This is a genomic window from Aliagarivorans marinus DSM 23064 (assembly GCF_000429485.1).
GTDB lineage: Bacteria > Pseudomonadota > Gammaproteobacteria > Enterobacterales > Celerinatantimonadaceae > Aliagarivorans > Aliagarivorans marinus.
Genome location: NZ_KE386908.1, coordinates 114,504 through 229,846 on the forward strand (window position 1 = coordinate 114,504; position 115,343 = coordinate 229,846).

General features: G+C 54.6%; 103 protein-coding genes and 3 tRNA genes (2 of these 106 cut by a window edge). 45 read left to right on the forward strand and 61 right to left on the reverse strand.

The features are described 5' to 3' along the window. The 8 genes in view from lepA to G461_RS0118140 are tightly spaced (at most 21 nt apart) and all read left to right on the forward strand, a layout consistent with a single transcriptional unit that may run on beyond the window. Positions 1-195, forward strand: partial view of a translation elongation factor 4 gene (gene lepA, locus G461_RS0118105; protein ID WP_026972907.1) — the end only. It extends 1,599 nt beyond the left edge of the window; only the last 195 of its 1,794 coding nucleotides appear in the window; the start codon falls outside the window, past its left edge; its stop codon occupies positions 193-195. A gap of 9 nt (positions 196-204) precedes the next feature. Then, positions 205-1,119, forward strand: coding sequence for a signal peptidase I (gene lepB / locus G461_RS0118110; protein WP_026972908.1), 915 nt, complete (start codon positions 205-207; stop codon positions 1,117-1,119). Between the two features lie 11 nt (positions 1,120-1,130). Next, positions 1,131-1,802: a ribonuclease III gene (gene rnc, locus G461_RS0118115; protein ID WP_026972909.1), complete on the forward strand. Its 672-nt coding sequence runs from the start codon at positions 1,131-1,133 to the stop codon at positions 1,800-1,802. Further along, the gene (gene era / locus G461_RS0118120) at positions 1,802-2,701 is read left to right on the forward strand and encodes a GTPase Era (RefSeq protein ID WP_026958634.1); all 900 of its coding nucleotides are present in this window, start codon (positions 1,802-1,804) and stop codon (positions 2,699-2,701) included. The genes rnc and era overlap by 1 nt, the downstream gene beginning before the upstream one ends. A gap of 3 nt (positions 2,702-2,704) precedes the next feature. Beyond that, positions 2,705-3,412 (forward strand): DNA repair protein RecO, encoded by a 708-nt coding sequence (gene recO / locus G461_RS0118125; RefSeq protein ID WP_026972910.1) that lies wholly within the window; start codon positions 2,705-2,707, stop codon positions 3,410-3,412. 21 nt (positions 3,413-3,433) lie between these two features. Further along, the gene (pdxJ, locus tag G461_RS0118130; protein ID WP_026972911.1) at positions 3,434-4,174 is read left to right on the forward strand and encodes a pyridoxine 5'-phosphate synthase; all 741 of its coding nucleotides are present in this window, start codon (positions 3,434-3,436) and stop codon (positions 4,172-4,174) included. Between the two features lie 13 nt (positions 4,175-4,187). Beyond that, complete coding sequence (gene acpS, locus G461_RS0118135; RefSeq protein ID WP_026972912.1) at positions 4,188-4,586, forward strand: holo-ACP synthase; 399 nt, start codon at positions 4,188-4,190, stop codon at positions 4,584-4,586. Further along, on the forward strand, positions 4,583-4,873 hold the full coding sequence (locus G461_RS0118140; RefSeq protein ID WP_026958638.1) for a hypothetical protein: 291 nt from the start codon (positions 4,583-4,585) through the stop codon (positions 4,871-4,873). The genes acpS and G461_RS0118140 overlap by 4 nt, the downstream gene beginning before the upstream one ends. A gap of 88 nt (positions 4,874-4,961) precedes the next feature. Here G461_RS0118140 and G461_RS0118145 read toward each other — a convergent pair whose 3' ends face one another. Both G461_RS0118145 and G461_RS0118150 read right to left on the reverse strand, forming a co-directional pair. Next, positions 4,962-5,843 (reverse strand): DUF368 domain-containing protein, encoded by an 882-nt coding sequence (locus G461_RS0118145; protein ID WP_211236301.1) that lies wholly within the window; start codon positions 5,841-5,843, stop codon positions 4,962-4,964. A gap of 111 nt (positions 5,844-5,954) precedes the next feature. Beyond that, positions 5,955-7,838 (reverse strand): putative ATP-dependent zinc protease, encoded by a 1,884-nt coding sequence (locus tag G461_RS0118150; RefSeq protein ID WP_026972914.1) that lies wholly within the window; start codon positions 7,836-7,838, stop codon positions 5,955-5,957. 251 nt (positions 7,839-8,089) lie between these two features. Between G461_RS0118150 and G461_RS0118155 the strand changes: the two genes are divergently transcribed. Genes G461_RS0118155 through G461_RS26550 form a run of 3 tightly spaced genes read left to right on the forward strand, consistent with a single transcriptional unit; the run spans position 8,090 to position 13,245 of the window. Then, positions 8,090-9,421, forward strand: coding sequence for an efflux RND transporter periplasmic adaptor subunit (locus tag G461_RS0118155; RefSeq protein ID WP_026972915.1), 1,332 nt, complete (start codon positions 8,090-8,092; stop codon positions 9,419-9,421). 2 nt (positions 9,422-9,423) lie between these two features. Continuing rightward, positions 9,424-12,636, forward strand: a complete 3,213-nt coding sequence (locus tag G461_RS24735; RefSeq protein WP_051333674.1) for an efflux RND transporter permease subunit — start codon at positions 9,424-9,426, stop codon at positions 12,634-12,636. 3 nt (positions 12,637-12,639) lie between these two features. Next, on the forward strand, positions 12,640-13,245 hold the full coding sequence (locus G461_RS26550) for a TetR family transcriptional regulator (protein WP_026972916.1): 606 nt from the start codon (positions 12,640-12,642) through the stop codon (positions 13,243-13,245). 78 nt (positions 13,246-13,323) lie between these two features. Here G461_RS26550 and G461_RS0118170 read toward each other — a convergent pair whose 3' ends face one another. Both G461_RS0118170 and G461_RS0118175 read right to left on the reverse strand, forming a co-directional pair. Continuing rightward, positions 13,324-14,175: a translation initiation factor eIF-2B alpha/beta/delta subunit family protein gene (locus tag G461_RS0118170; RefSeq protein WP_026972917.1), complete on the reverse strand. Its 852-nt coding sequence runs from the start codon at positions 14,173-14,175 to the stop codon at positions 13,324-13,326. 406 nt (positions 14,176-14,581) lie between these two features. After that, positions 14,582-15,469: a sulfite exporter TauE/SafE family protein gene (locus tag G461_RS0118175; RefSeq protein WP_051333675.1), complete on the reverse strand. Its 888-nt coding sequence runs from the start codon at positions 15,467-15,469 to the stop codon at positions 14,582-14,584. Positions 15,470-15,644: 175 nt separating this feature from the next. Between G461_RS0118175 and G461_RS24745 the strand changes: the two genes are divergently transcribed. Continuing rightward, positions 15,645-17,129, forward strand: a complete 1,485-nt coding sequence (locus G461_RS24745) for a sigma-54 interaction domain-containing protein (RefSeq protein WP_051333676.1) — start codon at positions 15,645-15,647, stop codon at positions 17,127-17,129. Between the two features lie 45 nt (positions 17,130-17,174). Here the strand turns inward: G461_RS24745 and nfo are convergent, their stop codons facing one another. The 14 genes from nfo to G461_RS24770 form a co-directional block, all read right to left on the reverse strand. Further along, positions 17,175-18,020: a deoxyribonuclease IV gene (gene nfo / locus G461_RS0118185; RefSeq protein WP_026972919.1), complete on the reverse strand. Its 846-nt coding sequence runs from the start codon at positions 18,018-18,020 to the stop codon at positions 17,175-17,177. Between the two features lie 137 nt (positions 18,021-18,157). Next, positions 18,158-19,693 carry a cellulase family glycosylhydrolase gene (locus tag G461_RS24750; RefSeq protein ID WP_051333677.1) on the reverse strand — a complete coding sequence of 512 codons (1,536 nt, stop codon included), beginning with the start codon at positions 19,691-19,693 and terminating at the stop codon, positions 18,158-18,160. A 347-nt stretch (positions 19,694-20,040) separates the two neighbouring features. Further along, positions 20,041-21,234 carry a mannose-6-phosphate isomerase, class I gene (gene manA / locus G461_RS0118195; RefSeq protein ID WP_026972920.1) on the reverse strand — a complete coding sequence of 398 codons (1,194 nt, stop codon included), beginning with the start codon at positions 21,232-21,234 and terminating at the stop codon, positions 20,041-20,043. A gap of 11 nt (positions 21,235-21,245) precedes the next feature. Further along, complete coding sequence (locus G461_RS0118200; protein WP_026972921.1) at positions 21,246-23,669, reverse strand: beta-mannosidase; 2,424 nt, start codon at positions 23,667-23,669, stop codon at positions 21,246-21,248. Between the two features lie 586 nt (positions 23,670-24,255). Continuing rightward, positions 24,256-25,092: a hypothetical protein gene (locus tag G461_RS0118205; RefSeq protein ID WP_026972922.1), complete on the reverse strand. Its 837-nt coding sequence runs from the start codon at positions 25,090-25,092 to the stop codon at positions 24,256-24,258. 490 nt (positions 25,093-25,582) lie between these two features. Next, positions 25,583-26,482: an ROK family protein gene (locus tag G461_RS0118210; RefSeq protein WP_026972923.1), complete on the reverse strand. Its 900-nt coding sequence runs from the start codon at positions 26,480-26,482 to the stop codon at positions 25,583-25,585. After that, the gene (locus tag G461_RS24755; RefSeq protein WP_035480794.1) at positions 26,479-29,028 is read right to left on the reverse strand and encodes a glycoside hydrolase family 3 protein; all 2,550 of its coding nucleotides are present in this window, start codon (positions 29,026-29,028) and stop codon (positions 26,479-26,481) included. The genes G461_RS0118210 and G461_RS24755 overlap by 4 nt, the downstream gene beginning before the upstream one ends. Positions 29,029-29,036: 8 nt before the next feature. Next, a complete protein-coding gene (locus G461_RS0118220; protein WP_084429364.1) occupies positions 29,037-30,083 on the reverse strand; it encodes an ABC transporter ATP-binding protein in 1,047 nt (348 codons plus the stop codon). Beyond that, positions 30,084-31,127 (reverse strand): ABC transporter ATP-binding protein, encoded by a 1,044-nt coding sequence (locus tag G461_RS24760; protein ID WP_051333678.1) that lies wholly within the window; start codon positions 31,125-31,127, stop codon positions 30,084-30,086. Continuing rightward, the gene (locus tag G461_RS0118230; RefSeq protein ID WP_026972925.1) at positions 31,124-32,062 is read right to left on the reverse strand and encodes an ABC transporter permease; all 939 of its coding nucleotides are present in this window, start codon (positions 32,060-32,062) and stop codon (positions 31,124-31,126) included. The genes G461_RS24760 and G461_RS0118230 overlap by 4 nt, the downstream gene beginning before the upstream one ends. Before the next feature lie 11 nt (positions 32,063-32,073). Next, entirely contained in the window at positions 32,074-33,063 is a 990-nt protein-coding gene (locus tag G461_RS0118235) for an ABC transporter permease (protein WP_026960290.1), read from the reverse strand. A 127-nt stretch (positions 33,064-33,190) separates the two neighbouring features. Then, the gene (locus G461_RS0118240; protein WP_026972926.1) at positions 33,191-34,843 is read right to left on the reverse strand and encodes an ABC transporter substrate-binding protein; all 1,653 of its coding nucleotides are present in this window, start codon (positions 34,841-34,843) and stop codon (positions 33,191-33,193) included. 185 nt (positions 34,844-35,028) lie between these two features. Then, the gene (locus G461_RS24765; RefSeq protein WP_051333679.1) at positions 35,029-36,093 is read right to left on the reverse strand and encodes a LacI family DNA-binding transcriptional regulator; all 1,065 of its coding nucleotides are present in this window, start codon (positions 36,091-36,093) and stop codon (positions 35,029-35,031) included. A gap of 165 nt (positions 36,094-36,258) precedes the next feature. Continuing rightward, positions 36,259-37,266 carry a GGDEF domain-containing protein gene (locus tag G461_RS24770; protein WP_084429367.1) on the reverse strand — a complete coding sequence of 336 codons (1,008 nt, stop codon included), beginning with the start codon at positions 37,264-37,266 and terminating at the stop codon, positions 36,259-36,261. A gap of 348 nt (positions 37,267-37,614) precedes the next feature. On the opposite strand from G461_RS24770, the gene G461_RS24775 reads away from it, so the two are divergent. Further along, on the forward strand, positions 37,615-39,324 hold the full coding sequence (locus G461_RS24775; protein ID WP_157360364.1) for an alpha-amylase family glycosyl hydrolase: 1,710 nt from the start codon (positions 37,615-37,617) through the stop codon (positions 39,322-39,324). A 41-nt stretch (positions 39,325-39,365) separates the two neighbouring features. On the opposite strand, the gene G461_RS0118260 is transcribed toward G461_RS24775, so the two are convergent. The 7 genes from G461_RS0118260 to rpsU form a co-directional block, all read right to left on the reverse strand. Next, positions 39,366-39,908, reverse strand: a complete 543-nt coding sequence (locus G461_RS0118260; RefSeq protein ID WP_342664376.1) for an NUDIX hydrolase — start codon at positions 39,906-39,908, stop codon at positions 39,366-39,368. A gap of 153 nt (positions 39,909-40,061) precedes the next feature. Then, positions 40,062-42,740 (reverse strand): hypothetical protein, encoded by a 2,679-nt coding sequence (locus G461_RS0118265; protein ID WP_026972928.1) that lies wholly within the window; start codon positions 42,738-42,740, stop codon positions 40,062-40,064. 246 nt (positions 42,741-42,986) lie between these two features. Beyond that, a tRNA-Ile gene (locus G461_RS0118275) sits at positions 42,987-43,063 on the reverse strand. A 116-nt stretch (positions 43,064-43,179) separates the two neighbouring features. After that, the gene (gene rpoD / locus G461_RS0118280; protein ID WP_026972929.1) at positions 43,180-45,009 is read right to left on the reverse strand and encodes an RNA polymerase sigma factor RpoD; all 1,830 of its coding nucleotides are present in this window, start codon (positions 45,007-45,009) and stop codon (positions 43,180-43,182) included. Between the two features lie 124 nt (positions 45,010-45,133). Continuing rightward, positions 45,134-46,894: a DNA primase gene (dnaG, locus tag G461_RS0118285; protein ID WP_026972930.1), complete on the reverse strand. Its 1,761-nt coding sequence runs from the start codon at positions 46,892-46,894 to the stop codon at positions 45,134-45,136. 164 nt (positions 46,895-47,058) lie between these two features. Then, positions 47,059-47,502 (reverse strand): GatB/YqeY domain-containing protein, encoded by a 444-nt coding sequence (locus G461_RS0118290; RefSeq protein ID WP_026972931.1) that lies wholly within the window; start codon positions 47,500-47,502, stop codon positions 47,059-47,061. A gap of 25 nt (positions 47,503-47,527) precedes the next feature. Further along, positions 47,528-47,743: a 30S ribosomal protein S21 gene (gene rpsU / locus G461_RS0118295; RefSeq protein ID WP_016403353.1), complete on the reverse strand. Its 216-nt coding sequence runs from the start codon at positions 47,741-47,743 to the stop codon at positions 47,528-47,530. 215 nt (positions 47,744-47,958) lie between these two features. Here rpsU and tsaD point away from each other — a divergent pair, with 215 nt between their 5' ends. Then, on the forward strand, positions 47,959-48,975 hold the full coding sequence (tsaD, locus tag G461_RS0118300; RefSeq protein WP_026972932.1) for a tRNA (adenosine(37)-N6)-threonylcarbamoyltransferase complex transferase subunit TsaD: 1,017 nt from the start codon (positions 47,959-47,961) through the stop codon (positions 48,973-48,975). Between the two features lie 40 nt (positions 48,976-49,015). Here tsaD and plsY read toward each other — a convergent pair whose 3' ends face one another. Further along, on the reverse strand, positions 49,016-49,612 hold the full coding sequence (gene plsY, locus G461_RS0118305; protein ID WP_026959193.1) for a glycerol-3-phosphate 1-O-acyltransferase PlsY: 597 nt from the start codon (positions 49,610-49,612) through the stop codon (positions 49,016-49,018). A gap of 116 nt (positions 49,613-49,728) precedes the next feature. Between plsY and folB the strand changes: the two genes are divergently transcribed. Genes folB through G461_RS0118320 form a run of 3 tightly spaced genes read left to right on the forward strand, consistent with a single transcriptional unit; the run spans position 49,729 to position 51,440 of the window. Further along, complete coding sequence (gene folB, locus G461_RS0118310; RefSeq protein ID WP_026972933.1) at positions 49,729-50,103, forward strand: dihydroneopterin aldolase; 375 nt, start codon at positions 49,729-49,731, stop codon at positions 50,101-50,103. Between the two features lie 2 nt (positions 50,104-50,105). Further along, entirely contained in the window at positions 50,106-50,591 is a 486-nt protein-coding gene (gene folK, locus G461_RS0118315) for a 2-amino-4-hydroxy-6-hydroxymethyldihydropteridine diphosphokinase (RefSeq protein ID WP_026972934.1), read from the forward strand. A 45-nt stretch (positions 50,592-50,636) separates the two neighbouring features. Then, a complete protein-coding gene (locus G461_RS0118320) occupies positions 50,637-51,440 on the forward strand; it encodes an undecaprenyl-diphosphate phosphatase (protein ID WP_026972935.1) in 804 nt (267 codons plus the stop codon). Positions 51,441-51,492: 52 nt separating this feature from the next. Here G461_RS0118320 and G461_RS0118325 read toward each other — a convergent pair whose 3' ends face one another. Continuing rightward, entirely contained in the window at positions 51,493-52,734 is a 1,242-nt protein-coding gene (locus G461_RS0118325; protein ID WP_026972936.1) for a multifunctional CCA addition/repair protein, read from the reverse strand. Between the two features lie 132 nt (positions 52,735-52,866). Here G461_RS0118325 and G461_RS0118330 point away from each other — a divergent pair, with 132 nt between their 5' ends. Both G461_RS0118330 and G461_RS25685 read left to right on the forward strand, forming a co-directional pair. Beyond that, a complete protein-coding gene (locus tag G461_RS0118330) occupies positions 52,867-54,504 on the forward strand; it encodes an ExeA family protein (RefSeq protein WP_026972937.1) in 1,638 nt (545 codons plus the stop codon). After that, complete coding sequence (locus G461_RS25685) at positions 54,504-55,376, forward strand: general secretion pathway protein GspB (protein WP_026972938.1); 873 nt, start codon at positions 54,504-54,506, stop codon at positions 55,374-55,376. The genes G461_RS0118330 and G461_RS25685 overlap by 1 nt, the downstream gene beginning before the upstream one ends. 67 nt (positions 55,377-55,443) lie before the next feature. Here the strand turns inward: G461_RS25685 and G461_RS0118340 are convergent, their stop codons facing one another. The 3 genes from G461_RS0118340 to G461_RS0118350 form a co-directional block, all read right to left on the reverse strand. After that, entirely contained in the window at positions 55,444-56,049 is a 606-nt protein-coding gene (locus G461_RS0118340; RefSeq protein ID WP_051326716.1) for a TIGR04211 family SH3 domain-containing protein, read from the reverse strand. 133 nt (positions 56,050-56,182) lie between these two features. Next, positions 56,183-57,448, reverse strand: a complete 1,266-nt coding sequence (locus G461_RS0118345; RefSeq protein ID WP_026972939.1) for an inorganic phosphate transporter — start codon at positions 57,446-57,448, stop codon at positions 56,183-56,185. 29 nt (positions 57,449-57,477) lie between these two features. After that, positions 57,478-58,158: a TIGR00153 family protein gene (locus G461_RS0118350; RefSeq protein ID WP_026959184.1), complete on the reverse strand. Its 681-nt coding sequence runs from the start codon at positions 58,156-58,158 to the stop codon at positions 57,478-57,480. Between the two features lie 186 nt (positions 58,159-58,344). On the opposite strand from G461_RS0118350, the gene G461_RS25690 reads away from it, so the two are divergent. Continuing rightward, positions 58,345-59,406 (forward strand): CYTH domain-containing protein, encoded by a 1,062-nt coding sequence (locus tag G461_RS25690; RefSeq protein ID WP_051333681.1) that lies wholly within the window; start codon positions 58,345-58,347, stop codon positions 59,404-59,406. Here the strand turns inward: G461_RS25690 and G461_RS0118360 are convergent. Beyond that, entirely contained in the window at positions 59,403-59,870 is a 468-nt protein-coding gene (locus G461_RS0118360) for a chemotaxis protein CheX (protein WP_026959183.1), read from the reverse strand. The two genes, G461_RS25690 and G461_RS0118360, sit on opposite strands and share 4 nt — an antisense overlap. A 389-nt stretch (positions 59,871-60,259) precedes the next feature. Here G461_RS0118360 and G461_RS0118365 point away from each other — a divergent pair, with 389 nt between their 5' ends. After that, positions 60,260-61,111 carry an HDOD domain-containing protein gene (locus G461_RS0118365; RefSeq protein ID WP_026972940.1) on the forward strand — a complete coding sequence of 284 codons (852 nt, stop codon included), beginning with the start codon at positions 60,260-60,262 and terminating at the stop codon, positions 61,109-61,111. A 161-nt stretch (positions 61,112-61,272) separates the two neighbouring features. Here G461_RS0118365 and G461_RS0118375 read toward each other — a convergent pair whose 3' ends face one another. Continuing rightward, complete coding sequence (locus G461_RS0118375) at positions 61,273-61,752, reverse strand: DUF4442 domain-containing protein (RefSeq protein ID WP_026972941.1); 480 nt, start codon at positions 61,750-61,752, stop codon at positions 61,273-61,275. Positions 61,753-62,215: 463 nt separating this feature from the next. After that, positions 62,216-62,291 (reverse strand) — tRNA-Phe (locus G461_RS0118385). A 461-nt stretch (positions 62,292-62,752) separates the two neighbouring features. Here G461_RS0118385 and G461_RS0118390 point away from each other — a divergent pair. Continuing rightward, positions 62,753-63,226: an Lrp/AsnC family transcriptional regulator gene (locus G461_RS0118390; RefSeq protein ID WP_026972942.1), complete on the forward strand. Its 474-nt coding sequence runs from the start codon at positions 62,753-62,755 to the stop codon at positions 63,224-63,226. Positions 63,227-63,253: 27 nt separating this feature from the next. On the opposite strand, the gene G461_RS0118395 is transcribed toward G461_RS0118390, so the two are convergent. After that, a complete protein-coding gene (locus tag G461_RS0118395; protein ID WP_026972943.1) occupies positions 63,254-63,973 on the reverse strand; it encodes a DUF3581 family protein in 720 nt (239 codons plus the stop codon). A gap of 83 nt (positions 63,974-64,056) precedes the next feature. Beyond that, a complete protein-coding gene (locus tag G461_RS0118400) occupies positions 64,057-65,058 on the reverse strand; it encodes a gluconeogenesis factor YvcK family protein (protein WP_026972944.1) in 1,002 nt (333 codons plus the stop codon). Positions 65,059-65,227: 169 nt separating this feature from the next. Here G461_RS0118400 and G461_RS24790 point away from each other — a divergent pair, with 169 nt between their 5' ends. The 8 genes from G461_RS24790 (at position 65,228) to G461_RS0118445 (ending at position 73,405) form a co-directional block, all read left to right on the forward strand. Further along, positions 65,228-66,040, forward strand: coding sequence for a UDP-2,3-diacylglucosamine diphosphatase (locus G461_RS24790; RefSeq protein WP_084429371.1), 813 nt, complete (start codon positions 65,228-65,230; stop codon positions 66,038-66,040). A gap of 54 nt (positions 66,041-66,094) precedes the next feature. Then, entirely contained in the window at positions 66,095-66,535 is a 441-nt protein-coding gene (locus G461_RS24795; protein ID WP_051333682.1) for a tellurite resistance TerB family protein, read from the forward strand. 146 nt (positions 66,536-66,681) lie between these two features. After that, positions 66,682-66,757, forward strand: a tRNA-Trp gene (locus tag G461_RS0118415). 60 nt (positions 66,758-66,817) lie between these two features. Further along, complete coding sequence (locus tag G461_RS0118420) at positions 66,818-68,245, forward strand: FAD-dependent oxidoreductase (protein WP_026972945.1); 1,428 nt, start codon at positions 66,818-66,820, stop codon at positions 68,243-68,245. 360 nt (positions 68,246-68,605) lie between these two features. Next, entirely contained in the window at positions 68,606-69,841 is a 1,236-nt protein-coding gene (locus G461_RS0118430; protein ID WP_026972946.1) for an imelysin family protein, read from the forward strand. Between the two features lie 98 nt (positions 69,842-69,939). Next, positions 69,940-71,355, forward strand: a complete 1,416-nt coding sequence (locus G461_RS0118435; RefSeq protein WP_051333684.1) for a di-heme oxidoreductase family protein — start codon at positions 69,940-69,942, stop codon at positions 71,353-71,355. Between the two features lie 9 nt (positions 71,356-71,364). Then, positions 71,365-72,324: an imelysin family protein gene (locus tag G461_RS0118440; RefSeq protein WP_026972948.1), complete on the forward strand. Its 960-nt coding sequence runs from the start codon at positions 71,365-71,367 to the stop codon at positions 72,322-72,324. After that, complete coding sequence (locus G461_RS0118445) at positions 72,314-73,405, forward strand: DUF1513 domain-containing protein (protein WP_026972949.1); 1,092 nt, start codon at positions 72,314-72,316, stop codon at positions 73,403-73,405. The genes G461_RS0118440 and G461_RS0118445 overlap by 11 nt, the downstream gene beginning before the upstream one ends. Positions 73,406-73,411: 6 nt before the next feature. Here the strand turns inward: G461_RS0118445 and G461_RS0118450 are convergent, their stop codons facing one another. The 9 genes from G461_RS0118450 to rsmC all read right to left on the reverse strand — a co-directional run bounded on the left by G461_RS0118450 (position 73,412) and on the right by rsmC (position 82,942). Then, positions 73,412-74,035 carry a GTP cyclohydrolase II gene (locus G461_RS0118450; RefSeq protein ID WP_026972950.1) on the reverse strand — a complete coding sequence of 208 codons (624 nt, stop codon included), beginning with the start codon at positions 74,033-74,035 and terminating at the stop codon, positions 73,412-73,414. 91 nt (positions 74,036-74,126) lie between these two features. Continuing rightward, the gene (locus G461_RS0118455) at positions 74,127-75,326 is read right to left on the reverse strand and encodes a BamA/TamA family outer membrane protein (protein WP_026972951.1); all 1,200 of its coding nucleotides are present in this window, start codon (positions 75,324-75,326) and stop codon (positions 74,127-74,129) included. Further along, positions 75,326-76,591: a DUF4056 domain-containing protein gene (locus G461_RS0118460; protein ID WP_035480687.1), complete on the reverse strand. Its 1,266-nt coding sequence runs from the start codon at positions 76,589-76,591 to the stop codon at positions 75,326-75,328. The genes G461_RS0118455 and G461_RS0118460 overlap by 1 nt, the downstream gene beginning before the upstream one ends. A 3-nt stretch (positions 76,592-76,594) precedes the next feature. Continuing rightward, on the reverse strand, positions 76,595-77,503 hold the full coding sequence (locus tag G461_RS0118465; protein WP_026972953.1) for an alpha/beta fold hydrolase: 909 nt from the start codon (positions 77,501-77,503) through the stop codon (positions 76,595-76,597). 8 nt (positions 77,504-77,511) lie between these two features. Continuing rightward, positions 77,512-78,456 (reverse strand): hypothetical protein, encoded by a 945-nt coding sequence (locus tag G461_RS0118470; protein ID WP_026972954.1) that lies wholly within the window; start codon positions 78,454-78,456, stop codon positions 77,512-77,514. Positions 78,457-78,664: 208 nt separating this feature from the next. After that, positions 78,665-78,946, reverse strand: coding sequence for a late competence development ComFB family protein (locus G461_RS24800; protein WP_035480690.1), 282 nt, complete (start codon positions 78,944-78,946; stop codon positions 78,665-78,667). Between the two features lie 83 nt (positions 78,947-79,029). Then, on the reverse strand, positions 79,030-80,484 hold the full coding sequence (gene glgA, locus G461_RS0118480; RefSeq protein ID WP_245587195.1) for a glycogen synthase GlgA: 1,455 nt from the start codon (positions 80,482-80,484) through the stop codon (positions 79,030-79,032). A gap of 94 nt (positions 80,485-80,578) precedes the next feature. Continuing rightward, complete coding sequence (gene glgC, locus G461_RS0118485) at positions 80,579-81,799, reverse strand: glucose-1-phosphate adenylyltransferase (RefSeq protein WP_026959166.1); 1,221 nt, start codon at positions 81,797-81,799, stop codon at positions 80,579-80,581. 111 nt (positions 81,800-81,910) lie between these two features. Further along, on the reverse strand, positions 81,911-82,942 hold the full coding sequence (gene rsmC, locus G461_RS0118490; protein WP_026972956.1) for a 16S rRNA (guanine(1207)-N(2))-methyltransferase RsmC: 1,032 nt from the start codon (positions 82,940-82,942) through the stop codon (positions 81,911-81,913). 308 nt (positions 82,943-83,250) lie between these two features. On the opposite strand from rsmC, the gene dapA reads away from it, so the two are divergent. Continuing rightward, a complete protein-coding gene (gene dapA, locus G461_RS0118495; RefSeq protein ID WP_026972957.1) occupies positions 83,251-84,123 on the forward strand; it encodes a 4-hydroxy-tetrahydrodipicolinate synthase in 873 nt (290 codons plus the stop codon). Positions 84,124-84,273: 150 nt separating this feature from the next. After that, positions 84,274-85,029 (forward strand): GGDEF domain-containing protein, encoded by a 756-nt coding sequence (locus tag G461_RS0118500; RefSeq protein ID WP_026959163.1) that lies wholly within the window; start codon positions 84,274-84,276, stop codon positions 85,027-85,029. A gap of 10 nt (positions 85,030-85,039) precedes the next feature. Here the strand turns inward: G461_RS0118500 and G461_RS0118505 are convergent, their stop codons facing one another. Continuing rightward, positions 85,040-85,378, reverse strand: coding sequence for a hypothetical protein (locus G461_RS0118505; RefSeq protein ID WP_026972958.1), 339 nt, complete (start codon positions 85,376-85,378; stop codon positions 85,040-85,042). 83 nt (positions 85,379-85,461) lie between these two features. After that, positions 85,462-86,823, reverse strand: a complete 1,362-nt coding sequence (locus tag G461_RS0118510; RefSeq protein ID WP_026972959.1) for an aminotransferase-like domain-containing protein — start codon at positions 86,821-86,823, stop codon at positions 85,462-85,464. Between the two features lie 113 nt (positions 86,824-86,936). Between G461_RS0118510 and G461_RS0118515 the strand changes: the two genes are divergently transcribed. Then, positions 86,937-87,530 (forward strand): LysE family translocator, encoded by a 594-nt coding sequence (locus tag G461_RS0118515; RefSeq protein ID WP_026972960.1) that lies wholly within the window; start codon positions 86,937-86,939, stop codon positions 87,528-87,530. A gap of 59 nt (positions 87,531-87,589) precedes the next feature. On the opposite strand, the gene G461_RS0118520 is transcribed toward G461_RS0118515, so the two are convergent. Next, positions 87,590-88,801, reverse strand: coding sequence for a uracil-xanthine permease family protein (locus G461_RS0118520; RefSeq protein ID WP_035480694.1), 1,212 nt, complete (start codon positions 88,799-88,801; stop codon positions 87,590-87,592). Between the two features lie 174 nt (positions 88,802-88,975). Here G461_RS0118520 and G461_RS0118525 point away from each other — a divergent pair, with 174 nt between their 5' ends. Both G461_RS0118525 and G461_RS0118530 read left to right on the forward strand, forming a co-directional pair. Continuing rightward, entirely contained in the window at positions 88,976-89,329 is a 354-nt protein-coding gene (locus tag G461_RS0118525; protein WP_026972962.1) for a DUF2956 domain-containing protein, read from the forward strand. A gap of 20 nt (positions 89,330-89,349) precedes the next feature. Continuing rightward, entirely contained in the window at positions 89,350-89,883 is a 534-nt protein-coding gene (locus G461_RS0118530) for a GNAT family N-acetyltransferase (RefSeq protein ID WP_026972963.1), read from the forward strand. Here G461_RS0118530 and G461_RS0118535 read toward each other — a convergent pair. The 3 genes from G461_RS0118535 to G461_RS0118550 form a co-directional block, all read right to left on the reverse strand. Continuing rightward, a complete protein-coding gene (locus tag G461_RS0118535) occupies positions 89,880-90,380 on the reverse strand; it encodes a hypothetical protein (protein WP_026972964.1) in 501 nt (166 codons plus the stop codon). The two genes, G461_RS0118530 and G461_RS0118535, sit on opposite strands and share 4 nt — an antisense overlap. A 354-nt stretch (positions 90,381-90,734) precedes the next feature. After that, positions 90,735-91,991 (reverse strand): condensation domain-containing protein, encoded by a 1,257-nt coding sequence (locus G461_RS0118545; RefSeq protein ID WP_026972965.1) that lies wholly within the window; start codon positions 91,989-91,991, stop codon positions 90,735-90,737. Positions 91,992-92,103: 112 nt separating this feature from the next. After that, a complete protein-coding gene (locus G461_RS0118550) occupies positions 92,104-93,357 on the reverse strand; it encodes a condensation domain-containing protein (protein WP_026972966.1) in 1,254 nt (417 codons plus the stop codon). 116 nt (positions 93,358-93,473) lie between these two features. Between G461_RS0118550 and G461_RS24805 the strand changes: the two genes are divergently transcribed. Beyond that, positions 93,474-94,691, forward strand: a complete 1,218-nt coding sequence (locus tag G461_RS24805; protein ID WP_169727276.1) for an MFS transporter — start codon at positions 93,474-93,476, stop codon at positions 94,689-94,691. On the opposite strand, the gene arsJ is transcribed toward G461_RS24805, so the two are convergent. From arsJ to G461_RS26555, 4 genes are read right to left on the reverse strand one after another with little or no spacing between them, the layout of a single operon-like run. After that, the gene (gene arsJ, locus G461_RS0118560; protein WP_026972967.1) at positions 94,684-95,904 is read right to left on the reverse strand and encodes an organoarsenical effux MFS transporter ArsJ; all 1,221 of its coding nucleotides are present in this window, start codon (positions 95,902-95,904) and stop codon (positions 94,684-94,686) included. The two genes, G461_RS24805 and arsJ, sit on opposite strands and share 8 nt — an antisense overlap. 2 nt (positions 95,905-95,906) lie before the next feature. After that, positions 95,907-96,911: an ArsJ-associated glyceraldehyde-3-phosphate dehydrogenase gene (locus tag G461_RS0118565; RefSeq protein WP_026972968.1), complete on the reverse strand. Its 1,005-nt coding sequence runs from the start codon at positions 96,909-96,911 to the stop codon at positions 95,907-95,909. 11 nt (positions 96,912-96,922) lie between these two features. Then, positions 96,923-97,417 (reverse strand): phosphatase domain-containing putative toxin, encoded by a 495-nt coding sequence (locus tag G461_RS0118570; RefSeq protein WP_026972969.1) that lies wholly within the window; start codon positions 97,415-97,417, stop codon positions 96,923-96,925. 2 nt (positions 97,418-97,419) lie between these two features. Continuing rightward, positions 97,420-98,193 (reverse strand): metalloregulator ArsR/SmtB family transcription factor, encoded by a 774-nt coding sequence (locus G461_RS26555; RefSeq protein ID WP_051333687.1) that lies wholly within the window; start codon positions 98,191-98,193, stop codon positions 97,420-97,422. 317 nt (positions 98,194-98,510) lie between these two features. On the opposite strand from G461_RS26555, the gene G461_RS0118580 reads away from it, so the two are divergent. After that, a complete protein-coding gene (locus tag G461_RS0118580) occupies positions 98,511-101,150 on the forward strand; it encodes a nitrate reductase (protein ID WP_026972971.1) in 2,640 nt (879 codons plus the stop codon). A 10-nt stretch (positions 101,151-101,160) separates the two neighbouring features. Here G461_RS0118580 and G461_RS24810 read toward each other — a convergent pair whose 3' ends face one another. Beyond that, the gene (locus tag G461_RS24810; protein ID WP_051333688.1) at positions 101,161-102,120 is read right to left on the reverse strand and encodes a DMT family transporter; all 960 of its coding nucleotides are present in this window, start codon (positions 102,118-102,120) and stop codon (positions 101,161-101,163) included. Positions 102,121-102,225: 105 nt separating this feature from the next. On the opposite strand from G461_RS24810, the gene G461_RS0118590 reads away from it, so the two are divergent. After that, positions 102,226-103,143 (forward strand): LysR family transcriptional regulator, encoded by a 918-nt coding sequence (locus G461_RS0118590; RefSeq protein ID WP_026972972.1) that lies wholly within the window; start codon positions 102,226-102,228, stop codon positions 103,141-103,143. Positions 103,144-103,203: 60 nt separating this feature from the next. On the opposite strand, the gene glgC (G461_RS0118595) is transcribed toward G461_RS0118590, so the two are convergent. The 4 genes from glgC (G461_RS0118595) to G461_RS0118610 all read right to left on the reverse strand — a co-directional run bounded on the left by glgC (G461_RS0118595) (position 103,204) and on the right by G461_RS0118610 (position 106,815). Then, positions 103,204-104,457 carry a glucose-1-phosphate adenylyltransferase gene (gene glgC, locus G461_RS0118595; RefSeq protein WP_026972973.1) on the reverse strand — a complete coding sequence of 418 codons (1,254 nt, stop codon included), beginning with the start codon at positions 104,455-104,457 and terminating at the stop codon, positions 103,204-103,206. Positions 104,458-104,740: 283 nt separating this feature from the next. After that, positions 104,741-105,277: a thioesterase family protein gene (locus tag G461_RS0118600; protein ID WP_026972974.1), complete on the reverse strand. Its 537-nt coding sequence runs from the start codon at positions 105,275-105,277 to the stop codon at positions 104,741-104,743. A gap of 63 nt (positions 105,278-105,340) precedes the next feature. Further along, on the reverse strand, positions 105,341-106,006 hold the full coding sequence (locus G461_RS0118605) for a trimeric intracellular cation channel family protein (protein WP_026972975.1): 666 nt from the start codon (positions 106,004-106,006) through the stop codon (positions 105,341-105,343). A gap of 101 nt (positions 106,007-106,107) precedes the next feature. Further along, complete coding sequence (locus tag G461_RS0118610) at positions 106,108-106,815, reverse strand: autoinducer binding domain-containing protein (protein WP_026972976.1); 708 nt, start codon at positions 106,813-106,815, stop codon at positions 106,108-106,110. A 399-nt stretch (positions 106,816-107,214) separates the two neighbouring features. Between G461_RS0118610 and G461_RS25985 the strand changes: the two genes are divergently transcribed. After that, positions 107,215-107,649, forward strand: a complete 435-nt coding sequence (locus G461_RS25985) for a DUF4902 domain-containing protein (protein ID WP_169727277.1) — start codon at positions 107,215-107,217, stop codon at positions 107,647-107,649. On the opposite strand, the gene G461_RS0118615 is transcribed toward G461_RS25985, so the two are convergent. Beyond that, positions 107,605-108,171 (reverse strand): acyl-homoserine-lactone synthase, encoded by a 567-nt coding sequence (locus G461_RS0118615; protein WP_026972977.1) that lies wholly within the window; start codon positions 108,169-108,171, stop codon positions 107,605-107,607. The genes G461_RS25985 and G461_RS0118615 overlap by 45 nt on opposite strands. Before the next feature lie 274 nt (positions 108,172-108,445). On the opposite strand from G461_RS0118615, the gene olsF reads away from it, so the two are divergent. Beyond that, positions 108,446-110,248 (forward strand): bifunctional ornithine lipid synthase OlsF, encoded by a 1,803-nt coding sequence (gene olsF, locus G461_RS24815; protein WP_051333689.1) that lies wholly within the window; start codon positions 108,446-108,448, stop codon positions 110,246-110,248. Here the strand turns inward: olsF and G461_RS0118625 are convergent. Further along, positions 110,211-111,359: an aminotransferase-like domain-containing protein gene (locus G461_RS0118625; RefSeq protein WP_026972978.1), complete on the reverse strand. Its 1,149-nt coding sequence runs from the start codon at positions 111,357-111,359 to the stop codon at positions 110,211-110,213. The genes olsF and G461_RS0118625 overlap by 38 nt on opposite strands. A 196-nt stretch (positions 111,360-111,555) precedes the next feature. Between G461_RS0118625 and G461_RS0118630 the strand changes: the two genes are divergently transcribed. From G461_RS0118630 to G461_RS0118650, 5 genes are all read left to right on the forward strand, one after another. After that, a complete protein-coding gene (locus G461_RS0118630) occupies positions 111,556-112,449 on the forward strand; it encodes an AraC family transcriptional regulator (RefSeq protein ID WP_026972979.1) in 894 nt (297 codons plus the stop codon). Between the two features lie 140 nt (positions 112,450-112,589). Then, positions 112,590-113,624: a methionine ABC transporter ATP-binding protein MetN gene (gene metN / locus G461_RS0118635; RefSeq protein ID WP_026972980.1), complete on the forward strand. Its 1,035-nt coding sequence runs from the start codon at positions 112,590-112,592 to the stop codon at positions 113,622-113,624. Further along, positions 113,614-114,267, forward strand: coding sequence for a methionine ABC transporter permease (locus G461_RS0118640; protein ID WP_026972981.1), 654 nt, complete (start codon positions 113,614-113,616; stop codon positions 114,265-114,267). Before metN ends, G461_RS0118640 begins: the two co-directional genes overlap by 11 nt. A gap of 58 nt (positions 114,268-114,325) precedes the next feature. Continuing rightward, positions 114,326-115,117, forward strand: coding sequence for a MetQ/NlpA family ABC transporter substrate-binding protein (locus tag G461_RS0118645; RefSeq protein WP_051333690.1), 792 nt, complete (start codon positions 114,326-114,328; stop codon positions 115,115-115,117). 162 nt (positions 115,118-115,279) lie between these two features. Next, on the forward strand, positions 115,280-115,343 hold the 5' end (the start) of the coding sequence (locus tag G461_RS0118650) for a methyl-accepting chemotaxis protein (protein ID WP_026972983.1). 1,853 nt of this gene lie beyond the right edge of the window; 64 of the gene's 1,917 nt are visible here — the first part of the coding sequence; the start codon lies at positions 115,280-115,282; its stop codon lies off the right edge, out of view.

The window sequence follows — 115,343 nt, forward strand, 5'->3', positions numbered from 1 at the left end:
AACCACATTATCGCCCGCTCAACCGTTAAACAGTTGCGTAAGAACGTAATCGCCAAGTGTTACGGCGGTGACGTGAGTCGTAAGAAGAAGCTGCTAGCCAAGCAGAAAGAAGGTAAGAAACGCATGAAGCAAGTAGGCAACGTGGAAGTGCCTCAAGAAGCCTTCCTTGCGGTACTGCACATCGGTAAGGACTAATAAACAGATATGGCAAGCCTATTTCCGCTCATTCTTGTTATCGCCACCCTGGTTACCGGGGTGATCTGGGGCCTGGATAAGTTTATCTGGGAGAAGCAACGTGAAGCCCGTTTGAGTGATGCTCAAACCGCCGCCGGTGGCGAGCTGCCTGAAGAGGCCTCTGACAAGCTCAGCAAAGCGCCGAGCTGGGTTGAAAACAGCCGCTCGGTGTTCCCGGTGATTGCGGTGGTGATGGTGCTGCGCTCGTTTATCTACGAGCCGTTCCAGATCCCATCTGGCTCGATGATGCCCACCCTGTTGGTTGGCGATTTCATCTTGGTGGAAAAGTTTGCCTATGGCCTGAAAGATCCCGTGACCCGCACCAAGCTTATCGAGACCGGTGAGCCGGAGCGCGGCGATATCGCGGTATTCAAATACCCGCAAGATACCCGCATCGATTACATCAAGCGGATAGTTGGTCTGCCGGGCGACAAAGTGATCTACCGCGGCAAGCAGCTGATTATTCAGCCGCGCTGCGAAAGCGAGCCTTGCGAGAGCCTCAAGCCGGTTGAGCTCGACTTTGAGGTGTCTGGCCGCTTTATGCAGGGGCCGTATCCGCTGGAAACCTACAACGAACAGCTAGGCGATGTGGCACACCAGATCCTGATCAACCCGCATGCACCGGATCGCGCCGAGTACTTCTATGCGCAGCCAGGCCTGCAGCGTGGCGAGTGGGTAGTGCCAGAGGGCCATTACCTAGCCTTTGGTGACAACCGCGATAACAGCACCGATAGCCGCTACTGGGGCTTTGTCTCCGACGACCACCTAGTGGGTAAAGCGGTCGCGATCTGGATCAGTTTTGAATTTGAGCGCGGCACCGACTCTGTGCTGCCGGGCTGGATCCCAACCGGGGTTCGATTTAACCGAGTAGGTGGCATTTCTTGATGGATGCGCAGATGCATGCCAATAAGTTAGCTCGCTTACAGCGAGTGATTGGATATCAGTTCGCTGATATCGCGCTACTGGAACAGGCTCTGACTCACCGTAGCGCTGCCAGCAAACATAACGAGCGCCTGGAGTTTCTGGGCGACTCAGTGCTGGGCTGGGTAATTGCCGATGCCCTGTATCGCCAGTTCCCGGACGTCAAAGAAGGCGACCTAAGCCGGATGCGTGCCAGCCTGGTACAAGAGGTCACTCTGGCCGATATCGCCCGCGAGTTCGAGTTGGGCGATTGCCTCAAGCTGGGCTCTGGCGAGCTTAAATCCGGTGGCTACCGCCGCGATTCGATCCTCTCCGATGCGCTTGAAGCGATTATTGGCGCTATCTTCCTCGATGCCGATATCACCACGGCCCAGCAGCTGCTGCACCAGTGGTATCAGTCGCGACTGGCGGCGATCGAGCCGGGCATCAATCAAAAAGATCCGAAAACCCGTCTGCAAGAGAAGCTGCAGGCGATGAAAAAACCGCTACCGATTTACACGGTGATCGCCGTCAGTGGCGAAGCGCATAATCAGCGCTTTACCGTGCAGTGTGAGGTAGAGGACTTGCAACAACCGGTTGTCGCTGAAGGAACCAGCCGTCGCAAGGCGGAGCAACAAGCGGCTCTAAATGTACTGGAGCGCCTGTGATGAATTACGATACTCGCTGTGGCTTTGTCGCCATTGTTGGTCGCCCGAATGTGGGCAAATCGACCCTGCTCAACCGCTTGTTGGGCCAAAAGGTCAGTATTACTTCTAAGAAGCCACAAACTACCCGCCACCGTATCCTGGGTATCGATACCGATGACATCTACCAGACCATCTACGTGGACACCCCGGGGCTGCATAGCGACGAGCAAAAAGCGATTAACCGCTTGATGAACCGCGCTGCCTCATCGTCTCTGGGTGACGTTGAGATGGTGATCTTTGTGGTAGAAGGCACTCGCTGGACTAGCGACGACGAGATGGTGCTGGCCAAGCTCAAGACCATGAAGGTGCCACTGGTGTTGGCGGTTAACAAGATCGACAACGTCAAAGAGAAAGAAGAGCTGTTGCCGCACCTGCAAGAGCTGGGCAAGAAGCACAACTTCACCCATATCCTGCCCATTTCAGCCAAGCACGGTAAGAACGTAGAGCAGTTGCGTGAGTGGGCTCAGCAATGCCTGCCTGAGAACGTCCACTTCTTCCCTGAAGACTATGTGACTGACCGTAGTTCGCGCTTTATGGCCTCTGAAATTGTGCGCGAGAAGCTGATGCGTTTCACCGGTCAGGAGCTGCCGTACTCAACCACGGTTGAGATCGAGCAGTTTAAGATGCAGGAGAACGGCGTCTACCAGATCAACGCTTTGATCTTGGTGGAACGAGACAGCCAGAAGCGGATGATTATCGGTAACAAAGGCGAGAAGCTGAAAACCATCGGCCGCGAGGCGCGCATGGATATGGAGCGCCTGTTCGATAACAAGGTCTTCCTTGAGATGTGGGTGAAAGTGAAATCCGGCTGGGCCGACGATGAACGCGCCCTGCGTAGTCTGGGTTACGGAGACGACTAAGGATTGGCGAGCCACGACTTAAGTCCGGCCTTTGTGCTGCATAGTCGGGCTTATCGCGAAACCAGCCTATTGGTGACCTTCTTCAGCGAATCACGCGGGAAGCTCACCGCCGTTGCCAGAGGCGCGCGCAACAAGCGCTCGCCTTTGCGCAGCTTACTACAGCCCGGTGCGCCACTGTTGGTGGGACTGAGCGCCGGTAACGGCGGCTTGGTCAACCTGCTCAACGCCGAATCGCAGACTCTCGCCTTGCCGCTGTTTGGCAAGCATCTATTTAGTGCCCTCTACGTCAACGAATTACTGTATCATCTACTGGATGAGCACAGCCCCTATCCCGAGCTGTATCAATGCTATCGACAGTGCCTGCTGGAGCTAGCCGCGGCTAAACCCATCGAGCGGAGCCTGCGTCAGTTTGAGTTTCAGCTGTTTCGGGAGCTAGGCTTCGCCTTGAGTCTGCCAGAGGATTGGCTACCCCAGCAAAACTATAGCTACTCCTTATCTCGTGGGTTTTATCCCGCCCAAGGCCACAGCTCGTATAGTGGTGAGCAGATCGCCCAGCTGTGCAATTTTATCGGCAGCGACGAGCAACTACCGCTGGCCAGACAGTTTTGTCGGCAGCTTATCGCCCAGTTGCTGAACGGACGCGAGCTACGCTCGCGCGCCCTATTTAAACAGATATCTCCGGCCCAAGACGCCGGGGAACAACAGTCTTAACACTATTAAGAGGAACAGGAAGTGAGTGAGATTCTACTCGGTGTCAACGTTGATCACGTGGCAACCCTAAGACAGGCACGTGGGACCAGCTATCCCGATCCTGCGTTTGCTGCGAGTATTGCCGAAATTGCCGGAGCCGATGGCATCACCATTCATTTGCGTGAAGACCGCCGTCATATCATCGACCGCGATGTCGCGGTGATGGTGCAAACCGTGCAAACCCGGGTGAACCTCGAGATGGCGGTGACCGACGAGATGGTCGATATCGCCGTGGCCCACAAACCTCACTTCGTGTGTCTGGTGCCTGAGAAGCGTGAAGAGCTCACCACTGAAGGTGGCCTGAACGTGGCGGGTAATGTGGAGCACATTCGCCAGGCGGTGGCCAAGCTGTCAGAAGCAGGCATTCAGGTATCGCTGTTTATCGATGCCGATGATGATCAAATCGATGCTGCCGTAGAGGTGGGGGCTCCTTATATCGAGCTGCACACCGGCCACTACGCCGATGCCACCGACGAAACCGAGCAGCAGGCCGAGCTGAAGAAGCTGGCTGCGGCTGCCAGCTACGCTGCCGACAAGGGCTTGAAGGTGAATGCTGGCCATGGTCTGCACTACCACAATGTGAAGCCAATTGCGGCGCTGCCTGAGATCTTCGAGCTGAATATCGGCCATGCAATTATCGCCCGTGCGGTATTGGTGGGCATGGACGCGGCAGTGCGCGAGATGAAGCAGCTGATGCTGCAAGCGCGCGGCGTAAGCTGCTAGCTAGGCGGTAGCCATGCCAATCGTAGGTCTGGGAACCGATATCGTCGAGATAGAGCGGATCAGCGGTTCCCGCCAACAAGCGGCGCTAGCCAAGCGGGTGCTAACCCCCGCCGAGCTGGAGCAAATGCAGCAAAACGCTCAGCCCGGGCGCTTTTTAGCGAAACGCTGGGCGGCCAAAGAGGCGGCAGCGAAGGCGCTGGGTACCGGCATCGCCCAAGGCATTAGCTTCCAACATTTTGAGATTAGCCATGCCGCTAGCGGTCAGCCGCTGCTGCACTTTAGCCAGCAGGCCAAGCTGCGGGCCGAAGCGTTGGGCGTGGTATCGGCCCATATTAGTATTAGTGATGAGCGCCACTACGCGCTTGCAACGGTGGTGCTGGAAAGTGGCCATCCAACAGGAGAGAACAATTGATCGAACGTTATCGCATGCAGCTTGATCTGATGAGTCTGATGAAGCTGTTGTTTCTGGTGGGCTTTGGGGTAGGTTTTCTGCTGGGCCTGCTGATGGCCTTGTACACTCTGTCTCAAGGCGCAGACTTCTTTGGTGTGCTTATCACGGTGATTATCTCGCCGTTTAGTAACGGGGCGATCACCGCCGTGTTTGGCTTGATTGGCTACCCCTTCTACAACTGGTATTGCATGCGCAATCGCGGCCAGTTGCTCAGCGGCCGCTTCCAAAAAGAGCAGGATCAAGCCTAGCCTGCCAGCCATTCAGATAAACAAAAGCCCTTGTCGTGTTATGCGCCAAGGGCTTTTTGCTGTTGGTAGGGAGGCCAGCTATTTGCAGTTAGTAGCGTGCTTTACGCTCCAGCGCCCAAACGATGCCGCAACCCAGTACCAAGCAAATTACCGCCACAGGGATCTGTGCTGGCAGCTCGGTGAGTTGCTCATAACTCCAGGGCGAGATTGCTCGCTCAAACAGCGGCACCTGCTCACCCGAGGAGTTGGTACGCCAGCTCATTACCTCACGCCACGGCCAGATTTTGTTTAGGGTGCCAAGCATCAGGCAGCTTAGTAAGGCCAGCGTTTGGTCGTGGAAGCGTTTCAGCAGGTAAGACAGCAGATGGGCGATGGTTGCCAGACCGGTGGCGCAGCCGATGGCGAAGCAGGCCAGTAGCGGCAAGTTAGCGGATTTAACCGCCAGTAACACCGGCTGATACAAGCCCAGCAGCAGCAAGATCATCGAGCCGGAAATACCGGGTAAGATCATCGCACAAATCGCAATCATGCCGCCTAGGAACACCCCAAGGTAGCCATCGGAGAGGGCGATGGGGTGTGCGAAGGTGATCAAGTAGGCGATGTAGAATCCGGCCAGGGCAGCCAGCCAAACCGACGGGCTGCGGCTTTTTATCTGCCGCACGATCATCACAAAGGAGATCAGGATCAGCCCGCAGAAGAAGCTCCAGATGGCAATCGGCTGATGCTCTAACAGGTAGCTGATCACCCGCGCCAGCGAGGCAATGGCAAATAAAATGCCAGCCAGCAAGGTGGCCAAAAAGCCCGCATCCACTTGCTTGAGTACCGCCTTAAACCCTTGCTGGCGAAACACCTGCCACAGGCTCGGCTTAAACTGGCCAATCGCATCGAGTAAGCGATAGTAAATACCGCTGATAAAGGCGATGGTGCCGCCAGAGACTCCCGGCACCAAGTCGGCACAGCCCATGGCCATGCCTTTGAAAAAAACTGAAATATCGATCTTCAAGCTGAAATACCGTCGCGTGAGTAAGCTTGCCAACCAGCATACCGAAAGGGTACTGGTTGGCAAAGTGAACATTGGTTGCTATTGCTCGGTTAGCAGGAACTGCTCGTTGCTGCCTACTACCAAGCCGTGGCGTAGGAAGTTCTTGCCGAGGATCATCGGGTACTCAAAGCGCGAGCGATCCTGTAGGTTGACTTCGACACTGTGCTCAATGGGTCCGAGCTTGATGTCTAGCTCTACCACGGGGCGCTCGGCGGCAGTCTCACCGGCGCGGGCACGGATGCGCATGATCCGCTTGACCGGTTTGGTGAATTCTCGGCTGTTGCCAAAGTGGTCGCGATAGCTAAAGCGTACCCACTCCTCACCGTTGCGTTGGAAGCGCTCGATATGGTCGGCATGCACCGAGCTGACATCGGCGCCGGTATCCAACTTGGCCGGGAAGCTCATCCCTTCCAGCTCCACTTGCTCGATGTATCCGGCGCGGTATTGCTCCGTCAGCGCCAAGCGCTGCTCACGACGCACGTTTACTACCACCGAGTGCTCATCGCTCAGGCCGCGGCCAATCCGTAGCATTGAGGGGCTGCTGGCAGCCTCGCTCTGCTGCAGCGCGACTTCCGTTTCCAGTAGCTGCTCGCCTAGCTGCAGCTCGGCATCGATGACCGGGCGGCTCTCTTTACCCACCGCAATGCGTTTTAGCTGCGGTGACACGCGCTCATGGCGCTGTCCTTGGTTGTCCGTGAGCAGATAGCTGACCTTGCGGCCCTTGCCACTGCCGCTACTGACGATATTGCTGACATCTAACAGCGGCGTGTTTACCCCGGTCGCAGGCTCTGCGGTGACCGGCTGGCCATCGACCAGCAAGGTCTCGAGGTTACTGATCTCAATGGCTTGCGGGTTGTCGATGGCAAAGCTCGACCAGCGCATATCTTTCTTGGCGATAAACTTCTGATCGAGGGCAATCTGGTAGTGCTGGGCTTGCGCTTCCAGACCGAGACGAAGCTGGGAGGACAGCTTGCTGCGGTCCTTCAGATAGACCAGAAGATGGTCAGGTTCGGCGCCGGCCTTATCGGGCGCTTGCCAATAAACCGGGATGTACACCATCGGGTAGCTGGCATTGCTAAAGTTGAGCATCTTGTAGAGTGGCAGCTCTAAGGTTTGCGGCTTGCCTTTGGTGCCTTCGCTGGTGAAGTTGACTGTGCCGGCCTGCTCATCAACCACCACATTCATGGCATGTAGCATGCTGTGGCGACTGGAGAAGGTGTAACTGACGTTCATCGGCATGCCCTCAAACCACGCCTTCTCTTGACGACCTAACATGCGCGCCTGTGCCTGCTCTCCCAAGTAGTCGGCACCGGCATCCACCCAGGCGGCATCTGCCAGGTAGCTCTTGCCAATCAGTACCGGGTAGCTGAAGCGGCTGCGGTCGGTTAGGTTGATGTCGGTAAGCGCTCGCTTACCGCCGATATCTAGCTCTAAGCGAACCACTGGGCGGTACTGGCTCTCGTCGTCACCGCGGCCTTTGATCAGGCTTAAGCGGGCCAATGGTTTGGTCAGGCTTACTCGCTCACCGCTGTGAGGGTTGACCAAGGTGAAGCTGACGGTGGCGTTAATCTTGCGCTGGTCATTGTCGAACTCTTCCAGCCACCAAGAATCTTCTACCTTGCCGTAGTGCTCGCCAATCGCCTTCATCAGGGCTTGATCGCTGAGCTCGCTGAACAGCGGATTGCTGCTGTTCACATGGATATCTTCGGCGTGCATCGAGGTGGTTTCGGCGCCGGTGTCGATCTTGCCGGTGAGCGGCGCGCCGTTTAGCTCGGGGAGTGTGGGGAAGCGAATAAACTCGGTACGCCCCAGCACGATGCGCTGGTCACTTGGCTGTGGTTGAACTGAGCGGCTGGCGGCCTCGCTCGTAACAGTTGCCACGCTTACCGATAGGGCAAGCACCAGCATCCACCATGGCTTCATTGAGTCTCTCCAAGGATAACTAGTTGATAATTTGATGGTATAGCAGCTTTGACCAAGATAACACGGCAAATTGTCCGGTTTTGAGTAGCTGCTACTTAGTTGCGCTGTTTCGCCCTGAGTAAGAGTACAAAGCCCGCTAATAGTTGCATGATAGCGCTGGCAATTAGTCTGGATTTTGATATGGCTTAATTATACATACAAGGATGTATGTATAATTCCTGGCGTTTCTGATTAAGTAGTGAGAGAGCGCTATGGCGAGCTTGTTTACGCGTCTGCCCGGCTGGGCTAAACGCATGCCGTTGTTGTTGATTGTATTGGGCTTGCTGGCTCTGGTGATGGTGCGCTATGTGCGACTGCTAAACCAACCGGCGATGGCGCAACGCCAGCTGCCGATTGCCAAGGTGGAAGTGGTAACGGTGCAGCCCGAGTCGATCAGCCGTTGGGTCTTCTCCGAGGGCACCATCAAGGCCAAGCGTAAGGCCTTCCTCGACTTTGAGTATCCCGGCAAGGTAGTGGCGATTGGCACTCAGCAAGATGGCACCGAACTGCGCGCTGGCTCGCGGGTGTTTGGCCCGCAGGGCGAGCTTAACCATGGCCAGCTACTGGCGCAGATCGACAGCCGCGATAACAGCGCGGTGGTCACCTCGCTGCAATCGCAACTGCAAGCCGTGGCGGCGCAGCGGCGCGAGCTAGAGGCGCGATTGCTGCAAGCGCAGAACGAGCGCACCCTTAATCAGCAAAACTACCAGCGAATGAAAGAGGTGCATCAGCGCGGGCTGATCTCCCAAGACGAGTTCGACCGGGTCAACACCGCCTGGCTGAACGCCCAAGCCTCGGTCACTGCCGCCGAAAGCGCACTCGCCGCAATTGATTCCGAGGCCAAGAGCCTGAGCGCCGAGCTAAACCGCGCCACCATCAGCTTGGAAAAAACCAGCCTGTTTGCTCCCTTCGATGGGGTGATCTCGGCAATGAACATCGTCGAAGATAATCACTACTACCTGCCGATGAGCGCTGCCAGCGACCGCGAACGTGAGCTGAGCTCGGCGATTGTGGTGGTCGATGACAGCGAGCTAGAGGTACGCCTCGAGATTGCCGGCCGCGATGCCGACCTTATCGAAGAGGGCCAAACCGTCTGGCTGGCCAGCGACGATCAGCAGCTTTATCAGGCGGCACTGCAGGAGGGGGAAGTGCAGGACAGCGAAACGGCCAATGTCCATCAAGGCCGGGTGTGGTCGGTAAGCCCAGCCTTTAATCTGCAGCAGCGCTCGCTCACTGTAAAAGTGCGCCTGTCCCAGCAAGATGGCCGGCTGCGTGATGGCCAGTTTGTGCGGGTGTGGATCGCCGCACAGAACAAGCCGGAGGTGCTGGCGCTGCCACTACATGCGCTGAGCTTTAGCGGTGCTGATGCCTTTGTGTTTGTGGTGGATGAGCAGATGCGCGTCACCACCCGCGATGTCGAGCTAGGTATACAAGGTCTGAATAAGGTTGAGGTTACCAACGGGCTACAAGTCGGCGATACTGTGGTGACTCGTGGTCAGCATCTGCTGGTCGAGGGCGCTCAGGTTAATCTGGTGGAGCGCTAGAGATGCAGCGACTCAGCAAAAAACTGTTTGTTGAAACCCAGCTGGCCAAGCTGCTGCTGGGAATGGTGCTGTTGGTTGGCGTGCTCGCCTACAACGGCATGGTGCGCGAGAACTATCCCGATCTGGAGATCCCCTCGGCGATTGTGCTGACCTACTGGCCGGGCGCCGCGCCGGAGCAGGTGGAGAAAGAGGTCACCAAGCACTTAGAAGATGAGATTCTGGCGCTAAAAGGGCTGAAGACCTTCTCCAGCGGTTCCTACAACTCCTTCTCGGTGGTCGCGGTGGAGTTCGATGCCGATATGCCGATGCTCGAGGCGATGCAGCTACTGCGCGACGCCATCGACAAGGCCGAGGCAGAGTTCCCCAGCGGCGCTGGTATTGAGAAGCCGGAGATTGAAGAGATGTCGGTCTCCAATATGCCGGTGATCTCTTGGTCGCTAAGTAGTAACGCAGGGAGCGGCGAGGTCGACGACCTGCTGCTCACCGATACCGCTAAGCGGGTCGAGCGCGCCTTCGAGCAGCTGCCGCTGGTGAAAAAAGTCGATATCGTCGGGATGCGCGAGAAGAGCCTGCATGTGCGGCTCGACCCGTCGCGTTTGCGCGAGTTAGGCATATCCCCACTGTTGGTGCGCGAGCGTATTCAGGCGGCCAACTTGGATATGGCCTGGGGCGAGTTTGAGGCCCAAGAGAATACCTTCACCATGTATCTGGCGGGGCGCTTTGAGCAGGTGCAGCAGGTGGAACTGCTGCCAATATTGCGCTTGGGCGAGCGTACCGTGCGCTTGTATGAGCTGGCCGAGGTGGACTTGCGCCTCGACCGGGAGCGCAGCCGCACCTACTTCAGCATCGGTGGCGAGCCCTTCCAGCGTGGCGTTACGCTGGATGTGTTGAAGCGCCCCGGCGCCGATACCTTTGCTGTGATCGACTCCACCATCGCCCTGGTCGAGGAGCTGCAAAGTCAGGCCGACTGGCCGCAGGGCCTGAGCATGACCCACATCAACGATGACGGCGAGCTGATTGAGCAGGCCTTTAACGATATCTCCAGCTCGATGCTGCAAGCGGTGGTGATCGTGTTTGCAGTACTGATGCTGCTGCTCACCTGGCGTGAGGCATTGATCGCCGGTTTGGCACTACCGGTAACCATGCTGGCAGTGCTCGCCACTATGGGCGCGCTGGGCTACAGCTTTAACTCGATGATTATGATCGGCATGGTGCTAGCACTCGGCCTGATGGTGGACGTGTACATCTTGGTGATGGAAGGGATGCACGAGAACCTGTTTGTTCGTCAGCTCAGCTTCGCCGAGGCTTCCATGGCCACGGTCAAGCAGTTTGCCCTGCCGGCTACCGCCGGTCAGCTCACCACGATTTTGGCGATGGTGCCGATGATGATGGTGGGCGGCATCGACGGCAAGTTTATCCGCATCCTGCCAATCACCATTACTGTGACCTTGCTGCTCAGCCTGTTTGTTGCCTTCCTGGTTTGCCTGCCGCTGTCGCGCTATATGCTGGAGAAGAATGCCGCCAACAGCCAGCCGCTGCTGATGGACAAATTCGCCGAACGGGTGCGCGAGGGCTTGAGCAACTGGCTAAGCCGCTGGGTACTGGCCAGCCGTGTGCATGCCTTTCTCTGGAGTGCAGCGGCGTTTTGCCTGTTTGCCTTTAGCCTGCACATCGCGGGTCTGTTGCCCTCCGAGATGTACCCAGAGGCGGATGACCGCAAGATTGGCGTGTCTATTGAGTTAGCCCCCGACGCCACCTTGGCCCAGTCGCAACGTGTCGCCGATAAGGCTGGCGAGTTCTTACTCGAGCAAGACTATATCGAGAAGATCATCGCCTACGTGGGCGCCAAGAGCCCAATGACCACCGCCAACCTCAACGATGCACTGCTGCCGAGCGAGGCTTGGAATCAGGTGGGATTCAGCCTGACTCTGCTGCCCAAAGACCAGCGCGATAGCCTGTCGTTTGAATACTTAGAGCCGCTGCGCCAAGGGCTGGACAAGGCCTTGTCCGACGAACCAGGACTGACGGTGAAGCTGGTGCACATCGGTGGCAACCCCGATACTGCGGCACCGATCCAGATCGACTTAATCGGTGCCGATTACAATCAACTGATTCACTTAGCGGCCGAGGTTAAGCGTCAGCTACAAAGCATTCCCGGTAGCAGCGATGTAGCCGATAACCTAGGGCCGGCCCTAAACGAGATCCGCTTCTTCCCGCGCCATGAGATGCTCAGCTTCCACGGTATCAGCGAGGCCGAGCTGGCCCAGCAGATCCGGGTCGCCATGGAAGAGGATGAGATTGGCCACTTTAAGGTGGAAGGGGTGGAAGACGACCCGAAAATCCGCCTCAGTATGTTGTGGCCCAGCCGCTTGGGTAGCCAAGGTGGGCCAAGGCATATCGCCGAGCTAAACCAGCTGCCGATCCTCAACCAGCAGGGGCGGGTGGTACCGCTGCGCGAGCTGGTGGAGTTTCAGGTACAGCCGACCCCGCGGGTATTTGTCCACCGCGAGGGGCAACGCACCGTAACTGTCACTGCACGGGCGGAGGGGCGCACCGCCGCGGAAGTGGTCGCCGACATGCAAGAGGTGATGAGCGAGCTGAGCGAGAGTTGGCCGGCGGGCTATCGCTACGCCTTTGGCGGCGAGGTGACCAAGGCCGATGAGAGCTATGGGCAGATGGGGATCGCCTTCTTGGTGGCGATGGGCTCGATCTTTGTGTTGCTCAGCCTGATGTTTAACTCCTTCGCCCAGCCGCTGATCATTATCTTGGTGGTGCCACTGGCGATGATCGGTACCTTCTTTGGGTATTTCCTCACCGGCACCGTGATGTCCTTCTCCGGGCTTATCGGCATCGTCTCCTTGGCCGGTATTGCGGTGAACAACGGCATCGTGTTGGTGGATACCATGAACCAGCATCTGCGCCGCGGCGAGAGTGTGGCTCAGGCCGCCAGCTTGGGCGCGGCGGATCGCTTGCGGCCGATCCTCAGCACCAGCCTAACCACCATCTTGAGCCTGCTGCCGCTGGCCTATAGCGACCCGCAGTGGTATCCGCTGTGTATGGCGATTGTCTATGGTTTGGTGGCCTCAACGCTGATCTCCTTGGTGGTGATCCCGGCGTTTTATCTGCTCTTAACCAAGCCTGAGGTAACTAAGCCCGTATCCAAGCAGGATCAACAGCCACGCAGTGAATCAAACGTCGAAATAGAAGGAGTTTAATCGATGGCGCGACGTACCAAACAAGAGGCCGCCCAGACCCGGGTAGCCTTGTTAGCTGCTGCAACCGCCGTGTTCGCCGAGAAAGGCTTGGCTAAGACCACGCTGGCGCAGATCGCCAGCCATGCCGGGCTGACCCGTGGTGCTATCTATTGGCACTTTGAGAACAAAGCGGCACTGGTCTGCGCCTTGTGGGATCAGCTACTCGAGCCCTATGGCGAGCTGTTCAATGAGATTGGCATGCGCACCCCTGCGGAGCTGCCCCAAGGGATGATGTTGATAGCCGAACGCCTGCTCCGTCAGCTGCTCGACGACCCGCAGATGCAGGCCTTGGTCAAGGTAAGCTTGCAAGCCCATGGTGACGATGAGTTTTTGGCGCATACTAAAGCCCAGCGCGACGAAGAGAAGCGCAAGATGCTGCTGGCCTTTCAGGCCATCGAAGCGGGCGGCTATTTGCAGGACTTTCACACGCCCTCATCGGCGGTGTTCTTGTATGTGGCCTTTATCAGTGGCTGCTTCGAGCGCTGGCATAGCGACCCGCAGAGCTACGATTTAGCTTGTGTGGAAAGCTTACTGGCGGGGATAAAAGTTAGCTTGTTCAAAGATAACTAAGGTTTAGGGCGCAAAAAAGCCAGCTTGGGGGCTGGCTTGATCTTAGGCTTGGCTTGGAATGAACTGGAGCTCGTGCTCCTAGTGGCGTTGACGTCGGTAACGTACGCCCAGCAGGCATAAGCCTAGGCCAAACATTGCCAATACACCCGGCTCGTTAACCGAGGTGATTCGGAATTCACCACCAATTTTTATGTTACGTATGGCGTCTCCGTTTTCTTGTAACACAAAGGCAACGTCTTCCCATGTACTAGTTTCCTCATCAAATTCTTTTGGAATGTTGAACTGATAGATCCATTCAATTTCGATATCTTCTAGCCAAAGATCATAAACGGATTGGATTTCTCCGTCCCAATTGATCATGAGGAAGTCACCGTCAAAAGCATCGCCTATATCCTCGAGATTCGAAAAGTCGAATACGCCTCGTAACTCGACATTCCCGGCATCAACGTATCCCGACGTAACGTTCATCTCCGCAATGCTCTTGTTACCATATGCTCCTGTTAAATCGAGCGCCAGAGTACCGGTCTGGTAGAAAGGAGCTGCTAATCCATTTGGAAGGCCAACATACTCACCGATAATTGGAGAGATAATGTTTACCGAAAGATCCCAGATATTGCTATATCCACCATCATTAACATTTAAGCCATTAGGTTCGAGTGAAGTTACTCTGCTTTCATCGGGCGACTTCCCTGGATCCATCTCATCGTAAGTTTGGATCCCGGCTGTATTTGGAACTGAGCACTTTTCCCCAACAGCTGAACAGTTGATTAAGTTTCCAGATATAGTTGATTGCACCCAAACATCTGCTTTCAAGTAATCGAAGCCATGTTCTTGAATACCATCGACATTGAAATAAAGCTGAGTTGCCTGAGCTAGGCCTGTTATCCCAAATAGTAGGGCTCCTAAGCTCAATTTAAATATTCCTTTCATGGTAAGTTCCCTTAGATTAAGCGTTCAAACAAACAGAGCGCATTACTCTTGGCAACTAGCAGGAACCGTACCATTCGTAAAAATCCATAATTTACATGTGGTTACGATCATTTATTAATGCAGTTAATAGGGTGGTGTAAAAGTTAATGGCAGCAAAAGCTGTAAATATAAAATGCGCATCATGTGAGGTGATGTACTATTTAGCTTTGTGATGTTTTCACCTTGGTTGTATCAGTAACAGCAGAATCAATTGGGAATAAACGGCTTAGGGGAGCGGGGAAGCCGCGTTTTCTACCCCTTTAGTGTAAATATTTCTGACAATCGATAGGGTAAGTCGGAATGAACGCACATCAAAGAAAGCACATCAAACAAGGGCAACTCAGCACAAGACTTGCCCCTTACCGCTCTACACAAACAGCTTGATGATCATCAAGCAGGCGAGGGTCAATGAGCAGATCCCCACCAGCCGACGCAGCAGCTGCTCTTTTAGCGCGCGTACGGAAAAGGTGGCCAGTGGTACTGAGCACAGGGCGCCAGCGCTCAACGGCAGGGCCAGGCTCCAGTCGATCTGCTCTAGCAGTAGCATGTAGGCCAGCAAGCCAACCAGGCAGGTGAGGGCCTCGCTAAATGAGGTGATCGCTACCGCTTTACGTGCCGAGATCCCCGACACCACTTGGCCTGAGGTCACCAATGGCCCATAGCCGCCACCGCTCACTCCCTTGTTAAAGGCTGCCAGAGTGCCGATGGCAAGGATATGTCCTAGGCGAAAGCGCAGTCGCTTGTTGGCGTTGAGCAGGGTAATCACGCCAGTAAGCAGGATGACGCCGGCGATAAACAGCGTTAGATGCTGCTTCGAGATGCTAACGGCGAAGCTCACCGCTACCACTGCACCCAGTACGCTAAGCAGCCCCAATAAGAATGCCACCCCGCGCGCTTGGCGATCGCCAAGGATATCGACATTGCCATCGCGATGGTGCATCAGTGTGGCGGCAATGCCGGTGAGCAGTTCACTCAGCAAGATACATGGCACCACTTGTAGAGGTTCGAAGCCGGCCAGCAGTAGCAGCGGGGTTAAGCTGGTGCCGTAGCCCATGCCCAGGCTGGAATCGATGTATTCACAGCAAAATGCAGCAAAGAAAACCAGCAGTAAGGGAGTTAGCTGGTGGGGATCGGCCAGTGTTAACCAACCATGCGCAGTGAGTGCCAGCAGGCAGGCTGTAATCAGTAGCAGGCTGAGTTGCACCCGTCTTAGGCGTAGCAGATGGCTGGGGAGGGTAAGCAGTGCAGTCGTCATAGGAGTTCCTTTTCGTCAGTGATTTACCCCATGACGAATCAAGCAACGTGCCTGTTTTTAACTATTGAATATAAAGACTATTTCTGGTGATGGTGATCGCCATCACCAAATATCGTAGAACTGCCTGCTATATTTGGTAGCTCATTAATGACTAACTACTAAATATGAGGGCGGTATGAAGCGATTCTCGGGCTTAGCCTTGGCCTGCTGGCAAAGCCTTGGTAAGCCCCACAGTATTATGCACTGTCTGCAGCAAGCCAGTTTGGGTCTGGCCAAGTTGCAAGGGCCTCTGCTGCTACAGGTGTTGCATTTTGATCGCCAGCAAGCAAGGCTGGAGTCGCTGTCTATAGATGGCCAGACAGCAAACCCATTCCAGCTCGCTATCAGCAAGCCGGCGTCACTTGATGCACTGACGCGCTGCGCTGAGCAACTACAGACTTTGCGAAATGAGCAGCTCCCTGAAGAGTTAAGCCTTGGCTTGGCGCAACCTACCTTGCTGCTGGGGCTCGGCGTGTATCGACAACAGCCCTACCTGCTTCGCCTGTCGTTGGCCAGTGCCATCAAGCCGGAGCCGAGCTTAGAGCAGGCGCTACAAGAAGTGGCAGAGCCCCTAGCGGCCTGCCTAAAGTTGCACTTGGATAGCGGCAGTCATGTGAGTGTAGCGCCGTTAGAAGACTCGTTGGGTGGCAGTATTGTTGGCGCGGAGGGCGGCTTGGCAGGGGTGGTGCAACAGGTTAAGCAACTGGCCAGTGTGCCTGCGCCGGTGATGCTGATGGGCGAGTCGGGCAGCGGTAAAGAGGTGATTGCCCGGGCCTTACACAGCCTGTCCACCCGTGCTGAGCAGCCGTTTATTCGCTGTAACTGCGGCGCTATTCCGCCCGAGCTTATCGACTCGCAGCTGTTTGGTCATGAAAAGGGCGCATTTACCGGCGCAACCAGCATGCATCGTGGTTGGTTCGAACGGGCCAATGGTGGCACCTTGCTGCTCGATGAAGTGGCCGAGCTGCCACTGGCCGCTCAGGTCCGCCTGTTAAGAGTGCTACAAGATGGTTGGGTTGAGCGAGTGGGTGGGCAAGCCCCCTTCAAAGTGGATGTGCGGATCGTGGCGGCCACGCATCGCAACGTGCCACAGATGATTGCTGAAGGGCGGTTTCGTGAAGACTTATGGTATCGCTTGGCGGTATTCCCACTGAGTATCCCACCGCTTAGGGAGCGGCTACAAGACCTACCTGAGCTGATTAGCCACTTCGCCGCCAAATCCTGTAAGCGCTTTGGCCTGCCGCCGCTGCGGCTGGCCGCCGAAGACTTACTGGCACTACAGGGCTATCACTGGCCGGGCAATGTGCGCGAGTTGGCCTCGGTCATCGACCGCGCTGCGCTGTTAGCCCAGAACGGCGTGCTCAACATCACGGCAGCCTTGGGGGTGGCAACGCTGCCTGCTGACACCGCTGCGCATGCTACTGGTTGCCCTTCCCAGACAAACGCCGAGCACGTCTGGGATCTCAACGAAGTGAACCGGCGGCACATCCAAGCGGCGTTGCTTCACTGCCAAGGGGTGGTAGAAGGTACTAATGGGGCGGCTCAGCTACTAGGGCTCAACCCCAATACCTTGCGCGCCCGGATGAAAAAGCTTGGCGTCGATTGGCGGGCTTACAAGTAGTGCCCGCCATCACTCTTACCTTCGCCCTCACTCTCACTTATGCTGCTAGCTGTGCTGTAGCAGATACAGCGCGGCAATCTCCTCAGCCCAAATGGTATCGTCGATGGTTTCCAGCACCATCGGGATCCCATCAAAGCGTGGGTCTTGCATGATAAAGCGGAAGGCATCCCAGCCGATATTGCCCTGCCCAAGGCTGTGGTGGCGGTCGACCCGGCTGCCTAGGGTGCTCTTGGCATCGTTAAGATGCATACCGCGTAGGTACTCAAAGCCCACTACTTTCGCGAACTCGCTCCAGCTCTCGGCGCTCGCCTCCATGCTGGATAGGTCGTAGCCTGCGGCAAAGGCGTGGCAGGTATCGATGCACACGCCCACGCGGCGCTTATCTTCAACCTGCTCGATGATCTCGGCGAGGTGCTCAAAGCGCCAACCTAGGTTACTGCCTTGACCGGCGGTGTTCTCAATCACAGCGACCACATCGGGTACCTGCTGATGGGCCAGGTTGATCGACTCGGCGATGGTCGCCAAGCAATCTTGCTCGCTGACCTTGCGCAGGTGGCTGCCCGGGTGGAAGTTCAGCAGCGGCAGACCCAACTGGTGGCAGCGCTCCAGCTCGTCGATAAAGGCATTGCGGGATTTGCTCAGTGCCTCGGCCTCCGGGTGGCCGAGGTTAATCAGGTAGCTGTCGTGGGTAAGCACTTGCTCGGGGGCGATGCCTGCCTCACTGAGGTTCTTCTTAAAGGCCTGAATGCTCTTCTCGGTAAGCGGCTTGGCCTGCCATTGGCGTTGGTTCTTGGTGAACAGGGCGAAGGCTTTGGCATTGAGTTTGGCGGCATTAAGCGGCGCGTTCTCAACGCCACCGGCGGCGCTGACGTGGGCTCCCACATACTTCATGGTCGATCCTCTTAGAGCGAAGTTTAAAAACAAGCGCGCTATTTGAACCGGAATCGGGCTCACAAGCAAACCTTAATCGCCGCTATGGGCATCAAAAAAGGCCGCCATCTGGCGACCTTGTTGGGTTGGGTGGGAGATCAGTTGCAGGCCGCGTTAAAACGGCTGCTGTCTGCGGGGCTGTAATCACAGCTACCGCCGATTGTGCACTGATACAGGTTGTTGTTATAGCTGTTGCTGGCGTGGCTGAAGATCATAAACCAGCCACCGTCGTCCCATACCGAGGTGGGAATACCTTCTAGGCGGGCGTGCTCGGCGAGCGCTTGATACCAGGCGCGGATGTTATTGCAGTCCATCGCGCTCTTGTACTGGCCCCAGTCGGTTCCCCACTCACTGATGTAGATAGGCATGCCTTGGCCCACGCCATTGGCCCAGTTCTGCATGGTGGAGAAGGGGCCTTCCAAGTGCGAGCTGTTCCAGTCGGTCATATGGTTACCCTGACCATGGAAGGACCAAGGGTTGTAGTGGTGGAACGAGGCCATCAGGTAGCTGTCATCTCCGCCGCCCACAGCATCCAGATTCGGCCAGCTTATGGCCATCTCATGGGCGCCAAACCATTGGTTGCCGCCAATGACTACGATGCGGGTGGGGGTGTTAGCGCGGATCTTATCGTAAGCCCGCCCGGTCATATGCCGCAGGTTATCAGGCGACATCGCACCGCCGCCAGATAGGTGAGGCTCGTTCAGAACCTGGAAGATCAGGCGATGGCTGCGGTCTTTGAAGATATCGCTGATATCGCTCCATAGCTGTTCCAGCATGGCGGCGTTGTTGCCATCTTTGATGGCCGCTTCATGGTGGGCATTGATCACCACAAACATATCCTCGTAGCTCAGGGCGTGGTCCACGGTGTTAATCAGCTGCTGCAGGCGAGGGTGGTCGCGCTTTACTGTGCCGCTGTTATCTACCAGTGCTGAGCCGCCTATCGAGATGGTCCAGCTCACCGGGATACGCACATTGCGAAAGCCCTCGGCGTAGTAGGCATCGATTTTCTTGGATGCCGCTGCCAGAGTGGGCGAATGCTGATCGTTGTCGAACATCTGGCCAAGGTTAAAGCCGGTGCCCATCAAGGCTGCAGCCTCCAGCGCGGTGATTGGCTGATCGGGCATGGAAGCGCCGTTGTCACCTCCACCATCGCCGCCAGTATCGCCTCCACCGTTGTCACCTCCTCCATTGTCACCACCGCCGTTATCACCCCCACTATTGTCACCGCCCCCGTTATCTCCACCGCCATTCCCGCTTTCATCACAAACTGCGCCAGTAATTACGACCTGTTCTGCGCTGCTCGCGCCGTTGCTGCCGGTGATACCAAACTCGACGCTTTGCCCCGCAGCGATGGTGGCATTCCAGTTTAGGCTGGTGGCGCTGTAGCCATCAGTAGCGCTTAGCACGGCGTTCCAGCTAGAGCTTACCGAGGAGCCATCGCTGTACTGCCAGTAGACGGTCCACCCCTCGATGGCTTCGGTGCCGCTGTTGGTGATGCGGATATTGGCCTGGAAGCCTTGGCCCCAGTCGTTGGCTATTTCGTAGTCGCAGGTGGCCGCGGCTGCTGGTAAGCACAGCGGCAGGGTACAAGCTGCAGTGAGCATCGTGCGTTTCAGATTGAACATAAGCTTCATCTCCAGTTCCCTTGTCGATAGATAGTTGATGGGTCATTGCGGATAGATAACGCCATTGCTCTTTCTTTAAGGGCTTTGTCGATAAGCACTGCTCAAGCTATCTGATGCAAAGCGGGTCTCCAGGCTAACATTCTGTTTCTACTTGTTTTTAAGTCAGCAAGCGGTGGCTTTGCCAAGGCTGAAAGATCAACAGCATCTACACCATAGAACTGTTTTTAGAAGGGGTTAAGCGGTGAGACTGAGTTTCAAACTCTTATTGATTAATTTGTGATCAGTGGGTTGATGAAGAAGGCCTGTATTAAGACGCAGCTCCCCACGACTCAGTGGGAAGCTGCATTTTTTAGCGCTCAGTTAAACGCCCGCGCCAGCGTACCTCGGCCCTGATAGCGATAAACCTTGGCGCTTTCACAAACAAAGGCCGACTCACCCGCACTGAGGGTGAGCAGCTGTTGCCCGGCGCAGATACTCACCTCGCCTTCGATACAGAACAAGATCTCAGCACCGCGCAGGTATTGCTGGTGGCCCTGCGGGTCGACGGTGAGCACCTCAAAGCCAAAGTCATCCACGGGCACTGGGTAGCAGCGCTTATTGTCCTGCTGATAGCTGGCCAGCTTCAGGGTATCCGGTGGGATCGGCACAAAGCGGGTATTGGCGATTAGCTCGTCTACATCGATGTACTTGGGGGTGAGCCCGGCGCGCAGCACGTTGTCGGAGTTGGCCATAATCTCCAGCGCCACGCCCTGCACATAGGCGTGGGGCGTTTCAGCATGCAGGAACATCGCCTCGCCGGGGGCCAGTTCAACCACGTTCAGCAACAGTGGTGAGAGCAGGCCGATATCATCCGGGTACTCGTCGCGAAAGCGCTCAATCAAGCGGTGGGCAGCTTGGGCCAGTGGGCCTTGAGCTGCTTGTAAGTGACCTTGTTTTAGCTGGTTCAGCACCTGTTGTTTGTGTGCGCCTTTCAGGTTCATCACCGCGGCAAAGAAGGCCTTTAGCCCGGTGGCTGTGGGGTTGGCCAGCAGGGCATCGCGCTCCGCTTGCAAAGCGTTAATCGCCGCTTGCTTAAACAGCAGCAGGATCTGCTCAATCGGTCGGAAGCCGTTCATCGCGGTATAGGGGGTGAGCGCATACACCAGTTCGGGCTTGTGGTTGGCATCCTTGTAGTTGCGATTGGCGGCATCCAGCGCAATTCCGCGTTGGTTCTCGACGCGATAGCCCGCTTGCGCCTTATGGCGATTGGGATGCACCTGAATCGACAGCGGCTTGGCCGCCGCCAATACCTTGAACAGGTAGGGCAGCTCGCCAAAGCGCTGGTAGGTGTAATCGCCCAGCACACTCTTGGGCGACTGGTCGATAAGCTCCGAGAGCTTGAGCGGGCTGCCCGAGAGCTGCGAGCTGCCTTTCGGGTGCGCGCCCATCCAGATCTCCGCCTGCGGTTGCTGCGCCTCGTTGCTCAGGCCAAACATCTCACTGAAGGCGGTTGGGCTGCCCCATTGGTAGTGTTGGATGCAGTTATCAAGCTTGTACAGCGTGGTAGTCATGCTCGGCATCCTTAGTAGCTGTGGCTCAGGTCGTAGACCCGCAAGCTTTGCTGCAGGCTGGCCAGATCATCACCCAAGTAGCGCACGGTCTTTGGCTGGCCCGGTAGCAAGGTGAAGCTGGAGTCGCTAAAGCGGCCATCGCCATCGTGCTCCAAGTGAACAAAGAAGGCCGGTTTATCGCTGCTAAGCACGATGCTGTCGCCCTTGATGCCCACAGAAATGTTCGCCTTCTCGATGGCCACCCCTTTTAGCTCTGGGATCGGGAACCAGGTGTTTTGCAACGCGGCCGCGCCGCCATCAGCGTCGAACAACTCGGCGAAGAAGAAGCCGGTATCGGCGTGCGACTGCCATTGGCCTTTATCCAGCGACCACACCACTTGGTTGGCATCGGCCTCGGCTTGCGCCTGCCAATCCCATTGTCCTAGCACTTCGCCCTGCCAGCTCATCCAGTACACCCGGCCTTTTAGCGCATGAGCGTTGCGGCTGTTGTTGCTTAGCCGCAGGGTGATGGCGTCTTCGGTCTCTTGGAAGGGAATGTACTGCGGCGCAAAGAAGCGCTTGGCATGGTAGTGCAGTTGCTTCCAGCGGCCGCTATATTCGATGCTCGACCATGAGCTTACCGGCCAGTTGTCGTTGAGCTGCCAGTAGAGCATGCCACGGCAGGTGGGGCTCTCTGAGCGCCAGTACTCACAGGCGGTTTTGATCGCGATGGCCTGCTGCACTTGGCTCAGGTAGAGCATCTGCTCGAAGCTTGCCGGGAAGCGGAAATAGCGGGTAAACATCTCAGTGATGATGCTGTTGCCGCTGGCGTTCTTTTGGTGGCTCTCGAATGTCGGCGAGGTCACGTTCCAATCCGACTCGGGCACAAAGCGTTTTACCTCGGCCAGCGATGGCCACGACTGATAGCCAAACTCAGAGCAGAAGCGTGGTTGGATCTTCAGGTAGTCCTTGAACGACGCGCCGGAGTGCCACACATCCCAAAAGTGCATATCGCCACGGTTGTCTTCGTGCCAGGCATCGCCATAGTCGAGGTCGCCGTTGCATGGCGAGCTGGCCCAGAAGCGGCGGCTTGGGTCTTCCTCACGAATGGTTTGGCCAACCACCCGATTCAGGCGGTCGTAGTTAACCGTGTACTTGACCTTGTCGGCCTTGGACTCGGGGTACCAGTTGAGTGCGCCAATCACCTCGTTGTCGCCACACCACAGGGCGATACAGCTGTAGTCGCGCAGGCGGCGGATCTGATCGCGCAGCTCCGGCACCACATCGGCAATAAATTCATCGGTTGAGGGGTAGAGCGAGCAGGCGAACATCATGTCCTGCCACACCATCAGGCCTAGCTCGTCGCAGAGCTGATAGAACAGGTCCGACTCATACTGGCCGCCGCCCCATACCCGGATCATGTTCATATTGGCATCAACTGCCGCCTGTAGTAGTTGGCGGTAGCGCGCTTCCGTCTCGTTACTCGGGCGAGCATCAATCGGGATCCAGTTGGCGCCCTTGGCAGTAATGGGGAAGTCGTTTAGCTGAAACTCCATGGCCGAACCGATGCTGTCTTCGGCATCGTTGAGCACCAACTTGCGCAGGCCGATACGCTTGCTGATCTGCTGACCATCCAAGCACACGGTGAGCGGATAAAGCGGTTGCTCGCCATAGCCAGCAGGCCACCACAGCTCGGGCTGCTCAATGTGGAAGCTGGCACAGCTACTGCTATTGGCATCGCTGCTGATCTGCTGTTTAAGCTCGCCTAAGCTTAGCTCAATGGGCTGCCCGGCAATTGGGTCATGCTGCACGCTGACCTTGACCACCACGCTGCCATCGCGCTGCCAGAACTGCTCGGTGCTCACGCGCTCTAAGCGGCATTCGCGTACCGGCACCAGCTCAATGGCATCGTAGATCCCCGATACCATCAAGCAGATCCCCCAGTCCCAACCCGCATGGCATTGGGTTTTGCGCAGCAGGTTCATATGCGGGATCTGGTTGTTGCTGCCCATCGATGACGGGATCGGGAAGGGCAGACGCTCCGCGCGCGCCTTGGCCTCCACATCGGCGCGGGCAAAGCGCACTTCAATCTGGTTCTCGCCAAGCTTTACGAAGGGCTTAATGTCCACCCGATACAGGCGGAACATATTGCTGCATGCCAGCACCTCTTGGCCGTTTATCAGTACCCTGGCCACGGTATCCACCCGCCCCAGTTTTAGATCCAGTGCACTGGCGCTGAGCGCCTGCTCATCAACCATGAAACTTCGGCTGATCTGCCACTCAGATTCGCCGACCCACTGTACGTTTTTCTCGTTGGTGCCGTAGTAGGGGTCTTCAATCAGTCCAGCTGCCAACAGGGCGCTATGATTATCGCCCGGCAGGGTCATGGGAACACTGATATGAGGATGTTGCGGTGAGCTCAGTTGCCACTCGCCATTTAAGTCAATCAACGACATTGAGGTATCTCCAACTGGGCGCTTGCTGGCGCCGTCGTTCGCGCTGGCAGAAGATAATTGCCTACACCATGCGCATGAATATTAGGGAGATAGTAGGCAGAGCAGGGCCTTTGCCACTGTGCGTGGACACGCGTTTTGGGGGCGATGAAACATTGGGATGTTGAAAAGGGGAAGTGGTGCACGGTGCAGTGGGGAGCTATGAAACTTTTGGGAAATAAAGAGTAGAGCGGAAGCAGTCTTCGTTGTGTGTTAGAAAGATTGGTTTGACTTTTGTGGTGGTACTCATCAATGATTCTTCCTGACAGCATTACTGCGATGCTGAGTGCAGACTTAGCAGAGTTGCCTGCTCCCAGTTTCGCATGGGTACTCTACCTTTTGCTTGTACGGCCCGTTATAATTATAACCTAGGGGTAAGTAAGAGTTTGAAAGGGGATCGTTAAGTTCTATCCCATGAGCCCCGATTACTTGAAAAACAGCCCCTCTTATATAGTTAAATGCATTTACTATTTTGATGTAAGTTGCTTTTTTAAGCTGCCTTTAAAGTTTGCAGTTTTACTTCGCGTTCTCATTTAATTCTTGTTCGGTTTTAATTTACCTTCCTCGCGAATTCAAGCTTATTCTTTCTTAAGTACACGCCTCTCGCAATTGCAATTAGCATAAAGAAGTGGTAGCAGAAATAGTTAGCCAGATTAACTATTTCGCCAGTGGAGGATGGTGTTGTCCAGTTCAATATAGAGGCTAGTTGATAGGTTACGAATAGGATGGAGGTGAAGGTGAGCATATCAACTACTTTTTTGAGTTGGCTGTCTTTCAATTTTTGTTCTGAAATCCTACTAGGCAAAAGTGTCAGATATGTAATGGCAGTCATTTCCAAGAATATCTTAGTTCCTCCGTAAACGTACTGAGAACCTGATAAATATTCTGTCCCCCAGTTAAAAAAACGGGATAATTGCAATATTACAGTGTACGCTAAAGGTGCTGATAGGAATGATAATAAAGACTTGGTGGATAAGTTTTTATAACTTATCGGTAGTTTCTTTATTGATTTGCTGAATGATTTGTGATAAACGAAAAGGACGCTTAATAGTGCTAATATTAATAATGATATTAGCTTTTCCGATAAAGATGATTTGTTTTTTTGTTTGTTAGTCGGGTAATTTATTTCTATGTCGTTAATTATATTGGTTTCCAATCCTTCTTCTAGCCAATTCAACTCATTAGGCAAATCTGAGTCATAAGGAATATGTTTGCCGTTGCTTTTCCTTAACGCTGTAATTATTTTTTCGGCTTGAGATGAGCTTGTTTCAAGGAGTTTGGAAACCTCATAGACTTCATTTTTTATGATGCTTTTTTCAAACTTATCAATCTCTGTAGTAGACAGTTTCTTTTTTAGTCTCTTTTTTATTTTTTCGTCGATTTTCATTATTCATCCCTAAATTAGTTTTAAAAATGGCGACTATGGTTGTCTTCACATATCCTTTTGCGGTTCGCTTGGTTGCCTTGTGATATTTTTGTGAGTGTTTTTATCTTAATGTAGTTGACTTTGTTTGAGTTTATAGTTGGCTGATGAAAAACACAATAGGGTGGTTTGAGGCAGTGTTTTTGATTGGGGATATTTTAACTATGGGGCTTGGGTTTCGTTTATTTCGGACAAGTTTTGTGATACTTGACACTGAGTCTTAAGCCGCCGTTATAAAAGGTAGATTCTGCCATTTTCTGTTTGAGGACATGCTGAAAAGTGGTATTTGAACGATAGGTCTGACGGCTGTGTACCTACTGCTCTAGGTTACTCGGCGTTACTTAACCCTCTTAACTTTAAGACGATATTTTCAAACCAAAGGTAAGTTAGCAAGTTCTGTGTAAGTGATGCCGCAGATCCTGCGGCGTGTTATCCCATCAAGTATCTAGCAACATCAATCCCTAGCCAACCAAGCCGCCCCTCTAACCCCACTACTATCCCCATACTTCGCCTTGCGGATCTGTACCCGTGGCTCTGCGGCGAAGATGTAATTGCCGATGACCTCGGATACATCTGGGTAGAGGCTATCGACATTTGAAAAGCCGCCGCCGAACACGATGGTGTGTGGGTCGAGGATGTTGGTGACGGCGGCCAGGCTACGGGCCAGTTGGTCTACATAGAGCTCGTAGGCGGCTTTGGCTTGGCTGTCGCCTTGTTGGGCGAGCTCGATGATCTGCTGGGCTTTCAGGTCTTTGCCGTACTTGCGGTTGTATTGCTGGGCGAAGCCGGTACCGGAGAGGTATTGCTCGATGCAGTGGCTGCGGCCGCAGTAGCAGGGGCCGGTTTCACCGTCTTTGTCCAGCTCAAAGTCCGGTAGTGGGTTGTGGCCCCATTCGCCGCTAATCGCGTTGGCGCCGGTGAGCACTTGTTGGTTGATCACCACACCGCCGCCGCAGCCGGTGCCCAATATGACGCCGAATACGATCTCGCTGCCCGCACCTGCGCCATCGACCGCTTCTGACAGGGCGAAGCAGTTGGCGTCGTTGGCAATACGTACATCTTTGCCGAGGCGCTGTTTTAAGTCTCCAACTACGTCTTGGCCAATTAAGAAGGTGCTGTTGGCGTTTTGCATCAGCCCGGTGACCGGCGACACTGCGCCGGGCAGGCCGCAGCCGATGCGGGCGAAGTTACCGACCTTGCTCTCGACATAGGTGATTAAGTCCACCACACAGTCGAGAAAGTTTGGGTAGTTCTTTGGGGTAGCCACGCGGTGGACAAACAGCTCTTGGCCGTCGCTGTCCAGTACCTTAGCTTCTATCTTGGTACCACCGATATCCAAGCCGACCAGTTTCATGCTTGCTCCTTATCTAATGCCGCTTCAATGCGGACGTTGGCGATGACAAAATCACAGGCTGCTTCGCTGTTAAGCTCAAGCAGGGTAGTGCGTTCACTTTGCGACCACGACACCAGCGATTGCAGCGACACCCGCTGGGTGTGGAATTGGCGCTCGCTCTGGTTGGCTGCATCGCTTATCTGCTGGGCGATATCCACCTTCATCGAGCCTTCGCCCATTGTCAGCCAAAGCGGGGCGCTTGTCGTGGAGTAGGCCTTAATATCGAAGACCAGATCACCATGAGACAGCCACGGGAACAGATCGAAGGGCTGTTTATCAGAGGTCATAATGCTCAGGGTACTGCTGCTATCGCTAAAGTGGCAGCGGATCGAGTCCTGTTGCTGTAGGCAGTTGTAGGGGCGAGTCGACAAGCCGGAGAACTGCAGCGGGTTGTTGCGTGAGACCGGGTTAAAGGCCTGCGCTTCTTGGACCAGCAGGTCGAAGTTGCCCGGCGTGGCAGCAATCCCGTAGAGGTGCAGATCGCCGAGCACGGAATCATCTTGCTCCAGCTCGATATGCGGCAGGTTGTCTAATTCCCGCGGCGCTTGCTCTCCGTAGCGCAAGCCATAGCCGTAAGGGAATAGCGGGGCGTGCTCGCCTTTGGGTGCCTGCTCGTCCGGGTGCATCTGGTAGTTCTCGATATGCGGCGGAATGCGGTGCATGGCGTAGCTGTCGGGGCGCATCGGCCAGCTAAAGGAGAGCTTGCCAGTGAAATCAAAGCGGATAGCGCCGTTGTTATCACGCAGCAGCAAGTCGCTGATACCGCGCCCTTCACTGCCGGGCAGGAAGGCGGCGATAAAGGCATCGCTGGCGTTTAGCAGTGGGTTTACGTAGAGCGGGCGGCCACTAAAGAACAGTGCAACCACTTTAACGCCAGCTTGCTTAAGCGCCTCGATGGTTTGGCAATCCTTGGTATAGCGGCGCTTGATTTGGCTGAAATCGAGGCTTTGCCCGGGCTTAATATCGCCGATCATTTCGGCGTAGGGGTCTTCGCCAAAGGCGACGATGGCGGTTTCGAACTCGCTAAGATCTGCGGGAAGCTCATCGGCAAAACATAGCTGCTCGCCCATCTCTTGCTCTAGTGCTGCGCGTACGGTAATGCCATTGGGGAAGTCGCTGGGTTGATTCTCATCGCCCTGCCAGGTGAGGTTCCAGCCACCAACTTGTTTGGTGAGGTCGTCGGCGGCGGAGCCGGTTAGCAGAAGCTTGTGTTCGCGCGCTAGCGGCAGTAGTTGCTCGTTGTTTTTCAGCAGCACCATCGATTTACGCACCGCTTCGCGAGCCACGCTGCGATGCTCTTCTGCACCTAGGTTGGCTTGCTGGGCCGACAAGCGGCGCTGTTTCGGGCTGGCCTTCTCCCACAGTCCGGCGCGTTTTTTCACCCGCAGGATCCGCAGCACCGCATCGTTGATCCGCGCCATCGGGATATGGCCAGCGTTAACATCGGCGACGGTTTTCTCGAAGGCGGGGATCCAGTGTTCCTGATCGGAGATCATCAGGATGTCGTTCCCGGCGTTGATGGCGTAGCGCACATCGCTGTCGCTGCATTTGCTGACCTCGGCGTGGCCGTTCCAGTCGGTCACCACCAAGCCGTCGAAGCCCATCTTGGTTTTCAGTATGTCGGTGATTAGGTACTTACTGCCGTGGAGCTTGTGGTTGTACTCGATGCCATCGCTGGGGTCGTGGTCGTAGTTGGTCTCATCCACCCAGGTGTTAAAGGATGACATTACTACCTGAGCGCCGGCGTTCAGGCCGCTAAAGTAGCCTGCGCCATGCAGGTTGCGCATCAGCTCTTCGCTGTAGTGGGTATCGCCGCGATCCACCCCTTGAGCGGTGCCGCCATCGCCCAGCCAGTGCTTCACGTTGGAGATAACCTTAAGGTCGGTTTTCAGCTGCTCGGCATCGCCTTGCAGGCCTTGCACCATGCGCTCGGCATAGTAGTAGGTGATGATGGGATCTTCTGCATAGCCCTCATAGGTGCGGCCCCAGCGCAGATCGCGCGGCACCGCAACGGTGGGGGCGAAGGTCCAGTCCAATCCGGTGGCGGCCACTTCGCGGGCGGTCACCTGGCCGATACGTTCAATCAGCTCCGGGTCACGGGCGCAGCCGAGGCCGATATTGTGCGGGAATAGGGTTGCGCCAAAGGCGTTGTTGTGGCCGTGCACTGCATCGGTGGCCCACATAAACGGGATGCGAAACGGGCGGTCGGCGTAGGCCTCATCCACCGCTTGCCAGAAGGCCTCGGCTCGTTCGGTCCACTGCTCGGCCGTGGCGTATTTGTTTTCGTCGATCCAGGTGCCGCCACCGTTGAGGATCGAGCCGAGCTTGTATTGCTTGGCCAGCTCGGGGGTGACGCCACGTAGGTTGGGCTGGATCATCTGACCGATTTTCTCTTCCAGGGTCATCTGCGCCAGTATCTGGCTGATCTCTCGCTCCAGCTGCGGGTCGGGCTGGATGGCCGATTCAATCCTCGGCCAGTCATTGAAATAGGGAATGGTGTCTTTCATAAACTGCTCTAAACGAATAAATGACAACGGATAAAATGGCCGGGCTCAAGCTCCTTGGGCTCCGGCAGGCCTTGGCTACACTGAGCCATCGCCTTGGGGCAACGAGCTGCATAAGGGCAACCCTTGTGCTCGGGCGACCACATTGGGGTCTCCATTGAGCGCTGGGTGGGCAGCTTCTCGTGAATGCTGCGGCTTGGATCGGGCACTGCCGCCAACAACAATTGGGTATAGGGGTGCTGCGGGTTCTGGGTAACCGCTTCGGTGGAGCCCCACTCCACCATGTGGCCGCAGTAGAGCACGATAATGTCTTCGGCGAAGTAGCGGGCGGTGGCGATATCGTGGGTGATGTAGAGGAAGGCCTTACCCATCTCGTGCTTCATCTCGTTCATCAGGTTCAGCACACCGATGCGGATCGACACATCCAGCATCGAGGTGGGCTCATCGGCCAGGATCACCTCGGCACCAATTGCCAGCGTCTTCGCCAAGAATACCCGCTGGCGCTGACCGCCGGAGAGCTGGTGGGGGAACTTCTCCAGCACCTCTTTAGCAGGCGTTAGCCCTACCTTGGTGAGTAGCTCGACCAGCATCTCGTCCATCGCCTTGCCCGGCTTGAGCTGGTGGTGGATCTGCAATGGCCGCTGCAGATGGTAGCGAATGGTATGCAGTGGGTTGAGCGAGCTGAAGGGGTCTTGGAACACCATCTGCACCTCGCGGCGGTACTCGGCCAGCTGCTCTGAGCGGGTGAGGGTATCGATGTTCTCGCCCTTGTAGTAGATGGCACCCTCGCTGGCTTTGTGGATCTTAGTGGCGATCTTAGCGCTGGTGCTTTTACCGCAGCCAGATTCGCCAACCAGCGCCACACAGCGTCCGGCGCGCAGCTGAAAGTCGAGGCCGTTGAGCGCTCGCAGGTACTCTTTGGGGCCAAATAAGGAGCTGCGCTTTTTGCGAAAATCGATGGTGAGGTTTTTTGCTTCCAGCACCAGTGGGTATTGGCTGTCGAACTGTTGTTTTTGTTCCTGATCGCTGAGCAGTGAGGATTGAGTTGCTGTATTCATTTAAAGCGCCTCCGCACAGGTAGTTTCAGATGGCTCGGAATGGGATTGGGTGAGTGGCTCTGGCTGCTGGGCTTGAGAAGCAATCTTCAGCGGCTCGAGGCAGGCCACCCAGCGTTGCTCATTGGCTTGCAGCAACTGCGGCTCTTGCTCGCGACACGCAGCCGTTGCCTTAAAGCAGCGCGGGGCAAAGCGACAGCCCGGTGGCACGTTTTGCAAGTCCAGCGGAGTGCCGGGGATGCCCTTCATCTCCTGCAGTTCGCCATGCAGGGTGGGGAAGGAGTCGCCAAGACCATGGGCATAGGGGTGCAATGGCTGGCTGAGGATCTGCTTGGCTGGAGCCAGCTCGACCAGTTTGCCGGAGTACATAATGCCGATGCGATCGCACAGCTCCACCATCAGGCTTAGGTCGTGGGTGATAAACAGGATGGAGAAGCCAAACTGCTCTTTGAGCTGATAGACCTTTTGTAAGATCTCGCGCTGCACCACCACATCCAGCGCGGTGGTGGGCTCATCCATAATTAGCAGCTTGGGCTTGAGGGCCAGCGCCATGGCGATCACCACCCGCTGGCGCATGCCGCCGGAGAACTGGTGTGGGTAGTCGAACAGGCGTTCGGTGGGAATGTCCACGATGCGCAGCAGCTCTTTGGCCTTCTCGATGGACTCGTCGCGTGAGCTCACCAAACCGTGGGCGTCGAAGATATCCCAGAACTGATATTCGATGGTTTTCACCGGATTCAGACAGTTCATGGCGCTTTGGAACACCATGGAGGTCTCTTTCCAGCGGAACTCGCGCAGTTGGTCATCGTCCATTGCCAGCACATCGCGCCCTTCAAACTCAATTGAGCCTTCGGAGATCAGTGCGGGTGGACGGTGCAAGCGCATCAGCGAGTAGGCGATGGTGGACTTACCGCAGCCCGATTCGCCCGCCAAGCCGAGGATCTCGCCTTGGTTGATATGAAAGCTCACATCACTGACCGCGCGTACCCGGCCATTGAAGGTGATGTAGTCGACGCAGAGGTTTTTTACTTCAACCAGTTTGCTCATGATGCTTGCTCCGCGTTAGTCAGTGGGGCGGCGGCCTGCTGCTTGGCGGCTTTGTTCTGCTCGCGGCGGAACTTGGCCATGATCCGTTGGGCCTTCAGTTTAGGGTTGGAGATCTCGTCGATGGAGAAGTTAATCAGTGCCAGGCCAATGGCCACCGAGGCCAGCGCTACGCTGGGGGCGACGATCTCCCACCAGGCGCCGATGCGCATGGCAGAGGTTTGGTCGGCGTTGTAGAGCATGCCGCCCCAAGTGACGCTGAGTGGGTCACCGAGGCCGATAAACTCCAGAGTGGCTTGGGTCATAATCGCGTAGATCACGGTACCGATAAAACTGGAGGCGAGGATCGACATCATGTTCGGCATGATCTCGGCGAACAGCATGCGTTTTTTGCTCTCGCCCATCACCTCGGCGGCGTGGACAAAGTCGCGATTGCGAATGGCCAAGGTTTGCGAACGCAACACCCGCGCGCCCCAAGGCCAAGAGGTAGCACCGATAATAATCGCAATCACTAGTGGCGAGACTTGGTCAAGAAATGCCGCCAGTACCAGCATCAGTGGCAGGCTGGGGATCACCATCACTAGGTTAGTCAGTAGCGAGAGTACGTTATCTACCAAGCCACCGAAGTAGCCAGAGGCGATACCGACGATCATCGCCATCAAAATCACAAAGGTGCCCGCGACAAAGCCAACCATCAGCGAGATGCGTCCGCCGTAGAGCACTTGCGCCCATACATCGCGACCCATGCGGGTGGTGCCCAGCAGGTGATCGCCACCGGGGGCTTGGTGGGGGCGGCCGACGCGGGCCGAGGCGGCATATTCGGTGAGCAGCGGCGCCATCAGACAAAGCAGGCACACGCTCAGCACAATCACGATGCCGATAAAGGCCTTGGGGTTATCCAGCATAAACTGCTTGATGTTTCTAAGTAGAGTTTTCATAAGCCCTTCCATTAATCCAGCTGCGTGCGCAGGCGAGGGTCGAGAACGAATAGCAGACAGTCGGCGATAAAGTTGGCGCCAAGCACCATCATGGTCATGATCAGCAGGTAGCCCTGAATCAGCGGGTAGTCACGCGCTAACATGGCTTGGAACATCACCTGACCTAGGCCGGGATAGTTAAAGATGATTTCGATAATCAGGGAGCCGCCGAAGATGGCACCCACCGACATGGCAAACGAGGTGATCATCGGCAAAATCGCGTTACGGGCACCGTAGTGCAGCATCACCTTGCGGTCGCGCACCCCTTTGGCCCAGCCCATCACGATAAAGTCTTCGCCAAGCTGGTTGATCATGTTCGAGCGCATGCCCATTACGTTGCCCATGCCCAGCGCCACCATGCATAGCAGCGGTAACACCAGGTGGTAGGCCACGCTGCCGATAAACTCGCCACTGAAAGCTGGATCGAGTGAGGGGTGATAGGCATAGCTGGTGGGGAACCAGCCCAAGTTGGAGGCGAAGATAAAGTACATCACCAGCGCCATCACCACTGAGGGAATGGACGACACCACCACCGAGCCCACGGTAATCACCGAGTCGGTCCAAGTGCCTCGCTTCCAAGCCACATAGATGCCGAGCAAGGTGGTAAGGGTGTAGGAGACAATCAAATAGGTGCCAACCAACAGCAGGGTCCAGAGCATGCCGCGGCCCAGCACCTCAAATACTGGCTGGAAGAAGCGGGTCGACATGCCCCAGTCGCCAGCCAGTACACTCCCCAAATACTGGAAAAATTGCTGCCACAGTGGGGTGCTGGTGGAGTAGCCGTAGAGCGCTTCGAGGGCGGAGATGGTCTCTGGGGTGATCTGTCCGCCGTTCATGGCTAGGCGGCCGAGAAAAGATTTGATCGGGTCGCCGGGCATCATCCTTGGCAAGAAGAAGTTAATGGTGACGGCCGTGACAAAGGCGAGCAGGTAAAAGCCCAGGCGGCTTAGGATAAATTTCATATACAGGCCTCGATTGCGCAGCTGCGCAAGCTAACTTGGATGCTGTAGTGCGTCGTGCTGTGAAAACAGGGTTTGCTTGATGGAACAAGGAGTGGCGACCCTAGCGCCACTCCTGCACTGCCGGCGATTACTGACGCGGTTTCAGGTTCATTACATGCACCATACGGCTCATGCCATCCCACGGAGCGGGGTGAACGAAGGGGTTGTCAGCATTGGCGAAGCCGGTGAAGCGGGTATCGTTGTACTGATACCACACACCGTTGTAGTACAGCGGAATGTGGACCACTTGGTCGGCAAAGTAGCGCTCAATGTTGGCGGCAAAGGCTTTTTGCTCGGCTTCATCCTGGGTTTGGCTCATGCCTTCAATCCAGCCATCGAGGTCGGCGTTGGTGTAGTTGGTTGAGGTGGTCGACCACCACATGTTGGTTTTTGCAAAGCGCGAGTGCATGGTGTAGTCATAGAACTTCCATACCGACGATTGCATCGAACCGCCACCAAACTGCATATCGAAGTTACCGCTCTCCCAGTTGGATGAGTAAGCGTTCACTTCTGGCGTAACTACGGTGGCATTAATGCCAAGCAGGCGCATGCCTTCTACTGCAATGGCTGCGTTGTTGACCCAATCGGTCCAGCCGCTGGGCACTTGCACGCGGATGTTAAAGCTTGAGCCATCGGGATTGTCGATAAAGCCATCGCCACTTGTATCTTTAAAGCCCGCATCAGCCAATAGCTGCTTGGCAGATTTGAGATCGTATTGGCTTAGCTCGGCCCAGTGTTGGTCGGCTTGCTCGTCGCGCCAGCGCCACTGACCGGTGGGCAGGTTAGTGCCAGGGTTGTCGCCGTTCACGTAGCCGTAAGCGCCGATCATCATCATCGCGTCACGGTCCATGGCCAGACTCACCGCCTTACGGAAGTTGAGGTTTTCGAAGGCCTGCTTGGCGCCTTCGTTGTCAGTTTCGAAGTTAAAGGTCAGACGTACGCCGTCGCTGGACGGGAACCAGTAGTGGTTGCCCGGGCTTTGCTCGACAAAGGTTCGCTCGATATCGGGGATAAAGATGCCGCCCCAGTCAAACTCGCCCTTGGCCATGATCTCCAGCGCTGCGTCGTTGCTGGCGAACTGTGGGAACTCGAGGCATTCCACCTCTAAGTCGCTGTTCCAGTAGTGAGGGTTTTTACACAGCACGTAAACCTGCGGGGTAAAGCGCTGCACCTCGGTGAATGGGCCGGTGGCCACTGGGTTGGCGTTTACCTCGCCCGCTGGGTTGTCGATATTCTCCCAGATGTGCTTTGGCACGATGCGGGTGGACTCACCGATAATGTCTTGGGCGGCGAAGGCATTGGCTTCGTGAAGGTGGATTTTTACTGTTAGATCGTCAATCTTCTCGATCTTAGCCACCTTAGAGGTGAGGCCGCCGTTGTCGATCTCTGGGTGGTTGCGTGGGTACTCAAAGGTGAATACTACGTCGTCGGCGCTGAAGGGTTCGCCGTCGGACCACTTAACGCCTTTACGCAGTTTAACGGTCAGCACTTTCAGGTCGTCGCTGAGTGAGTACTCGGTGCCTAGCCATGGATGCACCTTGGCATCATCTAGCAGGTCAAAGGCGAACAGGGTCTCGTAGGAAAAGTTATGGCGACCGCCAATCCACGGGTTGAAGTTGCGCACCCAGCCGGTGGAGAACTCACCGAGGATACGTAGGTTGGGCACATCGTTGGTGTCCGCCGTGGCGGGTAGGGTCATGGCAGCTGAAATAGCTGCGGCAAGTAGCAGGGAGCGTTTCATCGTTATCATTCCTTAGCAAACAGAGATTAGGATTATTTTTGCAAGCGCAGTTAGCGCTTTGTTCTGTGTTCACGCCGGATACTAGCGATGGGGAAGTCGGTTTTTTGTGAGCTTAGCCGCAGGGAAGTGGGGGATAACGTTACGAAAAGCGGAAACTCAGAAAGCTTCCGCAAATTCGCAGGCAGCTATGAAACATTTGGCCGCTGAGTCTTAATTGGCGTCTTGTATTCCTCAGTTTTCCATGAAACTTTTCCTTCGGCCCGACAGCTGTCGCGTTCAACGATGCTCACCGCAGGCAGCTCATAGTTGGCTTGGTTGCCGCCAATTACGTCGAAGATATAGTTAATGGCCAGCTCGCCGATCTCCAGAAATGGCTGGCGGATGGTGGTGAGGCGAGGGATAAAGAAGTCCGACATTTCCACATCGTCAAAGCCCACGATGGAGACATGCTCAGGCACCTTCAGCCCCATCTGATGCAGCGCCTGGATCGCCCCAAAGGAACACTGATCGTTGGCCACAAAGATTGCGGTGACATCAGGGTGCTTTTTCATGATGGCCTGCGCCTGCCAAAAGCCGCCGTATTGATCGTAGTTGCCGTCACCCACCAGTGATGAGTCGTAGGGAATGCCTGCCGCTTTTAGCGCCCGTTTGTAGCCCTCCATACGCTCGCGTGCATCGAGGGAACGCTGCGGGCCATGGATGTGGGCAATCCGCCGATGGCCCTTTTGGATTAAATGGGTGGTGGCCAGGTAACCGCCCAGTTCGTTGTCGATGTTTAGCACCGGGATATCGCCGGATTCGCCATCGCGTGACATAAACAAGACCGGGGTATTGCCGCAGATCGCTTTGACTTCTTTGGACGAGAGATAGCCGCCGAGCACAATCAAACCATCCACCCCGCGCTGCACAAAGTCTTGCATCTCCATGCGCTCGCGTTCCAGCTTCCACTGGGTGGTTTCAACCAGCAAATCGTAGCTATGGCAGTGCATACGCCGGGTCATGCCGGCCAAAATGGCGCTGACCCAGGTCGCATCGTAGGATGGCGCGACCACACCAATCAGCATGTTTCGTTTGGTGGTCGGCTGGTTTTTGCGTTTGCGACTGCGAAACCCCAGCTCGAAGATCGCCTTTTCGATCTTATCGACCTTGTCTTTGCTGATAAACGAGGTGCGGTTGAGGTAGCGCGATACCGTGGCTGGAGAGACCCCGGCATGGGTGGCGACATCGTAGATGGTGGACTTTTTATGCATGGCAGGAACAACTCTTGGGCAAAGCCAGAAAGGCTGACCGTTGCAGCTTAACAACCGGGTGTGGCTTCGCTCAACTTTTGCTGGTGTTTTTGCGAGGGGCGCATCAATATGTTTCGGTCCATATGGCGTAGTTGGCGCGCACATAGCTTACATTCTGAAGCGCTGCTAAGCCTGGTCGGTAGGTCGTTTGGGGAGTTGCTCGCAGTCTTTAAGCTCTGCATCTCGGCAGACACAGCCAACGCTCTGGTTACGGCCTTTGGCCTTGGCTTGATAGAGGCAGCGATCGGCGGTTTCGATTAGGGCCTTGGCGGTGGTGTTGTGCTTGGGGATCACCGACACGTAGCCCACGCTGATGGTTACAATGCCCAAGTCGGTGGCGGCATGGGGCAGCTTCAGCCCCATCAGCTTTTTCCGTAGCTGCTCTGCCAGTGCGGCGGTTTGATCGGCCTTGCCAAAGGTGATGATTGCGAACTCTTCGCCGCCATAGCGACATACTGTATCGATGCCACGGCTACAGCATTGGGACAAGGTACTTGCGACCTTTTTCAGGCATTCATCACCGGCGTAATGGCCCATGGTGTCGTTGTACAGCTTGAAGTGGTCGATATCGCAGAGAATCAGTGAAACATAGTGAGCCTCGCGTTTGGCCAGCTCAATCATAAATTGCAGTTGGCTGTCGAACTCCCGGCGATTCTTGAGTTTGGTGAGGCAGTCGATGGAGGCGAGGTGGTAGAGCTCTTCGGTGACGGTTTCCGGCTCTATCATGCCAAACAGCAAGGTTGCTTTGCCATCGGCATCGCGCGCCACGGCCCGGGCGCGGCTGGAGAAGTACAGCACCTTGCCTAGCGCTTCATCGAAATAGGGGAAGCGATTGCAGTACTCATCATGGGTGTTGTCGATAAGCGCTTGGTACTCGGCAAACACTTTTTTAGCTTCCGCGCTGTCTTTCATGGCGATGTACTTATTAAAATCGCCAGCGATGGGGCAAGTTTGACTCACTGAATGCTGGGTCAGTGTGGGGGCGAGGCGAAAGGTCGTGCACATGGTTGGGTTGCAATAGAACACATCGGGATTGTCTTGCAGGTCGATGATCCACCAGGACAGGTTGCCGAAGCTAAGCAGGGCCTCACACTGCCTGTAGTAATCTTCGATTCGAGCATTCGGAAACTTCACGGACTAACTCTTATCCTGCTTTGCCACCCTCTGCACAATAGCTGCTCTGGCAGCGAACCTAAGGTGGCCAATGTTAAGCCTACCTGTGAAACAATAAGCGCTAAGTATAGTTAATCGGCTTTAGCCCGCTGGCATAAGGTATGTAGCCGATACGATACAGCTGGCGGATGTCTGTGGTGGCTGGTCGGGTGGTACGGGGGGAGGCTGCTTCTGCCTTGGGTGTTGCTGCTTGTCTGTACGCTGTGACTTCACAGTTATGATGTGTTTGTCACTACCTTAGTTGTTTCGTCTTATCTAATTGATTTAAATGGCAATTGGGAAAGGAAAACAACACTAAGGAAAGGTAGAGTGAAGACAAAAATAATCAGCCTGTTAATGGCTACCTCACTTGTTTCCTGCTCCTCGACTACGCTTGACAGCTCTCAAGAGCAAGTCAGCGTTCAAGAGCAGGTGAGAGATAATGCGGCTAGTTCCACTATTGAGAGCACTCTCCAATTGGAGAGCATCGAGATTGCCCCGCCCGCCAGCCAACTGCCAGCGCAGTGGTGGGAGCAGGCGGTGTTCTACGAAGTATTCGTGCGCGCCTATAGCGACTCCAGCGGCGATGGGCACGGGGATTTACAGGGGCTTATCGCCAAGCTGGACTATCTCGAAGAGTTAGGCGTCACGGGCTTGTGGTTGATGCCGGTCACCGAGAGTGAGTTCAACTCCAATGGCTACGATGTCAAAGACCTCCGCCAGATAGAGCAAGACTACGGCAGCTTGGAGGATTTCCAGCAGCTTATCGATGAGGCGCATCAGCGCGGGATGGGAGTGATCATCGATTGGGTGGTGAATCATACCAGCAGCGCCAATCCGATCTTCCAAGATGCGCTGCGCAATCGCGATAGTCAGTATCGAGACTGGTTTATCTGGTCTGACAGAGACTTGGGCTGGGGCCGGCCATGGGATCCTGCGGCGAAGGTGTGGCACAGAACCAATGGCGGTTACTACTACGGGCTGTTTTTCGACTTCTTGCCTGACTGGAACTACCGCAATCCTGAAGTGATCGCCTATATGAAAGACAGCGCCAAGTACTGGCTAAATATGGGCGTAGATGGCTTTCGGGTCGATGCTGCTAGTCACCTGATTGAGAACGGCGATGGGGCTCAGGAGAATCAACCCGAGAATCATGCTGTCTACCAAGAGTTCCGCGAGCTTATCGATCACTACCCAAATGCGTTTATCGTTGCCGAGGCACCATTTACCGATGACGACTACCTCGGAGACGGCAGCGACGAGTTCCACTCAGTGTTTTGCTTCAAGTGCTCGCAGATGCTGATGTCGGGGGTAAAAAACGGCAGTAAACGCGGAGTGCATGGCTTTTTAAAACGTGCCGATAGCGCCGTTGCCGGTGCCAATTATGCGACTTTGTTGTCCAACCACGACCCCTTCGCTGGCGAACGTGCTGTTACCGCCATGCGCGGAAACCACGACAAAGCGAAGCTTGCCGCTAGCTTGATGCTAACTGGCCCGGGGATCCCCTTCGTTTACTACGGCGAAGAGATTGGTATGACCGCCATCGACCGCTCACTAGTGCCATGGGAGGATGCGGTTTCGCGTATCCCGATGCAGTGGGACGACAGCGATAATGCAGGCTTTACGACGGCTAAGCCGTGGCGCAATATCAACCCCGACTACCGGCAGGTGAATGTTGCCCAGCAAGTGGATGACCCACAGTCGATGCTTAGCCACTACCGGCAGATGATTGCGCTGCGCAATCAACATCTGGCACTGGCCACGGGCGAGTTTGAGCTACTAGAAACTTCTGGGGAGCATAAGGCCAAAACCGTGGCCTTTGTGCGGCACAATGCTGAGCAGCGTTTGCTGGTGGTAGCGAACCTCGACGAGCAGCCGCTGGAGGTGCAGCTGAGCTTGGCTGGATCAGCCATCGCAAGTAGTCAGCCTGAGTTTGCGCGCGATGTGCGAACTGGCGAGCGACTCGGTATCGATGCCGCCGAGTTGCAGCTTAATGCCGCATTGCCCGCTTTTGGCCTGAAGGTCTATTCGTTGGAATAGCTGTCGCTCTACCTTGAGGCGAGCGATGAGCACTGCAGCTTTTATGCTGCGGTGCTCAAGCGCTCGCGCACTAGCTCTAACAAGAACAGTTCACGCTGCACCGACAGGCCGGCTTTCGGGCTCTCTGCCAGGGTTCGCCGATTATGGGCCATCGCCTCATCGAGGCTTAGCCAAACCGGGCGCATGCCGTTGTTTAGCTCGTAGTCTTCCAACTGGGTGTCGCCGAGCTGTTCATCGATATCGCAGTAGAAGCAGTATGAGCGCATCTGCACGCTATCAAAATCGCCCTTGTACCACGGGCGCAGCTCTTCGTAGATCCCCAGTGGTACGATGTTGCGCACACCGCTCGCGCCAGTCTCTTCTTTCAGCTCTCGTTCCAGGCTCGCCTCTATCGCTTCGCCCTCATCAACGCCGCCACCGGGTAGGGTGTAATCATCGTAGCGCGCGGTATACAGCAACAGGATCTGCTCGCCGCGCAGCACGATGGCGCGGGTGGCATAGCGGGTGAAGCAACGCCCTTTGTCCTGCGCCACATCCGGATGAATGGCGGAGTTGAGTAGCGGCATCGCTGGGAGAGTTGTCACTGATTGAGGCATTTGGGCACGGCTGCTTAAAATTGAAGGGAGGGATCTTAGTGAGATCTGGCTGGGAGTCAAATACTGTGTGGAGATGACGGCATGATGGGCGGGGCGTGCCAGCGCATGTTGGGATCATGCTATGGCACGCGCCTTTGTTACTTACAGCAGTATCGTTTCACCGCCCACATCGTAAGAGATGCTGGTGGTGAGAATAGGCTCGTCGCGCTGGATGATGGTCGCAATCACGATCAGTAAGATCTGAGTAGATTTAGGCAGCGTTTCTGTGACGAGGCCGGATAGTGCGCCTCGGGCATCCACAAAGTACTTCAACGCCTGAATGATCTCATCGTTATAGCCGTTGATGATATCGATGTAGCTGTTGGGGTCGCTATAGCTGAGCGTTTTTACCTCGCTCACCATTTGCTGATAACACGCTGGCACCTTAGATAGTGCTTCGGCATGCCGCAGCATTCGGGTGACCTTTAAGGGTAAGTCTGAGTACATTCTCCCAACCGGACTATATTGCGACAGCCCTTTGTCTGCAAAGGTCCTTAGCTGCACTGCGATGGAATCGGCGGTGTTGCTGTTCTCTTGAATCGTCTTGATCTCATCTTCTCGCAGGCACATGCGGTAAAGCAGTTGTAGGGTGAGCTCGCATACCCTTGTAGGGCTGGTTGCGATGATGGTATCAATCTCTTGCTTGGAGAGGTTTACGCCGCACTCGATGCGCGAGCGTTTCGCTTGTCCGGAGGCTAATACCTCGGCGAACTTGTTCTCTACAGCGGAGAGGTTCAGCACGTCGATCAGCTTGTTATCGTTGAGTGGTGCCAAGAACTGATGCAACTCTTTGCTGCTCATCACTTTGCCATCTTCAAACTTGATCTCTACAGCGATGTTCGGTTTCGCCCCCAGTTTGATGGCAGCAAATACATCAAAGGCGCCAAGGAACTCGGTTCTTCGGGTCTCTTGCAGGGTCGTTGAGCTATCAGTGAGGGTTACATTGCTGCTAGCGGCTTGCAGTAAGCCATTACTATCTACCTTGGCGTTGGCGATATTGGCCAAGGTTCGTTGCTGGGCAAACTTAAAGTCGTCGCCCAGATTCAAGCCCAGCCCCAATGTACTTTGCGATGTGTAGGTCTCCTCGAACCAGCCTGATAGGTTGGCAACATAGGGGCTTAGCTCGCCATCTCGCAGTTCTTCGATATCAATGGGTTTGCCAAGTAGCAGGTCGGTGTAGAAGCGCTTAACCTTAGCGTGGTTGGTCTGCACTAACTCAAGGCTGAGCATCGCGCCGCGTTTGAGCGTGCGTGACTGGGCGCCATAGAGAGACAAGCCAATCTCCACCGCAGCGAGCTTTTTAAGCGTTGCATTAAACTTGCTGGCGGCTTGGTTATAGAGGGTTAGCCACTCGCCTACAAGCTCGCTAAGGGTGGCGGTGATATCTTCGCCAGCCGCATCTAATTTGGCCTTGGCACCTTCTATTTGCTGCAGTACCCGGGCAAGTTCTTCGTTCGCACCAGCGCCTGCATCGTCCGCGAGGTCTTCAATCTCTTCGTTAAGCTTGGCGTTGGCCTTAACGATTTGCTTGGCCAAGTGCTTATCCAGTTTGAGCGTTTTAATCACGGCTTCACTCAGGCCGACCGAAGCCAGCAGGCTGCTAGCTAGGCTTTTTGCTTCAGCCTCATCTGCGCTTATCCATGCCAGGTGTTTGGAATCCAGCACCTCCAGAAGTTTGGCCTCGACGTAGTCTTTAATTGAGCTCTCTATGCCATCGCCACTGCCAATGGCCAGATTTTGCGCCACCGACAGCAGTAGGCTTGGGTCCTCATCGGCAAGCTCAGCCAAGTGCTCGGAGAGCTGCGCAGTTAGCCAGCTGCTGGGTGAGCTGTACTTGTCGATCAGGTGTTTCAGCTGCTCTGCGGCCCCTGACAGCTCGCTCAGAGCTGGTTCGAGATAGGCCTTCGCGGCTTGGTCGACCCCGCTGATTTTGATTAATGCATCCAGGCTATAGTTCGCCCCTTTACTGGTATCGACAACTTGGTTTACTTCGATGCGCATTCCGCGCTCGGTAGGCGTAATAACCAAGTCAAAGTTGCCCTTAAACACGTACTCAGCACCAAAAGAGGCGCCGGCGTTTGCTTCAATCCCTACGGCCCTTCCAGCAGCATTCTTGCTCCATGCATAACCCAAGGTGGCTTTGCCTTTAACGCTTAGATCGCGCATTTGATTGATAATGACGCCCTCAATCCCAAAGGCTGAGTAGTGCTTGCAGAGGTTGCCGGATAGCTTGTGAATGTCGAACAGCTCGAGCGGGGTTTTACCCAGCTTCGCAATAAGTGAAGAGAGCTTTTTATCCTCGCTGACAGAGGTGATCAGCTTAACCTTCCAATCGAGCGCGCCGCTGGCCGAAGCTTCAATGGTAAGCAGCTTTATCGGTAACTTAGCACCTGCGCCCGCCCCGATGCTTAGGTCGTAGCCGAACACCACCAAGGGCAAATTGGAGGATTTAAATGTTGGGTACTGCTCCTTATCGCTTGGCAGTACAACATCGACCAGCAACCCGGCACCAAACTTACCCGACAGCGAGTATCCTTCTGCTTGATGCTGCCACTCATCGGGTGTGAGGTTAAAGCTTGGATCGGCCTTGGCCTTAGATAGCGGAGCAAACAAGGTGGCGAATTCGTCGGCTTCGATGCCAAGCTGCTGCAATAGTTTTTGCACCTGCGGGGCCAGAAAGCCCCAAGCCTCCGATTCCGGGTCATCCATATCGAGGGCTAGGATCCCTTCAATTTTGTCGGTTAGCTCTTTTAGTGGTGCACTTATATCGAGGTTAGCCATGTGTATAGAGTCCTTTCTTTTGAGGGAGATAGGTCTACTTACGGCGAGATATCAAGTAGTTGTGCGGTTGAAAGCGCAAGTCTTAGTATAGGTGCTAGAGCGGCCTTTAAAGGTGCTGTCTCAAACCATGCAGCTTGAGCGCTTGGACTTGCTGGAAGCTAGCTTGAAAGCTAATGCGCTACTGCAAAAGTCATGGAGCGAAATTCAGATCAAAAAAAGGACGCTAGCTAGCGTCCTTTTCAAATTTGGTGGCCCTTGCCCGACTTGAACGGGCGACCAAGCGATTATGAGTCGCCTGCTCTAACCAACTGAGCTAAAGGGCCAGATTGTGGGGTTTCTTAGAAAAGAAACAGGCAGGATTATAGGGAATCCTGCCTGTTGTGTCTATTGCCGATAAGTGCGTTCGCTCAAATCTTAAGCGAAGGCTAGGGCCTTGATTTTACTCGTCTAAGAAGCTGCGCAGTTGCTCTGAGCGGCTTGGGTGACGAAGCTTACGCAGGGCCTTGGCTTCGATCTGACGGATACGCTCACGGGTTACGTCGAACTGCTTACCTACCTCTTCGAGAGTGTGGTCAGTGTTCATGCCGATACCGAAGCGCATACGCAGTACCTTGGCTTCACGCGGGGTAAGGCCAGCCAGTACGTCTTGGGTGGCGTTCTTGAGGCTTTCACCGGTGGCTGCGTCAACAGGCATCGCCAGGGTGGTGTCCTCAATGAAGTCGCCCAGATGCGAATCTTCATCATCACCGATTGGGGTTTCCATAGAGATCGGCTCTTTGGCGATCTTCAGAACCTTACGGATCTTGTCTTCTGGCATCATCATACGTTCTGCCAGCTCGTCTGGGTTTGGCTCACGGCCCATCTCTTGTAGCATCTGACGGCTGATACGGTTGAGCTTGTTGATGGTCTCAATCATGTGTACCGGGATACGGATGGTACGTGCCTGATCGGCAATCGAGCGAGTAATCGCCTGACGGATCCACCAGGTTGCGTAGGTCGAGAACTTGTAACCACGACGGTATTCGAACTTATCCACCGCCTTCATCAGGCCGATGTTACCTTCTTGGATCAGATCCAAGAATTGCAGGCCGCGGTTGGTGTACTTCTTGGCAATAGAGATTACCAGACGTAGGTTAGCCTCAACCATCTCTTTCTTAGCGCGGCGAGCCTTAGCTTCACCGATGCTCATGCGACGGTTGATGTCTTTGATCGAGTGAACCGACAGGCCGGTTTCTTCTTCGATCTGCTTGAGCTTGAAGATACTGCGGCGAATCTCTTCTTCCACACGCTTAAGTGCAGGCACGTGGCCTTTATCGCTCGCCAGCTCTTTGTCTAACCACTCAGAGTCGGTTTCGTTACCAGCAAAGGCACTGACAAAGGCTTTCTTCGGCATCTTCGCTTGGTCGCAGCTTAGCTTAAGTACCAGACGCTCTTGGGTGCGCACGCGGTCCATCATGGTACGCATGCTGTCTACCAGACGGTCGAACAGTTTTGGTACCAGGCGGAAGGTGTGGAACACTTCGCTTAGCTCTTTGATCTCTTTGCGGGCTTCTTTGGACTGGCGGCCATGTTTTTCGATGGCGGCCTGAGTAACCTCGTAGTGCTCACGCAGGGTGTCGAAGCGCTCTTTGATCAGCTCAGGGTCGAGGCCGGTATCTTCTTCTTCCTCGTCCTCGTCTTCGTCATCATCTTCGTCTTCGAGGTCTTTCTCTTCCAGCTCAGAACCTACGTGGGTCGCGGTTGGAGCGGCGGTGTCTACCTCGTCTTCGCTGATGAAGTTACTAACGATGTCGCCAATTTTTAGCTCTTCAGCTTGGTATTGGTCGTACATCTCCAACAGGATGGAGATGGTTTCTGGGTATTCAGATACGCTGCGCTGTACTTCGTTGATGCCTTCTTCGATACGCTTGGCGATGTCGATTTCGCCTTCACGGGTTAGCAGTTCAACGGTACCCATTTCACGCATGTACATACGTACTGGATCAGTGGTGCGGCCTAGTTCAGATTCCACCGTGGCTAGTGCCTGGGCTGCAGCTTCGGCAGCATCTTCGTCGGTGGTATTCTCAGCCAACATCATGTCATCGGTATCGGGGGCTGCTTCGAGCACCTGAATACCCATGTCGTTGATCATTTGAATGATATCTTCAACTTGATCGGAATCTACGATGTCTGCAGGCAGGTGATCGTTCACCTCTGCATAGGTTAGATAGCCTTGCTCTTTACCTTTAGCTAAAAGGATTTTGAGTTGAGACTGTGGAGTTTGTTCCATAGATGTCATCCGAAGTAGATTAAGCTAGCTTTACCGATACGAAAGCGCTCGGGCGCAAACGTGCCATTCTATCAAATGTGGGTATTTTTTGCCAATTCAAGGGCCAACTAATAAGTCTTTACTGTCAAGTTTTCAGCTCGGTCATCAAAGTCTGCATTTCTCGCTTTTCTTCGGGGCTAAGTTGTCCTTGTAAGGACTTCACCGTTAGCTGATCGAAGCGTTGATGGAGTAGCTGGTCCACAAAGCTGGAGATGGTATCGTCCAGCTCTTCTTGGTAGCCCTGTTCATCGATCTGCAAGTCATAGCCAGCCAGCAGGTTTAGGTGCTTTTGTTGCGGCAGATCGCGCCAACGCTCCAGCAACTGGGCGGTGGTGATATCGGGCTTTTGCTTGATGTGTTCCAGTAGTTCTAACAGGATCTCGATGCCTTTTTGGTCGAGGCTTTCCAGCCCTGGAACTGTAGGTACCTGCAAGCCGATCTGGGGCGTTTGCAACAACATGGCAATGGCCTTACGCATAGGCGTAAGGCTAAGTTTAGTCTGTTTAACGTTCGCTTGGGGGCGATTTTTTTTAATCTGGGCCAGCTCGGTATCGAGCCGGTTGCGCAGCCAGCGATTACGGGTCGCCAGCTCGGAGAGCAGGGTTTCTTTGTAAAACTCTGCCGGAATTTGGTTAATCAGCTGATAGGCCTGCGAGGCTAAATGGCTCTTGCCGGCATCGGTGCTGATATCGATATCTTGGGCCAGTCGCTCGAACAAGAACTGCGACAGCGGCATGGCTTGTTGCATGCGCTGTTCGAAGCCGTCTTTGCCTTCTTGGCGCACCAAGCTGTCGGGGTCTTCGCCGTCGGGCAGGAACATAAACTTCAGCTCTACCTCGTCGCGCAGCTGGGGCAGGGCGTTTTCCAAGGCCCGCCAGGCGGCATCGCGGCCAGCGCGGTCACCGTCGTAACAGCAGATAATCTGACGACTGGCGCGGAATAGCGTTTGTAGATGTTCAGGCGTGGTCGAGGTACCCAAGGACGCGACCGCATAGTCGATACCGAACTGGGCCAGCGACACCACATCCATATAACCTTCCACCACCAAGATCTGTGGGATCTTGTTGTAGGCTTGGCGCACTTCATACAGGCCATACAGCTCTTGGCCTTTGTGGAAGATCGGCGTTTCCGGCGAGTTGAGGTACTTGGGCGTACCGTCGCCGAGCACTCGGCCACCAAAGCCAATGTAACGACCGCGCTTATCGCGGATCGGGAACATCAGCCGATCGCGGAAGCGGTCATAACAGCGGCCTTTGTCGCTTTTAATCGACATCCCGGAGTCGAGCAGCATCTGCTGGGCTTGTTGGCCGAACAGCTTGTTGAGCGAGTCCCAGGCATCCGGCGCATAGCCAATGGCAAACTTTTGCGCGACTTCACCACTGAGGCCTCGGCCTTTAAGGTAGTCGATCACCTTTTGCTTTTCTGGGTGTTCGCGTAGCTGCTGCTGGAAGTAGCGGGTGGCGTGCTGCATCAGCTCGTACAGGTCTTTGGCGTACTGCTTTTGCTGCTGGTTCTGCTGGGGATTGAACTTGCCCCCTCGGCCCTCTTCGCGCTCCACTTCCATGCCCATCTGGCCGGCGAGCTCTTCCACGGCTTCGACAAAGTCGAGCTTGTCGTACTCCATGATAAAGCCGATGGCATTACCGTGGGCACCGCAGCCAAAGCAGTGATAGAACTGTTTGTCGGGACTTACCGAGAAAGACGGGGTTTTTTCGTTGTGGAAGGGGCAACACGCCGAGTAGTTTTTGCCGGTTTTTTTCAGGCTAACCCGTTGATCAATCAACGATACAATGTCTGCTCGTGCCAGCAGGTTATCGATAAATTGTTGGGTTATACGTCCAGCCATAAAGTCTCGAACAGGCGCCTATGGAAAATTACCGTGAAGCGGATTAGAAAAGAGTGCCCTTAACTTAAGAGCCTATCAATACGCTTTTGTTCAATACGCAAGAAAACAACAAGCCGTGATCCCAAAAATGAGAGCACGGCTTGCCAGATTGAAGCTAATGGGGTTTAGGCGAGTTGCTTGCGTACAGCGGCGCTAATTGCGCCCATGTCAGCTCGGCCTTGTACTTGTGGTTTAAGTACGCCCATTACCTTACCCATGTCTTGCATGCCAGCGGCACCAGATTGACTGATGGCAGCAGAAATCAGCTCGCTGATCTCTTCCTCGCTAAGCGGCTTAGGAAGAAACTCTTCCAGCACAGTTATTTCAGCCAACTCTACATCGGCCAAGTCTTGACGCGTGGCTGCAATAAATTGCTCGGCGGCGTCTTTGCGCTGTTTCACCTGCTTAACGATGATTGCCAGAACTTGCTCATCGTCAAGTTCAATGCGCTCATCAACTTCACGCTGCTTAACAGCGGCCATTAGCATACGCAAGGTGCCAAGACGTTGCTTGTCTTTAGCACGCATTGCGGCTTTTTGTTCATCCTGAAGCTGGGCTTTTAATGACATGGTATTGCTTAACTCTTAGTGCTTATTAGTACAAGCGAACGCGACGTGCGTTTTCACGAGCCAGCTTTTTAGCGTGACGCTTAACAGCAGACGCTTTAGCACGCTTACGAGCAGTGGTTGGCTTCTCGTAGAATTCGCGACGGCGAACTTCAGAAAGAATACCTGCTTTTTCGCAAGAGCGCTTGAAGCGACGTAGTGCTACGTCGAATGGTTCGTTTTCACGTACTTTAACGATTGGCATATGCCTTTCACCTTCCGGTTGTAGTTGTGAGGCCGAGCATAATTCAGCCTGGGTGATTAAAAATGGTGCCGAATTTTAAGCCGATCCCACTGTGCTTGTAAAGCCCAAATGTGCTGGCTGGTGAAAAATCCACGACGCAGGTAAGATATGCGCGTTTTTTAATTGGCTAAACTTACAGCGCTTGGGCAAACCTGAGGCTGACACGGGAACACTGCATGCGAATTCTAGGTATCGAAACCTCTTGCGACGAAACTGGCGTAGCAATTTACGATGACAAGCTCGGGCTATTGTCGCACGCCCTTTATAGTCAGGTGAAGTTACATGCAGATTACGGCGGAGTGGTACCTGAGCTGGCCTCGCGCGACCACATCCGTAAGACCATTCCCCTAATAGAAGAAGCGCTCAAAGAGGCCAACTGCGGCAAAGACGAGATCGATGCGATTGCCTATACCGCCGGCCCGGGTTTGGTGGGCGCGCTATTGGTGGGCTCGCTGACCGCCCGCAGCTTAGCTATGGCTTGGGACGTACCGGCGGTGGCAGTGCATCATATGGAAGGTCATCTGCTGGCGCCGATGCTAGAAGATACCCCGCCAGAATTCCCTTTCTTGGCGCTGCTGGTATCCGGCGGTCATACCATGATTGTGGAAGTGGACGGTATCGGCGAATACACCATCTTGGGCGAGTCGATTGACGACGCTGCCGGTGAGGCCTTCGATAAAACCGCCAAGTTATTAGGCCTGGATTACCCGGGAGGCCCGCTGCTGGCTCGTTTGGCAGAGAAAGGCGTACCCGGCCGCTTTACCTTCCCACGCCCGATGACCGACCGCCCTGGTCTGGATATGAGCTTCTCTGGCCTTAAAACCTTTGCCAAGAACACCATCGATGCCGAAGGCGACGATGAGCAAACCAAGGCGGATATCTCGCTGGCCTTCCAGCAGGCAGTGGTGGATACCCTGATCATTAAGTGCCGCCGTGCACTCAAGGAGACCGGCCTGAAGCGTTTGGTGATTGCCGGTGGGGTAAGCGCCAACACCTCGCTACGCGCCCAGCTCGGTGAGCTGATGAAAAGTCGTGGCGGTGAGGTGTTCTACCCGCGCAACGAGTTCTGTACCGATAACGGTGCGATGATCGCCTATGCCGGTATGCAGCGCTTTAAGGCTGGGCAGGTGCAGGACTTGAGCATCGAAGCCAAGCCGCGTTGGCCGCTGGATCAGCTGCCGCCTGCTAAATAAAACATCGCCAGTAAAAAAACAGAGAGATATCGAAGGGTGCTTAGCGTTCTTTACGCTTAAGCACCTTGCTTTCTGAGTGGCTACGTAGCCGCGAGATATTGCCCTGATGGCGCATAATAATCAGCACCGAGAGCATGGCTACTGGTAGGGTGTAGGCGGGCTTAATCCACCAGGTGTAGAGTGGCGCCATGGACACTGCGACAATCGCCGCCAGCGATGAATAACCGCGTACCCACAGCGTTAATAACCACGTGCCAATCAGCAGCGCGCCTAAATCCAGCCCAATCGGCAGCACGCCACCGAGCGCTGTCGCCACACCTTTGCCACCCTGAAAGTGAAAGAAGATCGGGTACATGTGGCCCAAACAGGCGGCGATGCCGACAAAGCCGAGCACCACTGGCGCTAGACCGGCAAAATAACCGAGCCATACTGGAATGGTGCCCTTGAGCATATCGCACACCAGTACTAAGCCTGCGGGAAGCTTGCCGCCGAGGCGGTAGACGTTGGTAGCACCGGGGTTATTGGAGCCGGATTGGCGGGGATCGGGAAGTTTAAACACGCGGCAGATTAGCACGGCGCTGGAGATGGAGCCGAGGAGATAGGCACAGCTAATAAAGGCTAATCCGGTAAGACCCATTGTCTACAAACGTTCCCCCTGCCATGGAATTGGGTTATTATCGCGCACCACCGAATCATACGCTGTTTTATAACCCAAGGCTATTGGTGGACCACTCAGCTGACCTGATGAGTTCTATGGATAAAGTAATAATTCGCGAGCTTACCTTGCTCGCCAGCATTGGTGTTTACGACTGGGAACACCAAATCCAACAAAAACTGGTTATCGACCTGGAAATGGGTTGGGACAACCGTCCGGCTGCGGCTAGTGATGATATCGCTCTGGCGCTCGACTATGCCTCGGTCAGTCAGGCGGTGGGCGAGCTGGTTCAAGGGCAACACCACAAACTGGTGGAAACCCTAGCCGAGAAAATTGCCGCTATGCTGCTTAACGATTTCTCCACCCCTTGGGTTAAGGTAAGCCTGAAAAAGCCCGGCGCGGTGCCCAATGCCGCCACTGTTGGGGTTGAGATCGAACGCAGCGCTGCTGAACTGCAGCAAGCAGGGCTATAGTGATGGCAGAGATCTTCGTTGGCATTGGCAGCAATATCGACCGCGAGCAGCATATTGCCAGCGGCATCGACATGCTGCGCGAGGCCTTTGGCGAGCTCAGCCTGAGCCCCATCTATGAGAGCGAGTCCTTTGGCTTCTCTGGCCCCAGCTTCTTTAACTTGGTGGCCCGTTTTGAGTCGTCAAAGAAGATCGGCGAGGTGTTAGCTGAGCTAAAACGCATCGAAGCGGCCAACGGCCGAGTGCATGGTGCGAAAAAGTTTGCCTCTCGAACCTTAGATATTGATATCCTGCTCTACGACGATGTGGTGTGTTCACAACCGTGTGAACTGCCTCGTGGGGAAGTATTGGAGAACGCCTTCGTACTTCGCCCGCTAGCTGAGTTGGCCGGTGAGCGGATTCATCCAATTGCAAAGCAAAGCTATCACGCGCTGTGGCAAGCTTTCGATAAGCAATACCAACCGTTAAACCGAGTCAGCTTAACCTGTTAGTTTAAGTTCGTAAGCCGGTTTCCAGTTTTAAAATAGTAGGTACTTATGTCCACCATTGAAGTAGTGGTCTTGTCCCTTATCCAGGGATTGACTGAATTCTTACCCATTTCCAGCTCTGCTCACCTGATCCTGCCTTCGCAGTTGTTAGGTTGGGATGATCAGGGCCTAGCCTTCGATGTTGCCGTGCACGTCGGTAGCTTGTTCGCCGTTATGGCCTATTTCCGCACCGAGATCCTCTCGATGCTTAAGTCGTGGATTGCTTGGTTTGGCGGAAAGCGCGACCCCGAAGCCACCCTCGCATGGTTTATTATCTTCGCCACCCTGCCGGCGGTATTCTTTGGCTTCTTCGGCAAAAACCTGATCGAGATGTACCTGCGCTCAGCTTGGGTGATTGCCTGTACCACCATCGTGTTTGGTCTGTTGCTGTGGTGGGCCGATAAGACTGGTGTGCGCCGCTTGGGCGAGTACGATATCAGCTGGAAACAAGCCATGGCGATCGGCTTTGCCCAAGCGATTGCGATCATTCCCGGCACCTCGCGCAGTGGTATCACCATGACTGCAGCATTGATGCTGGGCATGAAGCGTGAAGCGGCGGCTCGCTTCTCTTTCTTGTTGTCGATTCCGGTGATCTTGGGCGCCTGTGTGCTGCTCACCAAGGATATCGTTGATACCAATGTAGCCACCCCAGATTGGTCGGCGCTGGCAATGGGTATTGTGCTGACCTTCTTCAGCGCCTACGCCTGCATCCACTACTTTATTAAGTGGATCAGCAAGCTGTCGATGACCCCGTTTGTGATCTACCGGGTATTGCTGGGTATTGGCTTAGTGGTGATGCTAACCACCGGCTAGTTAATGTTAAGTCAGCCACGGTGCTGGCTGACTACATTGATGCGATTAGGGTTTAAGAGGCGTGGTTTGCTAACCACGCCTTTTTTGTATCACTGATCACCGCTATCCGCTGCTGGCCTAGCTGCTCGCGGATCTCAGCGCCTTTATAGCCGGCGGCAACGATGGCTTTTACATCCACCGCTTGGGCGTTTTGGTACTGCAGCCACAGATAATCGGCAGAGGGGTAGGGCTTGCTCTGCCAGCCCAGGCGGCCTCGGTAATCGGCGATACAGGCTTGCAGGATCTGTTGGAAGCGCTCGCCTTTACGCCAAGCATCAGTCTTGTTCAGCAGTTTGAGCACGGTGGCAGGTTTAAGCTCGGCGGCGCTATGGATGGTGATATGGTATTCAGCCACGAGTAGCGCTAAGTCGCGGTAGTGGTTGGGCACCTTAAAGCGTTCGCAGAAGGCCTTGATCCGCGGCATACCAGCAGGCCCATGGTTGGGGTGCGAGGGCAGCTTGTCTTTTGGCGTGAGCGCCTTGCCAAAATCGTGGCACAGCGCGGCGAAGCGCACCTCTTTGGCAAAGCCTTCATCGACCGCTTGCTTGAGCACCATCATAGTGTGCAGCCCGGTACAGATCTCCGGGTGGTACTCTTTGCGCGCAGGCACGCCGTAGAGCTCATCGAGCTCGGGGAACAGCACCTTCAGTGCCTCGGCTTCGCGTAGCACTTCAAAGAACACCTGCGGATTTTGGCAATCCAGGCTGCGCTCCAGCTCGCTCCACACCCGCTCTGGAGTCAGGCTCTCCAGCTCGCCAGTGTGGGCGATATCACGCATCAGCGCGATGGTCTCATCGGCGACCTTAAAGCCAAGGTGGTGGAAACGGGCAGCAAAGCGGGCAACCCGCAGTACCCGCAGCGGATCTTCCACAAAGGCCGGGCTGACATGGCGTAGCAGCCGCTGCTCCAGATCGCGCTGGCCACCGTAAGGGTCGTGGATCTCACCATTGGGCGATTGGGCGATGGCATTGATGGTGATATCGCGGCGGATCAGGTCTTGCTCGAGGGTAATGGAGTCGTCGAAATCGCAGATAAAACCGGTATAGCCTTGGCCCTTTTTACGCTCGGTGCGCGCCAGTGCATACTCTTCTTGGGTGTGCGGATGCAGGAACACCGGAAAGTCTCGGCCCACTTGGGTAAAGCCCTGATCGAGCATCTGTTGTGGGGTTGAGCCAACGACCAAATAGTCACGATCTTTCACTGCCAAACCCAGTAAGTTGTCGCGCACTGCGCCGCCAACTAGATAAATCTCCACGCTCGTCTCACTCTTGCCGATCCACAAAATCTTTGAACGCGGTATTATATACCCGAACTACTCCAAGGTGCAGGATTCGAAAAACTCAATGTCCATCGGGCAAGGCGAACTGCGGTAAAAAAGGATAACAGGATGTACTTTGAATACTTCGGGTTAACGGAGAACCCGTTCTCGATTGCTCCCAACCCGGACTATTTGTTTTTAAGCGATCGCCATAAAGAGGCGCAGGCGCATTTGAACTTTGGTTTGGGTGAGACTGGCGGCTTTGTGCTGCTTACCGGCGAGGTGGGCACCGGGAAAACCACGGTGCTGCGTAACCTGTTGCGCCAGTTAGGCGATGACAGCCAGGTAGCGATGATCCTCAATCCCAGCCTGAGCGAGCGCGAACTGCTGGCCAGTATCTGTGACGAGCTGGAAATTGACTACGACCAGCAACAAGACAGCCTGAAGCTCTACAGCGACGCCATTAAACAGCGCTTGATGGACAACCACCAAGCTGGCAAGCACACCCTGCTATTGATTGATGAAGCCCAGCACTTGGGCGTACAAGCTCTTGAGCAGCTGCGTCTGCTCACCAACTTAGAAACCGACACCCAAAAGCTACTGCGGGTGGTGTTGGTTGGCCAGCCAGAGCTGCAACAGATGCTCAAGCAGAGCATGTTGCGCCAGCTAGCCCAGCGGATTACCGCGCGCTACCACTTGCTGCCACTGACTTTGGCAGAAACTCGCCAATATATTCGCTACCGCCTTAAGGTGGCGGGCTGCCAGCGCAAGCTGTTCAGCGATAAAAGCTGTAAGAAGATCTTCCAGCTAAGCGGCGGGATCCCACGTCTGATTAACCTGCTGTGCGATCGGGCATTGCTGGCCAGTTACGCCGCCGACCAAGAACGGGTTGACCCCAAAGCGGTACAACAAGCCGCGGGCGAGATTGGCCTGGAGGGCGTAAAAGCAGGCTCTGGAAATAAACTAGGGCTGGGCTTTGCTACAGGTGTGGTGCTTGCCTTGGGCCTGGCTGGCGCTCTGGTTTATTTATCCAAGCCATCTGTGCCTAGCGCCATTGAGCCCACGCTGCAGCCAGCACTTGAGCTTAATCCCATCGTTGCCGAACCCGTGGTCACGGCAGAGCCGGAGCAGTACGAGCTTGCAGAGGCTACGCCCGCTACCAGTGTCGACAGCCAATGGCGTGAGCTGCGCCAAGCCAACCTTCGGCCCGATATTGCCCGCCAGACGCTTTACAAACTGTGGGGCTATCAGGTGGAGGCCCAGCAGGCCAACTGCCAACTGGCTCCAGCGGTGGGGCTGCGCTGTCAGCGCCAGCAGGGCGGCTGGAACGCGCTGTTAGCGGTCAACTACCCAGCGGTGATTGCACTGAATGATGAAGGCCAACGCTTCTTTGCGGTGGTCACCCAACTTGAGCCGGAGGTGGAGCTGTGGCTCGATAGTCAGCGAATTGTGGTCGAGCCGAGCTGGCTACTGCGCCGCTGGGATGGTGAGTTCGAGTTGATGTGGTACCCACCGCGCGGCTTTAGTGGCGTATTAAAGCAGGGCGAGCGCGGGCCGATGGTGGAGTGGCTTAGCCAAAGCTTGGCCATGCTCAATGGCGGTCTTGCGGGCCAAAGCAGTGTGTTCGATAGCGAGTTGGCCCAGCAAGTCCGCAGCTTCCAGCGCCAGAATCTGTTAGAGGCCGATGGGGTGGTTGGGGAGCAAACCATGATGCGCCTTTCCCAGCTGGTCCATCTCAGCCAGCCGCGACTTAAGGAGGTGTGGTAATGTCGATTATCTCTAAGGCGCAGCAGCGCGGTCAGGGCGAGTATTACGGCGGCGACAAGCAAGGCTTGTCCATCAAACCCTTGGCTGCTGTTATCGGTGGGATAGTGCTCGGTGGTGGCTTAGCCGCAGGCGCTTATCTGTATTGGAGTACGACCACCGCTAGCCCGTCTCTAGCAGTTACCAGTGCCGCAGGGCAACAACCCGTCGTTCAGATGGCTCAGGCGGTTCAGTCGGTTCAGGCAGATCAGCCCATGCAGCCATCACCAGCAAAACCGGCGCCTGCCAAGGAGCCGCGCGCGATGGAAAATGCCCTAACACCCAGTGAGATCACCATCTTGCCATTGCCGGAGCTTAAGCTAGAGGCGGTCGATTTGCTGAGCCTGCGTCAGCAGCAGCTAAAGCTGCAGAGCGAGGCTCAGGCGGCCTCTTATCCGCAGGCTGAAGCGCCCGTTTCCCAAGCAGCTACCAATGCAGAGCCTGTATCGCAAATAACGCCGAACGCCCAACAGACACAACCACTAGCGCAGCAAGCTGAGCCTGAAGTTGATAGCGTGCTGGCGGCATTGTTCGCCGATGCCGTGGAAGCCACCGAAGGCCAGAGCTGGCAGCAGGGTGATTACGATATGACACCACAGCTGAGTGCGCTGGATGAAGCTATTAGCGCCAAGGTGCCCGACTTTAAGTTTAACTCCCACGTGTACTCGTCGGACTCGGAGCGCAGTTATGTGCGCTTTAATAACGAGCTGTTGTACGAGGGAGAAGAGGTGGCTCCTGGGGTGATCCTGGAAGCCATTCGCCGCGATGATGTGATTTTAAATATCGACGGCACCCTGTGTCGCCAGCGGGCCCTAAAAGACTGGAAGCTCGGCTAGGGCCTAGTGATGCGGTAGAGACTAAAAAGGCGTGCTTAGCACGCCTTTTTTGATCGTGTGATGGAGCTTACATCCAGCGGTTGTCGCGTTTCTTGCGGCGCGGTAGGTGCGGCACAATCAAGCCAACGATAAGGCCCACGATGGCGATAATGCCACCACGCATCATCCAGCGCATTTGAATGTCGGTTTCGCGGGTATCCAGGCGACGACTCAGGTCTTGGTTTTGGTCGTTGATCTGTGCGAACTGCTCGTTGAGCTGCTGGTTTTGGGCGGTCAGTGTTTCGATTTGCGCAGTCTGCTCTTCAATCAACTGCTGTTGCTGGCCTGCTTGAGAGCTGCTGTCTTCAGCCATGCTCTTACGTGCTTGCTCGCTTTTTGCCAGTGCATCTTGCGCCGCTTTCAATTGCTCAGCCAGACCCGGGTTGCGGTTCAGGAACTTGGCTTCTACCCAGCCTTCGCGGCCGGTAGACATACGGATCTTGGCATACTGGGTTTCGCTGTTAAGGTCCAGCAATTCCACTTTCTCACCGGCGTTAACCGAGCCAATGATGCGGAATTGGTTGCTGGAACCGGAATGCATATAGACGAACAGTTCGTCGGAGATATAGCGGGTTTGAGCGTGAACACTCAAACTCAGGGCAAAGGTGGCAATAGCAAGTAGTCGTGCAAACACGTTATTAGTCTCTAAGTGATTGTTTATGATTTGGTCCCAGTGTACGAAACAACGCTGTGGGGCTCAACCACAGCGTTGTTGTAGAGCACTCATGAGCGCGCATTATGGGCTCATGAGAGAGGGCTTGCGTGGCTTAGTTAAAAACAAGCAGTAGCAGTTCGAAGAACACGATCGCCAGGCCGGCACCTGCTGGTAGGGTAATCACCCAAGAGGTGACAATCTTGCGCACCACACCAAGGTTCAGCGCAGCAATACCGCGCGCCATACCTACACCTAATACTGCACCCACCAAGGTTTGGGTGGTGGAGATAGGCAGGCCGGTACCTGAGGCGATCACTACCGTTGCAGCGGCGGCCAGCTCGGCGGCAAAGCCACGGCTTGGGGTGAGGTGAGTAATGCCAGTACCAATGGTGGCCATAACTCGGTGGCCGAATAGTGCCAGGCCGGTCACGATGCCCAGACCGCCCAGTGGCAAGATCCACCACGCTAGCTGCGCTTTAGCCAGGATTTCGCCGTCGTTCTTCACAATGCTCACTACCGCGGCCAGCGGGCCAATCGCATTCGCCACATCGTTCGAGCCGTGGGCGAAGGCCATACAACAGGCGGTGATCACCATTAGTACGGCAAACACCTTCTCTACGTTGGTGTAGTGCATATGGCGGTCGGCTTTTGGATCAATCTTCAGTTTACTGATCACATACTTACCGACGATGGCAACCACTATGCCCACCGCGATGGCTAGCAGATAACCTTCGGCTTCACCAATGTCCAGGCCGACATGTTTAAGGCCTTTTTTGATGGTTACCAGCGACATCATAAAGCCCGCACCAAACATATATAGCGGTACATAGCGCTTGGCTGCTTGGATCGGGTTTTCATCGTCGAAGATAAGCTTTTGCGCACTCATAAAGATGAGATAGGCGATGACCCCCGAGATAGCCGGGGTGACAATCCAGCTACCTACGATGCCGCCCACCTTGCTCCATTCAACGGCATCAGAGCCCACGCCTATGTAGGCAAAGCCGATGATGGCACCGATGATAGAGTGAGTGGTAGACACCGGCCAACCGTTGTACGAGGCAATGATCAGCCAAGTACCCGCGGCTAACAGCGCGGCAATCATACCGAAGACCATCAGCTCGGGTTGGGCGGTAAAGGCGTCGGCATCGATAATGCCTTTGCGAATGGTGTTAGTCACCGCGCCACCGGCCAAGTAGGCGCCGGCGAACTCAAAGACCATCGCAATAATGATCGCCTGTTTGATGGTGATCGCCTTAGAACCTACCGAGGTTCCCATCGCGTTCGCTACGTCATTGGCACCAATGCCCCAGGCCATCACAAAGCCGACCACGGCTGCGATAACCACCAGGATGGCACCATAATTTGCAATAATTTCCATAGGTGTAACCTAAGTGTTTTTCTCGTTGGTTAAGAACGGTAGATCATAAGTTCCAGACGCGCGCCTACGCGTTGCGCCTGATCGGCCAGTGCGCCGATGGATTCGATGATGTAGTAGAGGAACATCACGTTGACAGGGTTGAGCTGATCTTCGAGTTTAAACAGCTCTTTACGCAGTTTGATCTGCTGTGAATCTGTGTCGTCTTCGATGGCATCGAGGCGTTGAATCATCCGCTCCACCAGTTCGACTTCGCGTCCGCGAAAGCCGGTTTCCAGCAAGTCGTCGAGTTCGTTGATGGCGTCTTTGGCCAGTGCGGTGGCATCAAGGCTGCGCTTCACATAGGCCATGAATAGGTCGACCAGCGACTCAGGCACTTCCAGGTGGCGACCCAGAATTCGTCCGCTGATGTCTTTCGCTTTGTTAGCGATACGGTCTTGGTGGGTGAGCAGTTCCAGCAAGTCGGAACGTTCCACCGGCATAAAGATACCGCCAGGTAGGTTAAGTCGAATATTTCGTTTGAGTTTGTCGGCGTCCTTTTCCTTACGAGAAATAAAGGCGCGCGCCTCAGTGGCGGCCTCCCAATCCTTGGAAAAAACGGCGTTAAAAAAAGGTACTAAGCCTTCGCAACACTCATGCACCACACTAATATGCTCTTCCAGTGGCTTGATGGGTGACTTTGCAAAAAGGCCTAAAATTGAGTTCGCTGACATAGTCTTCTTCTCAGTTTAAATTACGCACAATACGTCCATTGCGCGGCGAATGTTAACTTAGCCTAGTTCACTTGTAAGTAGTTTTTTGTCATCTTTTTGCAATCAATTTATGCTGGGTCTGATTTCGATCAAAATGCTGGGATCTAGCCCGCTGATTCTTAAAGTTAATATGAAACTACCCAATAAATGAACGACGAAATTGAGCTGAAGTTCATCGCCAATCGCGACATCTGGAAGCCGCTTATTGACCTGATGCGCCAATGGACGATCATCGAGCGCGACTCCGCCCCCTTACTCAGCATCTACTTCGATACCCCCGACTGGCAGCTGCTGAGCTGGGACATGGGACTGCGACTGCGCCGCGAGTGCGGCCAGCAATGGCAAACCCTGAAAACTCCCGGCCAAACCGTGGGCGGGGTGCATCAACGCCCGGAGTTCAATCACCCCCTTCAAGGCGAACTGCCCCAGTTAGCCCTGTTTAACGGCGTACCTTGGCCCGAGCCTGACAAGCTAGTACCGATGCAGCATCAGCTGCGCGAAGTGTTCCGCACCGATTTTGTTCGCCTGCGCATGGTGGTGGAAGTGGATACGCTTGGGGTGGTGGAAGTGGCCGCTGACCGTGGCCATGTGTCGTTAGGCGGCAACGTATCACTCGGTGAGCAGTGGGAAGTGATCAATGAGATTGAGCTGGAGTTGCTGGAGGGTAGCCCTGAGGCCTTGTTTGTATTGGCCGAACAGGTGGCGCAGCTAGCGGGCGAGCAGCTCGCTTGTATCAATAAAGCGCAGCGCGGCTATCACTTGGCCTTGCACAAACCCTTCACTGCGAAAAGTCTGCCGAGCTTGGAGCTTACCAAGCCAGATGCCGCTGCAATTAGGCGCTATCTCGAGCAGTTACTGAATCATGCCCTGTATCACCTGCAGCTTTCGCAGCCCGAGATTACCGCAAACGACAAGCCTCAAGCCTTGCTGTTAGCGATAAACAGCTTTTCACTACTGCTGGATAGCTGTGAAGTATTGGCCAAGCATGCTGGCTGGTTCAAAGGGAAGGCGAGCGGGTTAGAGGGTTGGCAGAACAGTATAGACAAGCTCCGCCAGCTCGATGCAGAGGCGGTGTTTGAGCAGCGCGAGCTGTGCCTGCTGTCATTGGAGATATGCCGCTATCTCTATCTGCAGAAAGGCGAAGAGCCAGCCGCGGTGACTGACTCTTCAGAACTTATCGCCCAGCTTAGTGCTGTGCGAACGCGTTAGGCCTTTTCGAAACAGATCTCGATGGTGGCTTCACCGTACTCACAGGTGAATGGCATCATCATCTTCGCGCCATCGTTTTTATGGGTGATGGTATGGGCAGGGCCCGAGACCACTACTGGCGTTGCCATCGAGAAATCATAGCCGTCGTCGGCTAGGATCCGCTTGGCACCACCGGTCACCATGTTGGTGATCTCACCCACCATATCGGTCACTTCTTCGTTAACGCTGCTAGGGGTTTCGCCCAACATGCGGCGCATGATTTCAAAGGCCAGTGAGCGGTCAAAGCTGACGGAGAATGAGCCCTTAAGCTGCGGGCCCACCATACCAATCAGGCCGGACACATCGCCGCGCGCCACTTCGTCTTTCTTGAGTTTGGGTTTGCCGGGCTTGAGCTCAAGCTGCGCCATAGTGGTTAACACATTGAGCAAAGACGACAAAAAAGGATTAACGAACTTAACATCCATGAACTTTTATTCCAGTTTGTTCAGACACTAACAAGAGTCGGTTCAGGTAATTATCAACATACCTTAGAATCGCACGAGAATTCTAAGGCTGCAACCTAGAGGCCACTTTTCGACGCTCTCACAGGCAAAGTTACGACTCACTTCATAATCTGCCAGAAAAGCGGCTGAAACGGGCAATATCGGCGCTGCTTTCCTGTGATGTTTCCTTAAAAATAGCTGATATTAATCAACGACTTGTTAACGCTGTTGGTGGAACTTCGGTGAGCTTGTCAAAGTTCGATCGGAGTTATTGAGTTAGCCTATTAGTTGGTTTAAGGTGTAGTTGTCTATCTATCTGATAACTAAGGCATTGTTGCATATCGTGCCGAATGAGCCAGGAAGCTTGTGGTATGGCCTTATTAGTGACCGAACCTGAGAAAGTAATTCTCGACCAACTGTTAATTCCCCCGCGCCCGCAGATCCTTTTGAAGATCACCCAGCAAGCTCGCATGGACGAGCCCGATGTGGCAATGATTGCCGAAGCGATTGCCAGTGATGTGGGGCTTAGCGGCGCAGTATTGCAGGTGGTGAACTCGGCGGCGTTTCGCCGCGCCACCACCATTCGCTCGATTCATCAGGCAGTGATGACGCTGGGGCTGGATCGGGTGCTGCTGATCGTTAAGGCGGTCGCGCTGAAATCTTGTTGGTCTGATTCCAAGGCGTTGGAGTACCTATGGGGCCACAGTCAATTGATTGCCAACTGTGCCGCCTTGCTGGCGGAAGAACTCGGCTACGAGGTGATCAAGGACAAGGTCTATATGCTCGGGCTGTTCCATCAAAGTGGTGTAGCGGCGCTGTATACCCATTTTGATGACTACTCCGAGTTGCTGGCCAAAAACCAAACACTTAGCTGGCGTGGCATTGCCGATATTGAACGGGAGCGCTACAGCACCAGTCATCCCACCGTTGCAGCATTGATAGCCCAAAAATGGGGACTGCCCACCGCGCTGGCTGAAGCCATTTACTATCAATATGATTGGGAAAGCCTAGTTGCCAGCGAAGAGATGACCAAGGCGGTACGACTGTTGGTGGTGCTGCTCAAACTGGCCAAGGTGGCCGCAGATAAGCAATCGGGCCAGCCCTACCCACCGAGCAATTGGTATGAACTGGTCGATGCAACCAGTAGCTTCCTAGGCCTTGATGAAGGGCAGCTAGAGGAAGTCTTGCTAGTGGTTGCTGAAAAATCCGTTAGCGTTCAATAGTTATACCAATCTACATAAGCAACTGATCATTCTTGCTGGTTAAAATCATTGATGACAGCGTCAACGCTTTTGTAATTAGTCCACTAGTTACGGCAAGCGCCTCCTTGTCCTCAATGATTTTCCCTGCGCAATCTCTGATCATTAACTTATCCAGATTGGTATTACTTCGCGCTGGCTTTCAGCGACAGGGTCAGTGAGAAACGCGCCATCACCTCATCGCCGCTGAGCTTTGGGCAGGTGGCGATAATCTCAACCGCTTGGTTGACCCGTTCGCCACTGGCTGCGCTTTGCTCCAGCATCTGATCGATCAGCGCCCCATCTTTACAGGTAAACACCACATCATCTTCCGGACGTTTTAAGAACTCGCCTTCTACTGCCTTGAACGCCAAAGATATCCGATAGGGGCTGTTGGCGGTTTTGGCAAAGGCCAGAAACGCTCCGGCTACATCGGCACCAACCGCCAGCGCGCCAAAGTACATGCTATTGAGGTGATTTTTAGTGCGACGGCGCAGCGGGATCTTCATCACCAGTTCGTGCTCGGTCATCATCAGGATTTTCGGGCGGCAGAACCCAATGAGTGGCACCTTAACCAGGCCAAAGTAGCGCAGCATAAAGTTGGCTTTCCGTAGCGACGGTAGCATGGCATTCCTCCTTGTTAGACGCTCTAATACCAATCCACATAAGTAACTGCTCATTCTTGCTGGTTAAAATCATTGATAACAGCGTCAACGCTTTTGTAATTAGCCCACTAGTCACGGCAAGCGCTTCCTCGTCCTCAATGATTTTTCCTGCGCAATCTCTGATCACTTACTTATCCGGATTGGTATGAATTTAAACGCTTGTTTGAAAATAGCAAGAATGTCATTGCAAGTTTGCGGCGAGCAAAAGCTGTGGGGAGGGTAGCGGGGACTGTTTCAGATGACTAAAACGCAAAAAGCCTCGCAATGCGAGGCTTTTAAACCAAAAACAAAGGAGGCGGAATCGAACCACCGACACGAGGATTTTCAATCCTCTGCTCTACCGACTGAGCTATCCGGGCAAATTTTGTATCTAGTGCTGCTGGCAACCTAGTAAAAAGCCTCGCTAAGCGAGGCTCTTTAAATGTGGTGCCCGGAGGCGGAATCGAACCACCGACACGAGGATTTTCAATCCTCTGCTCTACCGACTGAGCTATCCGGGCAACGGGGCGTATTAGACGTTTTTTACGGTTTGAAGTCAAACGCTAAACCGCAAAAACTCAGAAATCGAGTTTGTTTGCTGAAAATGCACTCAAACTGGGTTTTTAGTGAGCTGGTATTGCAAAGTTTGCGCGCAAACAGCACAAAAACGTCGCCACTAAAAACGACGAAAGGTGGCCAATGGCCACCCTCACGCGTCGTTAATCCCTTGAGTTAAGAATAAGCTGTGCGGTCTAACCGGATAAGTTATCGCCAGTTGAGTGCCCGATACCTGGGTGAGGTAAGTGCTGCGCCCCACCGGTAAGTGGCTTGCGTTTCTCTAACGTGGTTATAGATTAAGGATTTTGAAGGGGTGAGTGGTTGCGATGTTTGCCGAATATACAGTTTATTCAGCAAGAGATAGCTTCTAAATGGCTTTATTGAGGTGTATTGTTGCTTAGTAGTAAATTTAGGGACAACTTTTATGAAGTTAGACAGAACAGATCGGCGTATTCTCGCCCTTATGCAGCAAAATGGACGTATCAGCAACCTGGAGTTGGCAGAGCAAGTCGGCCTGTCTCCATCGCCCTGTTCGCGACGGGTAAAAGCCCTGGAAGAAGCGGGGCTGATCGCCAAACATGTCACCGTGCTCGATGCCAATAAGCTCAACCTGAAACTCACCGCATACATTCATATCTCGATGGACCGCCACACCCCAGATCGCTTCGATAACTTCGAGCGCCTAGTCGCTGGCTATGAGGAGGTGATGGAGTGTGCTCTAGTCACCGGCGTCGATGCCGACTACCAGCTCAAGGTAGTGGTGCCGGATATGGACCATTACCAGCAGTTCCTGTTGGGTAAGCTGACCCGCATTGAAGGGGTTACCGGGGTGCGCTCAAGCTTTGTGCTACGTCAGGTGTTCCACCATAACGCACTGCCACTGTCGCATATTCGTTAGGAAGGGCGAGCTATCGCCCTGCCATGCTTATTGCGCGCTTTGAGCAAGATAGCGATCGCGCGCCGCGCAGTAGCTGTCTATCAGCAACTGGCTCTCTTCTTGTTTGTAGGGCAGTAACGCGCCAACCAGCATCCGTTTTTGGCCATGGCCTAGTTTTTTGCCATTCTCGCTAATGTTGAAATGCAGGGTGGCAACACCACGACGGCCATTTGGCTGATAGTCGCCGTGGTCGAAGTCGAGGGTAGCGCGTTGTTGGGGCAGGGTATCCAGCTCCAGGCTCATGCTCTCGTAGATCACCAGTGGGCGTTTGCGATTGAGCATCAGTCCCTGCTCTTTTAACAGGGGCTCAAGAATATGTGGGAAGTTCATACCTGAGAAACGGACATAGTCTTGGATCATTCCCTCAATCACTTCGTGCTGATGGGTAGACTCGCCGTGGGTTTCCAGGCTTAGATAGCGCTTGTCGTCGTCGTCGAGTAGGTCAAAGCGGCCTTGTTCGGGGGATTCCACCCGCAGTGGCACGTTATCGCTGACCATATCGCTAAAGCTGACCCGCATCTTTTGGGCGAGGCCTAGCTCGTTAAGCAGTACCGAGAACAGCAGATCGCCGGGCACACAGAAGCGCGAGGAATCCGCATCGTGGATCGCATTAAAGTCGTTAGCGACCGATTTGGCGAAGCTACAGGCCTGCTGACGGCTGAAGATCAGCTTGTCTTGCTGGCGCGAAAAATAGTCAGATAGTTCCATAATCTTGTGACAACCACAGTTTCAATCGGCGAGATTCTATCAAAATCCCTGCAAACTGTGGTCGTATCAGTGTAAAAGCTCGATTAAGTAGCGTGGCTCAGCTCGGCAAAGTATGCGCTCAAGGCCTTTGATAGCTTGTCGGGGGAGTGGCGCACCACCTCGCCATCGTCTAGCAGATCGGTGTGAATGAACTGGTAGTTCTCCCGCAAGGCTTGCAGGTTGTCGAAGGCGACATGCTCGGCGCGCTCAGAACTGTAGTTGTTCAGTGCCTCTTGGCTGGGGGCGTGGCTATTCACCAGCAGCACATCGAGCTTACGGCCGATATAGCGCTCCAGCACCTCAATAAAGGCTTCCAGCTTAAAGCCGTCGGTCTCACCAAACTTGGTCATGATATTGCTGACATACACCAGCTTGGCCTTGGAGCTGCACAGCGCCTGTCTGACGCCCGGCACCAGCAGGTTGGGAATGATAGAGGTAAACAGGTCGCCCGGACCCAGCACAATCGCATCCACCGAGTTGATTCGCTCGATAACCGGTGGATAGACCCTGACTTGTTCAGCGTGGTGGGGCACTAAGAACACGTTCTCAATCTTTTCTCGTTGATCGCCGCGAGGGATATCGATGGCGCTTTCACCAAAGATCCGCTCGCCGCTGGTGAGCTCGGCGACTAAGGTGGACTTGTCGACGGTGACCGGCAAGATCTCGCCCTCAACATCGAGCATCTGTGCCAGACCCTGCACCCCTTCCGAGAATGATCCGCTGTATTGCGACAGCATGGTCAGCAGCATATTACCAGCACTGTGGCCAGTTAGGCGGTTGCCCTTGGTAAAGCGCTTGAGCAGCAGTTGACGGGCCAACTCACGATGGGGCGATAGCGCCAATACACACTTGAGGATATCGCCGGGGGGAAGGATCCCCAGTTCGTCGCGCAGACGACCGGTGCTGCCGCCACTGTCGGTCATCGAGACGATGGCGCTGACCGAGGTGTCGGGGAGATCCCGTAGCGCCGAGAGCATAACGAAGTGTCCACTACCGCCGCCGATGGTGGCGACTGCCAGTTTATTGTTATTAGAAAGGGCTGACATACTATCCATGGAGTAACGATTCTTAGAGCAAATTGTGACAGCAAGCCCCCTCACTCTCAAGATCGGAAGCCCCGTTAGCGTGAGCACTGTCATCATCGTGCAATCCCAGCTTCACATTGCGGTCAAAAATCCATCGTAATTTTGCAGAAAAACCACGGATGACAATGCAATGGCGAAAAAGCAGGTCTATCAAAGCCTCTGGCTTTCCGATATTCATCTGGGCTGCAGGGACTGCAAAGCGGAGTTTCTGTTACATCTTCTGAAGCAAACCCGCGCTAAGCGGATCTTTTTAGTCGGTGACATCATCGATGTGTGGGCGCTTAAGCGCCGGGTCCATTGGCCTGCCGCACATAACGACGTGCTCCAGTATTTAATGTACCTAGCGCGCAAAGGCACCGAAGTCATCTATATCCCGGGCAACCACGACCAGCTATTCAAGGCCTATAAAGGCTTGGAGCTGGGCGATATCCCGGTACATGAGCAATACACCTATACCAGCATTACCGGCAAGAAGATCCTGATGCTACACGGTGACCAGTTTGATGACGAAGTGTGCTTTGGCAAGCTCTACGCCAAGCTAGGGGATCACCTCTACGACCTGCTGATGTTCCTCAATCGCGTGGTCAGTGATTGGCGTCAGCGCCTGGGGTACTCCTATTGGTCACTGGCGGGCTACATCAAATCGCGCATCGGTAAGGCGCAAGAGGCAATCTTGCGTTACCAGAATGCCGCGATTAACGAGGCCAAGCGTCAGCAGGCGGATATGATCATCTGCGGTCACATCCATCACCCCTGCTTGCTGGAGAAAGATGGGGTGGTCTACGCCAACGATGGTGACTGGATAGAGAACTGCACCTACCTGTGTGAAACCATGGAAGGCGAGCTGCAACTGCGCCGCTGGGATGACAAAGCCGGCGAGTGTCAGTTGTTGGCCAGTCACGACACCCGCGAGCCTGCTGCGCCAGAATCTCAGGTGGCATAAGCGGCATTTCGCGCTATAGTCCCCGAAAGCACACACTTTTGGGGACCATCAAGCATGTTGCAAGCCTTAAAGCAGTTTATTCAGGCGGCGATTGAAACCGACCATGCGGTAGCGGGCGATGAAGTCGAGCTGGCCGTTGCCACCTTGTTTGTCCAGCTAAGCCGCGCCGACAATCAGCCCGATGAGGCTGAGCGCGCCAAGATGCTCAAACGCTTAGCGCATCTGTTTCAGCTAGAGACTGCAGAAGCAGAGCGCCTGTTAGCGCGGGCCGACGAGATGGCCGAGCAAGCGACCTCGCTGTACGACTTTACCCGCTTTGTGAAACAACTGGAGTATCAGCAGCGCTATCAGTTTACCGTGGCGCTGTGGGAAATAGCCTGGGCCGACGATGAGCTCGACCCGCACGAAGAGGCCTTGATCAGACAAATCGCCGAGCTGATTTATCTCAGCCACAGCGATTTTGTGAAGGCCAAACACCAAGCGCAGCCACAATAAGCATCACACCAAGCCGCTGCTTGCTAAAAATTGGTGAACTAATCAGCGATTTGCGGCGTTTTGTTTAAAGCTTGCGCAAACAGACTCAATGCGCGATTCTGGGTCTTTACCTTTAGTTGGGTTTAGGTATACTACGCAGCGTCTCTAGGGGCGTAGTTCCAATGGCAGAACGTCGGATTCCAAATCCGAATGTTGGGAGTTCGAATCTCTCCGCCCCTGCCACATTAAAAGGCCAGCTTTATGCTGGCCTTTTTCGTATCTGCATGCCGGAAGGAGTATCAGGTGTCGGCTGGTTCACACAAGTTAGCGGTTATTGGTGGCGGCATCGCCGGTTCTACCATTGCTTTGAATTTGGCAGAATTGGGCATTGAGGTGCACTTGTTAGAGGCTGGCCCCAGTTTGGTTAATGGCCCTCCAGCGTGTCATCTGCACGCAGGCGGTAACCTCTATCGCGAGCTCGACACCCAGCAGTGCATCGATCTGCTCGAGCAGTCGCTGGAGATGCTCAGCGCCTTCCCACATTGCGCGAACCCCCGTCCCACCGTATTGGCACTTCCGCTTGAAGACGCCAGCACGCCGCAAGCCTTGCTACCTCGGCTGGAACATCTACGCAGCCACTATCAGCAGCTTATCGAGCAGCGCCCGGAGCTTGAGCTCATCGGCAAGCCGGAGCACTACTTCAGCCTCTACTCACGCGAGCAGTTGCAAGCGCTAGCAGAGCGAACCCCGCCCGCGCAGCCGCGCTGTGATGATGACTGGATGATTCCGCTGGCGCGCCAGCTCGATCTGAATAAGCTGCAGTTCCCGCTGATCTTGGTGCAAGAGTATGGCCTGAGCATGCTACGCCTGGCGGCTAGCTGCGAACTGATGGCGGAACATTTGCCAAACTTAAATCTGTCGCTTAACAGCCGGGTTGATGCACTAAGCCGCCAAGGCGACAAATGGCAGCTAACGGTAAACCGCGGCGGAGAGCAACAGCATCTCGAGGTGGACTACTTGGTGAACGCCTGTGGTTTTCGCACCGGCAGCATCGACGATCAGGCAGGCCTGAGCCGCCAGCGTATGGTGGAGTTCAAGGCGGCATTTTTGAGCCACTGGCCGCGCCCTGAAGGTCATTGGCCCGAGGTGATCATCCATGGCGAGCGCGGTACCCCGCAGGGCATGGCCCAGCTCACTCCTTATGCCGACAGCTACTTCCAGCTACATGGCATGACCGAAGATATTACCCTGTTCAAAGATGGCTTGGTGGCCAGCGACCAGCAAAGCGCCCAGCCACGTTTGCCCAGCCCGCTGCTCAGTAAAATCGAGCAGGGCTGGCCCGAAGATGTACTCAACCAGCGCAGTGAGTTAGCGATTGCTCACTTCGCGCGCTTCCTGCCAGATTTCTCGCAGGCCGAACCGGCTAGTAAGGCGCTGTTCGGTGCTCAGCAGATCCCCGGTGGCGATCCAAGCCGCCGCGAGGCCACAGTTAGTTTTGCTGATAATCACTACGCCCGGGCCGAGATCGTCAAGTTCTCATCGGCGCCGAAAGCGGCTCGACTTATCGCTGGGGAACTGGCTGAACTGGGCTGGTCAGTGAAACCCTACCAACTGCTGCAAAGTGCTAAGCATCTCAACAAGCAGCAGATCCTTTCACAGGCTCGCGCCATTGCAACTGCGCGTCAGCTTCCACCTGCCTTGGCGGAGATCTATGGGGAATTTCAGGCTTAGGCTTGCTGAAGCAGCCGGCAGTAGTGGTCAGGCACCTGCTGGCTCTTAGCGAGGCGATAAACCACCTCCAGCTGGCACCCGGCACGCTGGGCAAACACCGAAGCTGGAATTCCTTTTCTGCGTAGTGTTTTTAGAAATTGTCGTCCGTTCACTGCTATCTCGACATGGTTTAAGTCTGTTGGCAGGCGCTATTTAACCCAAGCTGTATGACAGTGCGATGAAACATCGCTAACCCTTGATTAAATGATTATTTACCAACCAGTAAAGCTCCTATTTAACTTAATTCCATCAGGGTCTTTACAATAGCAATATAAATGCTAACAATAACGATTCTCATTAAAATGTAAAACAGGGATGTTTATGCGTTCGTTAGTATTTCTCTCAGGCGTGTTGTTTAGCGCTACTACCATTGCCGCTCCAAGCGTTGAGCAAGTCACTGAGCACTATGCCGATTTGGCCCATGCGGTTTACACCGATGCCTACACCTCCTCCATTCAATTGCGTGAAGCTAACAAGGCGTTATTGGCCTCACCCAGTGAAGCAAGCCTGCAAGCTGCGAAGCAAGCATGGCTGAATGCCCGGGTGTTCTACCAGCAAAGTGAGGTGTTCCGCTTTGGTAATCCAGTTGTTGATGATTGGGAAGGTCAGCTGAATGCCTGGCCGCTGGATGAGGGCCTTATCGATTATGTGGCGACTGACTATCAGTTTGAATTGGGCAACCCCGGCGCTACCGCCAACATTATCGCCAGCCAAAGTCTGCTAGTGGGTGAAGATAACATCGATCTTAGCGAGATCACGCCAGATTTGCTGGCTTCACTCAATGAACTGGCAGGCTCTGAAGCGAATGTCGCCAGCGGCTACCACGCCATCGAGTTCTTGCTGTGGGGGCAGGATCTGAATGGCACCAACGCCGGCGCGGGTGAGCGCCCAGCGAGTGATTTTGCAAAGGGCTCGGCCTGTACCAATGGCAACTGTAAGCGTCGTGGCGAGTACCTGATGGCAGCCAGTGAATTGCTGGTGGATGATTTGGCATGGATGAGTGCGCAATGGTCGGAGCAAGGTGATTACCGCAGCGAGTTATTGGCGGAATCTTCAGAGCAGGTACTACGTCGTATGCTGTTTGGCATGGGCAGCTTGTCACTGGGTGAGCTAGCCGGTGAGCGTATGAAGGTAGCACTGGAAGCAGCATCCACCGAAGATGAGCACGACTGCTTTAGCGACAACACCCACAACTCGCATTACTACAACGCCAAGGGTGTTGCCAATGTGTATTTTGGGCAGTTCCAGCGCGCCTCTGGCGAGTCTTTTAGCGGGCCAAGCCTACATCAGTTGGTTGAAGGTCTAGACGCCGAACTGGCGGCCTCAAACCTTGCTGCTTTTTCCGCGACCGAGCAACAGCTCACGGCAATGGTGACCAGTGCAGAGCAAGACGGCGTGTACTTCGATATGTTAATTGCGCCTGACAACCAGCAAGGCCATGAACTGGTCAATGGCGCGATTAGCGCGTTGGTTGAGAGCACTAAGGCGATTGAGCAAACCGCTAATGTGCTGGGTGTTCAAGGCCTCAATCCTGACACTGCTGACCACGAGTTCTAATCAACCCTACCTTGAGTAAGCAACTGGGAGCTTCGGCTCCCCTTTGTCGTTCCCTTTGTCGTAGTTTTGCCGCTAAAAAAAGATAATAAGGAGAGAGTATGTCAGCGCGCTTATCAACAGATGGTTTAAATGGGTGGGCTTGGCTGGGGGCCGTCTCTGCTGCGTTAGTTTCCGGCTCTTTGCTGGCTAATCCTGCCTTACCGGGAGGGGGAACCTCCACCTCCAAACAAGACCAAAACGCCTTTTCTATGCCTGCTAGTAACCTCGGCTTTGAAGGGCGTTTGGAGTTTAGCTCCGGTAATAGCTTTTTTCGTAACCCTTGGGTGGTTGCTCCGGCCACCACCATCGCCCGTGACGGCCTGGGCCCGCTGTTTAACACCAATGGCTGTCAGAACTGCCATGTCAAGGATGGCCGCGGTCATGTCGCCGAAGTGGGCGATGACAATGCGGTGTCGATGTTGGTGCGGATCAGCATCCCCGCATCGAGCGATGCGCAGCGTGAGCTTGAGCGCCTACATGGCACGGTTCCCGAACCCAATTACGGCGGGCAGATCCAAGACCAAGCGATTCCCGACGTGGCACCAGAGGCGAGGGTGCGGGTGAGCTACAGCTATCAGCAAGTCAGCTTGGCTGATGGTTCGCAGCGTGAGCTGCGCCGCCCAGAATTAGTTGTCGACCAGCTCGGCTATGGGCCGATGCACCCCGATACTCTGTTTTCGTTGCGTGTCGCCCCGGCGATGATTGGCCTCGGGCTGCTGGAGAGCATTAGCGAGACGGATATTCTGGCCTTGGCCGATCCGCAAGATAGCAACAACGACGGTATCCGCGGTATCGCCAACTTGGTGTGGGATATCCAAAGCCAGAACTTCCAGTTGGGCCGCTTTGGCTGGAAGAGTGGCCAGCCAAGCCTGCGCCAGCAAAACGCGGCTGCTTTTAACGGTGATATTGGTATCACCAGCGCGTGGTTCGCCAGCGATGACTGCACCGCCGCCCAAGCAGATTGCTTGAATGCCCCCTCCGGCGGTGCGGCGGAGGTCAGTGAAAACATCCTCGATTTAGTGGAGTTTTATACCCAGCATCTGGCTGTACCGAAACGGCGTAATCTCGATGAGCCGCAGGTTAGTGAGGGCGATGTGCTGTTTAGCCAGCTCAGTTGCGATAGCTGCCATGTGCGCAAGTTTGTCACTGCCAAGCGTGAAGACCGCCCTGCCTTGAGCGAGCAAACCATCTACCCCTACACCGATTTGCTACTGCATGACATGGGGGAAGGGCTAAGCGATGGCCGGCCGGAATATCTGGCCAGCGGCCAGCACTGGCGTACTCCGCCGTTGTGGGGCATTGGCTTGCAGCCGGTGGTCAACGGCCACTCTGAGCTGTTGCACGATGGGCGGGCCCGCAATGTGGAAGAAGCGATCCTCTGGCATGGCGGCGAAGCGCAAGCCTCGCGCGACAGCTACATGGCGCTCAGCCAAGCCCAGCGCGAAGCGCTGCTGGCCTTTGTTCACTCACTCTAGGAGGTCGCGATGAAGCAGCTAATCTGTGCATCGGTGCTAATGCTATGCAGCGTGGTATCGTTTGCTGATAACGCTGGACAGAGCCAATGGCTAGAACAAGAGCAAGCGCTATTTGCCGGCTATTTGCAGGAATTCGATAGCAGTGCCAAGCATCTCGCCGAGAGTCAGCAAGGCTATTGCGCCAATCCGCAAACGCAGCCGGATGCGCTAAAACAAGCCTGGCTTGAGCACTATCAGAGCTGGCTAGCGCTGCAGGCCAGTGGTCTGGGGCCCTTGGAGGATCTGCGAACACTTTGGGCGATCAGCTACTGGCCGGATAAAAAAGACAGCGTGGGCCGGGCGGTGACCAAGCTAAGCGCGGCGATAAGCCTACCCAAGCCTGCGTCTATGGCGGTGACCCAGCGCAACCTGCGCTCGCTGGCCGTACTGCTATATGCTGAGTCTGAGCGAGATTGTGCCTTGCTGGGACTGGTGACCGAGGCCTACCTGCAGCAGCAGGGCTATCTGTCAGCTGCGCTAGCCGAGTATTTGGACAAGGCCGAGCCCGAGCTACTGGTGCTGGCCATGGTCGATAGCTATCACCTGCAGGCGACCTTGATGCAGAAAAAACTGGGGGCCATGTTTAGCGCTGAACACCAGCGCCTGCGTCCGTACCAAGGTGAGGCTTGGAGGAGCGACCAGTCGATGTGGTTGCTCCGCGCGCAGGCTAAGCAATTAGCCACGCGTTATCAGGCAGGGTTAAAGCCCCATCTGGCGCAGCGCGACCCGCAATTGGCAGAGAAGGTCGAGCAAGCCTTAGCGAGCCTGCTGGCAGGCCTGCCGCAGCGAGAGCCTAGCGTTGCCGATCAGGCGCTGCAGCCCTGGCAAAGCAGCCAGCAGCAGCTGACTGAACTGGCGGGGTTACTGTCGAGCGCAGTGCCTAAGGCCTTGAGCTTGAACCTAGGGTTTAACAATCACGATGGCGACTGATCGCGCTCGGCGCAGCAGCCTCAAACTGTTAATGGCGCTGGGAGCAAGCCTTCCCAGCCCATGGATTGCAGCGCATGCCCTGGCATCAGCTGAGGCGGGCTCGGCCAAGGAGAATTGGCGCGGCGTTATCGGCTGCGCCAAACAAGCTGGGCAGTACTATGTGGTCGCCGCCAGCAGTGATGGGGAGCTGCGCTATCAGCTGCCTCTGCCCGCTCGGGGCCATCAAGTAGCCCTATCGAATGATGGCGCGCTGGCGGCCTGCATGGCCCGGCGCCCCGGCGACTATTTGTTGCTGTTTGACCCGCTAAGTGGGCAAGTACATGACCCGCTTAGCCCGCCGAACGGGCTGTGCTTCAGTGGCCACGCGGTATTTGTGGGGGCAGAGCGGCTAGTAGTGACAGCAGCGGATCGCCAGAGCAGCCAGGGTTGGGTTCTTCACTATCAGCGCTCTAGGCAAGGCTGGGGTCTAAGCGAGCGTTGGGTACTGCCGGGCTTAGGGCCGCACCAGCTGTTGGTGGATGGCGAGCAACTGGTGGTCGCCTTGGGCGGTATTCACACCCAAGAGCGCACTAAGCTCAACCTCGACAGCCTGCAACCGGCCCTACTGCGCTTTTCGCTGGGAACCGGCGAGTTGCTGGATACTCGGGTGCTGGCGGACAAATCCTTAAGCATCCGCCATATCAGTCGCGCCGACGACGGTCGCCTTTGGCTCGCCTGTCAGGCCCAGCGTGAATCGAGTTGGTCCCAGAGCCTGATTTTCTCTCAACTGCCCGGGCAGCCTTTGCAAGCTCTGGACGCTGGGGGCGACTACTGGGAGTTATTCAATGGTTATGTCGGCAGTATTGAATGTTTTGCCGGTAGCGTGTTTGCCAGCTCGCCTCGGGGGCATTTACTTGGCCAGTGGTCGCAGCAAAACGGTGAACTGCTGAGCCTAAAGCGTTTTGAAGATGTCTGTGGGATTGCTGCGACCAGCGAAAAGCTGGCTGTTAGCAGCGGTCGGGGCTGGCTAGCCAGTGGTGAGGGGCGGGTGCGTTTGCCCCTGCAATGGGATAACCACTTGAGCTACTACAGCCCAAGCTAGCAAAACTTAAGCTGGCTGAATATTCTTGGCTATCTTCAGGCGGTGTTTGCCTTTGTTAGCCTTGGTTTCCAGGTAGTAGTGGTTGTCTTGCTTGCGGTATACACCGGTGCTCTCCATCTCTTTGACGTCGAGACCTGCTTCATTGAGGGCTTGTTGCTTGCGCGGGTTGTTGCTGAGCAGGCGTAGCTGCTTGATACCCAGAGCTGTGAGCATGTCCACCGCTTCACCAAAGTCGCGCAAGTCGTCGTCGAAGCCGAGTTGGTTGTTGGCCGAGTAGGTGTCGACGCCTTGGATCTGCAGTTTATAGGCATCGAGCTTGTTATACAGGCCAATGCCACGGCCTTCTTGGCGTAGATAAAGGAGTACGCCGCCTTGTTCAGCCATCTTCTCGATGGCCTCATTGAGCTGTTCGCCACAGTCACAGCGTGAAGAGCCAAACACATCGCCGGTTAGACACTCGGAATGTAGGCGCACCAAGGGGCAATCTTGCTGCTGATCAGCTTGCTTAAACACCAGCGCCACATGTTCTTTGTCGCTAGACAGCCCCGAGAACGACAGCATCTCGGCGGGGATGTCACTGCGAGGTCCCACATGAAAGGGAACTCGGGCTCTGATCTCTACTTGGCTCATTAAAACACTCCAAGGTTAGTACGGTGTGGCGATGGCGCAGTTTAGCAATTCAGTATAGGAAAAGCGAAGATTAGCGTTGTTCGGGTATAGACTAAAACGCTTCGTTAACATTGAAATAGAAGCCATTTTCTCCGCGGCCGAAGCCCATATCCAGGCGCAGGTTCATCCGTGGTTTCACTTCAAAGCGGTAGCCAAAACCGGCGGTGGGTAGCAGCTCATCGCTACTCAGTTCATTCAAGGTCGGTGCTACCGCACCAGCGCCCAGCCAGGCGACCGCGCCGTGACGACCGATGAGGTGCTTGCGGTATTCCACTTGCCCCATCAATAGCTGCTTGTCGCGATAGCGCGACTCGGTGTAGGCGCGTAAGCGCCCACCGCCACCGGCTTGGGCAAGCTGATCCCAGGGCACGTCTCCGCTGTTAAAATCGCCTTGCAGCTGCAGCGCTAAGATGTCGCGGCTGCCGCCTAAGCGGCGGTAATAGCTGTACTCGAGGCTGAGGTTTTGGAAGTTGTTATCGCCGCCCAGCTCTTCGCGGTAGACCGACAGTTGCAGCTCCAGCAGCTTGCCCTGATAGGCATTGGCAATCACATCGCGGCTATCGTGGATAAAGCTGAGGTGCACACCCACGTTGGTGGAGTTGTCTTCCAGCACCGAGGTGTCGACGTCGGAATCCAGCACATCGAACTCATCCACCAACACCCAGCTGGCAACAAAGCCACCGCCGAGGTAGGTGTTGGGGGCAACCCGGGTCAGCATGGTGGGACGCAGGTTAAAGATGCGGCTGTCGTAGCTGACGCGGTTGTTGTTATCGGCGTTTTGCTGATAGCCCACGCCGTAGTAGTCGCCGGGGGCATTGGCGATCTCGGCATCCAGATAGAAGCGCTGGCGGTCGCCTTTTAGAAAGCTCTTGTTGCGGATGGCCATACCCAGCGAGCCATTGGTGGAGATAAAGCCGCTTAGGGTCAGGGTTGATAGCTGGGTGTCGGGGTTATCGCGGTCGACATCGTAGAGACCAATCGCCGCCACACCGAGGCCCAGCTCTAGATCCGGGTTATAGAACGGGCCCGGTAGAATGCTGAAGTCGATGGGCTTACTCGGGTCGTACTCGCCATCGGCGCCAAGCTTCTCCAGCAGGCGGTCCATGGCGCTAAGTGGTGCTTGTTCACTTGAGTCGGCAGTGGCGGCAGGCGCGTCTTGCTCGGCGATGACCACACTATTGGCAGGCTCTGCGCTAGCGCTAAAACTGAGCGCAGCCATCAGGCATAAGCTGTTGAACCAAACTGCTTTCATTAACGCGTCTCCTGCCAAGCTTTGAGCTCTCGCTCATCTTGCTGGCGGTTATAACCGGCGATGGTGCCAAAGCTCTCTTGGTTAAAGCCATCGATCCATAGCTCGCTTGGGATATGGGCAAAGCTTGCGGCAAATTTGCTGTCCACCACCAACCACTGCTCGGCGAGTTGCTTGAGCTCAAAGCCATGCACCGTTTGCGGCAAGGCCAAAGTCAGCGCAGGTGGTGCGCTTGCATAGCGATCTTCAACCATCACCCAGGCCGGGTGGGCACGGGCGATCTCTTCTGGCACCAGATGAGGCGACTGTTGGTTACCCATCGCATAGTGGCGTTTGAGCAGCATAAACTTGCTGGGCATGGCAACCGAAGAGTCCCACCATAGGCCATCGACCGCATCGAACAGCATGTTGCTTTGTTTCACCGAAACTGGCTCGAGGCTCTGCAATGTGGCCTTGAGCCACTGGGTCATATGGGTGTTGTAGATGTCGCGGTTACTCGCCAGCTCGTTGATCAGCAGGGCATAGGCAATCTTGGCACCCAGCATGTTGGAGTAGATATCTTCTGGGGAGTAGGCCGAGACCGACTCCGACCACGGACGCCAGCTTCGATAGCCATGCCACTGGGCTAGCTCATGGGCCTCGGCCATGGAGTAGGCCAGCCAAGTAGCCAGGTGAGCAGCCAGCTCGCGGCGTTGCTGCGGGTTAAGCATGGAGCTGTCGAAGGCCTTTAAGCGGATCTCCCGCGGGCCAATCTCATAGGGCAGCTCAATGACCTGTGCTTGCCCAAGTTGCGGATAGATCCGTTGGTACAGGGCGATGGCGTTGTCGGCAGTATCACGCACGTGGGCGATATCGATAAAGCCACCGCGCAGGGTGTACATCTGGCCATTGCCTTCGCTGCTACGGCGTGAGGTGGGTTTGGGGCGCTGCAGGCTAAGGGTGCCGGCTTCGTAGCCATGGGCACCCAAGTCGTTGATGCCAACGGTGTTGGCATAACGGAAATACGGGATGATCACCGAACCAATACGCACCCGTTGTGCGTTACCAAAGGCACAGCAAGGGCGGATCGCCTCTGGCATGCGCGCCAAGGTAAAGGTCTGCGATTCGGTTTGCAGGATCTGCTCTGACACCGGCGAGGCTTCAAGGCTCGCCTCCACCGCCTTGTCGCTAGGCAGAGTCATGCTGTGCCAGTTACTGCTGCTGCATCCTACAAGGGTCATCCAGGCGCTCAGCCACAGGCCGCGCTTAAGGGTTTTAATCAGTCGCATTGCTTAGTCCAGAAACAGTTTGCTGGCCTGAATGATCAGGTCCGGGTAGTCGTTGCTGATATTGTGATTGGCACCGGGGATAACCATCAGTGGGGCGCTGTAGTCCTCGGATAGCTGCTTGGCGATAGTCAGCGGAAACACTTGGTCCTGCTCGCCCCAAATAAGCAGGGTGCGAGGCAGCGAGTGTGGCTCAAAGTCTTGAGCGAACTCATCGCGATATGCAGGCAGGGTGTCAATCATGGCGCGTTTCTCATCTCGCCAAGGCTCGAAATAGCGCTGGTAGAGCTGCTCATCGACAAAGCCGGGCAGTTTGGGGGCGCGCTCAAAGGTGCCATCAAGTAGCTGGCGCATCTGCTGGCGGTCATTAGGCACAAAGATTGCGGTGGCATCGGCTTTGTCAAAGCGGGTCGCCATCAATTCCAGCTGCTGGTCATCGAGACGAACGCCCGGGCTGGCTAGAATAATCAGCTGCTCGGCCTCAAAGCCGTGGTGGATCATATCTAAGGCGACGAAGCCACCGTAGGAGATGGCCATAATCGGGGCGCTTGGCAAACGCAGCTGAGTAAGCAGCTGCGCAATCGCGTCGCGGTGCACCGCCAGTTCGGCGGGCTGATGGCTGTAGGAGTCGCCAAACCAAGGCAGGTCGGGCGCAATAATGCGGTACTCGTCGGCCAAGCCTTGCATCACTGGTAGCCAGGTGGTGGTGGCCGTGCCACCAAAGCCGTGCAGCAGCAATAGCGGCTGGCCTTGCCCGCCTATCCAGTAACGCAGCTCGCCACCGTCATCAAGCTGTAATACTGATTCGGTAAAACCTTGCCCCTGCAACGCGCGCTGTTGACCTTGCTCCACCCAGTGCAGGGCAGAACAGGCTTGTAGAGTGAGCGCGGCAAGCAGACAGAGTAACAGGCGCATGGCAGATGTTAGAAGCGGTAACCCAGACCCAGCATCATGCTTTTACGCTGGCCAAAGCCCATTTCAAACAGTAGATCGATGCCATCGGTAAGGGCAACTTGGCTACCGATTACGGTGTTCCATTTGCTGACTAAACGTTGGCTAACGGTAAATTTACCTTCTTCAACGCAAACTTCCGTCCAAGAACCATCACAAAGCGTACTCAGGACATCCCCAATACCATCTAGATCATGAATGTTGCCGCTGAAGGTTTGCTGCACGTCTTGATACATGCCCCCAACCCATAACTGGACATCATGTCCCTTGTAGTTGTAGCGATAGCCTACCCGAGGAGCGGCAACTAGCGTGGTAATTTCACCATCAAGAATATCCAGGTCGGTGTAGGTGTAGTTTACGTCGACCAAAGCAAACCAGTTACCCACTCCACCAACAATGGTGGTTCCGCCACCATAAGTGGTGCCCTTAAAAGTAAGGTCGAAATCGGCTAGGTGGTTTCCTGCCAGTTCGATCGGAGCTTTGCTGCTGCCGCTAGTAACTCCAACTACGCCATAGAAGTTCCAGAAAGGGAGAAACCACATGTCGCCACGGAGGGTAAAAGTTTCTGACTCTTGGTGAGCGCTATTGATCAGATCACTCAGGTTGATTTCGTCGCCGACTTGATTACAAAGGAGTTGGCTAATAGGACCGCAATTTAAACGCAAGCCATGAATATCCACACCAGTCACATGCAGCGGCTGATCCATCTTCATATAGTTGAAGGTAAAGCCGTAAGGCTTAGGCAGCTCGTAGCCACGGTCATAGGCTTCTTGGGCCAGTAGCGGGAAGGTGCGGTCGTAGATAAAACGCTCTTCTTCTTGCTCTTCAACCTCGGCAAAAACCACAGACTCAACATCGCTGGCGGCGCTTACGGAGGCGGCAAGCAGCGCCAGACACAGGGTGAATAACTTCTTCATTCGGACTCTCTATTTATATGTTGCGGCGACTGGAATAGTCGAATGTCGTTGTTCCCTGACAGCGTTCTAGCGAACTAACGGAAGAGTCCTTTCGTGACCGGAGCCAAACAGCAGATTGTTCTGCTGCTTGGCTATAAAATAGGCGGGGATTGTAGAACGTTTGATGACGTCTAACAAGTAAATTTGTGAGAAATGTCTCAAGTTTTCTTCAGCTATCTCTGGTCTCTTTGCGGCGGTCTTGCAGCAAGAAATCGAGGGCATCGTTGATCTCAATAGCGATGTTTTCTTGCAGGTGTTGGCGCTGCTCATCGCTGAGGCTGCTGAGTGCATCCACATCATGCCTAACATAACGGGCGGGTAGGCGATTCAGTACGATGCAGTAGAGGTCGAGCTTCTGCTCGTCGTTTAGCTCGTCTAGCTGTCTTAGATCGCGTAGCTGCTCTGCAACTAAAAACTCATTAAAGTTATGAATCTGTTCAGATATCCCCATAGTTCCTCCAGAATGGGACGGCCTTCATACAGGGTATAAGACAACCCGCCCAAATGCCAAAGCGGCAGTGGGGCGGGCAGGGTTTAACTTCGCGCTTGGTGATACAGCTCTAAGTATTGCTCCACCGAGTCTTCCCAGCCAAAGCGGGTTTGCATGGCGCGCTGGCGCATAGCACTAAATTCTTCCGGGTGTTCAAGGTAGAGCAGCAATGCGCGGCGCAGGGTATTGAGCAGATCGCTGGACTCTGGCTCGTAGAAGATATGGCCGGTGGCCTTCTCTGGGTCTTGGTCATAGTCCACCACGGTGTCGTTTAGACCACCCACCCCACGCACAATCGGCAAGGTGCCATAGGCCAGGCTGTACATCTGGTTTAGGCCGCAGGGCTCGAACAGCGACGGCATCAAGAAGAAGTCGGCACCGGCTTCGATAAGGTGGGCCAGCTCATTGGAGTAGGCGTTGATAAAGCGCAATTTCCGCGGGTAGCGCAGCTGCAGTTGCTCCAGCGCTGCTGCGATCTGGCTATCGCCAGTACCAACGATCACCACTTGCACGTTGTGGCGCAGGAAATGCTCTAGCGCAGGGAGCAGCAGATAGAAGCCCTTTTGCTCGGTCAGTCGGCATACCATGCCAAAGATCGGCACCGGCAGAGACTCCAGATCGGTTTTGCGCTGCAGCTCGTCGCGGCACTTCTGTTTGCCGCTGATATCGTCCAGCGAGTAGTTAAACGGCAGTAGCTTATCGCTGGCCGGATCCCAATCGGAATAGTCGCAGCCATTGAGGATGCCCACCAAGTCAGCTTGACGCTCCATAAAGACATCGCCCAAGCCATGGGAGCCGAGTCGGGTCAGTAGCTCTTGCGCGTAGTTGGGACTGACCGCATTGATCTTGTCGGCGAAGCGAATGCCGGCTTTGAGCAGATTGACGCAATGGAAGTTGTCCAGCAACTGATCCACCAAGCCTTCGCTGGCACCTTCCAAGCGATCAAACTGGCGACGCTCGAAGATCCCCTGAAACGCAGCATTGTGGATGGTCAGGATGCTCTTGGTGTTACAGAAGAACGGGTGCTGGGCGAAGCGGACCTTTAGCAGGAAGGGGATAAGCCCGGTGTGCCAGTCGTTACAGTGCAGGATATCCGGTTTGAACTGCAGCGCTTCACATACCTGAAAGACCGCGCGGCTGAAGAAGGCGAAGCGCTCGCCGTTGTCGTCGTAGCCGAATTCGCCTTCGCCATAGAGGCCGTCGCGCTCAAAGTACTCTTGGTGCTCCAGCAGGTAGACAGGCACATCGCCTAACTTGAGCTGGTAGACGCTGTAGTGGAAGGGTTGGTCCGGCTGGTCGCTGGGCAGTTGCAGGTCAAGTAGCTTGGTTGCCTCTTCGCGGCGCTTAAGCGTCTTGTAGAAGGGCATGATCAAGCGGACGTCCTGTCCATGTCGTTGAAGAGCCAAGGGAAGGGCTTTGGCCACGTCGGCCAGACCGCCGGTCTTAGCCAAACTCTCTACCTCGGAAGCCACAAATAAAATGTTGGCTGAACTCGACACAATATTCTCCTTAAACATCAGAGGCACCTAAGGGTGCCTCTGTGATGGTACTAACGGAAGCAAATACTTCTGTTATATCAGTTCAGTTGCTCGCTTAGAAGCCAACCCGTGCATTTTTCGGGATCACAACGATGCCGTTCGGTGACACGGTAAAGCGTTTGCGGTCTTCCTCAAGGTTCTCGCCGATCACCGTGCCGGGGGCGATTTCGGCGTTTTTATCGATGATGGTGCGACGAATCGAGCAGCCCTCACCAATCTTACAGTTGGCGATCAGCACCGATTCGCTGACGATGGAGCCCGGGCGCACGTGGCTGCGGAAGCCCAGCACCGAACGGTTCACTTCTGAGCCCAGCACAAAGCTACCAGCGGAGATGAGTGACTCACTGACACTGACTTTCTTGCCGTCCATATCCTTAAAGGTTGCCGGTGGCAGCGGTGGATAGTGGGTGTGTAGCGGGAATTTCGGGTTGTATAGCGAGAATGGAGGGTTCTCGTCTAGCAGATCCATATGGGCTGCCCAGTAGGCATCGAGGGTACCCACATCACGCCAGTAACCGCTGGCCGCCTCGCCGGCGATCTGGTTGGTGGTGAAGTCGTAGGCGTAGACATTACCCTTCGGATAAAGCTTGGGAATGATGTCGTTGCCAAAGTCGTGGCTCGATTCAGGGTTTTCGCCATCTTCGACCAATGATTTGAGCAGGGTGTTGGTTTCAAATACATAGTTGCCCATCGACGCCAGCACGTGGTCGGGATCGCCGGGGATGGTCTTAGGATTTACTTTGGGTTTTTCTTCAAAGCCAATCATACGACCCTGCTCGTCGACCTCGATAATACCGAATTGATCGGCCTGATCCACCGGCACCTTAATCGCGGCTACAGTGAGGTCGGCCTTGAGCTGGCGGTGGTAGTCGACCATCTGGCGCACATCCATCTTATAGATGTGGTCACTGCCGAAGATACAGACATGCTCTGGCTCGTTGATCTCAATAAAGCGGATGTTCTGATAGATGGCATCGGCGGTGCCGTCGTACCAACGTTTGCCCATGCGCATCTGTGCAGGCACGGCATCAATAAAGCGGTCGGTAATACCAGACAGGTGCCAAGCCTGGCGAAGGTGGGTATTGAGCGACTGCGACTTGAACTGGGTTAGCACGTAGATCTTCAGGAAATCCGAGTTAACAAAATTATTCAGCGCGAAGTCGATGAGTCGATAGCTACCACCGAACGGAACTGCGGGTTTGGTGCGGCTTTCGGTGAGAGGGTAGAGACGCGTTCCTTCTCCCCCTGCCAAAATCATAGAAAGGATGCCTGCCATAGTGACCTACCTTGGTTAAGTTGAAATCGTTTTCAAAATTGCTGACAACAGTTTCTCAAAAAATCCCCTAATGTAAACAGGGGATTTAACAAAATGTTAAAGCTAACCAGCTTAATTGTTGATAGCGCGCAATACCTTGAACTTGCGGTTATCTACCCGCTGTTCCCAGGATGAGAAATTGCTGTTCAACAAGCTTTCATACTGCAGGTGACTGTTGGCGACCAACCATAATTCGCCTTGGGGCTTAAGGTGTTTTTTTACACCATGAATAAAATTCTCTACTACCTGATAATCGGTATGCACACCCGTATGGAAGGGAGGGTTACTCACAATAACGTCGTACCGCCCGGTCACTTCACTTAAACCATCTGAAGCAAACACCGTTCCAGTTAGTCCATTCAGCGTTAGGCTCTGGCAGGCGCTCTCTACGGCGTAAGCACTAACATCGAGCATGCTAATGGTGCTGCCCTTATTTAGGGCAAGGGCTGCACCAATCACTCCCACGCCACAGCCAAAATCGAGGATCTCCCCCTGCAGTTTGGGAAGCTGCTGGAGAAGTAGTTCGGTGCCTGCATCCAGTTTGCCGTGATTAAACACCCCCGGCATCGAGCTAAGCACAACTTCGCCTTGAGGAAGCTGCAGGCTAAACTGCTGTTGCCATTGCTGCAGCTCAAAGTCGGGGATCGGCTGGTCTATCTCGCAGTAGTAGAGCGAGCAGCGGCGCGCGCTATCGAGCTTACGTGGCGTTAAGCCGTAGTGTTTGAGTAGCTTATCGGTGGCGTTAATGCCGCCCCGGTTCTCGCCCACCACATACAGCTCGGCGCCCTTGGGCAGTTGCGGTAACACCGCAGCCAGCAGCATTGCCGCTTCTTGCTTGGCCTTGGGCATATACATCAGGGCGGCATCGCAACCCGCGGCTGCGGTGGGCAGCGCTCCGAAGCTTAGCTGGGCGCCTGAGGCCTTCGCCTGCATGCTCTGATGGTTGGCAAAGTTGCTGTTATGAACCTGCAGATGCTTGCTCGCCTTAGTTAAGCTCAGCGGGTAGTGATCGAGCACTTGGCCAAATACCAGCAAGCTGCGATCGTCAAAGAGTTCTGGGTGGCGTTCGAGCAATTGGCTGCTGGGCTGGATGGTGCTGTTCATGGGACTGCCGGGTCGGAAAAAGAGCCGCAATAATAGTGAAGTTTTTAGCAAAACACCATGAGTGCCGCCATGCTTTGCAGCCTCAAGCCTTGACATTTGGGGCCAGCTTGGGAAACTAGGGGCAGTTTTATTACAGAGATTAATTCGTGACGAACCTCGTTTCTTTCAAGCTCAAACGCAAGCTTCCTAAATGCAGGGAGCGGGATCTGGCTGGGCAGCACTAAACGACGACAAACGAATCTGAACCCGGCCATGTGACCGGGTTTTTTATTTTACGCCGATTTATATTTACGCAGGATGGAGCAGGCATGTTTAAAGGGTCAATAGTTGCGCTAGTCACGCCATTTCGTGATGGTGAAGTGGATTATGAGGCGATCAAAGCCTTAGTAGAGTGGCATGTCGAGCAAGGTACACACGCGATTGTACCCGTTGGTACCACTGGCGAAAGCCCAACCTTAACGCACGACGAGCACGTGCAAGTGGTCAAGACGGTGGTCGAGCAAGCGGCAGGCCGTGTACCGGTTATCGCCGGTGCGGGCTCTAACAACCCCGTCGAAGCAATTGAATATACTCGTCAGGCGCAACAGGCTGGCGCAGATGCTACCTTGCATGTGGCAGGCTACTACAACCGTCCTAAGCAACCCGGCTTGTATCAACACTTCAAGATGGTGCATGACGCCACCGATATTCCTATCGTGGTCTATAACATTCCTCCGCGTGCTGTGGTGGATGTTGAGCCGGAAACCATGGCTGAGCTGGCGAAGCTGCCGCGTATCGTTGGGGTGAAGGATGCCACCGGCGATCTGAGTCGCCCACTGTTCGAGCGCCAACTGATTGATGGTGAGTTCTGCTGGTTGAGCGGTGAAGATGCAACTGCTGTGGCTTACAACCTAAGCGGCGGTCAAGGCTGTATCTCGGTAACTGCCAACGTTGCGCCAAAGCTGTGTGCTCAGATGCAGCAAGCCACGCTGGATGGTGACTATGCACTGGCACAGTCCATTCAAGACAAGCTGATCCCACTGCATCAGGCGATGTTTGCTGAGCCAAGCCCGGCCGGTGCTAAGTATGCGGTATCGCTACTGGGTAAATGCCAGCCAGAGTGCCGCCTGCCGGTGATGGAACTGAGCGAGGCCACCAAGCAGCGTATTACTGATGTGATGCGTGAGTTGGAGCTGATCTAGCCGTGGCACTTGTCTGCGTTTAACTGAAAGCCACGCTGATGCGTGGCTTTTTTGTATGCTGTTGCTAAGTGTTTGTTTGCAGCCGATTTAGTCCATTCGCAATATCGGACTATGCTGTAGAGTATCAGCAGCTTACAACAGGCCAGCGCAGTGAGCTTAGAGGGTTACTTCGACACATTACTGGAAGCCGATAGCGGACTGTGGCTCTATCAGCAGCAGGACGATCAGCTGTGTGTCAGCTACCCGTGGATCCATACCGGCTATCAACGTTTTCAGTTGCAGCCTTGGTTGATGTCTTTAGACCCCTGTTGCCGCAGTGCCTTCGCCAGTGCCTTTGAGCGCTCAATGTCGCAGCAAAGCCCCTTGGTGATGCACTACTGCCATAGTGAGGATGAATGGCTCAGGTTAAACGCCATGCCGATCACCGTGGCAGGGCAGCAAGTAGTGTTTGGCAGCATCTTGCCACTCACCATGCCCGAGATCAGCGACCACGGCCACCTGCGTGACCCGCAAACCGGACTGCTGCGTGGGCAGATGTTTCGCGAGATGCTGATTCAGGCGCTGCGCCTTAGTCAGCGTAATCTCGAATCCTTTAGTTTACTTACCTTGCAGATCCCCGAATCCTACGATGAAGACCTGTTTATCCAGCTAGCTGCCACCTTACGCACCCAGTTGCGCCGCTCCGACAGCATCGCCAAGTTTGGTCAACGGGAGTTGGTGGCCTTGTTGTATGGAGCTAATCGACATAGCTGTGAGTTGATGATCCCGAAACTGCAACAGGCACTGATCGGCCAACTTAATGGCCAGCGCGCGCGGATGGCGTGGGTGCATTATCCCGAGGTGGGTGAGAGTGCGGATACTATCTTGGCGCATCGTATGGATGATGCTATCTGGTTAGGCGCTTAGTCGCCCGCAATTAGGCTCTGGCCAACATCTGCGGCCCACGTTGTCCACGTGAATCCGCATACTCCCGATACAAACGAATATGAGGCCCAGAGTCCTGGACGCTGCGATTCATCGCCTCGCGAATCGACTTTCGGTTGGAGACTTTCGCATCATGAGAGTTACGCAGTTGCTCTGGGCTTAGCCCCGGCTGAACATCAGCATTACCAAACACCGGAGTACCCGGTCGGCCCTTTTGACGAGCGGTGCTGTACTCAGTGATCGTTTGCCGTGGCGCTGCCCGCTCAATACGCTGACGCGCAGCGTAGGGCGATTCAAAGGATGCGGCACCTAAGTTGTAGTTAACAAACATATCCTGATCTGTTTACCCAGCGATGCCTTGTTATCGGCGAAGCCTTGCCAAGCTTTAACCTAATCTGAGATGAACAAGGGCGTTTAGCAAAGATCGCTACTGTTCGGTACGCCCTCATTTAGCAACTGCCGAAGTAGCGCTAACGCTTGATCTAAGGCGAGATTGTCACTGAGTTGGCCCAGCGACAGGCGGATTGCATTCGGCACTTGGCCGCTAACGCTAAAGTGCTCGGCCGAGGCAAGCTCCAGCCCTTGCTGTTTGGCCGCCTCGGCAAAGCTATTACTGCTCCAGCCACTGGGCAGCTGTAGCCAGCAATGTAGTCCGCCTTCTTGGTAGCGATAGTCGAAGCCTTTTAGGTAGTGATGCAGCAGGGCAGCGCGCTGCTTGAGCTGGTTTGCCTGCTGGGCCAATGCGTGCTCGGCGTGGCCTTGCTTAATCCACTGGCAGGCTAAATCAATCAACAGCGGGCTTACCAGCCAAGCATTGGCACGAATACTCCGGGTGAATTCCTGAATCATTGCCTGTGGCACATGCAGGTAGCCAAAACGTAGCCCGCGAAACACCCCTTTTGAGAAGCTGTTTAGATAGATGACTTGCTCGGGTAACAGGTTCTGCAGGGTGGCAGGCGACTGCGCCAGTGGGCTACTCACGTCGTCCTCAATCACCGTGAGTTGGTAGCGTTGAGCGAGTTCGACAATCTGCTCTCGCCGCTCCAGCGACATGGTGCTGGCGGTCGGATTTTGCTGGTTTGGGGTGAGGTAGAGGTGGCGGCAGCTGTTGTGTTGCAACACCGCTTCTAGCGAATCGGGGCAGAGCCCTTGCTCATCCAGCTTCACTGGCTTGAGTTTGATATTGAGCTGGCGCGCCAAGTTGCTAAGGCCCGGATAACACAGCTCTTCACACATCAGCGATTGCCCAGCCAATCCCGAGGCCAATAGTGCGGTTTGCAGACCATGTTGGCCGCCATAGCAAAAGAACAGCTGCTCGGCACGCATGCTTGGTTGATCGAGCCACTCAGCCAAGATCTGCCGTTGGAACAGCGCCCCTTGAGCGGTTTCGTCGTTGAGCAGTTGATTAAGTTGAGCGGGATTGTGCTGATAGAGCTGAAATAGCTCCAGCAGTGGCGAGGCGCGGTCTTGGTCCACCGCCAGGTTCTGCCACATGCCGAGGCTGTCGGGCTGTTCATCCTCACCCCATTGTCGCTGGTTCTGTGCTTTGACATAGCAGCCACTGCCCACTTTGCACTGGATATGTCCTTGCTGCTCAGCCAGCGCAAGTGCGCGGGTGATGGTGCCGATCCCCAACTGTAGCTGTTCGGCCAGTGCGCGTTGGGTGGGGAGCTTTTCGCCCGCTTGTAGCTCGCCATTGGCGATGGCGTCGGCGATGAGACTCGCCAGTGCTTGGGCTTTGTTGCCCGTATTGAGTTCAGTGTTCCAAATTGTCATGGTGACAATATTCTCATTGCATCCGGTTAACGCCCATTATACGGTGAATTTATGACTTGTTTAGCGACAAAAGTCGTTATTTGACTTAATTGTATCGATACAAAGGAGGGGCGATGGAGAGTTTATTAGCGTTAATTGTGTTTGCCATTGTGATGACAGGGACACCGGGGCCGAACAATGTGATGTTGACCTACTCTGGGGTTAACTTTGGCTACTGGCGCAGCCTACCACATATGGCGGGGATCCCTGCTGGTATCTGCTCGATGCTACTACTGATGGGCTGTGGCTTGGGGTGGGTGCTGCAAACCTATCCGCAGCTGCATTGGGGGCTAAAAGTACTCGGCTCTGCCTACCTACTGTTTCTGGCGTGGAAGATGCTGGCTGGTGCAGGGGCGAAAGCGGCGGGTGAACAGCGAGCCAAGCCGCTGCGCTTCTCGCAAAGTTTTGCCTTTCAATACCTCAACCCAAAGGCCTGGATGATGGCTTCATCGGCGGTGGTCACCTTTACCCAAAACGGTGATGGCTATTGGTTGTCGCTGATGTGGGTGGTACTGGCGTTTTTGATGGTGAACCCGTTTACCAACTCGTGCTGGGTGATCTTTGGCAAGTTGATTGCGCTGAGCCTGAAGGATGCGCGCAGTAAGCGGCTGTTTAATGGCGCCATGAGTGGCCTTACCGCCGCCTGTGTGATCATGCTTTGGATGTAGCTCGATCTGTAAACAACAACGGCCGCATTGAGCGGCCGTTGTTTAGCTAGCGGATCCGCTTAATCGTGTTTTGCCTGAGGTAACACCTGATTCAGTAAGATGGCTACGATACCGCATAGACCAACACCTTGCAGGCTAAAGTCGCCCCACTGCAGTACCATACCGCCGATACCGAATACCAAGGTCACCGATACAATCACCAAGTTACGTGGCTCGTTGATATCTACCTGTTTGTCGATCAGGGTTTTCAGACCCACAGAGGCAATGGCACCAAACAACAGGCACATGATCCCGCCCATTACTGGAACTGGAATCGACAACAACAATGCGCCAGTTTTGCCGATAAAGGCCAGAGCAATCGCGAAACACGCGGTCCAGGTCATGATCACAGGGTTGTAGGTTTTCAGTAGGCTGACTGCACCGGTTACCTCACCGTAGCTCACTACCGGTGGACCACCGAAGCTGGCTGCCGCCATGGTAGCCAGGCCGTCACCCATCAGCGAGCGGTGGATACCCGGCTTTTCAACGAAGTTCTTGCCGGTCACATTCGAGATGGCCAGGATGTCACCGAAGTGCTCGATGGTGACAATCAGGCCGATTGGCGCAATAAACAGAATGGCTTGCCAGTTAAACTCGGGGTGAACAAACTCGGGCATTGCCAACCAAGCGGCCGCTTCAACCCCAGAGAAATCCACCACGCCGTAGAACAGCGCCAGGGCATAACCCACCAACACACCACACATAATTGGCATCAGCTTGAGCATGCCTTTGGCGAAGATGGAGATGGCGATAGTGGTCACCAGTGAGGCCAGCGATAGCACTAGCGCTACGTTTTGTGGCACTAGTTGCGCCGCACCATCACCGGTTTTACCCAGCGCCATATTCACCGCGACCGGGGCCAGGCCAAGACCAATCACCATAATCACCGGGCCAACCACCACAGGTGGCAAGAAGCGCTCGATCACCTGCACGCCGCGCAGGCGCACAATGGCACTGACAATCAAAAAGACCACACCGGCCGCCATCAATCCGCTGAGTGTGGCGGGCATGCCAAACTGCTGGGCACCGAGGATGATTGGGCCGATAAAGGCAAATGAACTACCTAGGTAGATAGGGATCTGTCGCTTGGTACAGAGTTGAAAGATCAGGGTACCCACACCTGCGCCAAGTAGCGCCAGGTTGGGACTGATCCCGGTAAGTAGGGGTACCAGGGTGGTTGCACCAAAGGCAACCAGCAGCATCTGAGCACCCAAGAGGGGAGTTCTAAACATGTACACGTTCCTTATGAAAAACTTCGCCAAGTGTATGAGTTTTATCAGCAAACTTCAGTGATCTGCGCCTGTTTGGCGGTGACTTATGCGACTTTATTTAACTGTTTAAAAAACTTTAACTCAGTGGGTGATTGGGCTAACTTGGGCGTTTCCGCAATCGCTGAATGGGCAGTAATGAAAAAGCAGCAAAAACAGGTTTCCCCAGAGACTCAGGCAGAAGCCATGGCCATCGCAAAGTCGACGCAACGGCCGGGTCAAAGCAAAGAACAAACCAAGTTAATCGCCCAAGGCATTCAAAAGGGCATTGAGCAGTACAAAAAGCAGCAAAAGAGCAAGCGTCGCGACGCCGACAAGCATCGCAAGAAGCAGCAGCGCGAAAAGGCGCGTCAGGCTGAGGCTGCTGAGCTTGATAGCAACCAGCTATTGCCGCAAACCTCCAGTGATGCAGCGACCAACCCTCGCCTTCCGTGGATCTTGTTGCTCCTTTCTTGGGCAGGCTTTGCCCTGTACTTGGCACTTGTGCCCTAGACTAGGGAAAAGGAGGTGCCATGTTTGGACAGCTGATTACGATTCGCCCCTATCTCGATAGCGATGCGCCGGCCCATGCGGAAGCGGTGCGTGAGAGTGCGGCCAGCGGCCAGCGCTGGCTGGAGTGGATGACCGAAGACTACCCAGAGCAAGAGAGCCTAAGTTGGTTGCAGATGAGCCAGCTCGCCTTGGCCAAGAATGTCGCCTTCGACATGGGGATGTTCGATCGCTACAACCAACAGTTTGTTGGCGGCATCGCGCTCAACCGGATCGATTGGCACTACCGGGTGGGCAACCTCGGCTACTGGGTGCGTGAGTCCTGTACCAACAAAGGGATCGCCAGTGAAGCGGTGCGTTTGTTCGCTGAGAATGCCTTTGAGGCCTACCAGCTAAGACGGATAGAGTTGGTGATTGCTGAGCATAACTTGGCCAGTCGCCGGGTCGCTGAGAAGGTAGGCGCACAGTTTGAAGCGCTGGCTCGGCAGCGGGTCACCGACAATGGGCAACCCTGCTACGCCGCACTCTACTCGTTGCTACCGGAAGATCTCAGTTAACCCGCTTTAGCCGTATGCTTGGCGGTGGGAAAATGCTTGCGCTGATTCACCAACATCAACATGGATTTGCCCAGCAACCAAGGCAGGTCCTCATTTACTGCGTGGTAGCCAAGCTTGGCGGCGACTTGGTTGGAGAGCACGGTCCAACCCACGTTAGCCAGTCGCCAAGCGACACTCTCTTCTTGAGAGGCATCGAGAAACAGCATTACAATCGCACTGAAATGACTGGAATCGAGGCTCTCCAGCCACGATTCGCGCAGGCGCTCACGGCTGCTAAGATCGAGATGGTCAACGAAGTGTTGGGTCAGACTTTGATTTACCGCGACAACTAATACCTGATAGCTGGGAAACAGCTGCGCCAGCTGCTCCTCGCTCCAGTCGCCGTATTCGGCAAGGTAAGAGAGGGTCATTACCCGCCAATCGCCCAAAAGCAATCGCTCGGTGATCACGTCGACCACCTGTTTACGTTCCAGGCTAAGTATCTGTGTTTGTGTCATAGCACGCATCCTGCGTGGGGGCCAATGCTGGCCGTTATACCCTCGCTGCATCTTGGCTTACGCCAAGCAACCGGGCCCTCATCCTAAGCAGCTTAAGTTTAGTGTCGGCTTTGGCCTTCGCCAAGCTCAGATCTGCTTAACTCCGATAACTATTAGGAACGTCACAAAAACCTTTCTGTTTCATTTGGCCGGACAATTGCGATTTTGAGTGGTGGAAACTCTGCTTGGCAGGGGCTAACTGATGCCGGAAGCTGAGCCCAGGAGGAAAGCAAGGGGAGAATAAGGGAAGAATGAGTGGGGAACGAGGGGAAGAGTCAGGTAAGCCATGTTGCTATGGCTCACCTGCGTTTATGTTTAAAGCAGCGCCATCAGGCCATGCTCTAGCTCTTGCAGGAACTGCAGTTTCATCGATTCGGGCACCAACGGTTGCACACAGTTAATGGTCAGGTTCAAGCTTCCGTTGACTGTGGATGCGCCTACCCAAAACACCGAGCCGGATTTGTGCTGGCCGGAGCTAAAGTAGCAATCGGTGATGCGCAGCGGTAGCGCTTCATCGCATTGGCTAAAGCTAAGCCTCCCCAGATTGGAGAAGTGCAAGCAGGTATGACGGCCCAGCGGTGGGAAGGGAAAGGCCTTCTCGGCACGTTTAATAAACCATTCGCTCTTACAGCTGTTGAGCAGTGAGCGGTTGTCCACAATCGCCGCTAGCTGAGCTCCGGTTTTCTGGGCTATCTGCCAGGTACTGTCGCGGGTGTCGACATCGATGGAGAAGCAGGCGGCGAAGGCCCCCAACTCGCTATCGGCGAACTTGGGCTCGCAATAGGGACGAGCATTGGCGTTAGCACTGCAATCGACCTGGGTTACCGGCGAGGTGGCAATCCGCGCCAGCGCCTTGGTGATTACACTGGTCAGCAGGCTGTTTAGGGTGACGCCCTGTTGGCGGCATTGGCGCAGCAGGCCTTGCAGGTAATGATCTTCGATATCCAGCCATGCCAGACTGTTGTTCATGGTGATCGGCTGGCTAGTATCGACCCAAGCAGCCAAACGATCAGGTATTCGCTCGCTGGTAAACGGAGTGTCCTCAAGATCGGTCGCTTGATGCATTACGCACTGACTCACTGAGCTGGGGATGGGCGCCATGGATTGCGTTTGGCTTGGGGCGTTGAGCTCGGCTACCAACTGGTCGAGCATTAGCTGCGCAGAGATACCGTCACAGATGCTGTGGTGGCTAGCAATTAGCAAGGCGTGGTGGCTCTCCCCTAAGATGACTCGGATGCGCCACAGCGGCCCGTCCTGGTTAAAGCGCATCTCGCACTCCGCTTCCATTTGTTGAAAGGCGAAGGACTTGAGGCTGAGGTGGCTCGGGCTCACCTCGTAGTTAATCGATACGGGGAGCTCGCTGGGCACAAAGTGCCAACGCTCACCATGTTTAGCGATCCCGACATTGAGGATCTGATACTGGGCTTGCAGGCGATCGGCAGCGGCGGCGATGTCTTCCAGTTCTAGCGTGCCTTCTAGCAAGGCAAGATTGACAACGGTCATAGAGCCGTCGGCAGAGCCTTCGGCGAAGATGTGTTCGAAGGCTTCCAGGGGACGATACAGCTTTGTCATGGGAATACGGCTATCGGTTAATAGGAGAGGGCATTATTTCACTATTAACATGACAGGCAGTAGGATGAACTTAACAAAACCCTGCAAATGTTATGGGTAAGTGTTGCGCTGCTTACACCAATTTCAGCAGACCATTCCTCAGTTGCTCGATAAACGCCAGCCGCATCCGCTCGCTTACCAAGGGCTGCACACAGTTAATCACCAGATTTAACCGTGAGCCGACTGTTGCTGCTCCCACCCAAAACACCGAACCCGATTGCTGCTGTCCAGAGGTAAAGTAGCTGTCGGTGATGTGTAGTGGTAATACTGGGTCGCACTGACTGAAGGCCAGTCTGCCGAGGTTAGACAGGTGCGCGCAGGTATAGCGCCCGAGCGGTGGTGGCGTATGGCTGTCGGCCATATTCAGATACCACTGGTGCTTGGCGGTATTAAGAAAGACACGGCTATCGATAATGGTCGCAAAGTCATCGCCGCAGCGCTTGGCCATCTGCCAAGGATTGCCGTCGCAGGCCACATCAATGGAGAAGCTGGAGGCAAACACGCCCAGCGCTTCGTTGGCAATCTCGGGTTGGCAGTAGGGGCGAGTATTGACGTTGCCGCTACATTCCACGTGGCTTACCGGGCGCTCGGCAATGGTCGCTAGCGCGTTGGCAATGACCGCAAACAGCAAACTGTTGAGGGTGACGCCATGCTGGCGGCACTGTTGTAGCAGGCTTTTCAGCTTATCTGCTTCAACATCTAACCATGCGGTGCGGTTACGCAAGGTCATTGCCTGGCTAGTGTCTACCCAGGCGCTCATATCTTCGGGTTCATTGCCGCTGGTGAACGGGGTTTGGCTCAGATCGGTCTGTTGGTGGGCAACGCAGTCACTGCCCGAAGGCGGGATCGGCGTTTGCTCTTGGGCCTCGCTCGGGCAGTTTAACTCTGCCACCAGGCGGTCCAACAGCAGCTGCACGGAGATGCCATCGCATATGCTATGATGGGCCGATAAAAACAGTGCATGCTGATCTTTTCCGAGAATAACTCTGATACGCCACAGTGGTCCCGTTAGGTCAAAGCGCGCCTCACACTCTTCTTCCATTGCTTGGAAGGCCACGGATTTGAGGCGCGAGGGATCGGGCGCTGGCTCAACGCTGATAGCAACCGCCTGTTGGCTCTGGGTGAAATGCCAGTTCTCTGCGTGCTTGGCAATGCCAACGTTAAGTGGCTGGAACTGCTTTTGAAGGCGCTCGACGGCGCAAGCCAGGGCATGTTGGTCCAACTCACCCTTCAAGAAGGCGAGATTAACCACGGTCATTGAGCCTAGGGCGGAGCCTTCAGCAAAGATGTACTCATAGGCTTCCAGGTGACGATACAGCTTAGTCATAGGGATGCGGCTTTTGGCTAGTAGAAAGGTCCATTATTTCACCGTTACACTCTCAGGCAGTAGGATGAACTTAACAAAACCCCATGTATCTTGTGAGAATTACCCAGGGAGGGCACTTGCTTAATTCGACGTTTTGGCGGGCGACTTTAGCGGTATCGTTGGCCTCATTGATTACCTTCTTCAATCTGTATCTGGTGCAGCCCTTGCTGCCGATGTTCCGCGAGCGTTATCAGCTCTCGACCCTGGAGGCTAGCGGAATGCTCTCTTATGCCATGCTCGGGCTAGCGCTGGGCTTGGCTGTGCTGGCCTCGGCATCCGATAGCTTTGGGCGACGTAAGATCTTGCTGGGCTCGTTGTGGCTTAGCCCACTGCTGACCTTGGTTATCGCCTTTGCTGGTGAGCTGGATTTTAATTACTTGCTGGCTCTGCGCTTTGCCCAAGGGTTGGTACTGGCTGGCATACCGGCGGTGGCGGTGGCCTTCCTCGGCGAGCTGCTCGAGCCGCCCAAGCTTATCAAAGCGGTGGGGATCTTTATCGCTGCCAACTCCATTGGCGGGATTGGCGGACGTCTGATTTCTGGCTGGGGAGCCGAGCTGATGGGCTCGTGGCAGTGGGCCTTTATGGCGATAGCTGCCTTAAGTCTGATGGTGGCGACACTGGTTCACTACCTGTTGCCCGATGAGCCACCACGCGAGCGCAAACCCTGGCGTTTGCTCCAGAGTCTAAGTAACTATGGCTTGCACCTAAAACGCTGGCCGCTATTAGTGGCCTTTGCGGTGGGCGGTGGGGGCTTCGGTATCTTCACCCAGCAGTTTAACTACCTAACCTTCTTGTTGGCGGAGCCGCCCTATAAGCTGCCGTCCAGTTGGTTGTCGATGCTGTTTCTCGCCTACCTGGCGGGTACCTTCACGGCTACTCAGTCTGGGCGTTTGGCACAGCGCTGGGGAATGCGCCGTGGCATAAGCTGTGGCTTATTGGTGATGATTGGCGCGAGCTTGTTATCGGCCACTGGCAACTTGCTATTGATTCTGGCCGCCTTGGCCCTGCTCAGCAGTGGCTTTTTCCTCACCCACTCTCAGGCCAGCGCCTATGTGAATCAGCGGGCGACTCAGGCCAAGGCCAGTGCCTCGGCGCTCTATGTAATGAGTTACTACCTGGGGGCTGCACTGGGGGCCTTTGTGATTGAACCGTTCTATCAGCGCTGGGCGTGGCTGGGAGTGGTTGGCGTGTCGGTGGTGACACTGAGCGTGTTGGCGCTGGTGGCCTTCATAAGTTTGCAAGAGCCCGCCCGAAGCAAGCGCTCCGGGCAGGATAAGGGACTAGCGGCTAGTTAACTGCCGCTTGGCTATCGTGCCGGGGCAGGGCGATGGAAATCACGCTGGTGATCACCAACATGGCGGTGGCAATCCACAGACAGGCGGCCAGACCCGCATACTGGAATACCAGACCCGAGAGCACGGTGCCGACCAAGCGGCCCATGGCGTTGGCCATATAGTAAAAGCCCACGTCCAGGCTGACGCCATCCTCTTTGGCGTAGCTGACAATCAGGTAGGAGTGCAGTGAGGAGTTCACCGCGAACACCAGACCAAAGATCATCAGGCCCACCACGATGCTTAACGCCGGATGCCATTCCAGCTGGACCAGCAATGCAAGAACACCGGTAATTGCAGCCAGTATCATGGCCCACAGTAGCGCACCACGGCCATCTGGCGTGCGCCCCGCTTGGCTGCCGGTAAGCTTAGGCGCAAAGCCTTGCACAATCCCGTAGGCCACCACCCAGCATGCCATAAAGCTGCCGGTTTGCAGGTGATTCCAGCCTAGGGTTGCGCCCAGGTAAACCGGCAACGCAACCACAAACCACACGTCGCGTGCAGCAAACAGGAATAGCCGGGCTCCAGAGAGGATATTCACCGAGGGGCTTTTGGAGAAGATTGCCGAGAACTTCGGCTTGTTCTTGGCCTTACCCAGATCCCGGTCTAGCATTACCAAGCTCATCACCAATACCACGCTCAGCACTGCCGCCATCGCCAGCATCGCGGCTTGGAAGCCGATGGTGTAGAGCAGCGCACCGCCCAAGAAGAAACCAAAACCTTTTAGCGCATTCTTAGAGCCGGTGAGGATCGCCACCCACTTGTATAAAGCGTGTTGCTGATCGCCGGTTACCAAGGTTTTTACGCTGCTTTTGGCGCTCATCTTGTTAAGGTCTTTGGCGATGCCGGAGATGGCTTGCGCCGCCATCACCAATGGCACCGTTAAGTAAGCGCTGGGCAGTGCCATCGCCAGCAGTGCCACGATCTGCATTGCCAAACCGATGTTCATGGTGTGGTTGAGCCCAACCCGCGCACCCAGCCAGCCACCGACTAGGTTGGTGACTACGCCAAAGAACTCGTAGAACAAGAACAGCATGGCAATGGCCAAGGGCGCATAGCCGAGCTGGTGGAAGTACAGCACCACCAACATGCGCAGCGCGCCGTCGGTGATGGTGAAGTTCCAGTAGTTAAAGGTGATCAGCAGATACTGACGCAACTCTCTGGGTAGGGATATCATGCTTAGCCTGCTAAACCTACTTTGCGGATCAGTTCAGAAGTACGGGTTGCGTAGCCCATTTCGTTGTCATACCACGCGTAGATCTTCAGCATGCGCGGGCCGATCATCATGGTGCTAAGCGCATCGACGATGCTTGAGCGTTGGTCGCCTTTGTAGTCGATAGATACCAGCGGGCGCTCTTCGTAACCCAAGATGCCTTCTAGCTCACCTTCGGCGGCTTCTTTTAGAAGCGCGTTCACTTCTTCAGCGGTGGTGTCGCGACCCACAGTGAACACCATATCGGTCAGTGAGGCATTGGCCAGTGGCACACGTACCGCGTGGCCGTTCAGCTTGCCTTTCAGAACCGGAAAGATCTCGGTGATGGCCTTGGCACTGCCGGTGGTGGTTGGGATCAAGCTCATGCCACAGGCGCGGGCGCGACGTAGATCTTTGTGCGGTGCATCCAGAATTGTCTGGGTGTTGGTCAGATCGTGGATGGTGGTCATGCAGCCATGCTCAATGCCCAGCTTCTCGTGAATCACCTTGATAACCGGCGCTAGGCAGTTGGTGGTGCAAGACGCCGCGGTTACGATGCGGTGCTCGCTTGGCTCGAAGATCGCATCGTTGACGCCGACCACGATGTTCGCTACCGAATCGTCTTTCACTGGCGCAGAGACCACTACACGTTTTACGCCTTGGTCCAGATAGCCTTGCAGCAGCTCAACCTTGCGGTGAACACCGGTGGCTTCCAGTACCACGTCACAGCCAGACCAGTCGATCTTGCTCAGGTCGCGCTCTTGGGTGCAGGCGATGGTTTGGCCGTTGATCACCATGTTGTCGCCATCAGTGGTGACTTGGTGCTCCCAAGTGCCTTGTACCGAGTCAAATTGCAGCAGGTGAGCCAGGGTCTGGGTATCGCCCGCTACGTCGTTGATTTGCACAAACTCTAGCTCAGGCCAGTCAAATGCAGCGCGAAGTGCCAAACGGCCGATGCGGCCGAAGCCGTTGATTCCAACTTTAATGCTCATAGTGTTCTCTCTTACTTGGCAAATTGCGCAATGTAGCTTTGTTGTTTTTCAAGGTTAAAGGCGTTCGGGCGAACCGCGCGAATACGGGCAATCGCTTCATCCAGCTCCACACCGTATTCCAGCAGCAGGCGCGCGGCGATAAGGCCGGTACGACCGCTGCCACCCTTACAATGAATGGCCAGGTTTACACCACTATTAATCAGCTGCTTAAAACGTGGCAAAAAGCCTTGGAAGCGCGCTTCCCACTCTTCACCCGGCACGGTGTCATCTTCAATTGGCAGGTGGAACCACTGCATATCGAAGATCACCGAGGTTTTTCCAATGGCATCCACACCGTTGGCTGCCAGCTCTTCGCTGGTCATCGCGGTCAGAACTGCACCACTGTTGGCTTGGCTGAGTTGCTGCAGTGAGCTGCTCAGATCTGCGTCTTTGGTGCCCGGGCAAGGGCAAAGCAGCAGTTGGGCATCGTCGGTGATGGCAATCGGGAATACAGGATGTTGAGACATGCTTAACTCTCTTGGTTTGCAAGTTGTAGCCGCAGTTCGCGCAGGCGCAGCAGCGGCAGGTTAATCAGGGATGGATTGGCGATGCGGGTGGTGGCCAGCACCTTGGCAACCCAGGCGTCGTGACAATCCGGAAGGTGGTAGAAAATCTGTTGGCCGTGGCGCGTGGTGCTCAGCAGCCCACTTTCGCGCAGTAGCGCCAGGTGGCGCGAGGTTTTCGGCTGGCTCTCAGCCAGTGCCTGACAAAGCTCGTTCACGCTCAGGCGTTGTTCGTCCTCAATCAACATCATGATTTGCAAACGGGTTTCGTCGCTAAGTAGCTTGAACACCTGCAGTGGCTCGAGTGATTGAGGGCGCTGTTGAATATAGGTTTGCAAGCGCTTCAGTTGCTGGCGTAGCAGCGCGGCAATGGCATCAAAGCGTGGTTGGCCTTGTTCATCGCGGGTAGAAGGCAGCTCCCAGTGCAATACCCCGGGGCTCTCGGGCAGCGACAGGCACTCTTGTTTGGCTTCGCTACACAGGGTAATCACGTAATCAAACTTCTGGGCGGGTAGGCTCTCCAGCGCTTTGCTGGTTTGATGACTGGCCTGCAGCTCATGCTGCTGAAAGTACTGATATAGCTCGGCGGAGACTTGAGTTGCCCGTGCGCCAGCGCTGAGCGCCTTAAAGCTATCGGCAAACTCATGGTTGCAGATGGCTTCAGCTAGCTGGGAGCGGCCAGCGTTATTGGTGCAGATAAACAGAATACTTAGCATCGCGTAACAGGAAAACCAATACATTCGAAAATTCGTATATACGTTAATTCATATATGTTGAGCATGCAAGAGCCTTAGCACTTTCCTTTCTCCTCGTTCTTTTTCCATACGCCCCAACTTAGACGCTGCGATGCACCGTTTGGGTGCGTGATTTGATAGTTAGCCCCCAACAACCGCGAAAAACGCATCGATTCTTATTCCTAAAGGAGTAGAAAAACCGCGCTGTTCAAGCTGGTTCAACATTTGCAATTCCCAGGGTAAACACGATGCAAAAATAGAATAGAGCGCCCTCTGCTGAGCCTTGAATAAAGGTAGTCGATGCGCGTAGCAAGGAGAGTACTTTGGCTGGAACCAGTTGGATTAAAACGACCTGTCCTTATTGTGGCACTGGCTGTGGGGTTGAGGCCCGCCAGCGTAGCGATGGCACCACTCAGGTAAGAGGCGATGCCAGCCATCCCACCAACCGAGGACTACTCTGCTCAAAAGGCAGCGCCTTGGGTGAGACCGTGATTGAGCAGGGCCGACTGCGCCAAGCGATGATCAAAGGCCACCCTGAAAAGCTCGAGCGCGCCCTCGACTACGCGGCCAGCCGCTTGAGCCAGACAATCGCTGAGCATGGGCCGGATTCGGTCGCCTTTTATGTGTCGGGCCAACTGCTTACCGAAGATTACTACGTGGCCAACAAGCTGACTAAGGGCTTCATCGGCACCGCAAATATCGACTCCAACTCCCGGCTATGTATGTCATCGGCCGTGGCTGGGCATAAGCGCGCCTTTGGCGAGGACTTGGTCCCGGCCTGTTATGACGACCTAGAGCAGGCCGATCTGGTGACCCTTATCGGCTCTAACCTGGCGTGGTGTCACCCCATCTTGTTCCAGCGCCTAAAGCAGGCCAAGTTGCAGCGTCCGGAGATGAAACTGGTGGTGATCGACCCGCGCCGCACCGATAGCTGTGATATCGCCGACCTGCATCTGGCACTGCGACCTGGCCATGATGTGGACTTGTTCAACGGACTGCTTGCCTATCTGGCCGACCAACAGCAGTTAGACCAAGACTATATCGAACAGCACGTGGATGGTGCGATTGATGCGATAGACGCAGCCATCGCTCAAGCGGGCGATATCGAAGCCTTGGCCGAGCGCTGTGGGCTGAGCGTTGCTGAGCTTCACCAGTTCTTCCAGCTGTTCGCTGCCAGTCCCGCTTGTTTGAGCCTGTTTAGCCAAGGGGTGAACCAGAGCCACCAAGGGGTGGATAAGGTGAATGCCATCATCAACGTGCATCTGGCCACCGGCAAATTGGGTAAGCCCGGTAGCTCGGCCTTTTCCATTACTGGCCAGCCCAATGCCATGGGGGGGCGGGAAGTGGGGGCGCTGTCGAATTTGTTAGCCGGGCATCTGGACTACACGCCCACTCACCTGAGCGCCTTAGCGGATTACTGGCAGGCGCCGCAGCTGGCACAACAGCCGGGCTTGAAAGCAGTGGATATGTTTGAGGCTTTGCATAGCGGCAAGATCAAAGCTATCTGGATTATGGGTACCAACCCGGCAGTAAGCCTGCCCAATGCCAGTAAGATCCGCGAGGCATTGCTGGCCTGCCCACTGGTAATTGTGTCTGACTGTGTTCAGCACACCGATACCACCCGCTACGCCGACGTATTATTGCCTGCAGCTGGCTGGGGCGAGCGTGAAGGCACCGTAACCAACTCTGAGCGGATGCTGTCACGTCAGCGTCCTTTTGTTGAGATGCAAGGCGATACCAAGGCCGACTGGTGGCTACTCTCACAAGTGGCCAAGCGAATGGGGTTCGGCGAGGCCTTTGCCTATCAACACGCCAGCGAGATCTTTGCCGAGCATGCCAAGCTGACCAACCTGCTGCAGGACAGTGAGCCGCGCGGGCTGGATATCTCGTTGTTGGCCGAACAAGGACAAGCGGCTTATCAAGACTTCGTGCCAGTCAGTTGGCCACTCGGCAGTGACTCGCCTCGCTTGTTCGCCGATGGCAGCTTTAGCACCGCCAACGGACGGGCCAAGATGTTGGCCTTGCAGCAGCTGGTATTGCCGCAGCCCAAACCGGGGCAGCTGCTATTGAATACCGGCCGGGTGCGCGATCAGTGGCATACCATGACCCGCACCGGCTTAGCTCCGCAGCTGGGTAGCCATAGCAGTGAACCGCTGCTGGATATCGCGCCGATTGACGCTCAATCGCTGGGGCTCAGCGATACGCAGTTAGTCAAGGTCAGCAGTGAGCAGGGCGAGTTGGTGGTGAGATTACGGGTAAGTGATGCCCAAACGCCGGGGCAGCTATTTATGCCGATCCATTGGTCTGAGCAAAACTCCAGTGTTGGCACGGTGAGCAAACTGGTCGGTGAGACCTGTGATCCGCTCTCGGGTCAGCCTGCCGCGAAGTACAGTGTGGTGGAACTCGCCGCGCTTGAGTTTTTATCTGAGGGGAGCGTGCTTAGCCGTGAGGCTATCGATGGGCGCCGCTTTGCGTCAGATATCTATTGGTGCGAGCAAAAGCTGCCTGAGGGCTACCTCTATACCTTGGCCAGTGTGCAAAGCCCGGCAGAGTTCTATCAGTCGCTCAAAGTCATGCTGACCGAGAATGGCAGTCAAACCCTCGATTATCGTGACGATGCTAAGCAGCAGTATCGCTGTGCGGCGATTACCGGCAGTGGCCTGGCGTTTAGCTTTGAGCTGCAAGCCTATGCCAGCCAAGGCGATCAAGCCTGGCTGGAGTCTCTGTTAAACCAGCCTGTATCAGAGCAAGTGCAGCGCGGGATCCTCGCAGGTACTAGTCCAGAGCCCTCACTGGGCAAGGTGGTGTGTGCCTGTCATCAGGTGCGCGAAGGGACCATCGAGCAGTGTATCGAGCAAGGTGCTGATAGTGTAGAAGCGATTGGTAGAAGCTGTAGCGCTGGCACCAACTGTGGCTCTTGTGTGTCACAGTTGAAAACCATGCTAAATCGAGAGGTCGCCTAGGGCCGAGGCCCTAGGGATCTTCCCGTGTAGCTGCTTGATGGGCGTTGGTGAGATACTCGGGGTGACTGCTTTCCTCGTTAAGCTGTTCGTTAGAGAGCTCGTTGCAGAGCGTCTCTTTCGCGGGCGTCTTATCTTGCTTGCGGTTGGCCAGCCACAGTAGCGGCGCGATAATACACAGCGCGCCTAGTAGCAGGCTGGCATCCAAGGATTCCCCAAAGGCCAACACACCGACCACGATGGCGCCCAATAGGCCAGTGTACTCCGCGCCAGCAATCTTATTGCTCTCGGCGCTGCGGTAGGCCAGCACACAACTACCGGCATAGATCAGAATGCACACGGTAGACAGACTAGCGCTGATAAACAGCTGCCAATCCCAGCTATGTCCTTCAGCAAAACTCAGCGCGGCGGTGCTCGGTAGCCCCATCAGGTTAGTCAGTAGCAGCACCATCACCACATTCTGTTGGGTCGGAATACGTGGGATCAGCAGGTTATTCAATGCCAAGGTTAACGCGACACCTAGTGCAGCTATGGCCGCCGGGTTGAGCTCGGTAGGCTTCACAATCACCAACACGCCGAGAAAGCCTATCAGGGCTGCCAGCCAGGCGCTGAGCGATAGCTTCTCGCGATTTATCCAGATCCCCAGCGGCAACATCATCAGCGGCGCGGAGTAGAAAATCGCGTTGGCGGTGGCCAGCGGCAGGTTGTTGAGCACGTAAATCATCAAACCGGCGCCAGCCAGCCAGATGTGCGAGCGTAGCAGGTGCCAGCGCAGCCCCAGCGGCCCGCGATAACGGGGGATCCACAACAGGCAAGGCAACAGCAGCAATACCGCACTTAACTGGCGGTAGAAAACAAACTGATAAACCGCCTCTTGGTTATTGGCCAGCTTGACCACGACATCGGAAAACACCGCGATTTGGTTGCCGACAACCAGTAATAACATCGCTGCGCCTAAACTGAGTGGCTTCACCCGTCCCCCTTGAATACTGTCGACTGAAAGCAGACCGATACTGTATCTCTGCTTTACGATGAATCATAATGATGAATATTATTTTTAGTATGAGATATTTGGATAATGAGGTTGCCACCGCTGCGGGCTATCCAGTACTTCGAGCAGGTTGCTCGGCTAAATAGCTTTTCTCAGGCTGCACAGAACCTGCACGTGACCCAAAGTGCGGTGAGCCACCAGATCCGTTTGCTGGAGGATTACTTGGGGCATAGCCTGTTTGTGCGTCAGGGACGGCGGCTCAGCCTGACGCCTTTGGGTGAGCGTTACTATGATGAGATCAGCCAAGCACTGCACGGTATCGCCAAGGCCAGTCAACAGATTGTCGAGGGTAGCCGGGGCGACTTGCGTCTGGCTATTTATTCATCCTTGGCGGTGAAGTGGTTGATCCCGCGGCTGGGAGATTTCAAGAATCAGCATCCCGAGATCAACCTGAGCCTGAACATGGTCGCCGATGATCCGACCATCTCCGATCAGCTGGCTGACTGCTTTGTCACGATCAGCCCTCCGTCACGTGATGCGGTGGTCGAATACCTCTACAAAGAGCGGCTCTACCCGATGTGTTCACCCAAGCTGTGGCAGCGCCTACAAGGAAAGGCCTTGCCCGATGCTCTGTGGCAAGAGAACTTGCTAACAGTGCAGAGCACCTTCCCCGAGGGGCGCTTTGCTGAAGATTGGCAACTGTGGTGTGAGCAGGGCGGCTTTAGCTGGCCGAAATCACCGCAGCTGACCCAGTTTAGCCATATGCTGCTGGCCACCGAGGCGGCGCGTTATGACCAAGGCATCGCCTTTATCAATCCCTATTTTCTCGATGAGCCTGAATATCACCAACCCTTGGTACGCCTGCCGATGCACGACTTGGTGACTGGCGACAGCTTCTATTTTGTCTATAAAAGTAAGTTGCGTAACCGGGCGGATATTCGGGCACTGGGGTTGTGGCTTAAGCAGCAATGCTATCTCGATCTGCCACAAAGTGCAGCGGAGTAGACTGTGAACAAAAAGCCCCGATTTACGGGGCTCTGATGAAGGTAGATTGATGGCTTGTGGCTACTCGAACATATCTCGGGTAACCAACACCACGCCTTTTTCAGAGCAAACAAAACGCTGTTTGTCTATCTCGGGATCGTAACCAATCACGGTATTGTCTGGCACCACGCAGTCTTCGCCGATGATTACCCGGCGTAGGCGACAGTTTTTGCCGACAGTGGCACCCTCCAAAGCAATCACCTCATCTAGTTCCGAGCGCTCTTCCACGCGCACATCGATGGATAACAGACTGCGGTTCACTTTCGCACCTGAGACGATCACACCTGCTGCGATCAATGAATCGGTGGCATAACCGCAGCGTTGTTCTTCGTTAAATACGAACTTGGCACCAGGACGTTGCTTCTGCTCGGTGATAACTGGCCAGTCGCGATCATAGAGATCCAACTCTGGATCGGGATCTAGTAGGTCGATATTTGCCGCGAAAAACTCATCCAAGTTGCCCACATCACGCCAGTAGGCGGTACGTCCGGGGTGGCCGGGGGCAGAGAACACATAACCAAAGACTTTGCGGTCCTTTAGCATCTCTGGAATCACGTTGTGGCCAAAGTCGTGGGCGTAGCCAGGCTTAAGTAGGCCTTGGCGCAGCTCTTCATCCAGCACGTCCATATTGAAGATGTAAATGCCCATAGAGACCAGTGCATCTTCTGGGTGGCCTGGATCGGGTTTGGGGTTTTTCGGCTTCTCTTCGAAATCCACGATACGGCCACTATCATCCAGTCCCATGACCCCAAACGAAGACGCTTGAGAGAGGGGTTTGCGAATACAGGCTACGGTGACATCGGCATCATTCTCCGCATGGAAGTTGATCATCCGCGAATAGTCCATCTTATAGATGTGGTCACCGCCGAGGATCAATACCCGGTCAAAACGGTCATGATCGATGATATCCAGATTTTGATAGACCGCATCGGCAGTGCCGCGATACCAGTTCTCTCCGGTACGCTGCTGCGCCGGAATGATCGAGACCCCTTCTTTCAAGGAGGGACTAAGCATTTGCCAACCGGCTTGAAGATGCATAATGAGCTGGTGGGCCATGTACTGGGTCAGCACCCCCACGTTGCGGACCCCTGAATTTACACAGTTGGATAAGGTGAAATCAATAATGCGATATTTGCCGCCAAAGCTGACGGCAGGCTTCGCTACTTTATTGGTGAGATTCTTAAGGCGAGTGCCCTTGCCGCCGGCGAGAACCAAGGCAACGGTACGGCGAACCAAGCGGTTACTGGAGGTATGCGAATAACGGTTTTCAGACATGTGATTACTCCCTTTCACTTATCGTAACTGCAAAAATAAAGTGTCTGAAGCAGCGATGAGTGCAGATCTAAATGCAAACATAGGGCGGGCAAAACGCCTTACATACAGATTACCTCGCTACTGTATGACTGAATTGCTTAAAACAAGTTAAAACATCGTTACTGGCTCGGAGCTTTTATCTTATTTGTGAAAAGGCCCACAGTTTTGCAAGCGTTTTCAGTGACAGCTTATTTTAATTGACTTGTAAGTCAATAGGTTGTGTGAACAGCTTGTGAACTGAGTATCATCCACCGATAGCATCTTGACGTTTTTGCCGCAGTAGATCGCGCCATTTATGAATTCTTTCTGGCAACTCAGGAGATATGTTTTGTTCGCCTGATCGGTGAGTGACCTGCTGCATGCTGAGTACTTTACCCTTACTCAGGAACACCCCGCGCACGAGTATGCTGGCTTGAAGTGTTTCACCTTTCAAAAACCGATGCTCGAAATACCAATACTTCTCGTCCCAACCGAGTAGCTCGGTTTCCATCTCAAAGCGGGCCATTGGCGCAAGGGGGCGAATATAGGTGACCACTTGGGCGTTCACTACGCCCGCCCAGCGCAGCTTGAGCGCGCTACGGCCAAAACGTGTGGTCAGTAAAAAGTTGAGCCGACCTAGATCACCGAAACCTAGATAACGCGAGTTAGTGAGATGCAGATTGATATCGCAGTCGTGGGGCCACACTCGAAAGTGCAGCCGCTGCGAGTCGAGCATTGCATTGGTATCGCGACGTAGTAGTTGTCGCATGATTAGCCAGAGAAAGCGCAGGTAGAGGTTCATGGTACGAGTCGATAAACGGTTGTTTATCAAACAGGTACCATGTGGCTGGACGGCAAACCAGCACTAATTGAGGTTTTTGTACTTCTGTTTGCGGATTTCGCGGTTTTGCAGGCGGGATAGCTTGTAGTGAGGAAAGCGCAGATCCAGCTCAAACGCCAGTACCCGAAGTGCAAAGGCTGCCGCACTGGCGAGCAAAATGGCACTGATCTCTTCTACGCCAAGATATTGGAGCGCGACATAACTGGCACTGCCAAGCAAGCAAGCGGTCACATAGATCTCTGGCTCGAAAATCATCAGTTTTTGTTGCAGCATCATATCGCGGATTGCAGAGCCCAACGTGGAGGTCATCACGCCCATCAAGATAGCTACGGAGATAGGTGCGTTGTAATCAAGGGCCTTAATGGTGCCGAGTACCGCAAACATGGCGATACTGGCGGCGTCGATCCACTGCAGCACCCGGTCAATCTGTACCACACGATGGGCGAAGAAGTAGGTCATCGCAGAACCCACCACGCAGACGACCAGATAGCGTTGGTCCGCGACCCAAAAAACTTGCTCAGTATTGAGCAGTAGATCGCGAAACGTACCACCGCCAATCCCGGTTACTGTACCCACAAAGATAAAGGCCAGAATGTCGAGCTCACGCTTAGCCGCCGCCAATGCGCCCGACAGCGCAAAGAAAAACACAGCAACTAAACCGATTAAATAGATAGCGGAATGAAAATCCAATGTGGCAACCCCCAGAAAAATCGGGCGCTAGTATATACGCAAGTCAAAGGGATATATACAGGGTGAATAGGAGCCCCTCACAGTAAAATGTGGGGTTAGAGCTAGTGCAATAATCCCATCAAAGCTGCTTTTACTGTTGCGGCTGTTTTGTTTGCTACTGAGAGCTTGCTAACACATTGACCTATATGAAAATTTACGGTACGAGAACTGATACCTAGAATCAAACCAATCTCATCTGAGGTCTTTCCATCCGCGGTCCACTTTAGAATCTCCCGCTCGCGAGAAGTTAGGGCAGGTCCGGCACCGCGTTCTGAATTGAGGCAATTTGATAGCGTAAAGTGAGCCATATTTGTTAGCCATAGCAGTTGTTGCTTCATACGCTGGATTTCTACTTCAGTCACTCTATCATGGGGCCTAGCAAAAGAGAGAATCCCCAAAGCACCATTTGGGTGTCGAATTGAATGAACCCATCCAAACTCAAGACCGAAAGAGCAAGCCTCTTCCCAGAAGCCCTCTCTCTCACAGGCGAGTTCAGGACCCCAAATCAGTGGCAAGTGAGATTTCAATGCATGTTGAACCGTTGGGTCTATGTTGATTAAGTTCTCTTTGTGATAGCGAATTTGCCATTCGGTGGGGTAAGTCGTCAGGATTTCAGTACGTTGCGAGGACAGCGGGTAGGCATTGGTGAGCCCGAATGCGCAGCACTCGAAGCCAAGCTTCTTAACCAGACTAACTATATGAGAAAAGTACTCCCCACAGGATGAAAATGAGCGGACTTGGTTTAACTCCTGCTCTAGCCAGTTATCCATCCGACTACTCCATGCTTTAAATCGAGACTATCAACGTCCGCAAATTATAAGACTATAAACCGGTCTCGCATAATAGTTATGTGTGTGACTGTGCAATGTAGGTATTTGTTTTTTTCTTGATATTACATTCAAAGTGTCATCTTACAGCCCGATGCCTATATGTGTTGCCTTACACTCTTGAAAGCCGATCAAACCATGTGAGGCAAATATAGTTTGAAGATAGACGCATAACAGATTTGCGCCACATACTTTTGGTGCATTTACGGAAGTGAATGTCAACTGTAAAAATTACAATTGCAGGAATTCGATTCTGTTGCTTTCATTAGTAGACTTAGAGGGCGGTTAGGGTGGCCAATGAGGAATCTTACACAATATACGCTTACAGCACCTGTCGATGGATTGAGTTTAGTACGCGCTTCTAACGATGGTCTGGTCAGACTTACGCTGGAGCAACTGCATAGCCTGCCTCTTCAGCACCTACTTTCGGGGATCGATAACGAAGTAGAAGGCAAAGTACGCTGTGTTGCTGCACAAGTTACTGAACTATCAGGTTACACCGAGTGGTTTTACGAGAATGGTGGGGCGGTTACCCTAGGATGGGATTGGCGATGGTACAGTGAGATTGGCATTATGCGCTGTGAAGCCCGAGGTGTCCCCCGTAGCAACATACAGCTACGGGAAGACGGTTACGATGTCAGCCCCAAACGCAATGATCAACTTTTGATGGGCTTTATCTCCCAACTTTGCTGGATAAAGCGAACCCTTAACACTGTATGTGGTAATCAAGGACTAGGTGATGTTTTGCCCTTCGATTGTTACCCACAAAGCGACTAGTGGGTAACCGTCAATGATCTTAGGTACCCCCATCCGGTGGCACTGTAGTCCAATTCTTCGAAATAGCCGTTCGATGTGTAATGTTGTAGCGCCAACAACATGCTTGGCCCCATGTGCTGATGCGGCTTTGAGCGTTCCTTTAACTAGCTCAGTTGCTACCCTTGCGTTTTGAGTTACGGAGTCTGATGACAAATCAAAAGCGGATAAGCGAGATACCTCCCAAACATCATTTTGTTCTGGCGCTGGAACATTGTTTATTAATTGAGGGAATATCTCTTTTAGTAGGTAAGGCGCAGTGGTTGGCAGAAGCCTTGCGCAACCGTTGATATTGTTGTTACCGTCTTCAGATACGATATAAATCGTGTCTTGTCGATCAAACTGATCCCGTTCGTAGCCTTTAGGAGTATCCAGGTCCCAGCCTAGTTTCTCGACAAATACACGATATCGATAGTTTGCTAGAGCTTTGTATGAACCACCATTTTTATGGTCTAGTTGAGTTGCTGTTCCGTGCCAAAAGTGCATATTTGATTCCTCAAACGTTGATAACGTTTGAAGTACAGCGCAGCAGCTTTGGAACTAAAACTGTCAACAGTGACAGTACAAGTAGTTAGTCGAGTATGCTAGCTCCCCTTCTGTAAGCTCTTCTATGGTGTCCGGTAGCAAGGTCCAGTCTGCTTCAATAGTGATGGGAAATGCGTTGTGATACTTGAGAGTCATTCACATAAAAGTCATCAGTTCTTCGTACTAGCGTCATGGTAGCTATATAGGCTTTCTCCGTTTGAGGAGAGGACTGTGAATGATATCTACAACGGAAGTATTGGCTCAGCATTTTCCTTCGCTTAATCAAAAGCCTAAGCGCCGTGGAATGGTCCATTGGTTACTCGGAAAGGTGCTCTATGAGAATGAGTTTCAGGCGTTTTCAGAGCAACACCCTCAGTTAAAAGGCTTGGCGTTTATTGAGCAAGCTTTTAGCGAACTAAACGTCAGTTACCAGGTGAGTGAGCGGGATCGAGAACGGATCCCCACTCACGGTAAAGTAGTAATTGTTGCTAATCATCCGATCGGCTCGCTGGATGGCCTTGCGCTGCTATTGCTGGTTGGAAAGTTGCGCCAAGATGTGAAGATCGTTGCCAATGAGATCTTGTCTGCCTTAGATCCACTAAGCGGTCTGTTGCTGCCCGTGAACAATATGAGTGGAAATAGCCGTCGCTCGCAACTTACGGCGATCGGGCAACATCTGGAGCTGGGCGGTGCCGTTATCATCTTCCCTGCAGGCGAAGTGTCTCGCTTGAAAGGCATAACCGTTCAAGATGGCCGCTGGAGCAAGGGCTTTCTTAACATCGCCACCAAGGCGAAGGCGCCGATTCTGCCCATTTGTGTTCGAGCCAAAAACAGTAAGCTGTTTTACTTGGCCAGCACACTCTACAAGCCGCTATCGACCTTGTTATTGGTGCGGGAGATCTTTACCCACAGAAATAAGATGTTGAATCTGCGAGTTGGCGAGCTGATCCCGGTGCGTAGTTTCGCTAATACCGGGCTTGATGACCGTAACACCCAAGCTAAGCTAATGCGAAAGCATCTCTATCGGATCGGCAAGAAGCGCTCCGGACTGTTTCAAACCGAAGCGGCGATTGCACACCCGGTATCACGCCAAGCCCTCCGCCAAGTCGTGAAATCGCTCGAGCCTTTGGGTATGACTCCGGATGGTAAGCAGATCTATCTATCGCGTCACAATCACTCAGAACTGTTGTTGGCCGAGCTAGGTCGCCTGCGAGAGATTGCCTTTCGCGCGGTGGGTGAGGGAACTGGCCTGCGCAGCGATACCGACCGCTTTGATGCCGACTACATGCACTTGCTGCTATGGGATGACGACGACCTGGAGGTCGCTGGCGCGTATCGCTTCGCCGATAGTTGCGCTCAGGTTGAAAAACATGGGCTCAACGGCCTTTATAGCCATAGCTTGTTTAATTACAGCACGGAGAGCGAGGATTTTATCTCGCAAGGCTTGGAGTTGGGGCGTAGCTTTGTCCAGCCGCGTTATTGGGGCAAGCGTAGTCTGGACTATCTATGGATTGGGATCGGCGCATTTTTGGCGAAGAACCCACAATATCGCTACCTGTTTGGTCCGGTTAGTATCAGCGGTGCGATGCCTGAAGCAGCCCGAGACCTGCTGATCCATTTTTATCAAAGCTACTTCCCACCCAAGGTGCAGTTCGCCCACTCACGCCAGCCTTACCAACTGGCGGAGCAGCTAGAGCAGGGCCTGCAGTTCAGCTTTAAAGGCGATGACTACAAGCAGGAGTTCTCTCAGTTAAAAAGCGCCTTGGCGAGTATGGGCACTGCGGTGCCAACGCTCTACAAGCAATACACCGAGCTGTGTAAGCCCGGTGGTGTGCAGTTTATCGACTTTAATGTCGACCCTGATTTTAATCAGTGTATCGACGGTTTGGTGTTAGTAGACATGCTGCGCCTGAAAGATAAAAAGCGTAAGCGTTACATTGCCGCTCACAACGAGCTACTAGCGGACTCTGAGGGTCGCACTGTGGCTGAGTCCACTGGGATTAGCCCAAAGAAGCAAACGCCTGAGACAGCTGCTTAACCGCAAGGTCCAGCTGCTGGGTGTTAAGGGCGCTGAAATTGAGCCGTATAGCTTGCTCGCTGGCCTCACCCTGAGGCCAGAACTCATCCCCCGGTACCACCGCTACACCATGCGCTAGAGCGGCGGCTGCAAGGTCGCTGGCATTGTGGTGTTTAAGACTGGCCCAGAGAAACATGCCCCCTTCCGGCAGGCTGAACGCCAAGTGATCTGCCAGCGCCTCGGTTAATCGCATGGCGAGGTGTTGCAAGTTGTGCCAGTAGTGGGTAGTCAGGTTGCCTAGGTGAGCCTCGAATGTGGGTTGCTGCAACAGCCATAGACACATCTGCTGCATCGGGATAGCGGAGTGTAGATCGCAGGCCTGCTTCACCTTAACCAAGGGCTCAATCAAGTTGCTGCTGGCATTGACGTAGCCAACGCGCATCCCCGGCGCGACAATTTTTGAAAACGAGCCAAGGTAGAAACTGTCTCCCTGTCCCAGACTTGATACCGCTGGCAGCGCCTCACCTCGATAGCGCAACAACGAATAGGGAGCATCTTCAATCAGAGTTACCTGATAGCGTTCCATCAAGCGAGCAACCGCTTGTCGAGTACTCAAATCCCAGCAGCGTCCCGTGGGATTGTGAAAATCCGGCACGGTGTACAACAGTTTCGGCTTGTGCTCGATAAGTCGCTGCTCTAACTCTTCGAGATCGGGGCCAGTAGTTACACTGGGTACGCCGATAATCTGTGCTTGCGCCAGCTCAAATACCTGGAGTGCTCCTAGGTAGGCGGGAACTTCGCAAATGATCTTATCACCGGGGCTGATATAGGCACGGGCGATTAAATCAAGGGCCTGCTGCGAGCCCGTGGTGACTAACACCTCACCGGCGATGGGCAGTTGTGGCCTTAGATGTTCGCGCAGCTCGCCCAACCCAAGTGTGGCGCCGTACTGATAGCTCTGGGGGGAGTTTGCCAGCGAAGCCGCGGCTTGCTTGAGCAGTGAGAGCGGGAACAGCTCTGGGTTGGGCAGGCCGCCAGCGAGTGACAACACTTGCTGCTGTTGTGCCACATTCAGGATATTGCGGATGTAAGAGCTACGGGTTTTTCTGACGGCTTGATTGGGAACGAGCATGTTGCCTCCTGCGGTGTGCTTTATGTTTGCTCAACAGGGTAGGCTTAATGACAGAAAACACGTTTGTCTTAATCAGTGCACGTTCTTATCCAAATGTGCTATTTATCTTTCATAGCTGGTTTGTTTTTAGCCAAACTGACCTAGTGTCGCTCAGTAATCACGCTATTTGATCTCCATAAGGAAAGGTGCAGCCGTTATGACCTTGGATACAGAAATTAGTCGGGAGCGCCGAATCAACGATGTGCTCTATCATATCCACCGGAACTTGGATGGCGATCTGCGAGTATCGGGATTGGCTAAGGTGGCGGCTTACTCTGATTTTCATTTCCAGCGCTGTTTTAAGGTGGTGACCGGCGAGAGCGTTAATGACTATGTGCGCCGCACTCGGCTTGAACGCTGTGCCAATCTGCTGGTGTTTAACCCTACCTTGAGTATCCAACGGGCTGCCGCTCAATGTGGGCTATCCTCGCCTGCTTCTTTTAGTCGTTCGTTCAAAGAGTACTTTGGTGTATCACCGAAACAGTGGCGAAATGGTGGCCATCGTCGCTACAGTGCTGAGAACTTGCAACAAAACTGGAGTGATGAGTTACGCCAGCAGCTTACCGAGCCCTGCCATTTGGCCTTTCCTGAGGTGCGGATTGATGTGTTGCAGGCCCAAGCGGTCGCCTACGTGCGGCATCGTGGCTACGACCGCTCGATCAATCGCGCCTACGACAAGTTGCGGGTGTGGGCGGCGATGCATGGCGTGCCATGGCAGCAAGATAAGCTGCTGGGGCTGTTGCACTCTAATCCCGATATCGTACCGGCCGATGCCTGTCACTACGTGGCTTGCTTGCAGATCGAGCAAGAGAATATCCGGCGCGGACCGGTCTGCTTTATGACGATACCTGGCGGCCCGCATGCTCGCTTGTCAGTGCAGGGCAAGTTCGGCGACTTGCTCCCGGTGCTGCATCACTTCTATCACCATTGGTTGCCCGAGAGTGGCTATATCCTTGGTAATACACCTGCCTTTGTTGGTTATCGCCAATGTCATTTTGTCGACCCTGACGAAACCTTCGACCTCGATCTGTTCGTTCCCATTAGCCTTTAAGACATTTAGACGGCTAAACATCTAAAAGTCTATTGACAGACTTCCGGACGGCTATATACTTCGCTCATTACCTATACGAAATGTCGCTTATTGATGACTTGATGGTTTAAGTGACTGGTTAATTGGCTGTATTGGCGTTAATGATTGAATTAAAGCAAGTATCTAAAACATATACTCATGCGGGGCGAACGGTAGCAGCGTTACGCCCGCTCGATCTGCAGGTAGAACGAGGCGAGATCTTCGGGATTATCGGCAGTTCTGGCGCGGGTAAGAGTACCCTTATCCGCTGCGTGAACCTGTTAGAACGGCCGGATGGTGGACAAGTGCTGGTAGATGGGCTCGATCTGATGAGCTTGCCAGCTAAACAGCTACGGGCTGCGCGCCAAGATGTGGCGATGATCTTCCAACACTTTAACCTGCTTAACTCGCGAACCGTGTTTGGCAATGTGGCATTGCCGCTGGAGTTAGCGGGGGCAGATAAGCAGCAGATTGCTGAGAAAGTCGCATCGCTGTTGGAGCTGGTCGGGTTGGCGGATAAAGCCAATAGCTATCCGGCGATGCTATCGGGCGGCCAGAAACAGCGAGTGGCGATCGCCCGGGCCTTAGCGGTTGACCCAAAGGTACTGCTGTGCGACGAAGCGACCTCGGCGCTGGACCCAGAAACCACCTCGGCGATCCTTGATTTGCTCAAGCGGATTAATCAACAGCTCGGCCTAACCATCCTACTTATCACGCATGAGATGGATGTGGTTAAGCGGATCTGCGACAAGGTGGCAATCATCGACGATGGCGCATTGGTTGAGCAGGGGCCGGTGGGCGAGTTCTTTGCCAATGCAAAGACCGAGTTGGCCAAGCGATTTATTGCCTCCACCATGCACTTGGAGGTGCCGGCTTCCTATCAGCGTCGCTTGCACAGTAACGCAAAGGCCAGCAGCCATCCCTTGGTGAAGCTCAGCTTTCGAGGCGATGCGGTGGATGCACCGGTGATTTCTCAGGTAGCGCGTAAGTTCAACATCGACTTGTCGATTGTCAGCGCACAAATGGACTACCTCGGTGGCAACAAGTTTGGCTTGATGCTGGTGGAGCTAAGTGGTGAGCAGGCGGCAATCCAAGACAGTCTGGCCTACTTCGAACAACACAATATCACTGCGGAGGTAGTGGCTTATGTCGACTGATCTGTTTCCTCTACTGTTGAAAGCCACTTGGCAAACCCTGCAGATGGTGGGTTTGTCGGGGCTGGTGGTCGCACTGTTTGGCATCCCTCTTGGGTTTTTGCTGCACTTGACCAAGGCCGAGCAGTTACTGGCGATGCCTTGGCTGAACCGGATTCTGGGCACGGTGGTCAACGCAGGCCGCTCTATTCCCTTCATTATTTTACTGGTGGCCTTGATCCCGTTTACCCGTTTTGTGGTGGGCACCAGTATCGGCACCATGGCAGTGGTGGTGCCGTTGAGTATCGGTGCTATCCCATTCATCGCCCGCTTGGTGGAAGGGGCGTTGTTAGAGATCCCGTCTGGCTTGGTGGAAGCGGCTGAGGCGATGGGGGCCAGCCCTTGGCAAACCATTCGCAAAGTGCTGCTACCGGAAGCGCTACCGGGGATCATCAACAGCATCACCATCACTCTGGTTACGCTGGTCAGCTATTCGGCCATGGCTGGAGCGGTGGGTGGCGGAGGCTTGGGCGATGTAGGCATTCGCTATGGCTACTACCGTTTTGAGCCCGAGGTGATGGTGGCCACGATCGTGGTATTGCTGGCACTGGTACAGCTTATTCAGATGTTGGGCGATGCGCTGGTACGCGCCATCGACCATCGATGAGCCAATAGATAAATCAATAGACAAAACTAAAAATAAAGTAACAAGTGAGAACGCAACAATGAGTAACCTAATAAAAAACTTTATCTTGGGCGGTAGCGCATTATTGCTAGCGGCCTGTGGCAGCAACGACGACGTACTGAAAATCGGTGCTATGGCCGGTGAGGAAGAGCAGGTTGCTGAAATCGCCGCCGAAGTGGCCAAGCAGCAGTTCGGTCTGCAGGTTGAGATTGTGGCTTTCAGTGACTACGTCACGCCAAACGAAGCGCTCAACGACGGTAGTATTGACCTGAATGCTTTTCAGCACCGCCCTTACTTGGATGCACAGGTTGAAGCGCGTGGCTACGACATCGTAGCAGTGGCCAGCACCTTTGTTTACCCGATTGCAGCATACTCGCAAAAGCTAGACAGCTTGGAAGAGTTGCAAGCCGGCGCAAAAGTGGCGCTGCCAAATGACCCGAGTAACCTAGGTCGCTCGTTGGTATTGCTGGAGCAACAAGGTTTGTTGGTGCTCAAGCCTGAGGCGGGCATCAACGCAACCACTCGCGATATCGTCGAAAATCCGCTGAACTTGGAAATCTTGGAGCTAGAAGCTGCGCAACTGCCGCGCTCGCTAAACGATGTGGCCTTTGCGGTTATTAATAACAGCTTTGCAGGCATGTCGGGTCTGTCTCTGAAAGAGCACGGTTTGTTTGTTGAGAGCAAAGAGAGCCCTTACGTAAACCTGATTGTGGCGCGTAGCAACAACCAGCAAGATGAGCGCGTGCAGCAGTTCATTGAGGCTTACCAGAGTGAGCCGGTGTATCAAAAAGCCTACGAGCTGTTCCAAGGCAATATCGTAAAAGGTTGGTAATTCAATCTCTTACAAATAACTCTCTAAACGGCCAAATCCTTGGCCGTTTATTTATCCCCTGTCATATAAATGTCACAGCACCGTCATAGGATCCGCCCATAAAGCCCTACAACTCCCAGTTGTATGGGATTGAAACCAGTTCCAGTTGTTAAAGGACTAACAATGCGCGTATCCCAATTTACCCGCCTGCAAATACTGGCATTAATGCTGATTAGTGGGTTGCTGT

What these genes read in the sequence shown, in the direction of transcription:
- lepB (WP_026972908.1), top strand. Translation starts at nt 205, where the DNA reads ATGGCAAGCCTATTTCCGCTCATTCTTGTTATCGCCACCCTGGTTACC.
- rnc (WP_026972909.1), top strand. Translation starts at nt 1,131, where the DNA reads ATGCATGCCAATAAGTTAGCTCGCTTACAGCGAGTGATTGGATATCAG.
- era (WP_026958634.1), top strand. Translation starts at nt 1,802, where the DNA reads ATGAATTACGATACTCGCTGTGGCTTTGTCGCCATTGTTGGTCGCCCG.
- acpS (WP_026972912.1), top strand. Translation starts at nt 4,188, where the DNA reads ATGCCAATCGTAGGTCTGGGAACCGATATCGTCGAGATAGAGCGGATC.
- G461_RS0118145 (WP_211236301.1), bottom strand. Translation starts at nt 5,843, where the DNA reads ATGGCCATGGGCTGTGCCGACTTGGTGCCGGGAGTCTCTGGCGGCACC.
- G461_RS0118150 (WP_026972914.1), bottom strand. Translation starts at nt 7,838, where the DNA reads ATGAAGCCATGGTGGATGCTGGTGCTTGCCCTATCGGTAAGCGTGGCA.
- G461_RS0118155 (WP_026972915.1), top strand. Translation starts at nt 8,090, where the DNA reads ATGGCGAGCTTGTTTACGCGTCTGCCCGGCTGGGCTAAACGCATGCCG.
- G461_RS24735 (WP_051333674.1), top strand. Translation starts at nt 9,424, where the DNA reads ATGCAGCGACTCAGCAAAAAACTGTTTGTTGAAACCCAGCTGGCCAAG.
- G461_RS26550 (WP_026972916.1), top strand. Translation starts at nt 12,640, where the DNA reads ATGGCGCGACGTACCAAACAAGAGGCCGCCCAGACCCGGGTAGCCTTG.
- G461_RS0118170 (WP_026972917.1), bottom strand. Translation starts at nt 14,175, where the DNA reads ATGAAAGGAATATTTAAATTGAGCTTAGGAGCCCTACTATTTGGGATA.
- G461_RS0118175 (WP_051333675.1), bottom strand. Translation starts at nt 15,469, where the DNA reads ATGACGACTGCACTGCTTACCCTCCCCAGCCATCTGCTACGCCTAAGA.
- G461_RS24745 (WP_051333676.1), top strand. Translation starts at nt 15,645, where the DNA reads ATGAAGCGATTCTCGGGCTTAGCCTTGGCCTGCTGGCAAAGCCTTGGT.
- nfo (WP_026972919.1), bottom strand. Translation starts at nt 18,020, where the DNA reads ATGAAGTATGTGGGAGCCCACGTCAGCGCCGCCGGTGGCGTTGAGAAC.
- G461_RS24750 (WP_051333677.1), bottom strand. Translation starts at nt 19,693, where the DNA reads ATGAAGCTTATGTTCAATCTGAAACGCACGATGCTCACTGCAGCTTGT.
- manA (WP_026972920.1), bottom strand. Translation starts at nt 21,234, where the DNA reads ATGACTACCACGCTGTACAAGCTTGATAACTGCATCCAACACTACCAA.
- G461_RS0118200 (WP_026972921.1), bottom strand. Translation starts at nt 23,669, where the DNA reads ATGTCGTTGATTGACTTAAATGGCGAGTGGCAACTGAGCTCACCGCAA.
- G461_RS0118205 (WP_026972922.1), bottom strand. Translation starts at nt 25,092, where the DNA reads ATGAAAATCGACGAAAAAATAAAAAAGAGACTAAAAAAGAAACTGTCT.
- G461_RS0118210 (WP_026972923.1), bottom strand. Translation starts at nt 26,482, where the DNA reads ATGAAACTGGTCGGCTTGGATATCGGTGGTACCAAGATAGAAGCTAAG.
- G461_RS24755 (WP_035480794.1), bottom strand. Translation starts at nt 29,028, where the DNA reads ATGAAAGACACCATTCCCTATTTCAATGACTGGCCGAGGATTGAATCG.
- G461_RS0118220 (WP_084429364.1), bottom strand. Translation starts at nt 30,083, where the DNA reads ATGAATACAGCAACTCAATCCTCACTGCTCAGCGATCAGGAACAAAAA.
- G461_RS24760 (WP_051333678.1), bottom strand. Translation starts at nt 31,127, where the DNA reads ATGAGCAAACTGGTTGAAGTAAAAAACCTCTGCGTCGACTACATCACC.
- G461_RS0118230 (WP_026972925.1), bottom strand. Translation starts at nt 32,062, where the DNA reads ATGAAAACTCTACTTAGAAACATCAAGCAGTTTATGCTGGATAACCCC.
- G461_RS0118235 (WP_026960290.1), bottom strand. Translation starts at nt 33,063, where the DNA reads ATGAAATTTATCCTAAGCCGCCTGGGCTTTTACCTGCTCGCCTTTGTC.
- G461_RS0118240 (WP_026972926.1), bottom strand. Translation starts at nt 34,843, where the DNA reads ATGAAACGCTCCCTGCTACTTGCCGCAGCTATTTCAGCTGCCATGACC.
- G461_RS24765 (WP_051333679.1), bottom strand. Translation starts at nt 36,093, where the DNA reads ATGCATAAAAAGTCCACCATCTACGATGTCGCCACCCATGCCGGGGTC.
- G461_RS0118265 (WP_026972928.1), bottom strand. Translation starts at nt 42,740, where the DNA reads ATGGCTAACCTCGATATAAGTGCACCACTAAAAGAGCTAACCGACAAA.
- rpoD (WP_026972929.1), bottom strand. Translation starts at nt 45,009, where the DNA reads ATGGAACAAACTCCACAGTCTCAACTCAAAATCCTTTTAGCTAAAGGT.
- dnaG (WP_026972930.1), bottom strand. Translation starts at nt 46,894, where the DNA reads ATGGCTGGACGTATAACCCAACAATTTATCGATAACCTGCTGGCACGA.
- G461_RS0118290 (WP_026972931.1), bottom strand. Translation starts at nt 47,502, where the DNA reads ATGTCATTAAAAGCCCAGCTTCAGGATGAACAAAAAGCCGCAATGCGT.
- rpsU (WP_016403353.1), bottom strand. Translation starts at nt 47,743, where the DNA reads ATGCCAATCGTTAAAGTACGTGAAAACGAACCATTCGACGTAGCACTA.
- tsaD (WP_026972932.1), top strand. Translation starts at nt 47,959, where the DNA reads ATGCGAATTCTAGGTATCGAAACCTCTTGCGACGAAACTGGCGTAGCA.
- plsY (WP_026959193.1), bottom strand. Translation starts at nt 49,612, where the DNA reads ATGGGTCTTACCGGATTAGCCTTTATTAGCTGTGCCTATCTCCTCGGC.
- folB (WP_026972933.1), top strand. Translation starts at nt 49,729, where the DNA reads ATGGATAAAGTAATAATTCGCGAGCTTACCTTGCTCGCCAGCATTGGT.
- folK (WP_026972934.1), top strand. Translation starts at nt 50,106, where the DNA reads ATGGCAGAGATCTTCGTTGGCATTGGCAGCAATATCGACCGCGAGCAG.
- G461_RS0118320 (WP_026972935.1), top strand. Translation starts at nt 50,637, where the DNA reads ATGTCCACCATTGAAGTAGTGGTCTTGTCCCTTATCCAGGGATTGACT.
- G461_RS0118330 (WP_026972937.1), top strand. Translation starts at nt 52,867, where the DNA reads ATGTACTTTGAATACTTCGGGTTAACGGAGAACCCGTTCTCGATTGCT.
- G461_RS25685 (WP_026972938.1), top strand. Translation starts at nt 54,504, where the DNA reads ATGTCGATTATCTCTAAGGCGCAGCAGCGCGGTCAGGGCGAGTATTAC.
- G461_RS0118345 (WP_026972939.1), bottom strand. Translation starts at nt 57,448, where the DNA reads ATGGAAATTATTGCAAATTATGGTGCCATCCTGGTGGTTATCGCAGCC.
- G461_RS0118350 (WP_026959184.1), bottom strand. Translation starts at nt 58,158, where the DNA reads ATGTCAGCGAACTCAATTTTAGGCCTTTTTGCAAAGTCACCCATCAAG.
- G461_RS25690 (WP_051333681.1), top strand. Translation starts at nt 58,345, where the DNA reads ATGAACGACGAAATTGAGCTGAAGTTCATCGCCAATCGCGACATCTGG.
- G461_RS0118360 (WP_026959183.1), bottom strand. Translation starts at nt 59,870, where the DNA reads ATGGATGTTAAGTTCGTTAATCCTTTTTTGTCGTCTTTGCTCAATGTG.
- G461_RS0118365 (WP_026972940.1), top strand. Translation starts at nt 60,260, where the DNA reads ATGGCCTTATTAGTGACCGAACCTGAGAAAGTAATTCTCGACCAACTG.
- G461_RS0118375 (WP_026972941.1), bottom strand. Translation starts at nt 61,752, where the DNA reads ATGCTACCGTCGCTACGGAAAGCCAACTTTATGCTGCGCTACTTTGGC.
- G461_RS0118390 (WP_026972942.1), top strand. Translation starts at nt 62,753, where the DNA reads ATGAAGTTAGACAGAACAGATCGGCGTATTCTCGCCCTTATGCAGCAA.
- G461_RS0118395 (WP_026972943.1), bottom strand. Translation starts at nt 63,973, where the DNA reads ATGGAACTATCTGACTATTTTTCGCGCCAGCAAGACAAGCTGATCTTC.
- G461_RS0118400 (WP_026972944.1), bottom strand. Translation starts at nt 65,058, where the DNA reads ATGTCAGCCCTTTCTAATAACAATAAACTGGCAGTCGCCACCATCGGC.
- G461_RS24790 (WP_084429371.1), top strand. Translation starts at nt 65,228, where the DNA reads ATGGCGAAAAAGCAGGTCTATCAAAGCCTCTGGCTTTCCGATATTCAT.
- G461_RS24795 (WP_051333682.1), top strand. Translation starts at nt 66,095, where the DNA reads ATGTTGCAAGCCTTAAAGCAGTTTATTCAGGCGGCGATTGAAACCGAC.
- G461_RS0118430 (WP_026972946.1), top strand. Translation starts at nt 68,606, where the DNA reads ATGCGTTCGTTAGTATTTCTCTCAGGCGTGTTGTTTAGCGCTACTACC.
- G461_RS0118435 (WP_051333684.1), top strand. Translation starts at nt 69,940, where the DNA reads ATGTCAGCGCGCTTATCAACAGATGGTTTAAATGGGTGGGCTTGGCTG.
- G461_RS0118440 (WP_026972948.1), top strand. Translation starts at nt 71,365, where the DNA reads ATGAAGCAGCTAATCTGTGCATCGGTGCTAATGCTATGCAGCGTGGTA.
- G461_RS0118445 (WP_026972949.1), top strand. Translation starts at nt 72,314, where the DNA reads ATGGCGACTGATCGCGCTCGGCGCAGCAGCCTCAAACTGTTAATGGCG.
- G461_RS0118450 (WP_026972950.1), bottom strand. Translation starts at nt 74,035, where the DNA reads ATGAGCCAAGTAGAGATCAGAGCCCGAGTTCCCTTTCATGTGGGACCT.
- G461_RS0118455 (WP_026972951.1), bottom strand. Translation starts at nt 75,326, where the DNA reads ATGAAAGCAGTTTGGTTCAACAGCTTATGCCTGATGGCTGCGCTCAGT.
- G461_RS0118460 (WP_035480687.1), bottom strand. Translation starts at nt 76,591, where the DNA reads ATGCGACTGATTAAAACCCTTAAGCGCGGCCTGTGGCTGAGCGCCTGG.
- G461_RS0118465 (WP_026972953.1), bottom strand. Translation starts at nt 77,503, where the DNA reads ATGCGCCTGTTACTCTGTCTGCTTGCCGCGCTCACTCTACAAGCCTGT.
- G461_RS0118470 (WP_026972954.1), bottom strand. Translation starts at nt 78,456, where the DNA reads ATGAAGAAGTTATTCACCCTGTGTCTGGCGCTGCTTGCCGCCTCCGTA.
- G461_RS24800 (WP_035480690.1), bottom strand. Translation starts at nt 78,946, where the DNA reads ATGGGGATATCTGAACAGATTCATAACTTTAATGAGTTTTTAGTTGCA.
- glgC (WP_026959166.1), bottom strand. Translation starts at nt 81,799, where the DNA reads ATGGCAGGCATCCTTTCTATGATTTTGGCAGGGGGAGAAGGAACGCGT.
- rsmC (WP_026972956.1), bottom strand. Translation starts at nt 82,942, where the DNA reads ATGAACAGCACCATCCAGCCCAGCAGCCAATTGCTCGAACGCCACCCA.
- dapA (WP_026972957.1), top strand. Translation starts at nt 83,251, where the DNA reads ATGTTTAAAGGGTCAATAGTTGCGCTAGTCACGCCATTTCGTGATGGT.
- G461_RS0118505 (WP_026972958.1), bottom strand. Translation starts at nt 85,378, where the DNA reads ATGTTTGTTAACTACAACTTAGGTGCCGCATCCTTTGAATCGCCCTAC.
- G461_RS0118510 (WP_026972959.1), bottom strand. Translation starts at nt 86,823, where the DNA reads ATGACAATTTGGAACACTGAACTCAATACGGGCAACAAAGCCCAAGCA.
- G461_RS0118515 (WP_026972960.1), top strand. Translation starts at nt 86,937, where the DNA reads ATGGAGAGTTTATTAGCGTTAATTGTGTTTGCCATTGTGATGACAGGG.
- G461_RS0118520 (WP_035480694.1), bottom strand. Translation starts at nt 88,801, where the DNA reads ATGTTTAGAACTCCCCTCTTGGGTGCTCAGATGCTGCTGGTTGCCTTT.
- G461_RS0118525 (WP_026972962.1), top strand. Translation starts at nt 88,976, where the DNA reads ATGAAAAAGCAGCAAAAACAGGTTTCCCCAGAGACTCAGGCAGAAGCC.
- G461_RS0118530 (WP_026972963.1), top strand. Translation starts at nt 89,350, where the DNA reads ATGTTTGGACAGCTGATTACGATTCGCCCCTATCTCGATAGCGATGCG.
- G461_RS0118535 (WP_026972964.1), bottom strand. Translation starts at nt 90,380, where the DNA reads ATGACACAAACACAGATACTTAGCCTGGAACGTAAACAGGTGGTCGAC.
- G461_RS0118545 (WP_026972965.1), bottom strand. Translation starts at nt 91,991, where the DNA reads ATGACAAAGCTGTATCGTCCCCTGGAAGCCTTCGAACACATCTTCGCC.
- G461_RS0118550 (WP_026972966.1), bottom strand. Translation starts at nt 93,357, where the DNA reads ATGACTAAGCTGTATCGTCACCTGGAAGCCTATGAGTACATCTTTGCT.
- arsJ (WP_026972967.1), bottom strand. Translation starts at nt 95,904, where the DNA reads ATGATATCCCTACCCAGAGAGTTGCGTCAGTATCTGCTGATCACCTTT.
- G461_RS0118565 (WP_026972968.1), bottom strand. Translation starts at nt 96,911, where the DNA reads ATGAGCATTAAAGTTGGAATCAACGGCTTCGGCCGCATCGGCCGTTTG.
- G461_RS0118570 (WP_026972969.1), bottom strand. Translation starts at nt 97,417, where the DNA reads ATGTCTCAACATCCTGTATTCCCGATTGCCATCACCGACGATGCCCAA.
- G461_RS26555 (WP_051333687.1), bottom strand. Translation starts at nt 98,193, where the DNA reads ATGTATTGGTTTTCCTGTTACGCGATGCTAAGTATTCTGTTTATCTGC.
- G461_RS0118590 (WP_026972972.1), top strand. Translation starts at nt 102,226, where the DNA reads ATGAGGTTGCCACCGCTGCGGGCTATCCAGTACTTCGAGCAGGTTGCT.
- glgC (WP_026972973.1), bottom strand. Translation starts at nt 104,457, where the DNA reads ATGTCTGAAAACCGTTATTCGCATACCTCCAGTAACCGCTTGGTTCGC.
- G461_RS0118600 (WP_026972974.1), bottom strand. Translation starts at nt 105,277, where the DNA reads ATGAACCTCTACCTGCGCTTTCTCTGGCTAATCATGCGACAACTACTA.
- G461_RS0118610 (WP_026972976.1), bottom strand. Translation starts at nt 106,815, where the DNA reads ATGGATAACTGGCTAGAGCAGGAGTTAAACCAAGTCCGCTCATTTTCA.
- G461_RS0118615 (WP_026972977.1), bottom strand. Translation starts at nt 108,171, where the DNA reads ATGCACTTTTGGCACGGAACAGCAACTCAACTAGACCATAAAAATGGT.
- olsF (WP_051333689.1), top strand. Translation starts at nt 108,446, where the DNA reads ATGATATCTACAACGGAAGTATTGGCTCAGCATTTTCCTTCGCTTAAT.
- G461_RS0118625 (WP_026972978.1), bottom strand. Translation starts at nt 111,359, where the DNA reads ATGCTCGTTCCCAATCAAGCCGTCAGAAAAACCCGTAGCTCTTACATC.
- G461_RS0118630 (WP_026972979.1), top strand. Translation starts at nt 111,556, where the DNA reads ATGACCTTGGATACAGAAATTAGTCGGGAGCGCCGAATCAACGATGTG.
- metN (WP_026972980.1), top strand. Translation starts at nt 112,590, where the DNA reads ATGATTGAATTAAAGCAAGTATCTAAAACATATACTCATGCGGGGCGA.
- G461_RS0118640 (WP_026972981.1), top strand. Translation starts at nt 113,614, where the DNA reads ATGTCGACTGATCTGTTTCCTCTACTGTTGAAAGCCACTTGGCAAACC.
- G461_RS0118645 (WP_051333690.1), top strand. Translation starts at nt 114,326, where the DNA reads ATGAGTAACCTAATAAAAAACTTTATCTTGGGCGGTAGCGCATTATTG.